The sequence below is a fragment of the Leifsonia sp. NPDC058248 genome, from assembly GCF_042881905.1.
Taxonomy (GTDB): Bacteria; Actinomycetota; Actinomycetes; order Actinomycetales; family Microbacteriaceae; genus Leifsonia.
The window spans coordinates 1-87647 of record NZ_JBHVXB010000013.1; the positions used below are offsets into that span (position 1 = coordinate 1).

General features: G+C 69.9%; 86 protein-coding genes. 51 read left to right on the forward strand and 35 right to left on the reverse strand.

Annotated features, from left to right (window positions below):
* Positions 1-920: 920 nt before the first annotated feature.
* Complete coding sequence (locus ACFVV5_RS17735) at positions 921-1739, reverse strand: DUF1206 domain-containing protein (RefSeq protein ID WP_387246731.1); 819 nt, start codon at positions 1737-1739, stop codon at positions 921-923.
* A 106-nt stretch (positions 1740-1845) separates the two neighbouring features.
* Between ACFVV5_RS17735 and nusA the strand changes: the two genes are divergently transcribed.
* From nusA to ACFVV5_RS17760, 5 genes are all read left to right on the forward strand, one after another.
* Positions 1846-2853, forward strand: a complete 1008-nt coding sequence (gene nusA / locus ACFVV5_RS17740) for a transcription termination factor NusA (RefSeq protein ID WP_387246733.1) — start codon at positions 1846-1848, stop codon at positions 2851-2853.
* A 32-nt stretch (positions 2854-2885) separates the two neighbouring features.
* Positions 2886-3164: a YlxR family protein gene (locus ACFVV5_RS17745; RefSeq protein WP_387246919.1), complete on the forward strand. Its 279-nt coding sequence runs from the start codon at positions 2886-2888 to the stop codon at positions 3162-3164.
* 83 nt (positions 3165-3247) lie between these two features.
* A complete protein-coding gene (gene infB / locus ACFVV5_RS17750; RefSeq protein WP_387246735.1) occupies positions 3248-6067 on the forward strand; it encodes a translation initiation factor IF-2 in 2820 nt (939 codons plus the stop codon).
* A gap of 70 nt (positions 6068-6137) precedes the next feature.
* Positions 6138-6578: a 30S ribosome-binding factor RbfA gene (gene rbfA, locus ACFVV5_RS17755; RefSeq protein WP_387246737.1), complete on the forward strand. Its 441-nt coding sequence runs from the start codon at positions 6138-6140 to the stop codon at positions 6576-6578.
* Between the two features lie 37 nt (positions 6579-6615).
* Positions 6616-6906 (forward strand): YciI family protein, encoded by a 291-nt coding sequence (locus ACFVV5_RS17760; protein WP_387246739.1) that lies wholly within the window; start codon positions 6616-6618, stop codon positions 6904-6906.
* 15 nt (positions 6907-6921) lie between these two features.
* Here the strand turns inward: ACFVV5_RS17760 and ACFVV5_RS17765 are convergent, their stop codons facing one another.
* Positions 6922-7785: an A/G-specific adenine glycosylase gene (locus ACFVV5_RS17765; RefSeq protein WP_387246741.1), complete on the reverse strand. Its 864-nt coding sequence runs from the start codon at positions 7783-7785 to the stop codon at positions 6922-6924.
* Between the two features lie 108 nt (positions 7786-7893).
* On the opposite strand from ACFVV5_RS17765, the gene ACFVV5_RS17770 reads away from it, so the two are divergent.
* Positions 7894-8481 carry a hypothetical protein gene (locus ACFVV5_RS17770; RefSeq protein ID WP_387246744.1) on the forward strand — a complete coding sequence of 196 codons (588 nt, stop codon included), beginning with the start codon at positions 7894-7896 and terminating at the stop codon, positions 8479-8481.
* Positions 8482-8967: 486 nt separating this feature from the next.
* On the opposite strand, the gene ACFVV5_RS17775 is transcribed toward ACFVV5_RS17770, so the two are convergent.
* Both ACFVV5_RS17775 and ACFVV5_RS17780 read right to left on the reverse strand, forming a co-directional pair.
* A complete protein-coding gene (locus ACFVV5_RS17775; protein WP_387246746.1) occupies positions 8968-9969 on the reverse strand; it encodes a ketopantoate reductase family protein in 1002 nt (333 codons plus the stop codon).
* 98 nt (positions 9970-10067) lie between these two features.
* On the reverse strand, positions 10068-11549 hold the full coding sequence (locus tag ACFVV5_RS17780) for an MFS transporter (RefSeq protein WP_387246748.1): 1482 nt from the start codon (positions 11547-11549) through the stop codon (positions 10068-10070).
* Between the two features lie 92 nt (positions 11550-11641).
* Here ACFVV5_RS17780 and ACFVV5_RS17785 point away from each other — a divergent pair, with 92 nt between their 5' ends.
* From ACFVV5_RS17785 to ACFVV5_RS17810, 6 genes are read left to right on the forward strand one after another with little or no spacing between them, the layout of a single operon-like run.
* Positions 11642-12256, forward strand: a complete 615-nt coding sequence (locus ACFVV5_RS17785; protein ID WP_387246751.1) for a TetR/AcrR family transcriptional regulator — start codon at positions 11642-11644, stop codon at positions 12254-12256.
* On the forward strand, positions 12253-13161 hold the full coding sequence (gene truB, locus ACFVV5_RS17790; protein ID WP_387246753.1) for a tRNA pseudouridine(55) synthase TruB: 909 nt from the start codon (positions 12253-12255) through the stop codon (positions 13159-13161). The genes ACFVV5_RS17785 and truB overlap by 4 nt, the downstream gene beginning before the upstream one ends.
* Complete coding sequence (locus tag ACFVV5_RS17795; RefSeq protein WP_387246755.1) at positions 13158-13526, forward strand: hypothetical protein; 369 nt, start codon at positions 13158-13160, stop codon at positions 13524-13526. Before truB ends, ACFVV5_RS17795 begins: the two co-directional genes overlap by 4 nt.
* A 44-nt stretch (positions 13527-13570) precedes the next feature.
* Positions 13571-14080 carry a hypothetical protein gene (locus ACFVV5_RS17800; protein ID WP_387246757.1) on the forward strand — a complete coding sequence of 170 codons (510 nt, stop codon included), beginning with the start codon at positions 13571-13573 and terminating at the stop codon, positions 14078-14080.
* Positions 14077-15018 carry a bifunctional riboflavin kinase/FAD synthetase gene (locus ACFVV5_RS17805; protein ID WP_387246758.1) on the forward strand — a complete coding sequence of 314 codons (942 nt, stop codon included), beginning with the start codon at positions 14077-14079 and terminating at the stop codon, positions 15016-15018. Before ACFVV5_RS17800 ends, ACFVV5_RS17805 begins: the two co-directional genes overlap by 4 nt.
* Positions 15018-16235, forward strand: coding sequence for a CynX/NimT family MFS transporter (locus ACFVV5_RS17810; protein WP_387246760.1), 1218 nt, complete (start codon positions 15018-15020; stop codon positions 16233-16235). The genes ACFVV5_RS17805 and ACFVV5_RS17810 overlap by 1 nt, the downstream gene beginning before the upstream one ends.
* 180 nt (positions 16236-16415) lie before the next feature.
* Here ACFVV5_RS17810 and ACFVV5_RS17815 read toward each other — a convergent pair whose 3' ends face one another.
* A complete protein-coding gene (locus ACFVV5_RS17815; protein WP_387246921.1) occupies positions 16416-17351 on the reverse strand; it encodes an ROK family protein in 936 nt (311 codons plus the stop codon).
* A 97-nt stretch (positions 17352-17448) separates the two neighbouring features.
* Between ACFVV5_RS17815 and ACFVV5_RS17820 the strand changes: the two genes are divergently transcribed.
* The 5 genes from ACFVV5_RS17820 to ACFVV5_RS17840 all read left to right on the forward strand — a co-directional run bounded on the left by ACFVV5_RS17820 (position 17449) and on the right by ACFVV5_RS17840 (position 22562).
* Positions 17449-18405, forward strand: a complete 957-nt coding sequence (locus ACFVV5_RS17820; RefSeq protein ID WP_387246763.1) for a sugar-binding transcriptional regulator — start codon at positions 17449-17451, stop codon at positions 18403-18405.
* 13 nt (positions 18406-18418) lie between these two features.
* Positions 18419-19441, forward strand: coding sequence for a deoxyribose-phosphate aldolase (gene deoC / locus ACFVV5_RS17825; RefSeq protein ID WP_387246765.1), 1023 nt, complete (start codon positions 18419-18421; stop codon positions 19439-19441).
* Positions 19442-19472: 31 nt separating this feature from the next.
* Positions 19473-20990 carry an aldehyde dehydrogenase family protein gene (locus ACFVV5_RS17830; RefSeq protein WP_387246768.1) on the forward strand — a complete coding sequence of 506 codons (1518 nt, stop codon included), beginning with the start codon at positions 19473-19475 and terminating at the stop codon, positions 20988-20990.
* Positions 20987-21847, forward strand: coding sequence for an aldehyde dehydrogenase family protein (locus ACFVV5_RS17835; protein ID WP_387246771.1), 861 nt, complete (start codon positions 20987-20989; stop codon positions 21845-21847). Before ACFVV5_RS17830 ends, ACFVV5_RS17835 begins: the two co-directional genes overlap by 4 nt.
* A 136-nt stretch (positions 21848-21983) precedes the next feature.
* Positions 21984-22562, forward strand: a complete 579-nt coding sequence (locus ACFVV5_RS17840) for a GDSL-type esterase/lipase family protein (protein WP_387246774.1) — start codon at positions 21984-21986, stop codon at positions 22560-22562.
* A gap of 397 nt (positions 22563-22959) precedes the next feature.
* Here ACFVV5_RS17840 and ACFVV5_RS17845 read toward each other — a convergent pair whose 3' ends face one another.
* The 3 genes from ACFVV5_RS17845 to ACFVV5_RS17855 all read right to left on the reverse strand — a co-directional run bounded on the left by ACFVV5_RS17845 (position 22960) and on the right by ACFVV5_RS17855 (position 25138).
* On the reverse strand, positions 22960-24126 hold the full coding sequence (locus tag ACFVV5_RS17845; RefSeq protein ID WP_387246776.1) for a M20/M25/M40 family metallo-hydrolase: 1167 nt from the start codon (positions 24124-24126) through the stop codon (positions 22960-22962).
* Between the two features lie 203 nt (positions 24127-24329).
* Positions 24330-24857, reverse strand: a complete 528-nt coding sequence (locus tag ACFVV5_RS17850; protein ID WP_387246779.1) for an O-acetyl-ADP-ribose deacetylase — start codon at positions 24855-24857, stop codon at positions 24330-24332.
* A 2-nt stretch (positions 24858-24859) separates the two neighbouring features.
* Positions 24860-25138 carry a metal-sensitive transcriptional regulator gene (locus ACFVV5_RS17855; RefSeq protein ID WP_387246781.1) on the reverse strand — a complete coding sequence of 93 codons (279 nt, stop codon included), beginning with the start codon at positions 25136-25138 and terminating at the stop codon, positions 24860-24862.
* Between the two features lie 61 nt (positions 25139-25199).
* Between ACFVV5_RS17855 and ACFVV5_RS17860 the strand changes: the two genes are divergently transcribed.
* The 5 genes from ACFVV5_RS17860 (at position 25200) to ACFVV5_RS17880 (ending at position 31158) form a co-directional block, all read left to right on the forward strand.
* Positions 25200-25424: a heavy-metal-associated domain-containing protein gene (locus ACFVV5_RS17860; RefSeq protein ID WP_387246784.1), complete on the forward strand. Its 225-nt coding sequence runs from the start codon at positions 25200-25202 to the stop codon at positions 25422-25424.
* Positions 25421-27715, forward strand: coding sequence for a heavy metal translocating P-type ATPase (locus ACFVV5_RS17865; protein WP_387246786.1), 2295 nt, complete (start codon positions 25421-25423; stop codon positions 27713-27715). Before ACFVV5_RS17860 ends, ACFVV5_RS17865 begins: the two co-directional genes overlap by 4 nt.
* Positions 27716-27922: 207 nt before the next feature.
* Complete coding sequence (locus ACFVV5_RS17870) at positions 27923-28348, forward strand: RbsD/FucU domain-containing protein (RefSeq protein ID WP_387246788.1); 426 nt, start codon at positions 27923-27925, stop codon at positions 28346-28348.
* Positions 28349-28464: 116 nt separating this feature from the next.
* The gene (locus ACFVV5_RS17875) at positions 28465-28806 is read left to right on the forward strand and encodes a DUF6804 family protein (RefSeq protein ID WP_387246790.1); all 342 of its coding nucleotides are present in this window, start codon (positions 28465-28467) and stop codon (positions 28804-28806) included.
* A 195-nt stretch (positions 28807-29001) separates the two neighbouring features.
* On the forward strand, positions 29002-31158 hold the full coding sequence (locus ACFVV5_RS17880) for a DEAD/DEAH box helicase (RefSeq protein ID WP_387246793.1): 2157 nt from the start codon (positions 29002-29004) through the stop codon (positions 31156-31158).
* Between the two features lie 18 nt (positions 31159-31176).
* Here ACFVV5_RS17880 and ACFVV5_RS17885 read toward each other — a convergent pair whose 3' ends face one another.
* Both ACFVV5_RS17885 and ACFVV5_RS17890 read right to left on the reverse strand, forming a co-directional pair.
* Complete coding sequence (locus ACFVV5_RS17885) at positions 31177-31377, reverse strand: hypothetical protein (RefSeq protein ID WP_387246795.1); 201 nt, start codon at positions 31375-31377, stop codon at positions 31177-31179.
* A gap of 54 nt (positions 31378-31431) precedes the next feature.
* Entirely contained in the window at positions 31432-31827 is a 396-nt protein-coding gene (locus ACFVV5_RS17890; RefSeq protein ID WP_387246797.1) for a DUF3224 domain-containing protein, read from the reverse strand.
* Between the two features lie 75 nt (positions 31828-31902).
* On the opposite strand from ACFVV5_RS17890, the gene ACFVV5_RS17895 reads away from it, so the two are divergent.
* From ACFVV5_RS17895 to ACFVV5_RS17915, 5 genes are all read left to right on the forward strand, one after another.
* Complete coding sequence (locus tag ACFVV5_RS17895) at positions 31903-32523, forward strand: CYTH domain-containing protein (protein ID WP_387246800.1); 621 nt, start codon at positions 31903-31905, stop codon at positions 32521-32523.
* 90 nt (positions 32524-32613) lie between these two features.
* Complete coding sequence (locus ACFVV5_RS17900; RefSeq protein WP_387246803.1) at positions 32614-33642, forward strand: 6-phosphofructokinase; 1029 nt, start codon at positions 32614-32616, stop codon at positions 33640-33642.
* A 43-nt stretch (positions 33643-33685) separates the two neighbouring features.
* The gene (locus ACFVV5_RS17905) at positions 33686-34612 is read left to right on the forward strand and encodes an NADP-dependent oxidoreductase (protein ID WP_387246805.1); all 927 of its coding nucleotides are present in this window, start codon (positions 33686-33688) and stop codon (positions 34610-34612) included.
* Positions 34613-34732: 120 nt separating this feature from the next.
* The gene (locus ACFVV5_RS17910) at positions 34733-35161 is read left to right on the forward strand and encodes a DUF1761 domain-containing protein (protein ID WP_387246807.1); all 429 of its coding nucleotides are present in this window, start codon (positions 34733-34735) and stop codon (positions 35159-35161) included.
* Positions 35158-35565: a hypothetical protein gene (locus ACFVV5_RS17915; RefSeq protein WP_387246923.1), complete on the forward strand. Its 408-nt coding sequence runs from the start codon at positions 35158-35160 to the stop codon at positions 35563-35565. The genes ACFVV5_RS17910 and ACFVV5_RS17915 overlap by 4 nt, the downstream gene beginning before the upstream one ends.
* On the opposite strand, the gene ACFVV5_RS17920 is transcribed toward ACFVV5_RS17915, so the two are convergent.
* Positions 35520-36875 (reverse strand): alpha-hydroxy-acid oxidizing protein, encoded by a 1356-nt coding sequence (locus tag ACFVV5_RS17920; protein WP_387246810.1) that lies wholly within the window; start codon positions 36873-36875, stop codon positions 35520-35522. The genes ACFVV5_RS17915 and ACFVV5_RS17920 overlap by 46 nt on opposite strands.
* Before the next feature lie 41 nt (positions 36876-36916).
* On the opposite strand from ACFVV5_RS17920, the gene ACFVV5_RS17925 reads away from it, so the two are divergent.
* Positions 36917-37342, forward strand: coding sequence for a DUF1622 domain-containing protein (locus ACFVV5_RS17925; RefSeq protein ID WP_387246813.1), 426 nt, complete (start codon positions 36917-36919; stop codon positions 37340-37342).
* Here the strand turns inward: ACFVV5_RS17925 and ACFVV5_RS17930 are convergent.
* On the reverse strand, positions 37339-37734 hold the full coding sequence (locus tag ACFVV5_RS17930; RefSeq protein WP_387246815.1) for a DUF5997 family protein: 396 nt from the start codon (positions 37732-37734) through the stop codon (positions 37339-37341). The genes ACFVV5_RS17925 and ACFVV5_RS17930 overlap by 4 nt on opposite strands.
* 43 nt (positions 37735-37777) lie before the next feature.
* Here ACFVV5_RS17930 and ACFVV5_RS17935 point away from each other — a divergent pair, with 43 nt between their 5' ends.
* On the forward strand, positions 37778-38530 hold the full coding sequence (locus ACFVV5_RS17935; RefSeq protein WP_387246817.1) for a LysR substrate-binding domain-containing protein: 753 nt from the start codon (positions 37778-37780) through the stop codon (positions 38528-38530).
* Here the strand turns inward: ACFVV5_RS17935 and ACFVV5_RS17940 are convergent.
* From ACFVV5_RS17940 to ACFVV5_RS17960, 5 genes are read right to left on the reverse strand one after another with little or no spacing between them, the layout of a single operon-like run.
* Positions 38499-40496, reverse strand: a complete 1998-nt coding sequence (locus ACFVV5_RS17940; protein WP_387246819.1) for an amino acid transporter — start codon at positions 40494-40496, stop codon at positions 38499-38501. The genes ACFVV5_RS17935 and ACFVV5_RS17940 overlap by 32 nt on opposite strands.
* 45 nt (positions 40497-40541) lie before the next feature.
* Entirely contained in the window at positions 40542-42071 is a 1530-nt protein-coding gene (locus ACFVV5_RS17945; RefSeq protein ID WP_387246821.1) for an SDR family NAD(P)-dependent oxidoreductase, read from the reverse strand.
* Between the two features lie 44 nt (positions 42072-42115).
* Complete coding sequence (locus ACFVV5_RS17950) at positions 42116-42385, reverse strand: DUF6510 family protein (RefSeq protein WP_387246823.1); 270 nt, start codon at positions 42383-42385, stop codon at positions 42116-42118.
* Positions 42382-43119: a ferredoxin reductase gene (locus tag ACFVV5_RS17955; RefSeq protein ID WP_387246825.1), complete on the reverse strand. Its 738-nt coding sequence runs from the start codon at positions 43117-43119 to the stop codon at positions 42382-42384. The genes ACFVV5_RS17950 and ACFVV5_RS17955 overlap by 4 nt, the downstream gene beginning before the upstream one ends.
* Positions 43116-43709, reverse strand: a complete 594-nt coding sequence (locus tag ACFVV5_RS17960) for a sulfite oxidase-like oxidoreductase (RefSeq protein ID WP_387246828.1) — start codon at positions 43707-43709, stop codon at positions 43116-43118. Before ACFVV5_RS17960 ends, ACFVV5_RS17955 begins: the two co-directional genes overlap by 4 nt.
* A gap of 45 nt (positions 43710-43754) precedes the next feature.
* Between ACFVV5_RS17960 and moaA the strand changes: the two genes are divergently transcribed.
* Together moaA and ACFVV5_RS17970 are read left to right on the forward strand one after the other, a co-directional pair.
* Entirely contained in the window at positions 43755-44849 is a 1095-nt protein-coding gene (gene moaA, locus ACFVV5_RS17965; RefSeq protein WP_387246830.1) for a GTP 3',8-cyclase MoaA, read from the forward strand.
* Complete coding sequence (locus tag ACFVV5_RS17970) at positions 44842-45090, forward strand: MoaD/ThiS family protein (RefSeq protein WP_387246832.1); 249 nt, start codon at positions 44842-44844, stop codon at positions 45088-45090. Before moaA ends, ACFVV5_RS17970 begins: the two co-directional genes overlap by 8 nt.
* Before the next feature lie 69 nt (positions 45091-45159).
* Here the strand turns inward: ACFVV5_RS17970 and ACFVV5_RS17975 are convergent, their stop codons facing one another.
* From ACFVV5_RS17975 to ACFVV5_RS18015, 9 genes are all read right to left on the reverse strand, one after another.
* A complete protein-coding gene (locus ACFVV5_RS17975; protein ID WP_387246834.1) occupies positions 45160-46209 on the reverse strand; it encodes a sulfate/molybdate ABC transporter ATP-binding protein in 1050 nt (349 codons plus the stop codon).
* A complete protein-coding gene (locus ACFVV5_RS17980) occupies positions 46206-47006 on the reverse strand; it encodes an ABC transporter permease (RefSeq protein WP_387246837.1) in 801 nt (266 codons plus the stop codon). Before ACFVV5_RS17980 ends, ACFVV5_RS17975 begins: the two co-directional genes overlap by 4 nt.
* A 2-nt stretch (positions 47007-47008) precedes the next feature.
* On the reverse strand, positions 47009-47815 hold the full coding sequence (gene modA, locus ACFVV5_RS17985; RefSeq protein ID WP_387246839.1) for a molybdate ABC transporter substrate-binding protein: 807 nt from the start codon (positions 47813-47815) through the stop codon (positions 47009-47011).
* Entirely contained in the window at positions 47812-48216 is a 405-nt protein-coding gene (locus tag ACFVV5_RS17990; RefSeq protein WP_387246842.1) for a molybdopterin-binding protein, read from the reverse strand. The genes modA and ACFVV5_RS17990 overlap by 4 nt, the downstream gene beginning before the upstream one ends.
* A 136-nt stretch (positions 48217-48352) precedes the next feature.
* Positions 48353-48766, reverse strand: coding sequence for a molybdenum cofactor biosynthesis protein MoaE (locus tag ACFVV5_RS17995; RefSeq protein WP_387246844.1), 414 nt, complete (start codon positions 48764-48766; stop codon positions 48353-48355).
* Positions 48763-49848, reverse strand: a complete 1086-nt coding sequence (moaCB, locus tag ACFVV5_RS18000; RefSeq protein ID WP_387246847.1) for a bifunctional molybdenum cofactor biosynthesis protein MoaC/MoaB — start codon at positions 49846-49848, stop codon at positions 48763-48765. The genes ACFVV5_RS17995 and moaCB overlap by 4 nt, the downstream gene beginning before the upstream one ends.
* Positions 49845-51062, reverse strand: coding sequence for a gephyrin-like molybdotransferase Glp (glp, locus tag ACFVV5_RS18005; RefSeq protein WP_387246850.1), 1218 nt, complete (start codon positions 51060-51062; stop codon positions 49845-49847). Before glp ends, moaCB begins: the two co-directional genes overlap by 4 nt.
* A gap of 4 nt (positions 51063-51066) precedes the next feature.
* Entirely contained in the window at positions 51067-52197 is a 1131-nt protein-coding gene (locus ACFVV5_RS18010) for a ThiF family adenylyltransferase (RefSeq protein WP_387246852.1), read from the reverse strand.
* Between the two features lie 16 nt (positions 52198-52213).
* Entirely contained in the window at positions 52214-53740 is a 1527-nt protein-coding gene (locus ACFVV5_RS18015; RefSeq protein WP_387246854.1) for a molybdopterin-dependent oxidoreductase, read from the reverse strand.
* A gap of 86 nt (positions 53741-53826) precedes the next feature.
* On the opposite strand from ACFVV5_RS18015, the gene ACFVV5_RS18020 reads away from it, so the two are divergent.
* The 3 genes from ACFVV5_RS18020 (at position 53827) to ACFVV5_RS18030 (ending at position 58090) form a co-directional block, all read left to right on the forward strand.
* The gene (locus ACFVV5_RS18020) at positions 53827-56409 is read left to right on the forward strand and encodes a DEAD/DEAH box helicase (RefSeq protein WP_387246857.1); all 2583 of its coding nucleotides are present in this window, start codon (positions 53827-53829) and stop codon (positions 56407-56409) included.
* Positions 56410-56543: 134 nt separating this feature from the next.
* Positions 56544-57761 (forward strand): anion permease, encoded by a 1218-nt coding sequence (locus tag ACFVV5_RS18025; RefSeq protein ID WP_387246859.1) that lies wholly within the window; start codon positions 56544-56546, stop codon positions 57759-57761.
* Positions 57758-58090, forward strand: a complete 333-nt coding sequence (locus tag ACFVV5_RS18030; RefSeq protein ID WP_387246861.1) for a peptidase — start codon at positions 57758-57760, stop codon at positions 58088-58090. Before ACFVV5_RS18025 ends, ACFVV5_RS18030 begins: the two co-directional genes overlap by 4 nt.
* An 86-nt stretch (positions 58091-58176) precedes the next feature.
* On the opposite strand, the gene ACFVV5_RS18035 is transcribed toward ACFVV5_RS18030, so the two are convergent.
* Complete coding sequence (locus tag ACFVV5_RS18035; protein WP_387246864.1) at positions 58177-59550, reverse strand: uracil-xanthine permease family protein; 1374 nt, start codon at positions 59548-59550, stop codon at positions 58177-58179.
* An 82-nt stretch (positions 59551-59632) separates the two neighbouring features.
* Here ACFVV5_RS18035 and ACFVV5_RS18040 point away from each other — a divergent pair, with 82 nt between their 5' ends.
* The 5 genes from ACFVV5_RS18040 (at position 59633) to ACFVV5_RS18060 (ending at position 65428) form a co-directional block, all read left to right on the forward strand.
* Positions 59633-61090, forward strand: coding sequence for an NCS2 family permease (locus ACFVV5_RS18040; protein ID WP_387246925.1), 1458 nt, complete (start codon positions 59633-59635; stop codon positions 61088-61090).
* A gap of 136 nt (positions 61091-61226) precedes the next feature.
* Positions 61227-61559: a DUF4190 domain-containing protein gene (locus ACFVV5_RS18045; RefSeq protein ID WP_387246866.1), complete on the forward strand. Its 333-nt coding sequence runs from the start codon at positions 61227-61229 to the stop codon at positions 61557-61559.
* Positions 61560-61680: 121 nt separating this feature from the next.
* Positions 61681-62376 carry a tRNA (guanosine(46)-N7)-methyltransferase TrmB gene (gene trmB, locus ACFVV5_RS18050; protein WP_387246869.1) on the forward strand — a complete coding sequence of 232 codons (696 nt, stop codon included), beginning with the start codon at positions 61681-61683 and terminating at the stop codon, positions 62374-62376.
* A 9-nt stretch (positions 62377-62385) separates the two neighbouring features.
* Positions 62386-63768 (forward strand): aldehyde dehydrogenase family protein, encoded by a 1383-nt coding sequence (locus ACFVV5_RS18055; protein ID WP_387246872.1) that lies wholly within the window; start codon positions 62386-62388, stop codon positions 63766-63768.
* 136 nt (positions 63769-63904) lie between these two features.
* Complete coding sequence (locus ACFVV5_RS18060; RefSeq protein ID WP_387246927.1) at positions 63905-65428, forward strand: aspartate ammonia-lyase; 1524 nt, start codon at positions 63905-63907, stop codon at positions 65426-65428.
* 143 nt (positions 65429-65571) lie between these two features.
* Here the strand turns inward: ACFVV5_RS18060 and ACFVV5_RS18065 are convergent, their stop codons facing one another.
* A complete protein-coding gene (locus tag ACFVV5_RS18065) occupies positions 65572-66486 on the reverse strand; it encodes an alpha/beta fold hydrolase (protein WP_387246929.1) in 915 nt (304 codons plus the stop codon).
* 81 nt (positions 66487-66567) lie between these two features.
* Here ACFVV5_RS18065 and ACFVV5_RS18070 point away from each other — a divergent pair, with 81 nt between their 5' ends.
* Positions 66568-67443 (forward strand): fumarylacetoacetate hydrolase family protein, encoded by an 876-nt coding sequence (locus ACFVV5_RS18070; RefSeq protein WP_387246874.1) that lies wholly within the window; start codon positions 66568-66570, stop codon positions 67441-67443.
* A 45-nt stretch (positions 67444-67488) separates the two neighbouring features.
* On the opposite strand, the gene ACFVV5_RS18075 is transcribed toward ACFVV5_RS18070, so the two are convergent.
* The gene (locus ACFVV5_RS18075) at positions 67489-68253 is read right to left on the reverse strand and encodes a glycosyltransferase family 2 protein (protein WP_387246876.1); all 765 of its coding nucleotides are present in this window, start codon (positions 68251-68253) and stop codon (positions 67489-67491) included.
* Positions 68254-68295: 42 nt separating this feature from the next.
* Complete coding sequence (locus tag ACFVV5_RS18080) at positions 68296-69843, reverse strand: AlkA N-terminal domain-containing protein (RefSeq protein WP_387246879.1); 1548 nt, start codon at positions 69841-69843, stop codon at positions 68296-68298.
* Positions 69844-69989: 146 nt separating this feature from the next.
* Here ACFVV5_RS18080 and ACFVV5_RS18085 point away from each other — a divergent pair, with 146 nt between their 5' ends.
* On the forward strand, positions 69990-71381 hold the full coding sequence (locus tag ACFVV5_RS18085) for an FAD-binding oxidoreductase (RefSeq protein ID WP_387246882.1): 1392 nt from the start codon (positions 69990-69992) through the stop codon (positions 71379-71381).
* A gap of 65 nt (positions 71382-71446) precedes the next feature.
* Here the strand turns inward: ACFVV5_RS18085 and ACFVV5_RS18090 are convergent, their stop codons facing one another.
* The 3 genes from ACFVV5_RS18090 to ACFVV5_RS18100 form a co-directional block, all read right to left on the reverse strand.
* Positions 71447-72949: a carboxylesterase/lipase family protein gene (locus tag ACFVV5_RS18090; protein ID WP_387246884.1), complete on the reverse strand. Its 1503-nt coding sequence runs from the start codon at positions 72947-72949 to the stop codon at positions 71447-71449.
* A gap of 12 nt (positions 72950-72961) precedes the next feature.
* Positions 72962-74281, reverse strand: coding sequence for an MFS transporter (locus ACFVV5_RS18095; protein ID WP_387246888.1), 1320 nt, complete (start codon positions 74279-74281; stop codon positions 72962-72964).
* A 155-nt stretch (positions 74282-74436) separates the two neighbouring features.
* Complete coding sequence (locus tag ACFVV5_RS18100; protein WP_387246891.1) at positions 74437-75654, reverse strand: ROK family protein; 1218 nt, start codon at positions 75652-75654, stop codon at positions 74437-74439.
* A gap of 285 nt (positions 75655-75939) precedes the next feature.
* Between ACFVV5_RS18100 and ACFVV5_RS18105 the strand changes: the two genes are divergently transcribed.
* The gene (locus tag ACFVV5_RS18105; RefSeq protein WP_387246893.1) at positions 75940-76314 is read left to right on the forward strand and encodes an FKBP-type peptidyl-prolyl cis-trans isomerase; all 375 of its coding nucleotides are present in this window, start codon (positions 75940-75942) and stop codon (positions 76312-76314) included.
* A 90-nt stretch (positions 76315-76404) separates the two neighbouring features.
* On the opposite strand, the gene ACFVV5_RS18110 is transcribed toward ACFVV5_RS18105, so the two are convergent.
* On the reverse strand, positions 76405-76842 hold the full coding sequence (locus tag ACFVV5_RS18110) for a carboxymuconolactone decarboxylase family protein (protein WP_387246895.1): 438 nt from the start codon (positions 76840-76842) through the stop codon (positions 76405-76407).
* Between the two features lie 81 nt (positions 76843-76923).
* Between ACFVV5_RS18110 and ACFVV5_RS18115 the strand changes: the two genes are divergently transcribed.
* From ACFVV5_RS18115 to ACFVV5_RS18130, 4 genes are all read left to right on the forward strand, one after another.
* On the forward strand, positions 76924-78375 hold the full coding sequence (locus tag ACFVV5_RS18115; protein WP_387246898.1) for a PLP-dependent aminotransferase family protein: 1452 nt from the start codon (positions 76924-76926) through the stop codon (positions 78373-78375).
* A gap of 115 nt (positions 78376-78490) precedes the next feature.
* Positions 78491-79264, forward strand: coding sequence for a VOC family protein (locus ACFVV5_RS18120; protein ID WP_387246901.1), 774 nt, complete (start codon positions 78491-78493; stop codon positions 79262-79264).
* A gap of 158 nt (positions 79265-79422) precedes the next feature.
* Positions 79423-79692 (forward strand): 30S ribosomal protein S15, encoded by a 270-nt coding sequence (rpsO, locus tag ACFVV5_RS18125; protein WP_387246903.1) that lies wholly within the window; start codon positions 79423-79425, stop codon positions 79690-79692.
* A 142-nt stretch (positions 79693-79834) separates the two neighbouring features.
* The gene (locus ACFVV5_RS18130) at positions 79835-80521 is read left to right on the forward strand and encodes a lysoplasmalogenase (protein ID WP_387246906.1); all 687 of its coding nucleotides are present in this window, start codon (positions 79835-79837) and stop codon (positions 80519-80521) included.
* On the opposite strand, the gene ACFVV5_RS18135 is transcribed toward ACFVV5_RS18130, so the two are convergent.
* On the reverse strand, positions 80475-81680 hold the full coding sequence (locus ACFVV5_RS18135; protein ID WP_387246908.1) for a low temperature requirement protein A: 1206 nt from the start codon (positions 81678-81680) through the stop codon (positions 80475-80477). The genes ACFVV5_RS18130 and ACFVV5_RS18135 overlap by 47 nt on opposite strands.
* Before the next feature lie 46 nt (positions 81681-81726).
* On the opposite strand from ACFVV5_RS18135, the gene ACFVV5_RS18140 reads away from it, so the two are divergent.
* The 5 genes from ACFVV5_RS18140 (at position 81727) to ACFVV5_RS18160 (ending at position 87463) form a co-directional block, all read left to right on the forward strand.
* A complete protein-coding gene (locus ACFVV5_RS18140; protein WP_387246910.1) occupies positions 81727-82149 on the forward strand; it encodes a VanZ family protein in 423 nt (140 codons plus the stop codon).
* Between the two features lie 62 nt (positions 82150-82211).
* On the forward strand, positions 82212-83363 hold the full coding sequence (locus tag ACFVV5_RS18145) for an LLM class flavin-dependent oxidoreductase (protein WP_387246912.1): 1152 nt from the start codon (positions 82212-82214) through the stop codon (positions 83361-83363).
* Complete coding sequence (locus tag ACFVV5_RS18150; protein ID WP_387246914.1) at positions 83363-83992, forward strand: FMN reductase; 630 nt, start codon at positions 83363-83365, stop codon at positions 83990-83992. The genes ACFVV5_RS18145 and ACFVV5_RS18150 overlap by 1 nt, the downstream gene beginning before the upstream one ends.
* A gap of 94 nt (positions 83993-84086) precedes the next feature.
* The gene (locus ACFVV5_RS18155) at positions 84087-84866 is read left to right on the forward strand and encodes a fructosamine kinase family protein (protein WP_387246915.1); all 780 of its coding nucleotides are present in this window, start codon (positions 84087-84089) and stop codon (positions 84864-84866) included.
* A gap of 305 nt (positions 84867-85171) precedes the next feature.
* Positions 85172-87463: a polyribonucleotide nucleotidyltransferase gene (locus ACFVV5_RS18160; protein WP_387246917.1), complete on the forward strand. Its 2292-nt coding sequence runs from the start codon at positions 85172-85174 to the stop codon at positions 87461-87463.
* Positions 87464-87647 lie beyond the last annotated feature (184 nt).

Sequence of the window (87647 nt, forward strand, 5' to 3'; positions counted from 1 at the left end):
CGCGGCCCCCCCCGCGCGGGCGCGCGGGGGCGCATCGGGGCGCCCGGGCGCCGTGCGCCTCATGCGGAAACAGCTTTCGGATCCTTCCCCTTAACCCCCGCCCTTGCCCCACGAATCCACAGCGGGAGGTCCGCAGGGGTTGTGCACACATCTGGGAATGGCGTCGGGAACCTGGGCGGCGCGTGCGCACAGTTGTGGATGCACAAAGCTCACCAACTGCCCTATCTCCTGCGTCGGCAGCCGTTCACGACAGACGTCGCCCTCCGAATGGACGTGAAGGGTCGGAGGCTGCGGGCGCTCGATCTCACGCATCCCTTCCACGGTGTACATACCACCGCATCTGTCGATGACCACCGCGCGCGATGCGTCGCGTATGCAACGCGGATGGGCGGGGGCGTGGCCTTCAGCCACTACACGGCCGCCCGCTTGTACGGATGTCCGCTCCCGTCGGTTTGTCCGACCGATGTCCTCGACGTGAGCGTCGAGTACCCACGAACGCCTCCTCGCGGACGCGGTGTTGCCGGTCACAGCCTGAAGGTCCTCGATCTCGCGAACTGCGATGGGCTCCGCGTCTGTACGCCCGCGCAGACCTGGTGCCAGTTGGGAGGCCTCATCCCGCGCGAGGACCTGGTGGCGGTCGGGGACTACCTCATCGGAGCTCGCAAGCGGCGGGTGCTCGCGAATCACGACGAACTCACGGCGGCAGCGATCGCACACGGAAGGACCCGCGGAGCCGCAGACCGCAGATGGGCGCTGGAACGCATCCGGTGGGGCACCGATTCGCGACCGGAATCCCTGTTGCGGCTGGCGATGGTCGACGCGGGCGGTCGCCGAACGATTCGTGTCAAAGGTGCGGTTCACCGGCGATTGAACCGCACTTTTGGCACGAATCGCGTGGGATCGGCACGCGGCGCCGGCGGTCAGAGGCGGATGGCGACGGCGCGGACGCACCAGAAGACGCCGTAGGCGATGAGGCCGAGGCCGATGGCCGCCAGGAGGACGACGCCGAACGGCAGCTGGGTGAGCGCCTTGAGGGCGCCGTCGAGACCGGATGCCTTGGCCGGGTCGTAGGTGATGGCTCCGGCCAGCACCAGGCCGCCCACGACCCCGAGGGCGATCCCCTTGGAGATGTAGCCGATGCGTCCGAGGGTCTTCGTCGCCGGGGCGAGCGCGTTCGGGGGCAGCCGGAGGCCGCGTTCGTAGGTGAGGCGGATCCCGCTGACGAGGAAGCCGATGCCGACGCCGATGATCACGAGCCCGATCGACGCGAGCACGAAGACGCCGCCGGGCTGGGCGAGGAGCGTAGAACTCGCCGACTTCTCCGACGAGGACGCGTTCGCGCGGTTCCCGGCGGCGATGCCGATCGCGAGCACGGCGAGCGCGAGGTAGGCGACGCCCTTCGAGGCCTCGATGAAGCGGCGGCCGGCGCCGTCCGCGACGACCGTCTGCAGGATCTGCCACAGCGCGAGCGCGATCAGGCCGACGACGACCGCCCAGAGGACGAACAGCCCGCCGGGCACCGCCACGAGGGCTTGCATCGCTCCGGACTGGTCGGCGTTGCCGCTGCCGCTGCCGCCGCCGCCACCGCTGCTGCTGCTGCCGCTGCCGATCGCGATGGCGATCGCGATGACGCCGATCAGGATGTGGATCAGACCGATCGCCGCATTTCCCACGCGGGCGAGCGAGCGCACGATCGGATTGCGTTCCGCTCGGCGGGCGAGGACCTCGGTATCGGGCATGGCGGTCACGGTACCCCCGTTCCAGGCCGCGTCAGGATCGGATATCGTAGGTAGCTGAGTCCGTCGCGCGGTTCGCGGCGGCAAGATCTGAATAGAGGAGGCCGGCATGGACATCGACCTCAGCGTCTTACGTCTCATGGAACGCGAGCGGGAGATCCCCTTCGACGAGCTGGTGGCGATCATCGAGCAGGCGATTCTGACCGCCTACCTGAAGCACACCAACCAGGCGGACCACCACCACGGTCACAGCGACCAGCCGCCGGCTGCACGTGTGCACCTCGACCGCAAGACCGGCCATGTCACGGTGTACGTCCCGGAGAAGGACGACGAAGGCAACATCATCGGCGAGGCCGAGGACAGCCCCAGCGATTTCGGTCGCATCGCTGCATTCGCGGCCAAGCAGGTCATCAATCAGCGGTTGCGCGACATCGCGGACGACGCGGTGCTCGGCGAGTTCCGCGGGCGCGAGGGCGACATCGTCGCCGGGGTCATCCAGCAGGGGCCGAACCCCCGGATGATCCACATCGACCTGGGCAGCGTCGAGGCGATCCTGCCTCCGGAGGAGCAGGTCCCCGGCGAGGAGTACACGCACGGGTCGCGCATCCGGGTGTACGTCACGAGCGTGTCGAAAGGCATGAAGGGGCCGTCGATCACCGTGTCACGAACCCACCCGGCCCTGGTGCGCAAGCTGTTCGCGCTCGAGGTCCCGGAGATCGCCAGCGGCGTCGTCGAGATCGTGTCGCTCGCCCGTGAGGCCGGCCACCGCACCAAGATCGCCGTTCGCGCGACCGAGCCCGGTGTGAACGCGAAGGGTGCGTGCATCGGCGAGCTCGGCCAGCGCGTGCGCGCGGTCACCGCAGAACTGAACAACGAGAAGATCGACATCGTCGACTACTCGCCCGACCTGGCCACGTTCGTCGCGAGCGCCCTCTCGCCGGCCAAGGTGACGAGCGCATTCGTGATCGACGAGTCGCTGAAGGCGGTGCGCGCGCTGGTGCCCGACTATCAGCTCTCGCTCGCGATCGGCAAGGAGGGTCAGAACGCCCGCCTCGCCGCGAAGCTGACGGGCGCGAAGATCGACATCCAGCCGGACTCCATTCTCGACAGGGAGTGACCGTTCGGCGGTCCCAGCTCAAGAGGGGTAAGATGGATGCTGTTAGAACGTGCGTCGGATGCCGTTCTCGCGCTCCCCGATCCTCACTTCTGAGGGTCGTTGCCCGAAACTCAGAGCTCGTGGCGGACTACTCCGCCACTCTGCCGGGGCGGGGCGCGTGGCTCCATCCGACTGGCGAGTGTCTCGAGAAAGCCCTGCAGAGGCGCGCCTTCGGGCGAGCACTGCGGGTCGACGGGATGCTCGGAACCCAGGCCATCCAGGACGCACTACGAGAGAACAGGCTGAACGGCACAGTGAACTCAAATGAGTGACAACTAATGAGCGGCTCGAAATGAGACCCGTCCGTTACTAACGGTCTGCCCTGCTAGGGGTAGGCCCCCTAGACAGGAGAATTGTGGCTGCAAAACCACGCGTACACGAGGTCGCAAGCGAACTCGGAGTCGACAGCAAGGTAGCCCTTGCAAAATTGAAAGAGATGGGCGAGTTCGTCAAGGGCCCGTCCTCCAGCATCGAGCCGCCGGTCGCGCGCAAGCTTCGCGCTGCCCTCGAGGCGGAAGGCTTCACGGCCGACAAGGCGGCGTCCGCCGCCACCGAGCACAAGGCGTCGGCCCCGGCGCCTGCTGCAGCCTCGCGCCCGTCTGCTCCGGCCCCCGCGCCGGCAGCGCCCGCGTCGAGCGGCCCCGTCCCCACGGCTCCGCTGTCGGTGGCCGAGCGCCAGGCTCTCGCCGAGCAGAAGGCGGCAGCCGAGCAGAAGGCGGCGGCCGAGAAGGCCGAAGCCGACAAGGCCGCGTCTGCGAAGACCGCAGAAGCAGCGCCCGCGAGCACTCCGCCCGCAGGTGACACCGCCGAGAAGGCAGCGCCCACCCGTCCGGCGAGCAGCAGCGGCATCCCGCGTCCCGGCGCGCCGCGTCCCGGCAACAACCCCTTCGCGTCCAACCAGGGCATGGGCCAGCGCCCGAGCAACCCGCGTCCGGGCAACAACCCGTTCGCGAGCTCGCAGGGCATGGGTCAGCGCCCGACGCCGGGCAATATCCCGCGCCCGACGCCTCCGCGTCCCGGTTCGCCGCGTCCCGGTGCCCCCGGAGCGGGCGGCAACCGTCCGGGTCAGCGTCCCGGCGGTGCCGGCGGCGGCAGCCGTCCCGGCTTCCAGCAGCGTCCCGGTAGCGGCGGCGGTGCAGGTGCGGGAGCAGGTGCCGGTGGTGGCTTCCAGCGTCCCGGTGGCGGCTTCGGCGGCCCCCGTCCCGCTGGTGGTGGCGGTCGTGGTCGTGGACCCGGCGGCGGCACCGCAGGTGCCTTCGGTCGCGGTGGCGGCAAGAGCAAGGCTCGCAAGTCGAAGCGCGCCAAGAGGCAGGAATTCGAGCTGAGGGAAGCTCCGTCGCTGGGCGGCGTGAGCGTACCCCGCGGTGACGGCAACACGATCGTCCGTCTGCGCCGCGGAGCCTCGATCTCCGACTTCGCCGACAAGATCGACGCCAGCCCCGGAAACCTGGTGACCGTGCTGTTCCACCTCGGTGAGATGGCGACGGCGACCGAGTCCCTCGACGAGGCGACCTTCGGCATCCTGGGCGACGAGCTCGGCTACAAGGTGCAGATCGTGTCCCCGGAGGACGAGGACAAGGAACTGCTCGAAGGCTTCGACATCGACCTGGAGCAGGAGCTCGAGGACGAGACCGACGAAGACCTCGAGATCCGCCCGCCGGTCGTCACGGTCATGGGTCACGTCGACCACGGTAAGACGCGCCTTCTCGACGCGATCCGCAACGCCAACGTCGTTGCGGGCGAAGCCGGCGGCATTACCCAGCACATCGGTGCCTACCAGGTGTGGACCGAGCACGAGAACATCGAGCGCGCCATCACCTTCATCGACACCCCGGGCCACGAGGCGTTCACCGCCATGCGTGCTCGTGGTGCGCAGGTCACCGACATCGCGATCCTCGTGGTCGCGGCCGACGACGGCATCATGCCGCAGACCATCGAGGCGCTGAACCACGCGCAGGCCGCCAACGTCCCGATCGTGGTCGCAGTGAACAAGATCGACAAGCCGGAGGCGAACCCCGCCAAGGTGCGTCAGCAGCTCACCGAGTTCGGCCTCGTGGCCGAAGAATACGGCGGCGATGTGATGTTCGTCGACGTGTCGGCGCGCAACGACATCGGCATCCAGGATCTTCTGGATGCGGTGCTGCTCACCGCCGACGCCGGTCTCGACCTGCGGTCCAACCCCAACAAGGACGCCCGCGGTATCGCGATCGAGGCCAAGCTCGACAAGGGACGCGGCGCCGTGGCGACCGTGCTCATCCAGTCGGGAACGCTCCGCGTCGGAGACCCGATCGTCGCCGGAACGGCTTACGGCCGCGTCCGTGCGATGGTCGACGAGAACGGCGACACCGTGCACGAGGCCTACCCCTCGCGTCCGGTGCAGGTGCAGGGTCTGTCGAGTGTTCCGCGAGCCGGCGACACCTTCCTCGTCACCGAAGAGGACCGCACGGCGCGTCAGATCGCTGAGAAGCGTGAAGCCGCTGAGCGCAACGCCATGCTGGCGAAGTCGCGCAAGCGTATCTCGCTCGAGGACTTCACCCGTGCTCTGGAAGAGGGCAAGGTCGAGGCGCTCAACCTCATCATCAAGGGAGACGTCTCCGGTGCCGTCGAGGCGCTGGAGGAGTCGCTCATGAAGATCGAGGTCGACGACTCGGTTCAGCTGCGCATCCTGCACCGTGGTGTCGGTGCGATCACCGAGTCGGACATCGACCTGGCGACCATCGACAACGCGATCGTGATCGGCTTCAACGTCCGCCCGGACGTCAAGGCCCGCGAGCGTGCCGCCCGCGAAGGTGTGGATGTCCGGTTCTACTCGGTCATCTACAACGCGATCGACGACATCGAGAACTCCCTCAAGGGCATGCTCAAGCCGGAGTTCGAGGAGATCCAGTCGGGTGTGGCCGAGATCCGCGAGGTGTTCCGTTCCTCCAAGTTCGGAAACATCGCCGGTGTCATCGTCCGCTCCGGCACGATCACACGCAACGCCAAGGCACGCGTCATCCGCGACGGCGTGGTGGTCGGGGACAACCTGGCCATCGAGTCGCTGCGCCGGTTCAAAGACGATGTCACCGAGGTGCGTACGGACTTCGAAGCCGGTATCGGCCTCGGCAAGTTCAACGACATTCAGATCGGCGACGAGATCGAGACGACCGAGATGCGGGAGAAGCCCCGCGTCTAGGCGTGAGAGGAGGTCCGGAGGGTTCGCCTTCCGGGCCTCCGCCCATCACGGCAGGTGAAGGAGAGACAAGATGGCTGATCCGGCACGCGCGAGAAAGCTCGCGGACAGAATCAAGGTGATCATCGCCAAGCGGCTGGAGCGCGGTCTGCGTGACCCCCGCCTCGGCTTCGTGACGATCACGGACGTTCAGGTGACGGGCGACCTGCAGCACGCCTCGGTCTTCTACACGGTGTACGGCACCGACGAGGAGCGCGCGGACACCGCGGCCGCTCTGAAGGCGGCCACCGGGATGCTGCGCAGCGAGGTCGGAAAGAACATCACCGCGCGGCTCACCCCGTCGCTCGAGTTCATCCTCGACGCGATCCCCGAGAACGCCGCCCACATCGAGGGGCTCCTCCGTGAAGCGCGCGAGCGCGACACCGAGGTGGCGGGCCTTGCATCGGGTGCGGCGTATGCCGGCGACGAGGACCCCTACGTCAAGCCTCGCGAATTCGAGGACGACGAAGACTGACCTTCCGGTCGCCCGGCGGGTGGTCCAGAATGAGCGCATGTACGCCGTCTCGTTCTACGACACCGACCCGGATGCCGGGCCCGAGCATTTCCAGAAGCTGATCGACACGTACCCACGACATCGCGCCTACCTGGACGAGTTCGCGGCCGCCGGCGAGGTCCTCATGATCGGTACGTTCGGGGACCCGGTCACGGAAGGCTCAATGGCGATCTTCCGCTCGCGCGAGGCCGCCGAACGGTTCCGCGAGAGCGACCCGTTCTGGACCGAGGGGCTGGTGCACCGCTCGCGCATCCTCGACTGGGATCCGCTGGTCTTCGCCGAGGCCTGAGCCGGGCGACCGGCGTCACGGCAAGGTGTAGCCGCCGGCGTCGGCGACGGCGAGCCCGTCGGCGAGCAGTCCGGCGAGAGCCCGTTCGCGCTGCGGAGCATCCGGCCACAGCCCTTCGATCTCGGCGTCGGTGACCGGAATGTGCGAGGCGCGCAGCTCCGCCAGGATCAGACCGCGGACCTGACGGTCGGACCCCTCGTACTTCTTCTGCACCGCCTTGCGCGGCCCGTCGTAGGCCGGGTAGCCCTCGAGCCGCCAGGCGCAGGCGTCTCTCAGCGGGCACTCCGCGCAGCGCGGCGTGCGTGCGACGCACACCAGGGCTCCGAGCTCCATCATGCCGGCGTTGAAGGCCGCTGCCGCTGCGCGCTCATGGGGGAGGAGGGCCTCCATCGCGGCGAGGTCCCGTGCGGCGTTCGGCGGTCCGGGCTCACCCTGCCCGTCGACGGCCCGGGCGATCACGCGCCGGATGTTCGTGTCGACCACCGGATGCCGGTCGCCGTAGGCGAACACCGCCACAGCGCGCGCGGTGTAGTCGCCGATCCCCGGGAGCGCGAGCAGCGCATCCACCTCGTCAGGCACGATGCCGTCGTGCTGCTCAGTGATCGCGACCGCGCAGGCGTGGAGCCAGAGGGCACGCCGAGGATAGCCGAGCGACTGCCACGCACGCACCGCCTCCCCGGACGGCACCGCTGCGAGAGCGGCCGGTGTCGGCCAGCGCGTCAGCCACTCCTCGAGGCGCGGGATCACCCGGCTCACCGGAGTCTGCTGCAGCATGAACTCGCTGACGAGGGTTCCCCAGGCGGTGAAGCCGTCCCGCCTCCACGGCAGGTCCCGCTTGTTCGCGTGGTACCAGTCGACGACGGTGCCGGCGAAGCTCATGCGCTTCCCGCCTTCGCGTGGCGCGAGTGCACCCGTTCGAGCTCCGGCATGACCTCCAGCGTACCGGTCGAGGGTGACGGCGGCCTCGCCCCGGCCTAGGCTCAGGACATGAGACTGCCACCGACGCCCCGGGTCGACTTCCTGCGCGAACTCGTGGGTGAGATCGCCCACAATTACGGTCACGGCCGCGCCACCGTGGCGGTCGACGGCACGACCGGCACGGCGGAGCTCGCCGACGACCTCGCCTCCGTGTTCCAGGATGCCGGCTACGACGCGTTCCGTGCCTCGATCGGCGACTTCCATCGGTCGCGCTCCGAGCGCACGCGCGCGGGAGCGGAGACTCCGCAGAGCTACTACGGCGACGCGTACGACTACCGCACGCTCCGCCGCGTGCTGATCGACCCGTTCAAGCTGGCGGGCAGCACGGGCTTCCAGACGGCGGCATTCGACGCGCGCCGGGACGTGCCGGTGGAGAGCCGGTGGGAGACGGCCCAGGCCGACGCGCTGCTGATCGTCGACGGCGAGTTCCTGCTGCGGCCGGACCTGCGCGGGATCTGGAACTACTCGATCGAGCTGGTGAACGCTGAGGAGAATCCGGTCTACGAAGCCGACGCCGGTCCGCGGCTGTGGGCGAACTCGCTCGTCGACCTCACCGACCCGGAACTGCCGCGTCGGGTGTTCGCCGACAGCTGCTAGGCGGCGGGTGCTGCGCGGCGGCTGCCAGGCGCTAGCCGATGGGTGCCGGCGGGGGAAGGCTTCCGAACCGAGCCGGCGTGTTCGCTGTGCCGATCGGGACCTCGCCTCGTTATCCACAGGCCCGGGAAGTCCGGCCGCGCTGAGTTGCTCCAAAGTGTCGTTATCGAGGTCGTTTCGGGCGTCATAACGACAATATGGGGCAACTCAGCGGTGGTGCGGCGGGGGAGGAAGCTCCCGAACGGCCCTGGCGTGTTCGCCGTGCCCGGCGGGACCTCGCCTCGTTATCCACAGGCCCGGGAGGTCCGGCCGCGCTGAGTTGCCCCAAAGTGTCGTTATCGGGGTCGTTTCGGGCGTCATAACGACAATATGGGGCAACTCAGCGGCTGGCGCGTGGGTTGTGCTGGGGTGGGCTGGCGGGTGGGTGGTGCTGGGGTGGGCTGGCGCGTGGGGGTGGGGGTGGTGCGGGGTGCGGGGCTGGGGCGAGGCTCAGGCGAGGCCGCGCAGCCGGTCGACCACCGAATCCGGGGTCAGGAAGCTGCGGGTGCGCTCGACCTCGTGCACGAGGTCGACGAGGGCGGCGTTGACGGGCGCCTCCCGCCCCAGCTCGTGGGCCTCCCCGACGACGGCGCCGTTGAGGTAGTCGATCTCGGTGACCTGACCGCGCCGGATGCTCTGCAGCGTCGATCCCGGGTTCGGAGTCGTTCCCATCCGGCGACGCATCAGGAGGGGCACGAGCTGACCGGCCCAGAGCGGGGAGTACCCGACGAAGCGGAGGATGCCGTTGCTCAGGCCCTGGATGCTGCCGTAGTGCACGCCGGCGTCGAAGCCCACGCGGACGGCCTCGCGCATGCTCGCGGTGATGATGCGTCGCAGCCGGCGGTCGCCGAGCGTGTCCTGGGCGCTCAGGCCGGTGATGGCCGGCATCGCGTTGATCTGGTTGACGATGAGCTTCGTCCACTGGGAGCCGCTGAAGTTCTCGATGGCGAAGGCGGGCATCGCGGCGTCGAGGACGTCCGTGGCGAAGACGGCGGCGACGGGCGGCGCTCCTTCCCCCGCTCCGAGGTAGGTGTTGGACGGCGTGGTGACCGTGACCGTGCCGGGGGAGAGGAAGCTCGACGCGTAGAGGGCGAGGGCGCCGACGCAGTCCGAGTCGGGCAGGAGCGTGGCGGCCTGGCGCAGGCCGGTGAGCCCGTTCTGGACGATGACGACGGGGAGGCCGCCCAGCAGGTGCTGGTTCTCGCGGATGGCGGCGGCCGCATCCTGGGCCTTGGTGCAGACGAAGACGAGTTCGGGAACGGTCTGCAGGGTCTCGGCCGCCCCGACGCGGGCCACGTGATCGCCCCACGCTCCGCTGAGCCTCAGACCGTCGCGGCGGATGGCGTCGAGGTGCTCGCCCCGCGCGGTGACTTCGACGAGGTGGCCGACGCGGTCGAGGAGTGCTGCGATCGTGCCGCCGATGGCTCCCGCCCCGATCACCCCGATACGCATGATGACAAGCGTACGGGGTGTTTCGGGGCGGCAAGCTGCGACGGGCGGTGCCGGCGGGCCGACGGTGTCAGCGGGCCGACGGCGTCAGCCGGCCGACATCAGCGGGCCGGGGATGCCCCGTCGACGAGGGCGGCGGCTTCCGCCGATCCTTCGGCGGCGCCGGCGGACTCGAGCTCCTCGACGGCGTCGGCCGTGCCGCGCAGACGGCGGATGCCGGACGGCAGCGCCAGCGAGATCACGGCGGCGAGCGCAAGAGCCCCGGCGCCGACCCACACGGCCGGGATGGCGGCGTCCACGTAGCCGGTGGGGGTGAGCGTTCCGCCCGCTCCCGTGAAGACGGCGGTGAGGACCGCGATGCCGAGGGCGACCCCGATCTCCCGCAGGGTCGAGTTGGTTCCGGATGCCTTCGCGTGATCCTCCGGCTTCATGTTCACGAGCACGGCGGTCGAGCTGGGCGCGAAGACCAGGCCCATGCCGATGCCGGCGAGGAGGAACGGGGGCCACATCGCGGAGTAGGCGAGCGTCGCCGACAGGGTCAGCGCGATCCAGCTCATCGCGACGGCGAGGAATGTGAGCCCGACCACGATGGGCAGGCGGGTTCCGGTGCGCGGCGAGACGAGGCCGGTGAGCGGCGCGATCACCATCGGCGCCAGCGTCCACGGCATGGTCATCACGCCCGCTTCGAGCGGGGTGTGGCCCTGGACCACCTGGAGGAACTGGATGAGGATGAAGATCGCGCCGAAGATTCCGAAGCTGAAGGTCACGCCGACGAGGTTGGCGACCGTGAAGCTGCGGTCGCGGAACAGCCGAAGCGGCAGGAGGGGAGCCGGGGTCCGCTGCTCCCAGACGACGAAGGCGACCAGCAGCACGGCCCCGGCGATGAGCGATCCCATCACCTCGAAGCTGTCCCAGCCCGCCGGGTTGCCGCGCACGATCCCGAAGACGACACCGAGCACTCCGAGTCCGACGAGCAGCAGGCCGACGACGTCCGCGCGCACCCGCTTGCCGAAGCTGTTCGGGAGAGCGGCGAGCACGAGGGGGACCGCGATGACGCCGAGCGGGACGTTGAGCCAGAAGATGGCCTGCCAGTTCCAGCCTTGGACGACCGCGCCACCGATCAGCGGGCCGGTGGCGACGCCGAGACCGGCGACGCCTCCCCAGATGCCGATGGCCGCCGGGCGGAGCCGCTCGCTGACGCTTCCGGCGAGGAGGGTGAGCGAGAGGGGCATCAGCGCGGCGGCGCCGACGCCCTGCACGGCACGGGCCAGGATGAGCATCCACGGCTCGGTCGCGAGGGCGCTCGCCGCGGAGGCGAGCGTGAAGATGACGATGCCGGCGAGGAAGACGGTGCGCCGGCCGAAGCGGTCGCCGAGGGCGACGGCCATCAGCATGAAGGTGGCGAAGCTGAGCGTGTAGGCGTTGACGACCCACTGCAGTTCTTCGATGGAGGCGCCGAGGTCCCGGGAGATCACGGGGAGGGCGCTGGTGACGACGAGGTTGTCGAGTGTCGCCATGAACATCGGGAGCGATGCGGCGACGATTGCGAGCCAGATGGGCACGCGCCGGGTGCTGGAGGACATGGAGAGCCGTTCTGTCGTGGTTTCGAGCTGTCTTGTAATCGAATGATTACCTACAGACGCGACATTAGTAATCAACTGATAACCTGTCAAGTGTGAGCGACAAGATAAGCGACCGCATCCCCTCGGGGGAGCGTCGCGAACAGATCCTGGCCGCCGCGAGCCTGGTGTTCGGGGAACGCGGCTACTTCGGGGCGACCACCGACCAGATCGCGAAGGCGGCCGGCATCAGCCAGCCGTACGTGGTCCGGATGTTCGGCAGCAAGGAGAACCTGTTCGTCGAAGTCCTCGCCCGCGCCCTCGGCAAGCTGCTGGTCACCTTCGAGGAGACGATCGAGCGGTGGAAGGCCGACGGCGCCCCCGAGGACCAGATCACCCGGCTGCTCGGCACCGCCTACGTGAACCTCATCGAAGACCGCGGCATCCTGCTCTCACTCATGCAGGCCTTCAGCATGGGCCACGACCCGGTGATCGGGGAGAAGGCCCGCGACGGCTTCATCACCATCTACCGGGTCCTGCGCGACGAGGCCGGTTTCGAGCCGGAGCAGGTGCGCAGCTTCCTGGCCGAAGGGATGCTGCTCAACACGCTTCTCGGCCTCCGGCTGCCCGAGAAGTACGGCCTCGACGAGGCCGCCACGGAACTCCTCGAGTGCTCGTTCCAGACCAAGCTGCAGATGGTGCTCGACCTCGTCGGCGAGAAGAGCGCATGACGGCCAGCGGCATCCTGCTCGTCGACAAGCCGGGCGGCTGGACGAGCCACGACATCGTCGCGCGCACGAGACGGCTCGCCGGCACCCGCAAGGTGGGGCACGCCGGAACGCTCGATCCGATGGCGACCGGGCTGCTCATCCTGGGCCTCAACTCCTCGACCCGGCTGCTGACCTACATCGTCGGCACCGAGAAGGAGTACCTGGCGACCATTCGGCTCGGAGCCTCGACCACGACCGATGACGCTGAAGGGGACATCGTCGACCGCGCGCCCGACGCAGCGATCGCGGCGATCGCCGACGACGCCATCGCCGAGGGGATCGAATCGCTGACGGGCGAGATCGAGCAGATCCCGAGCGCGGTGAGCGCCATCAAGGTCGACGGCAAGCGGGCGTACGCGCGCGTGCGGGCCGGCGAGGAGGTCGTGCTCGACGCCCGGTCGGTGACCATCTCCGAGTTCGAACTGCTCGGAACGACCCGAGCGGAAGGCGCGGTCGATCTCGACGTTCGCGTCGTGTGCTCGTCGGGGACGTACATCCGGTCGCTCGCGCGCGACCTGGGCGCAGGCCTCGGAGTCGGCGGACACCTGACGGCGCTGCGGCGCACCCGCGTCGGACCGTTCTCGGTTCAGGATGCCCGGCCGATCGAAGGCCTCGACGTGGCCGGCCGGCTCGTCCCGGCGGCCGACGCGGCGAGCATCCTGTTCGAGCGCTTCGAGCTGAGCGAGCAGCAGGCCATCGATCTGACGCATGGGAAGCGCATCCACGTGCCCGACCGGGAGGATGGGAGCGGCGTGCCCGTCGCGGCCATCGCACCGACCGGCCACCTCGTCGGCCTCATCGAATTCCGGGGAAAAGAAGCCAGGAGCCTGGTGAACTTCCCGGCCGACGAGATCGCCGACGCATGATCGAGTGGTTCACGACGGTCCAGGTGATCGTCGCCGCGCTGGCAGGCGTGCTGTGCATCGTGCTCGGGCTGGCGGGTCGGGTGCCCGGCGACGTCAGCATGGGTGCGGTCGCGCTGGTCGAACTGCTGCTGGTGGGGCAGCTGGTCGTGGCGATCGTGGCGCCGCTGGCCGGCAACGAGCCCTCCGGCAGCCTCGCCGAGTTCTACATCTATCTGATGTCGGCGCTCATCCTGCCGCTCGCCGGGGCGTTCTGGGCGCTGATCGAACGCAACCGGTGGAGCACGGTGATCCTGGGCGGCGTCTGCCTGGCGATCGCGGTGATGGTCTACCGGATGGGCCAGATCTGGTTCGTGCAGGGCAGCTGAGCTCTGGCATCCGGCGGCGCCGCACGCGAATAGAATCGAAGGCGATGTCACACCACACCATGTCCGCGCGGGAGCACGGCGCCACGCACGACGGTCGGAGGCGCATCACCGGGATCGGCCGTCTCCTCGTCTTCGTCTACGGCGTGCTCGCCCTGGCGGCGACCGGGCGCAGCGTGTTCCAGATCATCGACCGCTTCGACGAGGCGCCGGTGGCGTTCTCCCTCTCGGCACTCGCGGCGGTGGTCTACATCGTGGCGACGATCGCCCTCATCGCCCCCGGCCGCACGTGGTACCGGGTGGCATGGATCACCATCAGCTTCGAGCTCGTCGGGGTGCTGGTCATCGGCTCACTGAGCCTGTTCGCCCCCGCCGCGCTCGGTCTGCACGACATCGACCCGTTCGGCCGCGACGCGACGGTGTGGTCGGTCTACGGAATGGGTTATCTGTTCATCCCGCTCGCCCTGCCGATCCTCGGCCTCATCTGGCTGCGCACCCACCGTCCGCTGCCGGCAGCACCCGCATCGGCGGAATCCGGCGAGGGGGCGGAATCGTGAAGGTCTTCCGGGAGCTCACGGAGGTGCCGGACGGATTCGGCCCGAGCGCCGTCACGATCGGAAAGTTCGACGGCGTGCACTCCGGCCATCGCGCGGTGATCCGACGCCTGCGCGAGGTGGCCGCCGAGAAGGGGCTCACCTCGACGGTGATCACGTTCGACCGCAACCCGCTCGAGGTCCTCGCACCCGAGAAGTGCCCTCCGTCGCTCGTGAGCATCGAGCAGAAGCTCGACCTGCTGGCCGGGACCGGGGTGGATGCGACCCTCATGATCGCGTTCGACCGCGCGCTCGCCGACCTCAGCCCCGTCGACTTCGTGCGCCGCATCCTGGTCGACAGCCTGCACGCGGCGGCGGTGCTCGTCGGCAGCGACTTCCGCTTCGGCGCGCGCGGCGCCGGTGACGTGGCGATGCTGCGCGAGCTGGGAGCGACCTACGGCTTCGTCGTGCACCTCATCGACGACGTGCGGCCCGAAGCCGGGCGACGGGTGTCGTCGACCTGGATCCGCGAGCTCCTCGCCGAGGGCGACGTGGCGCACGCGGCCTCGCTGCTCGGCCACATCCCGGCCCTTCGCGGCGTCGTGGTGCACGGCGCCAAGCGCGGCCGCGAGCTCGGCTTCCCGACGGCGAACCTCTCGCCCGACTCGGAAGGGCTCATCCCCGCCGACGGCGTCTACGCGGGCTGGCTCACCGACAAGGGAGAGCGGTATCCGGCCGCGATCTCGGTCGGCAACAATCCGACGTTCGAGGGCGTGCCGCAGAAGCAGGTGGAGGCCTACGTCCTCGACCGCGAGCTCGACCTCTACGGCCACCACGTGGAGATCTCGTTCGTCGAGCGCATCCGCGGCATGGTGGCCTACTCCGGCATCGACCCGCTCATCGCGCAGATCGCCGACGATGTGACCCGGGCCCGACGCATCCTCGCCGTCGAGCCCGCCTGATGACGCAGCCGACTCCGCGACCGCTCTGGCACGGTCGCACGATCGCTCTGCTCGGAATCCTGCTCGTCGCAGCCAACCTGCGCACCGCCGTCGCGGCCCTGTCGCCGATCTTCGCCGAGATCCGCCTCGAGTTCGACGTGTCCAGCCTGGGGGTCGGACTGCTCGGGATGCTCCCGCCGGTCTGCTTCGCCGTCTTCGGCATCCTCGCGCCGCTCTTCACGCGCAGGGCCAGCCTCGAGACCGTCATGGTGATCTCCCTGACCGTGATGCTCGCCGGACACCTGGTGCGGGCGACGGCCGGATCGTTCGCCGTGCTCGCGATCGGCTCGGCGATCACGTTCGCGGGGATGGGGGTCGGCAACGTGCTGCTCCCCCCGCTGGTCAAGCGGTACTTCCCCGACCGGATCGGGCTCGTCACCTCGCTGTACGCGACGATCATGTCGATCAGCACACTGCTGCCGCCGCTGATCGCGGTCCCGGTGGCCGACGCGACGAGCTGGCATGTGTCGGTCGGGCTGTGGGGGGCGGTGAGCCTGCTGGCGATCCTGCCCTGGCTGCGCATCCTGATCTCGCACAAGCCGGCGCATCCGGCCCACGACGTCGAGGTGGAGGGAGCGCCGAAATCACTCGGCCGGATCTGGCACGCGTCGCTGGCCTGGGCGATGGCGATCGTGTTCGCTGCCTCGTCGCTGAACGCGTATGCGATGTTCGCCTGGCTGCCCGAGATCCTGCACGACACCGCCGGGTCGTCGCCTGCCGAGGCGGGGGCGCTGCTGTCGCTGTACGCGGCCATGGGCATCCCGGCGGCCCTTCTGGTGCCGATGCTGGCGTCGCGGATGAAGAATGTGGCGCTGCTGATCTACGCCGGGGTGGCGAGCTTCGTGATCGGCTACCTGGGCCTGATCTTCGTCCCGGGGACCGCGACCTGGGTGTGGGTGGTGTTCGCAGGGCTTGGGCCGCTCCTGTTCCCCCTGAGCCTGCTGCTCATCAACATGCGGACGCGCACCCACGCGGGCGCAGTGGCGCTCAGCGGGTTCACGCAGGGTGTCGGCTACACGCTCGGGGCGCTCGGCCCGCTCGTCGTCGGGGTGCTGCATCAGGTGACCGGTCAGTGGACGCTCGCGCTCGTCGTGCTTACCGCGACGGCCCTTGCGGCGGCCGGCGCGGGCGCGGTCGTCGCGCGCCCGCACTACCTCGAGGACTCACCGCGCCGCTGAGCGCCCCGTCCCGTCCCGTCCCGTCCCGTCCCGGACGTCGAGTCCGGAGTTGTTGGGTTGAAATCGCGGATTTCGACCCAACAACTCCGGACTCGATTGCGGAGCGGACTGCGCGGAGCGGACTGCGCGGGGGAGCGGACTGCGGGGAGCGGACGCTGCGGAGCAGACTCCGTGGAGCGGCTAGGGCAGGAGATTCGCGCGGTGGATCAGCGCCGCGGCGCCGATCAGGGGGCCCTCGGAGGAGAGGGCGCTGGGCACGATGCGCACCTTGCGCACGTACGGGAAGTAGTGGTCGGCGATGACCTTGCGCATGTGGTCGAACAGGTCGGGGGTCGCGTGCGAGAACCCGCCGCCGATGGCGACCAGCTCGAGGTCGAGCAGGGCCGTGGCGGAGGCGATGGCGCGTCCGACGGCCTCACCAGTGCGCGCGATGGCGGCGCGTGCCACCTCGTCGCCCGCAGCGTACGCGGCGGCGAGCTCTTCGCCGGTGGTGCCGGTGAATCCCTGGCGCCGAGCCCAGGCGACCGTGTGCGGTCCGGAGGCGATGGCCTCGAGGGCGCTCGGGTTGCCGAACGTGTCGTCGCCGATGAGGTCCCCCACCTCGACGTGGCCGATGTGGCCTGCATTCCCGGTGGGGCCGGTGATCACCCGGCCGCCGACGATGAGCCCGCCTCCGATGCCGGTGGAGACGACCATCCCCATCACGTTGTCGACGCCTTGCGCCGCGCCGACCCAGTGCTCGGCCATCGTGATCGCGACGCCGTCCATCTCCAGCGTGACCGGGATGTCGAGGCCGGCGTCTTCGACGACGCTCGCGATGAAGTCGCGCAGCGGGTAGTCGCGCCAGTGCGGCACGTTGAGGGGGGAGACGAGGCCCCGGATGCGGTCGATCGGTCCCGCGCATCCGATGCCGACGCCGACGAGCGCGGCCCCCTCGGGAAGGGCGTCGATGGCGGCGCGCACCACCCCGCCGACCGAGGTCTCGAGGTCGGCGACCGTCGCGGTGCGACCGGTGGGCATACGGTGGCGCGAGCCTTCGATGAGCCGGCCGTCGGTGTCGACGAGCGCGGCTTCGACCTTGGTTCCGCCGAAGTCGACGGCGAGCGCGAGGGGAATGAGCACGACCCCAACCCTAAACGAAAGGCGGCTTGCTCATATGAGCAACATCTGCGCAGACGTTGCTCAGTCGCGCGGGCCTTCCTATGCTGGACGAGTGGCCCTGAACGACACCGATGAGATCCTCGCCGTCAAAGCCGCGGAACTCTACTACGAGGCCGGCAAGACACAAGACGAGATCGGTCTCGCCCTCAGTGTGAGCAGATGGAAGGTCGGACGGTTGCTGGTCGCGGCACGTGAGCACGGTTTCGTGCGCATCGAGATCGTGCACCCGAGCGCCCGCCGGTTCTCGCTCGAACGCGAGCTCTGCGGCTTCTACGACCTGGCGGACGCCGTCGTCGTCCCCGCACTCGACTCCGAGTCGGATCTGCAGGCGCGCGTCGCGCAGGCGGCAGCCGACTACCTCACCACGCTCCGCCCGGTTCCCCGCACGCTCGGCGTGAGCTGGGGCCGCACCCTGCACGCCGTCGCCGCCCGCCTGCGCCCCGGCTGGGCCGTCGGCGTCAACCCGGTTCAGATCAACGGCAGCGTCTCCAGCACCCGTCAGGCCACCGCGGCCGCCGACACCGCCGTGGTGATCGCGCGCAAGGCAGCCGGCACGGCGACGCTGCTCCCCAGCCCGGCCATCTTCGAGCAGGCCGCCACCCGGCGCGCCATCGAGGCCGACCGCTCGGTGCAGAGCGTGCTCGAGCTGGCCCGCAACGCCTCGGCCTACCTGTTCAGCGCCGGCGTGGTCGACACCAGCTCGGTGCACGTCGACAGCGGCTACCTGACCCCGGATGACGTGCTCTCGCTCGCGGCGAAGGGCGCGGTCGGCGACGTGGTCGGCCGTTTCATCACCGAGACCGGCCAGGTGGCCGACGAAGAGCTCAACAACCGGACGCTCGGCATCTCGCTCGACGAGCTCCGTGCCGCGCGCACGAGCATCGCCGTGATCGCCGGAGAGACCAAACACCGGATCGCCCACGCTGTGGTGTCGAGTGGGCTGTGCACCACTCTCATCACCGATGAGGCGACCGCGAACCACCTGCTCGGCCGCACAGAGCCGAGTTGACAGAAGGAGTGACGTGACCATCGAAACGACGCCGCCCGTGCGAACCCTCGCACCTGCGGCCCGGGCAGTGGATGTGCTGGGCGGCGACCTCACGGAAGCCAGCCTGCGCCGTTACCTGAACGGCATCCCCGGGGTCGACGCCGTCGGCCTGGAGCAGCGCGCAGCCGGACTCGGGACGCGCTCGATCAAGACCACCAGCAAGGCCTGGGCCCTCGACACGATCATCAGCCTGATCGACCTCACCACCCTCGAAGGCGCCGACACGCCCGGCAAGGTGCGCTCGCTCGTCGCCAAGGCGCTCACCCCCGACCCCGGCGACCTGACCACCCCGCGGCCCGCCGCGGTCTGCGTGTACGGCGACATGGTCCCGTACGCCGTCGAGGCACTGGGCAGCGCGCACGCGGGCACGACGCCTGGCGGTGTGAACGTCGCCGCCGTCGCCACCGCGTTCCCCAGCGGGCGGGCATCCCTCGCCGTCAAGCTGGCCGACACGGCCGACGCCGTCGCCGCGGGCGCGGACGAGATCGACATGGTCATCGACCGTGGCGCCTTCCTCTCCGGCCGCTACGGCCTCGTCTTCGACGAGATCGTCGCCGTCAAGGAGGCCTGCCGCCGGCCCGACGGGAGCTACGCCCACCTCAAGGTGATCCTGGAGACCGGCGAGCTCAACACCTACGACAACGTCCGCCGGGCATCCTGGCTCGCGATCCTCGCCGGAGGCGACTTCATCAAGACCTCCACCGGCAAGGTGTCGCCCGCCGCGACACTCCCCGTCACGCTGTCGATGCTCGAGGTCGTGCGCGACTGGCACCGGCTGACCGGCGAGAAGATCGGAGTGAAGCCCGCCGGCGGCATCCGGTCGTCCAAAGACGCGATCAAATACCTGGTCGCCGTCGCCGAGACCGCGGGCGAGGAGTGGCTCCAGCCGCACCTGTTCCGGTTCGGCGCCTCCAGCCTGCTCAACGACGTGCTGCTGCAGCGCCAGAAGCTGAGCACCGGACACTACTCCGGCGCCGACTACGTCACGATCGACTAAGCGCTCACCCCAGATTGGCGAAGACAGAACAATGAGTTTCCTCGAATACGCACCGGCCCCCGAGTCGCGCTCGATCCTGAACCTGCGCGACCAGTACGGCCTGTTCATCGACGGCGAGTTCGTCGAGGGCAACGGCACCCCCTTCCAGACCATCTCCCCGGCGAGCGAAGAGCGCATCGCGACCATCTCGACGGCCAACGCCGCCGACATCGACACCGCCGTGGCCGCGGCGCGCCGCGCCTACGAGCGCGTCTGGTCCCGGATGAGCGGCAGCGACCGCGGCAAGTACCTGTTCCGCATCGCGCGCCTCGTCCAGGAGCGTGCGCGCGAGCTGGCGGTGGCGGAGAGCCTCGACAACGGAAAGCCGATCAAGGAGAGCCGCGACGTCGACGTCCCCCTGGTCGCCGCCTGGTTCTTCTACTACGCCGGATGGGCCGACAAGCTCGACCACGCCGGTCTCGGCCCCGCGCCGCGCGCGCTCGGTGTCGCAGCGCAGGTCATCCCGTGGAACTTCCCGCTGCTCATGCTCGCGTGGAAGATCGCGCCTGCCCTCGCCGCCGGCAACACCGTCGTGCTGAAGCCGGCCGAGACCACGCCGCTGACCGCGCTCCTGTTCGCGGAGATCGTGCAGCAGGCCGGCCTGCCCGCCGGCGTCGTCAACATCGTCACCGGCGCCGGCGAGACCGGCCGCGACCTGGTCAACCACCCCGACGTGAACAAGGTGGCCTTCACCGGCTCGACCGCTGTCGGCCGCGAGATCGCACGCTCGGTCGCGGGCACCGACAAGAAGCTGACGCTCGAACTCGGCGGCAAGGCCGCGAACATCGTCTTCGACGACGCGCCGATCGACCAGGCGATCGAGGGAATCGTCAACGGCATCTTCTTCAACCAGGGCCACGTCTGCTGCGCCGGAAGCCGCCTGCTGGTGCAGGAGAGCATCCACGAGGAGGTCGTCGACCGTCTCAAGACACGCCTGTCGACCCTGCGCCTCGGCGACCCGCTCGACAAGAACACCGACATCGGCGCGATCAACAGCGCTGAGCAGCTGCAGCGCATCCGCGAGCTGTCCGATATCGGGGAGGCCGAAGGCGCCGACCGCTGGAGCCTCGCTTGCGAGATCCCGGAGCGCGGCTTCTGGTTCGCGCCGACGATCTTCGACAACGTGTCCACCAGCCACCGGATCGCCCGCGAGGAGATCTTCGGCCCGGTGCTGTCGATCCTCACCTTCCGCACGCCCGCCGAGGCCATCGCGAAGGCGAACAACACGCCGTACGGCCTCTCCGCCGGCATCTGGTCCGACAAGGGCAGCCGCATCCTCGCCGTCGCCGACCAGCTGCGCGCCGGTGTGATCTGGGCCAACACCTTCAACCGCTTCGACCCGGCCAGCCCGTTCGGCGGCTACAAGGAGTCCGGCTTCGGCCGTGAGGGCGGGCGGCACGGTCTCGGGGCGTACCTCGCGCCGAGCCGCGCGCTGCCGGCAGGCCGCGTCGTCCCGGCGGTGCCGGCCACCGCATCCACCACCACGACCCGCAAGGGAGCCAAGAAATGAGCCGCCTGACCGTGCCGAAGACGTACAAGCTCTACATCGGCGGCAAGTTCCCCCGCAGTGAGTCCGGGCGCACGTACGAGGTGGTGTCGGCCAAGGGCGCGTTCCTGGCGAACGCCGCCAAGGGGTCGCGCAAGGATGCCCGCGATGCGGTCGTCGCCGCGCGTTCGGCCCTCGCGGGCTGGTCCGGGGCGACCGCCTACAACCGCGGCCAGGTGCTGTATCGCATCGCCGAGCTGCTCGAGGGCCGTCGTGCCCAGTTCGTCGACGAGATCGTGCAGGCCGAGGGCGTCTCCGCCGCGGTGGCCGGCTCCCAGGTCGACGAGGCGATCGACCGCTGGGTCTGGTACGCCGGCTGGGCCGACAAGTTCGCCCAGGTGGCGGGCAACGCCAACCCGGTCGCCGGGCCGTACTTCAACATCTCGGTACCGGAGCCGACCGGCGTGGTCGCGATCGTCGCCCCGCAGGACACGAGCCTGCTGGGCTTCGTCAGCGCGGTCGCGCCGGCCCTCGTGACGGGCAACACCGTCGTGGTCGTCGCGAGCGAGCGGTTCCCGCTGTCGGCGATCAGCCTGAGCGAGGTGCTCGCGACGAGCGACGTCCCGGGCGGGGTCGTGAATATCCTCACCGGCTCGCCTGCCGAGATCGCGCCGTGGCTCGCCTCGCACGCCGACGTCAACGCGCTCGACCTCGTGGGCGCGGGCGACCTCGAGTGGGTCGACCTGCAGATCGCCGCCGCCGACACGCTCAAGCGCGTGCTGCAGCCGGAGAACGGCCCGGATGCGGCGGCCCCCTCGGTCGACCGCATCGCGTTCTTCACCGAGACGAAGACGGTCTGGCACACCAAGTCGCTGATCTGAGTCGCGACCACCGTCGAAGGGTGGCCAACGCATCCGGAACCACCGGTTTTCGATGCGTCGGCCACCCTTCGACGTTCGGCGGAGTGGCGCTTGCGACGATCCCGAGAGAGGATGGTGAGACGGAAGAGGAGGTGCGATGTCGGATCAGGGACCGACGGCCCTCGTCGGGGACAGTCTCATCCAAGGAGGAGACTGGCAGGCATGGCTACCAGGCGAGCAGATCTACAACTTCGGCGTGGGGGGCGACACGACCGATGATGTGATCGCCCGACTGTGGGACGTGATCAACTCACGGCCGACTCTCATCGCGCTCCTCATCGGCACCAACGACCTCGCCTGGCGGCGGTCGGTCGAGCATGTCGTGCGCAACGTCGAGACCATTCTGGTGACCTTGCGCAGGGAGCTGCCCGAGGCGCACATCCTGGTGCAGTCGGTGCTGCCGCGCGGGCACGAGTTCGCCGATCAGATCCGCGACATCAACCGGCACCTGTGGCAGTTCGCGCCGACCGTCCACGCGCAGTGGCTCGACCTGTGGCCGGCCCTCGCGCTGGAGGACGGCGAACTGAACCCGCGGTACAGCGACGACCGCCTGCACCTCAATCAGGACGGCTACACCGCCTGGGTGAACGAGCTGATCCCGGCCCTCGAGCGCACGCGGCAGCTGCCGCCGAGCAGCCGGGCGATCCAGCTTCCCGACCTCGGCGGAACCTACTAGAGCGCTTGGCTCGTCGTCGGTTGTGTCGGTAAATCGTGCAGGGTTGATCGGTGCTGCGGTTTCGTGGCAATAGGGTTGTTGGGTGGGCGCTGGATCGTGGGTCGTCGACCCGGTGACGCAAAAGGAGTTGTGGGTTCCCGCCTGGTCGACGCCTGAGCGGGCGTTCCAGCAGGCGGCGCTCGCGCGGGCCGGCGGCCTGCGTTCGATCCGATTCTTAGGGAGGAGTCGGTCGACCCTTTCACTGGCTGGCGGTCCGATGCCGACCGCACTGCCTGGGAAACGGACGGCGAGGCACTCCTGGAGCAGCTCGTGCGAGAGGTCTGGGACATCGCGCAGTCGACCCGGCCCGCCGGCTCTGGCATTCCTCGGTCCTGCAACAGAACCTGGCGCCCGGCCGTCAGCGGCGGCGGAGCAGGGCGGCGTAGAAGCCGATTCCGCGCAGCCACGTCTTCACGTGGATCCGCTCGTTGCGGGCATGCAGCGTGCCGCGCTCGTCCGCGCTCATCTCGAACGGGGTGAACCGGTAGACGGCGTCGCTGATCGCTGTGAAGTGCCGGGCGTCGCTGGCGCCGAGCATCACGTAGGGCGTGACCACGGCATCCGGATGCGCGGAGCGGACACTCCCGCTCACCGCCTCCCACTCCGCCCCGGTCGTCGGGGACACGGGGGACGGCTCGCTGGCGTCGACCGCCTCGATGCGCACCAGCGGGTCGCGGACGGCCCGGCGGAGATGGGCGAGGGTCTCGGCGACGCTCGATCCGACAGCGATGCGCACGTTGACTATCGCGTGGGCCGTCTCGGGCAGCGCGTTCGCCGCGAGGCTGCCGCTCAGCTGCGTGACGGCCGTGGTCGTGCGCACGATCGCACGGGTCTCGTCGCTCACCCGGCCGAGCACGGCGACGAGTGCGGGCTTGAAGCGGCGGGCCCGCGTGAACACGGCGCGCAGCGGGCCCGTGGTGTGGGCGCCGAGGGTCTCGACCATCTGCAGGTTGGTCTCGGTGAGCCGGGCGGGGAACGGTCTGGCGTTGAGGCGGGTGATCGCGCGGGCGAGCCGCACCGTCGCCGTGAGCCTGGGCGGCGTCGACGCATGACCGCCGTTCTGCTCGACGGTGAGGCGCACGCTGGTGATGCCCTTCTCGCTGACCCCGATGACCGCGATCGGCTTGACCACCCCCGGGAAGATCCCTTCGACCACTGCTCCGCCCTCGTCGACGACGAGGGCCGGCCGTACCCCGCGGTTGCGAAGAGCGGCGACGATCGCCTGAGCGCCGGAGCCGACGGTCTCCTCGTCGTGCCCGAAGCTCAGGTACACGTCGTTCGCCGGAACGAACCCGTCGAGCACGAGGGCTTCGACGGCTTCGAGGATCGCGGCGAGCGCGCCCTTGTCGTCGAGCGTTCCACGGCTCCAGAGCACCCGCCGGTCGTCGTCGGCCGTCGCCGATCCGGTGAGCTCGGCGCCGAACGGCGGATGCTCCCAGCCGTCGTCGGTGGCTGGGACCACGTCGTAGTGCGCCATCAGCACCGTCGGGGCGCCATGGCCGGAGCCGGCCCAGCGGTAGAGCATCGAATGCCCGTGGAGCTCGCGCTCGAGGGTGGTGTGCAGTGCGGGGGTAGAGCTCGGGCAGCAGTTCGACGAAACGGTCGAACGCCGTCCAGTCGGTCTCGGTCACGTCGTTGCGCGACATGGTGGGCACCCGGAGGAGGGCGCGGAAACGCTCGAGCGCCGCGTCCTCGTCGATGGCGGTGTTCGCAGGTGTCGGCACAGGCCTATTCTCCGGCAGCCGCGCGGAAGGCCGCGAACGCGTCGTCGGAGTACAGCACGAAGCGCACCTTCTCGACCGGTCCGAAGGAGGCCGCCAGCACCGCTCGCACGGTGCTGACCGCGATGCGGGCGGCGTCGTCCATCGGCCAGCCGTACACGCCGGCCGAGATCGCGGGGAAGGCGACAGTGGCCGCGCCGAGCTCGCGCGCGACGCGCAGCGAGGAACGGTAGGCGTTCTGGAGAAGCTCGGTGCGGTCTTCGGTCGCCGACCAGACGGGCCCGACCGCGTGGATGACCCATTTCGCGTCCAGGTCGCCCGCGACGGTGGCCACGGCCTGCCCGGTGGGGAGACCGCCGGGGAGGGTGGTCGCGCGCAGTTCGCGGGTCGCCTCCAGGATCGCGGGGCCGCCGCGACGGTGGATCGCGCCGTCGACTCCGCCGCCCCCGAGGAGCGAGCTGTTCGCGGCGTTCACGATGGCGTCGACGCGTTCGTCGGTGATGTCTCCCGTGACGATCTCGATCAGGTCGTCCACGCTCAGCCCCGGTTGTTCGAGAGCTCGTAGACCTTGAGCAGCTCGACGATCGCGTCGTCGCGCTGGCTCCCGCCTTCTTCGAACATCTCGGAGACGTGGGTCTTGAGGTGGTTCTCGACGAGGAGCTTGTTGAGGGAGCCCAGCGATTTCTGGATGGCGAGGGACTGCGTAATGATGTCGACGCAGTAGTCCTCGTTCTCGATCATCTTCTCGAGGCCCCTCAGCTGGCCTTCGAGGATGCGCGTGCGGTGCATGGCGCGTTTCTTGATGTCTGCGATCACCGTTCCAGGATACCCGTTCGATCCCGCATACCCCTATGGGGTACGTGATACGGTTGACGACATGGAAACCCGCTACGACATCCAGGGCATGACCTGCGCGCACTGCGCCCGATCGGTGAGCGACGAGCTCAGCGGCCTCGAGGGTGTGACGTCCGTGACGGTCGACCTGGCAGCGGGCACCGCCACGGTGAGCAGCACGGCCGCTCTTGCGGAGGACGACGTGCGCGCCGCCGTCGACGAGGCCGGCTACGTGCTCGCCCGTCCGGGCCTGCTGCCCCTGCTGTGAGCCTCCCCGGAACGAGCGACGCAGCGACCACCGCAGCGGCGACCACCGCAGCAGCGACCACCGCCGAGCTCGACCTCGCGATCGAGGGAATGACCTGCGCCAGCTGCGTGGCCCGCGTCGAGAAGCGGCTGGGCCGCCTCGACGGCGTCTCCGCCAGCGTCAACCTCGCGACCGAGAGAGCCCGCGTGACCTACCCGGCCGGCCTCGATCCCGCGGAGCTGGTGGCCGCCGTTCAGAAGGCCGGGTACGGCGCCCAGGTGATCGAGGCGGCGGCGCCGGGAGCGGGGGAGCCCAGAGCGGAGGCGGCGCGATCGCGCGGGTTGCGCATCCGGTTGCTGATCAGTGCCGCATTGACCGTCCCGGTCGTGCTGCTGGCGATGGTGCCGGCCTGGCAGTTCTGGGGCTGGCAGTGGGTCTCGCTCGTGCTGGCCACGCCCGTCGTGCTCTGGGGCGGCTGGCCGTTCCACCGTTCCACCTTCGTCAACCTCCGGCACGGGGCGGCGACGATGGACACCCTCGTGACCCTCGGCACCGCGGCGGCCTACCTCTGGTCGTTCTGGGCGCTCGTCTTCGGCACCGCAGGAGAGCTCGGGATGCGTCACGCGTTCACGTTCGTCGCCGAGCCGGGCGGGGCATCCGGTGCCGTCTACTTCGAGGTCGCCGCCGGGGTGACCACCTTCCTGCTGCTCGGGTGCTTCATCGAGGAGCATTCGAAACGGCGGGCCGGCGCTGCCCTTCGCGACCTGCTCGAAGCCGGCGCCAAGGACGTCGCGCGACTCGACGCCGATGGCCGTGAACGACGTGTGCCGATCGCGCAACTGGCCGTGGGCGACCTGTTCGTCGTGCGTCCCGGAGAGACGGTCGCCACCGACGGCACGGTGACCGAGGGCGCCGCAGCGATCGACGCGAGCGCGATGAGCGGCGAGTCCGTGCCCGTGGAGGTCGCGCCGGGAGACGACGTGACCGGAGGGACGATCGCGCACGGCGGCTCCGTCGTGGTGCGCGCCACGCGCGTCGGCCGCGACACCCGGCTGGCACGCATGGCCGGGCTCGTCGAGGAGGCGCAGCTCGGCAAGGCGAGCATCCAGCGGCTGGCCGACCGCATCTCCGGGGTGTTCGTCCCCGTCGTCATCGTGCTGGCCGTGCTCACGTTCGTGGTCTGGCTGCTCGTCGCGCGAGACGCATCCACGGCGTTCACGGCCTCGGTCGCGGTGCTCATCGTGGCCTGCCCGTGCGCGCTCGGCCTCGCGACGCCCACAGCGCTGCTGGTGGGGACGGGCCGCGCATCGCAGCTCGGCATCCTCATCACCGGGCCCGAAGTGCTCGAGCGCACGGGGACGATCGACACGATCGTGTTCGACAAGACAGGCACGCTCACGACCGGCCGGATGACGCTGTCGGGCACGACCGCCGTGACGGGTTCCGACGCCGGGGAGGTCGTGCGACTGGCCGCGGCGCTGGAACGCGGCTCCGAGCATCCGATCGGAGTGGCCGTCGCCGAGGCGGGCTCCGGCGCCGACGCGGGCGTCCCCGGGAGCGTGAAGGGATTCCGGTCGATCGCCGGGTTCGGTGTGACCGGCGAGGTCGACGGCCGCGACGTCGTGGTCGGCCGGCCCGACGACGTGCTCCGGATGCTCGGCGGAGCGCTCGACCCCGCCCTCGCCTCCGCCGTGGCCGAGGCCCGCAGCGCAGGGGCCACCGCCGTCCTGGTGGCCGTGGACGGTCGAATCGTGGCCGCCCTGAGCGTCTCCGACCCTCTCCGCCCCGACGCGGCTGAGGCGGTCGCGCGCGTGCGGGCACTCGGGCTCGAACCGGTGGTGCTGAGCGGTGACCACGAGGCCACCGTGCGTGCCGTGGTGGCACCCCTGGCGATCCGGGAGGTCATCGGCGGGGTGACGCCCGCCGGCAAGGCTGCGACGGTCGCAGAGCTCCAGAGGGCCGGACGCCGCGTGGCGATGGTGGGCGACGGCGTGAACGACGCGGCGGCCCTCGCCCAGTCGGATCTGGGGATCGCGATGGGGTCGGGCTCCGATGTCGCGATCGAGGCGGGCGATCTCACGCTGCTGCGTTCGGACCCGGTGCTCGTCGCCGACGCGATCAGGCTCTCACGCGCGACCGTGCGGATCATCCGGGGCAACCTGTTCTGGGCGTTCGCGTACAACGTGGCCGCGCTTCCGGTGGCTGCCCTCGGTCTGCTCAACCCGATGATCGCCGGGGCGGCGATGGCGTTCTCCAGCGTGTTCGTGGTGCTGAACAGCCTGCGGCTCAGGCGTTTCGCGCGCATCTCGTAGCCGGCCGGGAGCGGGGCCGCCGGTCACACGGCGTCATATGCCGGTGCGGGGATGTGTCCCTTTATCAGTACCGGATGCCCGGATCGGCGCGGTTCTACGGCGCGTCGCGACGACTACCCCACAACGGGGGGTGGGGGAGGACATACCGGGGGGTCTATCCTCCACCTAGGGGTTGAGAAATATTCGTTTTACAGGAAAGGCCCGACTTTGCTGAAGAACCTCAACCCGCTGCTGTCCGGTGCGCTCTTGAGTGTGCTCGATTCCATGCACGATGGCGACATGCTCACGCTTGTCGGCAGCGGGTATCCAGAAAAAGAAATAGTTTCACCCGTCATACATCTCGGAGAGGTGACCACGGAGGCCGCGGCGGACGCGATCCTCAGTGTGCTGCCGCTCGACAACGAGAATCCGGCTCCGATCGTGTTCCTCGATTGCACCGGCGTTCTCAACGATGTACCAGACGTGGCGTTCGCGGTGAACGGCATCGCTTCCGATGCCGAACTTCGCCGAGTCGCGATGACACGTCTCGAACTCGACGACTTCGTCGTGCTCGCCCGCCAGTCCGTGGTGACCGTACGTGTGGGGTCGGACGCCCCGCCGTGCGCGTTCCTCCTGCGGAAAGGCTTCTGCTGAAGACTCCGTGACGTCGTTCTGCCCGAAGCGGTCTCGTTCGGGCGGAGCGGCGCACGCTTCCGTGCTGACGCAGACCCGCATCGCCGCAGACCCGCGCTGACGTAGACTCTGGAACCGTGTCACGTCCTGCAGCCCAACCGGCCTTCAACCGCACTGCGCTCGCTCCGGGGCTCCTCGGCGCGATCGTCCTGATCGCCGGTGTCGCTCTGGTCGGCAGCGACTGGTACCTCTACGTGCGCTACGCGGTCTGCATCCTCGCGCTCATCCTGTGCGTGTTCGCCGGGCAGGCCAAGCAGTGGTGGTGGTTCGCCGGGCTCATCCCGATCGCCGTCGTGTGGAACCCGGTGTGGCCCCTCACCATCGACGACCTGGTGCTCCGGGGGCTCCACATCGCCGGCGCCGTGGTCTTCGTGGCGGTGGCCGTGACGGTCAAGGTCCCGACCGACCAGCGCCGCTAGCCGATTCCCGGCACGTCACGCCCGCAATCGTGGCCGTCGGCCGCGTTCTCGCGTAAACTGGGAGATGCGCCGCGCGAGCCGTGGCGCACACGTCGGCGTTCAGCATCCGGATTCTGTGTCCGGCCGCCGCGTTCGACTTCTCACGCCACACGGCGTCCCGCCCGTCGAGGCGCGCGACGCATCCACTGGAGGACCATGTCTCGTTCCGGTCAGCGCACCGCCTCGTCGCGCCCACAGCAGCGACGTTCCCGGCACGCGAACAACGATGGGCTCATTCCCGTCCTCGCGCGCAAGGTGCGCGAGGTCGAAGCCAAGGCCGTCGACGGCAAGAAGCTGGGCCCGACGAACCGCACGAAGTTCCAGGTCATCGCCTTCCTGATGCGCGAGGAGCGCGCGCGGGCCAAAGCCGACACCGAGCTGAGCGACGCGGCGCGTGCCGAGCAGCTGAAGCGGCTCGACGGCATCGCGACGATCCTCGCCAAGACGGCCGCCCGCGACACGTCGCTGATCGCACTGCTGGAGAGCGAGGCGCCTCCGACCGCGACCGCTCAGAAGCTGCGCCGCGACTGGCTGCTGGAGTCCGGCACCGAGCTGAGCCCGGACGACCTCATCATCACGACCGAGCGCATCGTGCCCAAGCAGGACAGCGTGCTCACCCCGGAGCTCGCCGAGAAGCAGGTCATCCCGCAGTCGGTGCGCGCCCGTCAGCTGTCCAACCCGTTCCTCGCCCCGGACTTCTCGCGGGCGGCCGCTGCCGCACCCGCCCCTCGCCGCCGGCTGGACTCGTGGGAGCTGCTCGGCCCGTTGTTCAAGTCGTTCGAATACGGATCGGGCGGCCAGGCGGCCAGCATGGACCTCCCGCCCGCGCCCCCGATCGACCGCTACTCGCCTCCCGGCCTCGAGCTCATGCACCACCAGGCGCGGTTCGTCGAGAGCGTGCGCCAGGGCCACCGCTCCTTCCTCCTCGCCGACGAGCCCGGACTCGGCAAGACCGCCCAGTCCCTGCTCGCGGCATCCGTGTCCAACGCATACCCCCTGCTGGCCGTCGTGCCGAACGTCGTCAAGATGAACTGGGCCCGTGAGGTCGAGCGCTGGACGCCGCACCGCCGCGCCACGGTCATCCACGGCGACGGCGAAGGGCTCGACGCCTTCGCCGACGTGGTCATCGTCAACTACGAGGTGCTCGACCGCCACCTCGCCTGGCTGAGCACGCTCGGCTTCAAGGGCATGGTGGTCGACGAAGCGCACTTCATCAAGAACCTGCACTCGCAGCGCTCCAAATACGTGCTCGGGCTGGCGGAGGCCATCCGCAACGCCGGCGATCCGCTGATGCTCGCGCTGACGGGAACGCCGCTGATCAACGACATCGACGACTTCAAGGCGATCTGGCAGTACCTCGGCTGGATCGACGGGAACAAGCCGGCCCCGCAGCTGATGGAGAAGCTCGAGGAGACCGAGCTGACCCCCGCCGACTTCGGCTTCTACGTCGCCGCCCGCGAAGCCGTGATCGACATGGGCATCGTCCGCCGCCGCAAGATCGACGTCGCGGCCGACCTGCCGAGCCGTCGCGTGGTCGACCTCCCTGTCGAGCTCGACGACGACCTCGGCCGTTCCATCCGCCAGGCCGAGAAGGAGCTCGCCGCCCGGCTGGTGGCCAAGTTCCAGCGGGCATCCGCCGCCGGACGCCCCGACTCGTTCGACGGCGACGACGAGGCCCACCGCAAGCACCTCATCCGTCTGGTCGCCCAGTCGGAGCTGGAGGAGGCGAAGTCCTCCAAGTCGGGCGACAACGTCTTCACCATGGTGCGCAAGATCGGCCAGGCCAAGGCCGGCCTCGCCTCCGACTACGCCGCCCAGCTGGCGCGCTCGGTCGGCAAGGTGGTGTTCTTCGCCAAGCACATCGACGTGATGGACGCGGCGGAGGAGGCCTTCGCCGCGCGCGACCTGCGGACCGTGTCGATCCGCGGCGACCAGACCGCGATCCAGCGCCAGAAAGAGATCGACGCGTTCAACAACGACCCCGACGTGTCGGTCGCGGTGGCGTCGCTCACAGCGGCCGGGGTCGGCCTCAACCTGCAGGCCGCCTCGAACGTCGTGCTGGCGGAGCTGTCCTGGACGGCCGCCGAGCAGACGCAGGCGATCGACCGCGTGCACCGCATCGGCCAGGAGGAGCCGGTCACGGCCTGGCGCATCATCGCGGCGCAGACCATCGACGCCAAGATCGCGGAACTGATCGACGCCAAGCAGGGTCTCGCGGCCCGGGCGCTCGACGGCTCGGACGTGGAGCCCGGCTCGACGGACTCGGTGCAGCTGGATGCACTCATCAACCTGCTCGAGGAGGCGCTGAGCTAGTCCGCGCCCCGGCGCGGGTCAGGCGATGCCGGCGTCGTACGGGTCGAGCGGCACGCGGCGATCGTCGTCGGGGACGACCTCGTCTTCGGCGTCTTCGTCCTCGTCCACCGGGAGGTCGTCCTCGTCGTAGACGCGCGGCGCCGGCTCGTAGTCGCTGTCTTGTGCCTCGATGAAATCGCCGGGCTCGTCGCTGTCGCGACGGATGTCGCTCTCGCTCATGCTGGCAAGGGTACGCCTGCCCGGCCGTGCGGTCGAGAGCAGAAGAGGCTCTTGCTACTCTCCGATGCTGAAGACGAAATACGCGCCCCGGTCGTCGTGCACGATGCGCGCGGAGCCGGCGAATGCGGCGAAGTCGTCCGTTCCGGTGCCGGGCACGATGTAGCCGAACGCCGAGTCGTCGTCCGGGTGCTGCAGAGCGCCGTGGTGCACCGTGAACGATCCGCTGCGGCCGTCGTCCAGGGTGCCGGTGATGCGCTCGGCCGCCAGATAGCCGCGGCTCTCCTCAGTGCCGGACGAGAGGAAATGCGCGACGGATCCTCCGAGGAGTCCGGCGGTGTACTCCTTGCGCATCGTGACGGCGCCCACCCAGTCGCCGTCGATGCCGGTCAGCTCCGCCGGATCCCAGCCGGTCACGTCGAATCGGGCGGTGATGGTCTCGATCGCGGTCATGGTCACACGATACGGGGCGGGCATCCGGTGGTCTTGTAATTTCGCGACAGCGGCGATCTGGACTAGACAAGGGGGATGCCGTACCACTCCCAGATCGAGATCGAACGCAAGTACGACGTCGACGAGTCGGCCGAACCGCCCCGTCTGGTCGGCGCCGGGGCCGTCGCCATCGAGAGCGAACCGGCCACCGCCGAGCTGGTGGCGATCTACATCGACACCGACGACCTCACCCTCGCGCGCCAACGTGTCGCCGTTCGCGTCCGCCGCGGTGGCGCCGACGCAGGCTGGCATGTCAAACTCCCCGGCGACGAGGGCCGCACCGAGCTGCACTGGCCGATCGGCGACGGTGAACCCGACGAGCCGCCCGCCGAGTTGCTCGCCATGCTCCGCGAGCGGGTGGGGGATGCTGAGCTGCGGCCGATCGCACGCGTCACCAACAACCGCACCACGGTCATCCTGCAGGACGCCGCCGGCTTCGCGGTGGCCGAGCTCTGCGACGATCATGTGTCGAGCGAGAACCTCCACGCGGGCGGCACCCGCAGCTGGCGTGAGTGGGAGGTGGAGCTGCTGGGCGGCGCACCCGACACCCGCGAAGCCCGCGCGGCGCTGCTCGACGAGATCGAGGAGCGGATCCTCGGCGCCGGCGCGGTGGTGTCGGCGAGCTCCTCCAAGCTGGCCCACGCGCTCGGGCTCTGACGCCCGCACGGGGACGCGTTCCGCGCTTTTGTGCTGGAGGCAGCGCGTCAGGCATGATTCACCAATAGGAAAACCACCCCAGGGAGCAGCATGAAGATCGGCATCCTCACCAGCGGAGGCGATTGCCCCGGACTGAACGCGGTCATCCGCGGAGCGGTCCTCAAAGGCGACCGCGTGTTCCACTCGGAGTTCGCCGGCTTCCGTTACGGCTGGCGCGGTGTGGTCGACGGCGACATCATGCCGCTCGACCGCCACAGCGTGCGCGGTCTCTCCCGGCAGGGCGGCACGATCCTCGGGTCGAGCCGGACCAACCCGTTCGAAGGCGAGAACGGCGGCCCCGAGAACATCCAGCGCCGGATGGACGAGCACGGCATCGACGCCATCATCGCCATCGGCGGAGAGGGCACGCTCACCGCGGCCCGCCGCCTCACCGACGCCGGCCTCAAGATCGTCGGCGTGCCGAAGACGATCGACAACGACCTCGCCGCGACCGACTACTCGTTCGGCTTCGACACGGCCGTCGAGATCGCGACCGAGGCGATCGACCGTCTGCGCACCACGGCGGAATCGCACCAGCGGTGCATGGTGGTCGAGGTCATGGGCCGTCACGTGGGCTGGATCGCCCTGCACTCGGGCATGGCGGGCGGCGCCCACGCCATCCTCATCCCGGAGCAGCCGCAGTCCATCGAGCAGATCGTCGAATGGGTCGAGTCGGTGCGCGATCGCGGCCGGGCGCCGGTCATCGTCGTCTCCGAGGGCTTCCACCTCGACACCATGGAGGAGGCCCACTCCCACAAGGGCCTCGACGCCTTCAACCGTCCGCGGCTCGGCGGAATCGGCGAGATGCTCGCCCCGATGATCGAGGAGCGGACCGGGATCGAGTCGCGCGCCACGGTCCTCGGCCACATGCAGCGCGGCGGGGTTCCGAGCGCCTACGACCGCGTGCTCGCCACCCGCCTCGGGATGGCCGCGATCGACGCGGTCTACGAGGGACGCTGGGGCTCGATGGTCTCGTTGCGCGGCACGGATGTGGTCAACGTCTCGATCGCCGACGCCACCGGCGGCCTCAAGACGGTTCCGCAGGCGCGGTACGACGAGGCGGCTCTGCTGTTCGGCTGAGCCCAGAGGACTAAGCTCGCCGTCACAGGAGGAAGGAGCTCACGTGCCCAGAGTCGTCCAATTCGACGAGTTCGGTTCCCGCGACTACCTCACGGTGGTCGAGAGGCCACGCCCCTGGCCGGGCCCCGGTCAGATCTCGGTGCGGGTGATGGGGGCGGGGCTCAACCTCGTGGACATCAAGGCGTACCAGGACGAGCGGGCGGCAGCCCGCATGGGCGTCACGCTTCCCAGCGGCGTCGGCCAGGACTTCTCCGGGTTCGTCGAGGACATCGGCGAGGGTGTCACCGCCTTCACGGTCGGACAGGCCGTCTTCGGCAGCGCGCCTTTCGCCTCCATCGCCGACTTCACCGTGGTGCAGGAGGACGGGCAGGTCGTGGCGAAGCCGGACCCGCTCACCTTCGAGGTGGCCGGCTCGCTGGGCGTGGTGGGTCGCACGGCGATGGCGAGCGCCGCTTCCCTCGTCCTCGGCGAGCACGACACGGTGCTGGTGAGTGCGGCGGCCGGCGGCGTGGGCATCCTGGCCGCTCAGCTCGCCATCCGGGCCGGTGCGACCGTGATCGGGACCGCGAGCGTGGAGAACCACGAGTTCCTCGAGACGCTGGGCATCATCCCGGTCGCCTACGGCGAGGGTCTCGTCGAGCGCGTCCTCGAGGTGCTGGACGACGGGGACCGCGTCACGGCGGTGCTCGACAACCACGGCACCCCCACGATCGACGCCGCCATCGAGCTGGGGGTGCCCGTGGACCGCATCAACACGATCGCCGCCTTCGGGCCGGGCGCACGGGGCGCGCAGACGGTCGGGGGGCGGGGCGCGACGAACGCCGACCTGATCGAGATCGCCGAGCTGCTCGCCGAGAACGAGCTGGTGCTGCCCATCGACTCGATCTTCCCGATCGAGCGCACGGCCGAGGCCTACGCGCGACTCGAGACGCGCCACGTGCGCGGCAAGATCGTCATCGTGACCGAGTAACCATCGAGTCCGGACTTGCTGGGTCGAAATGCTCCGCTTCGACCCAGCAGGTCAGGACTCGATGGCGAATCCCGGCGCGGGGCGCAATAGACTCCGAATCACCTCGAGTTGGGAGACAGCATGGTTCCTGCCATCAATTACTGGGCGGTCCTGATCGCCACCGCCTCCAGCATGGCGGTCGGTGCGATCTGGTACGCACGCGGGGTGTTCGGCACCTACTGGATGAAGCTGGTCGGGCACGACGAGGAGTCGATGCGGAAGGGCGCGGCCTTTCCGCTGATCATCACGTTCGTCGTCAGCTTCATCACGGCCTGGGTGCTGGCGGGCGCGACCGACATCGCCTTCCACTTCTACAACGGCACCTTTTTCTGGAACGCCGTGCTCACCGGAGTCGTGCTCTGGGCCGGGTTCACGGCGGCCCGCATGATCACGCACGACGCGTTCGACCGGCGCCCGAGCAGCCTCACCGTCCTCAACCTGGCCCACGAGCTGGTGACCATCGTCGTCATGGCGATCATCATCGGTGTGTGGCCGCCCGCCGGCGCATGATCGGCGACACGCTCGCACGTGAGCTGCGCACCGCCGGTCTCCTCTGGCGTCCGGTCTCCGGAGACACGTTCGCGATCGATCGGGCCGAACTGACCGGCGAGCGCTTCACGGTGAGCGACATGACCATCGAGCCCCACGAGTTCGACACCGGCACCATCCTCGGCTTCAACGGGACCACCGAGTGGGCGCTCGACTCTCTCGCGCTGGAGGACGCCCTCTGGATTCCGCGCGAGGACCAGCTGCGCGAGCTGCTCGGCGGCGCGTTCCGGCATCTCGCGCGCACGGTCGACGGCTATCGCGTGACCGTCGTGCTGTCGGGCGAGGAGCACTTCTTCGACGACGAAGACGCCGCGACCGCCTACGGCCGTGCCTTGCTCTCGCTGATCGGGGCCTCCGTCTCCTGACGCTCCGCGAGGCCTCCGGCTGACGGCCCGGTCGGCGACAGGATGCCCGGCGACAGCTCGGCGACACTGCGCACGCCGGCGAGCCCCAGCGTGATGTCGAGTTCGGCGATCGTGTTGCGCAGCAGTTCGCGCACCCCGCTCTCGCCGGCGACGGCCAGTGCGTAGACGTAGGGACGGCCGATCGCCACCGCAGTGGCTCCGAGCGCGAGGGCGATCACCGCATCGGCGCCGCCACGCACGCCGCTGTCGAACAGCACCGGGAGCCGGCCCGCCACTCGTGCGACCACGCCCGGGAGGGCATCCAGGCTGGCCACCTCGCCGTCGATCTGGCGCCCTCCGTGGTTGGAGACCTGCACGGCGTCGACACCGGCGTCGACGGCCCGCTCGGCGTCATCGGGGTGCAGGATGCCCTTCAGCACGATCGGCAGCGTGGTGCGCTCGCGCAGGAATGCCAGATCGTCCCAGGTGAGCGCCGGGTCGGCGAAGACGTCGAGGAAGGTCTCCACCGCCGCGAGCGGCTCGGGGGAGCGCAGGTTCTGCCGCAGGCTCCCCGGATGACGGCGCAGGATGCTCGCGAACGAGGCGACCGTCGCCGGGGTGATCGCCGTGCGGGGGCGAGGCCGGCCGGCCGCGACCCTCTCGCGCACCAACCGCTGGAAGACAGGGTCGCTGGTGTACTGCGCGATGCCCCGCCCGCGGCTGAACGGGAGGTAGCCGAGGTCGAGGTCGCGGGGACGCCAGCCGAGCACGTGGGTGTCGAGCGTCACCACGATCGCCTCGCATCCGGAGCGTTCGGCCCGCTCCACCAGGCTGGCGACCAGGTCGTCCGACGAGCTCCAGTAGAGCTGGAACCAGCGGCTCGCTCCTGGTGCGACATCGTCCATCGCCGCCGCCACCTCCTCCATCGGCGTGGAGGCCTGGTTGGAGAGCACGGCGGGGATGCCGTGGGCCGCCGCCGCCCTGGCCGCTGCGGCATCCGACCCCGGATGCGCCAGATCGAGCACGCCGATCGGCGCGAGCAGCAGGGGAGTGGGCCGGCGCCGACCGAACAGCTCGATGCTCAGATCGCGCCCGGCGACGTCGCGGAGCACGCGGGGCACGATGCGGTGCCGCGCGAAGGCGGCGGTGTTGGCGGCGTCGGTGCGTTCGAGCCCGGCCGAGCCGGCCACGTACGCGAACGCGGCCCGCGACATCCGGCGTTGTGCGAGTCGCTCGAGGGCGGCGAAACCGGTGGGGATGCGCGGCGTGCGACCCGCCACGCCGGCTCGGTAGATCTCAGACTGAGCGTCACGTCCGGCACTGGAGGTCATGGCACCATTGTGCACCGCCCGGCATGTGGGACCATGAGCACATGGTGGCTCATTCGTTCTTCACCACGATCGCCGTCGGCTTCGAGGTGGTCGGGGTCAGCGTGATGGCGATCGGCTTCGTGGTCGCGCTCGCGATCGCACTCCGGACGTGGGTGCGGACGAAGAGCGGGGTAACGGCGTTCCGCACGTTGCGGGAGGCGTTCGGCGGGGTGATCCTCCTCGGACTGGAGGTGCTGGTCGCCGCCGATCTGGTGCGCACCGTGACGTCGACTCCGTCGCTCAACGACGCGATCGTGCTCGCACTGATCGTGCTGATCCGGACCGTGCTCAGCTTCTCGCTGCAGATCGAGATCGAGGGCGTGGCGCCCTGGCGGCGCGCCCTGGTCACCGGCCCACAGGTGCTCGGGAAAGCGGTGAGGCGCGCGGGCGACGCGACGGGTGAGACGACCGGCGGCGCAGCCGGTTAGCGGTTGCCGCGGGCCGCTCGCTCGGCGTTGCGGGCCTTGACGCGGGCGTTCTCGGCGTGCACGGCGGCCTGGGTGGCGCGCTCCTCGACGAGCCAGGCCGGCGGAGCGGCGAGGAGGGCTTTGATCTGCTCCGAGGTGAGCACTTCGTCGACTCCGGCGCGGGCGAGGCCGCTGATCGAGATTCCGAGCTTGTGCGCCACCACGTCGCGCGGGTGCGGTCCGTCGGCGCGCAGGGTCGTCAGCCACTCCGGCGGGTCGGCGGTGAGCTCGGCGAGCTCCGTGCGGCTCACGTCACCGTCGCGGAACTCCTCCGGGGCCGCCGGGAGGTAGATCCCGAGCTTCTTGGCCGCCGTGGCCGCTTTCATCGTCTGGGACTTCTTCTCCGCGCTCATGACTCCAAGGGTATCGTCCGGGCGAGCCGGTACCCTTACGTGCATGGCGTCCTCCACCTTCACGATCGCATTTCCGCTCGGCGTGACGGTCGGCAAATGGACGCGGGTGTTCGAGCAGCGCTTCCCCGAGGTCGAGCTCAGCGTGGTGCGCATGGAGCTCGACGACCAGCACCGGATGCTCGAGAGCGGTGAAGCCGACATGGCGTTCGTGCGCGAACCGCTCGACACCGACGGCCTGCACGTCATCCCGCTCTACGCGGAGGACATCGTCGTCGTGATGAACCACGAGCACCTCCTCACGCTCGAGAAGAAGCTCCACCGCGCGGAGCTCGACGGCGAGACCGTGCTGACCGGCGATGCGTCCGAAGGGCTGTTCCGCAGTGTGGCGGGGGGCGCGGGTGTCGCTGTGCTGCCGCAGTCCGTCGCCAAAGTGTTCCGGCGCAAAGACGTGGTCGCGATGAAGCTGGAGGACGCCGAGCCGAGTCAGGTCGGGCTCGCCTGGCCGCGCGACGGCCAGCATCCGCTCGTCGACGAGTTCATCGGGATCGTCCGCGGCCGCACGGCGCACAGCTCGCGCAACCCGGAGGTCGCCGCCACCGAGGCCGCACAGGGCAAGAAGGCCGCGCGGAAGGCGCCCCGGCAGCCGACGTCCGACGGCGCGAAAGGGGCGAAGGGCGCGAAGAGCGCCGGCAAGAAGACCGCCGGCAAGAACACCGCCGGCAAGAAGACCGCCGGCACGAAGGGCGGATCGGCCCGCGGTCAGGTCACGAGACGTGCACGGCGGGGCGGCGCTTGACGTCCTTCTCCGCCTCGCGCAGCACCTCACGGGTGACCGGCGCCACCTCGCCGACGCCGGTGATGAGGAACCGGAACATGTTCGAGATCGGATTCCCCTCGGTCCACTCGAAGTAGATCGTCGGCACCACTCCCGAGATGTCGCGGGCCTCGAGCAGCACCGCTGCGATCGTGTTCGGCACGTTGCCGCTCTTGACCTGCAGGACCCGGTAGCCGTGCTTCACCACTCCGTGCACCATCAGGTCCTCCTCGAAGTCGGAGGAGTCGGAGGGGAGGACCTCGAGGAAGATCGTGCGGGAGCGCTGCGGGATGTGGCTGAACTTGCGCTCGTCCTTGGCCTTCTGGATGTACTCCTTGTCGGTGTCGACGTCGGGCTCGTGCGAGATGATGCGGATCTCGCCCTCCTCGGCGTCCTCGAGGATGAAGTCGAGGGCGGTGACGTCGAAGTTCACGCTGGTGGCGCGCAACTGGAAGGAGCGTCCGATGCGGGACACGAGCGAGATCACCAGGATGCCGATGATGAACAGCGTCGCGATGCGCAGGCCGTCCGGGCGCTCGAAGATGTTGACGATCGTCGTGTAGACGAAGATCGCCGTGATGATCGCGTAGACCACCGTGCGTTTGGGCTGGTGCTTGCGGTAGGCGGAGAGGGTGACCGCGAGGGAGGCCGACGTGATCAGGACCAGGACGCCTGTGGCGTAGGCGCCGCCCTGAGCATCCACGCTGGCCTGGAAGACCAGGGTGATCACGAAGGCGATGGCCGTGAACACCAGCACGAGCGGTCGCACCGCCCTTGCCCACTGCGGGGCCATGCCGTAGCGCGGGAGGTAGCGCGGCACCAGGTTGAGCAGGCCGGCCATCGCCGAGGCTCCGGCGAACCACAGGATGAGGATGGTGCTGAGGTCGTAGACCGAGCCGAAGATGTTGCCGAGGTATTCGTGCGCCAGGTAGGCGAGCGCGCGGCCGTTCGCCGGACCGCCCGCCTGGAAGTCCTTCTGCGGGATGAGCAGCGTGGTCACGAAGCTGGAGGTGATGAGGAAGATGCTCATGATGATCGCCGCAGTGGTGAGCAGCTTGTGGGCGCCCTGGATGCGGCCCTTCGGGTTCTCGGGGTCGTCGTCGGGCTTGCCCTTGATCTGCGGCATGACGGCGACGCCGGTCTCGAAGCCGGAGAGGCCCAGAGCGAGCTTGGGGAAGACGAGCAGGGCGATGCCGACGATCATGATCGGGTCGCCGTGCTGGATGAAGAGCGCGGTCCACCAGGCGTCGATCGTAGCGGGGTGCTGGAAGACCTCGGCGATCGCTGTGGCGACGACGATCACGTTCAGCGCGAGGTAGACCGCCACCAGGATGACGGCGATGCCGATGGCCTCGCGGAAGCCCTTGAGGAACACCGCGGCGAGCAGCGCGAGCAGCACCAGCGTGATGCCGACCTGGTTGCCGTGGAACCAGGTGGGCGTGTACGGGTTCTCGATCGCGTGCGCCGAGGCGTCGGCCGCCGAGAGGGTGATCGTGATCATGAAGTCGGTGGCCGCGAATCCGAGCAGCACCAGCACGAAGAGCTTGCCCGCCCACCACGGCAGCAGTCGCTCCAGCATCGCGATCGAGCCGGAGCCCTTGAAGCTCTCCCGGGCGACCCGGCGGTACACCGGCAGCGCGCCGAGGAGGGTCAGCGCCACCAGCACCAGCGTCGCGAACGGCGAGACGAGACCGGCTGCGAGCGCCGCGATGGCGGGCTGGTAGCCGAGTGTCGAGAAGTAGTCCACACCGGTGAGGCACATGACCTGCCACCAACTGTGGGTGCGCTCGGGCCGGCGGGCGTGCGGACCCTGGTGCGTCCCGCGCTCGTCGATGAGGCCCGAGAGCAGCCAGTGCCGGAACGCCCCGCCCTTCGGGGGCTTCGCGACCTCGTGTGCCTGGCCGGGTACGGGCAGCTCAGGTGCCTGCTCCGCAGAAGTGCTCGCCATGGGATCCTTCGTCTACGGCCTACAACTGAAGTTCAGCGTACCCGCTCACCAGGCCGAGACGCGGTAGTCCTTCAGGAAGACTCCGTAGAGGTCGTCGCCGGCCTCGCCCCGCACGATCGGGTCGTAGACGCGCGCGGCCCCGTCGACCAGGTCGAGCGGCGCGTGAAAGCCCTCCTCGGCCAGGCGGACCTTCGTGTAGTGCGGCCTCTCGTCGGTGATCCATCCCGTGTCGACCGCGGTCATCAGGATGCCGTCGGTCTCGAACATCTCGCCGGCGCTGGTGCGCGTGAGCATGTTGAGGGCCGCTTTCGCCATGTTGGTGTGCGGATGCCCGGGGCCCTTGTAGCGACGTCCGAAGACGCCCTCCATCGCCGACACATTGACCACGTACGCGCGTCCGGACTCGGTGGAGGACATCGAGGCACGCAGGCGGCTGATCAGGAGGAACGGGGCCGTGGTGTTGCAGAGCTGCACCTCGAGCATCTCCAGCGGGTCCACATCCTGAACCGCCTGGGTCCAGCTGTTGACCCGGTTGACGTCGGGGACGAGGCCGCCGGCGTCGATCGCGCTGCCGTCGGCGTGACGCGCCAGTGAGGACGAGCCGGGCGCCATCGCGAGCGCGGCGAGGTCGTCGGCGGTGAGAGCGGCCGGTGCGGCCTGCTCGGCGACGGTGCCGGCGAGACCGGCGACCGAGAGCAGTGGATGCGCGGCGACACTCGCCTCCAGGGCTTCCGGGTGCGGGTCGTTGGTGTGCCCGAAGGTCTCCATCTCGGGCAGCGGGCCGTCGGGGAGCGGCTGGGACTCGGCCTCGGCGAGCAGCGAGTATGCACCGGGGGAGCGGCGCACGGTCTGAGCGGCGTTGTTGATCAGGATGTCGAGGGGGCCCTGGGCCGCCACGGAGTCGGCCAGCGCGATCACCTGGGCGGGGTCGCGCAGGTCGATCCCGACGACCCAGAGGCGGTGCAGCCACTCGCCCGAGTCGGGCAGCGACGAGAAACGGCGAACGGCGTCGCGCGGGAACCGGGTGGTGATGGTGAGGTGGGCGCCGTCGCGCAGCAGACGGAGCGCGATGTGCATCCCGATCTTGGCGCGGCCTCCGGTGAGCAGGGCGCGCTTGCCGGCGAGGTCGGTGCGAGCGGTGCGCTTGGCGTGGCTGAGCGCCGCGCACTCGGGGCAGAGCTGGTGGTAGAACGCGTCGACGAGCGTGTAATGCTGCTTGCAGATGTAGCAGGCACGTGACTTGAGCAGCGTTCCGGCGCTCGTGCCGGTGGTGCTGGTGGACAGGTCGACACCGCGGGTCTCGTCGTCGATGCGGTCGGGGGCGCCGGTGGCGGTCGCGGCCACGACGGCCCTGTCGTTCTCGGCGACGGACGCCCGGAGCTGGCGGCGCCGCTCCTGCTTGACCGACTTGAACATGCGGGCGGTCGCGTGCCGCACGCTCACGAAGTCGGGGTGCTCCTCGTCGAGCAGGTGCAGTTCGGCGAGCACGCGGAGGGTCGTCGCCAGGTCGTCGGGGTCGATGTTCGCGGTCGGGCCGAGCGCGGCGGCGTCGAAGGAGGAGGAGTCGGGGAGCACCGGAGAATTCTAGGCGATCACAGGTGGGAACGCTCCGTGAGCCCCTACTCCTCGATCGCGAACTCGAGCCACGCCATGCCCCGGAGATCGAGGCACAGGCGGCCGGGCGTCTCCACGACCTTCGCGAGGACGTCCTCGCAGGACGAGCAGCGCAGCACCATTCCGTGGTCGTTCGGGTACATGCGGGCCCGTGCGACGACGGCGATGTCGCCGCAGTGGGCGCAGCGGCCGCGGGCGGTTGTGACGTCGACCGCGAACAGCTCCGACAGCATTCCCGCGGCGGCGTTGCCGTCCAGGTAGTTCAGGTCCGTCACGGGGCGCCTCCGATTCCGCCGTAGCGTTCGGTCTTGATGCGGGCGGCGTCGTGTCCGGCCGCGACGAGCCAGTCGGAGACCGACTCGACAAAGGCGGTGGCGCCGCAGATGTAGAAGAGCGACATCTGCGCGGCGGGGAGGGCGCTCATGCCGAGGGTGTCCGCGGTGAGGCGTCCGGCCGGGACGGACGAGCCCGCCGGCGCCTCGCGCGTGTAGACGTAGTCGACGGACAAGGGGGCGGCGTCCTGCGCGAGCATCCGGAGCTCGTCCTTGTAGTAGACCGAGGCGGGGGTCCGCACCGAGTAGAGCAGCCGGAACGGTGCCCGGCTCCCTGCCATCGCGTGCGCTCGCACCATGGACATCAGGGGCGCGACCCCCGATCCGCCGGCGATGAGCTGAACGGGGCTGTCGTCGCCCGGGCGCCAGACGAACCAGCCGCCCACCGGTCCGCGCACCTCGAGCTGGTCGCCGACGGCGGCGCCGCGCACCAGATAGGGCGAGACCTCGCCGTCCGCGAGCTCTTCGACGGTGATCTCCAGTTCGTCGCCGGGAAGGGCCGAGGCGATGGAGTAGGAGCGGACGGCCTGGTAGCCGTCCGGTGCGGTGAGGCGCACATCCACGTGCTGGCCGGCCAGATGGCCGTGCAGGCCCGGGATGCGCAGCCGGAGCGTGCGCGCCGTCGGCGTCTCGAAGTGCTCACCCACCACATCGGCCACATGCCAGACCGTGCTCACCAGTAGCGCTCTTCGCGCCAGGGGTCTCCGTACATGTGGTAGCCGTTGCTCTCCCAGAAGCCGGGCTCGTCCTGGGGCAGCATCTCGATGCCGTTGACCCATTTGGCGCTCTTCCAGAAGTAGAGATGCGGCACGAGGAGGCGCGCGGGGCCGCCGTGCTCGGCAGCCAGGTCGGCGCCGTCGAAGCTGTGCGCGACCCAGGCCTTGCCGTCGAGCAGGTCGGCCAGGGGCACATTGGTGGTGTAGCCGCCGTAGGAGTGGGCCATCGTGAACTGATAGTCGGTGTCCACGCCGGCGAAGAGGGTGTCGAGCGTGACACCACGCCACGAGGTGCCGAGTTTCGACCAGCTGGTGACGCAGTGGATGTCGGTGCTCACGTCGTCTTGGGGGAGGGCGAGGAACTCGTCCCAGCTCCAGCGGTGCACCTGCCCCTTCTCGGTCGTGATAGTGAACGCCCACTCGTCTTTCGAGATGCGCGGCGTCGGGCCCGCGGAGAGCACGGGGAAGCCGTCGGTCTCGTACTGACCCGGAGGAAGTCGCGGGTCATCGGTGCGTCTGCGGCCGGAGAAGCCGGAAGAGATGATTCCCATGCGCGCAGCTTATTCCTACCGCTCGCGCCGGTCTATGGTGAACAGATGACCGCTGTGAACCTGGGACTGCCTCTGCGGGCGCGGATGGCAGGCGCGCCGCTGCCGGGTGCGCCCGAGCGGGGTGCGCCGAGTCTGAGCGGGCGACCGGATGTCCCGGGGCTGGTCGACCGCTTCGGCCGGGTCGCCCGCGACCTGCGGGTGTCGGTCACCGAGAAGTGCTCGCTGCGCTGCACGTACTGCATGCCGGCGGAGGGTCTCCCGAGCATCCCGCGCGAGAACCTGCTCAGCGCGGCGGAGATCGCCCGGCTCGTCGGCATCGGTGTGCGCGACCTCGGCGTGCGCGAGGTGCGGTTCACCGGCGGAGAGCCGCTGATGCGCGCGGACCTCGCCGAGATCGTCGGCCGGTCGGCCGCGGCCGCCCCCGGCATCGACCTCTCGATCACGACCAACGGCATCGGACTCGACCACCGCATCCGCGACCTGGTGCACGCCGGGCTCACCCGGGTGAACGTGTCGCTCGACACGATCGACCGCGAGCACTTCGCCGCGCTGACCAGACGCGACCGGCTCCCGGCTGTGCTGGCGGGCATCCGGGCGGCCCACGATGCCGGGATGAGCCCTCTGAAGCTCAACGCCGTGCTCATGCGCGACACGCTCGCCGGTGCGCCAGCGCTGCTGGCCTGGGCTGTCGAGAACGACTGCCGGCTGCGGTTCATCGAGCAGATGCCTCTCGACGCCGACCACACCTGGGCCCGCGACAACATGGTGCCGGCCGCCGAACTGCTCGACGTGCTCGGCACGCGCTTCACGCTCACCGAGGCCGGGCGCGACGACCCGTCGGCTCCGGCAGAGGAGTGGCTGGTGGATGGCGGCCCCGCGACCGTCGGCATCATCGCCTCGGTCACGCGCAGCTTCTGCTCCGCCTGCGACCGCACCAGGATCACCGCGGAGGGGACGGTGCGTTCGTGCCTCTTCGGCGACGACGAAACCGATCTACGGGGCCTGCTGCGCGGGGGAGCGGACGACGCCGAGATCGCCCGCTGGTGGCGCGGCGCGATGTGGGGCAAGCAGGCCGGGCACGGGATCGACAGCGCGAGCTTCACCCCGCCGGTTCGCAGCATGGGGGCGATCGGTGGCTGAGACCGTGCTGGTGCGCTACTTCGCCGCCGCCGAGGAGGCGGCGGGCCGCGCGGAGGAGCGGATCGAGTTGCCCGAGGCGACCCTCGGCGCGCTGCGGGCGGAACTGCTCGAACGGTACGGCGCGGAGATGGAGCGGGTGCTGCGCTCGGGCTCGTTCCTGGTCGACTCCGTCGTGTCGCGGGACCCCGAGCGCCGGATCGGCTCCACGGTCGACGTGCTGCCGCCGTTCGCCGGCGGCTGAGCGGTCGCGCTGCCGGTTCGCCGGGGCGGCCGGCGATCCGGCCGGGCTGTCGGGCCGGCAGCCGTGCCGTCAGGCCCGGTAGAGGGTGACGGACGAGGCAGGGAAGGCGAGCGTGACCGCTACGCCCGGCCCGAGGGACAGCTCCGCGACCACGCCCGGCGGGACGAGCGCCGGCAGCGAGTCCGTGCGCACGCGCACGAGGTCGCCGCGCGGCTCCAGGTCGCGCACGATGGCGCGCAGGCGATTGTCTCCCGTCGCAGACGGCTCGCGGGTGTGGATGCTCTCCACGCGCACCTCGGCGGGCCCCACGATCGCCGCGACCCGCTCATCCGGCGCCACCGGCTCGACCGCGGACGCCGCGATCGGCGTTCCCTCGTCGGTCAGCAGTCCGGAGGCGGTGCGCCGCCCGGTCAGCAGGGTCACTCCCGTCAGCTCGGCGGTGAACGGGTGCCGCGGACGCTCGAGCACGCTGCGGGTCGGCCCCTGCTCGGCGATGCGGCCGTCGTGCAGCACGATCACGCTGTCGGCGAGCAGATAGGCGTCGAGGGCGTCGTGGCTGACCACGACGGCGGTGCGGTCGGCGAGCACCCGCGCGAGCATCTGGCGCACGGACGAGGTGACGGAGACATCCAAGGCGGAGAGCGGCTCGTCGAGCAGCAGAAGCCGGGGCTCGGCGGCGAGGGCACGGGCGATCGCGACGCGTTGCGCCTGGCCTCCCGAGAGCTCGGAGGGGCGGCGGTCGGCGAACTCGGCGGCGTCGGCCTCCTCCAGCCAGCGTTCGGCTGCGGCGCGGGCGTCGGCCCGGGATGCCCGGCCGGTGCGAGGCCCGAACTCGACGTTGTGGCGCACGGACAGATGCGGGAACAGCAGCGGCTCCTGGGCGAGGAGGGCGATGCCGCGCCGGTGCGGAGGCGTCCACACCCAGGGGAGGTCGAACAGCGTGTCCTGGCCGAGCGTGGCGTGGCCGGTGTCCGGGCGGACGAGGCCGGCGAGCATCCCGAGCACGGTGGACTTGCCGGCGCCGTTCGGCCCGAGCACGGCGACCGTCTGGCCGTCGGCCAGGTCGAGCGCGACGTCGACACCGCGCTCGGTCACGGTCGCTTCGAGGTGCAGGCTCACAGGGTCGCCCTCCGGCGTCGGCGGGACGGCTCGCCGGCGCCGTGCGCGACGGCGACGACCATCACGGCGACCGCGATCAGCACCAGCGAGAGGGCGACCGCGGCATCGGGATCGGTCTCCCGCTGCAGGTAGATCTCGAGCGGGAGGGTGCGGGTGACCCCCTGCAGGCTGCCGGCGAAGGTGAGGGTCGCACCGAACTCGCCGAGCGCGCGCGCGAACGACAGGATCGCGCCCGAGACGAGTGCCGGAAGCACCAGCGGCAGGGTCACGCGGAACAGCACGGTGCTCGGGCGGGCACCGAGGGTCGCGGCCACGGCTTCGTAGCGGGTGCCGGCCGACCGCAGCGCCCCCTCCAGGCTCAGGACGAGGAACGGGAGTGCGACGAAGGTCTGGGCGAGCACGACGGCAGGAGTGGAGAAGGCGACGTCGAACGTTCCGCCGAGCATCCCGCGCCGCCCGAACAGGTAGAGGAGTGCAAGGCCGCCGACGACCGGGGGCAGCACGAGCGGCAGCAGCACCAGGGCGCGCACGATCCGCTGGCCGGGGAACGGCACCCGGGCGAGCACGGTCGCCATCGGCACCCCGAGCAGGATGCACAGCAGGGTGGCCGCCACCGAGGTCCGGAGGCTCAGCAGCAGGGCATCGACGGACGAGGGCGAGGTGACCAGCGAAAAGAAGTCCGCCCAGTCGACGCGCGCGATGAGCGCGACCAGCGGCAGCGCGACGAACAGTCCGCCGACGATCGCGACGGCGATGACCCAGCGGGGGACGCCGAGCCGGCCGGGGGAGCGTTCCACGCCTACGGCGCCCCGAAGCCCGCGGACGTCAGGACCTTCTGCCCGCCGGGGCCGGTCACGTAGTCGACGAACGCGGAGGCCAGCGCCGCATCCTTCGCATCCTTCAGGGCGACGATCGGGTAGGTGTTGACGGCCGACGAGGCCTCCGGGAAGGGCACGGAGTCGACACTGCTGCCGGCGCCCTTCACATCGGTGACGTAGACGATTCCCGCGTCGGCCTCGCCCGAGCTGACCTTGCCGAGCACGTCGGTCACCGCGGACTCCTCGCTCACCGGCGTGAGGGTGACGCCCGTGGACGCCTCGACTTTCGCGGTCGCCGCGCCGCACGGCACCTGAGGGGCGCAGATCACCGTCTTCACGCCCGGCTTCGCGAGGTCGGCGAACGCGGTGATGTGTGCCGGGTTGCCGGGCGGCACCGCGATGGCGAGCACGTTCGTGGCGAAGTCGACGGGGGTTCCGGCGGCGAGCATGCCGTCGGTCACCTTGGTCATGTTCTTCTCGTCCGCGGAGGCGAAGACGTCGGCCGGTGCGCCCTCGGTGATCTGCGACACGAGATCGGAGGAGCCGGCGAAGCTGAAGGAGACGGTGGTTCCCGGATGCGCGGCCTCGAACTTCTTTCCGAGCTCCGTGAACGTCGAGGTGAGGGAGGCGGCCGCGAAGACAGTGGCGGTGCCGTGCAGCGACGGGGTGCTGGTGGACGGGGTGGAGGACCCGGCGCCGGACGAGGCTGCGCCCGCCGAGCATCCGGTGACCGTGAGGGCGAGGGTGGCAGTGAGGGCGACCGCGGTGAGGATTCGGCGCATGGTCATTCCTTCTCGCTGGGGGTCTCGACGATCACGGTGGTGGCTTTGACGATCGCGATGGCCACCGACCCCAGCTCGAGTCCGAGCTCGCGGACGGCCTCGCTGCTCATCAGGGAGACCACCCGGTGCGGACCGCACTGCAGCTCGACCTGGGCCATCACACGGTCGGAGACGATGTCGGTCACGATGCCGACGAACCGGTTGCGGGCCGAACGGCCGACGTCGGACGGGTCCGCCGGCAGCACGGCGTTCTGCTTGGCGAGCTGGGCCAGCTCGAACCCGTCGACGACGGTGCGCCCGGCGTCGTCCTTGTAGCTCTCGATCACGCCGGAGTCGATCCAGCGGCGCACGGTGTCGTCGCTCACGCCCAGGTAGAGCGCGGCCTGCTTGATCCGAATCTGCGGCATGAATGCCATGCTAGATCCGAATCTGCGGTTGCGCGCCCGATTTCCGTGCCCGTAACTCCGGAGAATCCGGTCCCGAACGCCCCGATTGTCCCGAAGGACCTGCGTTCGACCGGCGTGTCGGCCGAATCCTCCGGAGTTACAGACCGACCCACTCGGAGACGCCGTCGTCGAAGTGCTGGCGCTTCCAGATCGGCACCCGCGACTTGATCAGCTCGACCAGCTCGGCGCACGCCGCGAACGCCTCGGCCCGATGGGGTGCGGCGACGGCCGCGATCAGCGCCAGATCGCCGATGGTCAGCGAGCCGACCCGGTGCTCTGCGGCGACTCTGAGGCCGGTGCGTGCAGCGACCTCGTCGCAGCACTCCCGCAGGAACCGATCGGCCTCCGGATGCGCGCGATAGTCGAGCGAGACGACGCCGCGCCCGTCGTCGTGGTTGCGCACGATGCCCTGGAACGCCACCACCGCGCCCGACTCCGAACTCCAGACGAACTCGTCGACGGTCGAGGAGTCGAGTGGGTCGACGCTGATGCGGGAGAACACGTCGGTCATGCGCTGGGCCCCGAAACGTTGTGCCTGACGGCGTCATGGTCGGCACGGCCGCGCACCTGTTCGACGAGGTGCGGCAGCAGGGCGTCGAGGACCTCCAGGCCGTCCGCCACGCCACCGCGCGAGCCGGGCAGATTCACCACGAGCGTCCCGCCGGCGACTCCCGCGAGCCCACGGCTGAGGGCGGCGAGCGGGGTGCTCACGAGTCCGCGTGCACGCAATGCCTCTGCGACCCCGGGCAACTCGCGGTCGAGCACGGCAGCGGTGGCCTCCGGGGTGCGGTCGGACGGCGAGACCCCGGTGCCTCCCGTGGTCAGCACGACCACAGGATGCCCGGCGACCGCCGCACGCAGCGCGGGAGCGATCCCGGCGTCGGCGACCACGCGCACGACGGCGCCCGGATAGCCGTGCTCCGCCAGCCAGCCGGCGATGACCGGCCCCGTCGTGTCCTCCCGCTCGCCGGTCGCGGCGCGGGTCGAGGACACGAGCACGACGGCGGCGGGAGCAGCAGATGCGGGAGCAGCAGATGCGGGAGCAGCAGATGCGGGAGCGGCAGGCAGCGGGGCATCCGGAAGCGGCCGGCGAGCATCTGGACCCGCGACGACCTCGCCCTCACGCCGCCACTCGCCGCGCTTGCCGCCGCTCTTGAACACGAGCCGCACCTCGGTGAGCATCGCCGCCGGATCGACCGCCTTGATCATGTCGTGCAGCGTCAGGCCGGCGACCGCGACGGCGGTCAGCGCCTCCATCTCGACGCCCGTCCGGCCGGTCGTCTTCGCCGTCGCCTCGATGCCGATCGTTCCGGAGTCGGCGTCGAGGTCGAAGTCGACGTTCACCGAGGTGAGAGGCAGCGGGTGGCAGAGGGGGATGAGCTCCGAAGTGCGCTTGGCGCCGCCGATGCCGGCGATCCGCGCCGTCGCGAGCACATCGGCTTTCGGCAGGTCGTCCGCGCTCACCAGCCGCACGACCTCGGACGTCGTCACCAGCCGACCCCGCGCGACCGCTGTGCGGGCCGTCTCGGATTTGTCGCCGACGTCGACCATCCGGGCGCGTCCGTCGCTGTCGAGGTGGCTCAATCCGCTCATAGGGTCCACACTGTCACGTCGGCGCCCGCCGGGAGGTCGACTGCGTCGGCGGGCAGGTCGATGAGCACGTCGGAGCGCGCCATCCCCGCCACCAGGTGCGAGCCGGCACCGGACGCCTGCTCGACGCGGCCGTCGGAAAGCCGGCGGCCCCGGAGGAACTGACGCTTGCCCGGCACGGAACGCACCGGCGCCGCCAGGACGGCCGGCTCGGTCGGGATCTGCGGCAGGCCGGCGGCGTCGCGCAGCAGCGCCCGGAGGAACACCGTGAACGACACCTGTGTGCTCACCGGGTTGCCGGGGAAGCTCAGGACGGGGACGCCGTCGACGATCGCCGTCGCCTGCGGCCCACCCGGCTGCATCGCGACCGACCCGACCTCCGCTCCGCGCGGCTGCAGAACCTCACGGACCACTTCGTAAGCGCCCTTCGAGATGCCCCCGGAGGTGACGATCACGTCGCTGACCGCGATCGCCTCGGCCAGCACGCGCTCGAAGGAGTCGAGCTCGTCGTTGCTCGACCCGCGATAGCTGACGGTCGCTCCGGCCTCCTCGACGAGGGCGGCGAGCGCGATCCCGTTGGCGTCGAACACCTGCCCGAACTCGGCCGGGCGCCCCTCCTGCACCAGCTCGGCGCCGGTCGTGATGACACCGACGCGCAGCCGGGCCAGGACCTTCACGAACACGACGCCTGCCGCGGCGAGGGCCGCCAGGTGGCGCGGTGCGAGTCGCGTCCCCTCCGGAACGATGACCTCGCCCCGGCGCAGGTCGCTGCCGCGCTCGCGCACGAAGGCGCCGGACTCCGGCGCACGCCGGATCTCGACGACCGCACCCGACAGATCGTCGTCGCGGCCGAGCACGACCTCGGTGTCCTCGGCAGGGACGATCGCGTCCGCGCCGCTGGGCACCGGCGCGCCGGTCATGATCCGGATGGCCGTCCCCGGCGTCAGCACCACGGGAACCGCATGCCCCGCGGGCACGTCGCCGCTCACCTCGAGCGCGATCGGGACCGAGACGACGTCGGCCGCACGCACTGCGAACCCGTCCATCTGGGAGTTGCGGAACAACGGCAGGTCGACGGCAGAACGGATGTCTTCGGCGGTCGTGCGCCCGAGCGACTGCTCGAGCGGGAGCTCCTCGGTCATGCGCGTCAGGAGCAGAGGGGCGAGCATCCGGGCGATTCGCGCCGCGTGCTCATCGACCGAAACGGAGGAGGCCATGCCCTCAGTATCGCGCCAGGGACCCGTCGATGTCTCGCGCCCAGGCGTCTATTCCGCCCGCGAGCACCACACCGTGCACTCCCGCTGCGCTGAGCGCCTCGAGCGCGACCTCCGCCCGTGGTCCGTGATGACAGACGATCACCAGGGGGTCGTCGCCGAGTCGTTCGGCCACGCCGGCCGGGTCGCGCTGCACGACGGCGAGCGGCACCAGCAGCGAGCCGGGGATCTCGCTCAGGTCCGCCTCCCACGGTTCGCGCACATCCACGATCGTGAACGACTCTCCGGCCCGCAGGCGTGCGTGGAGCTCGGTGGGGGAGATCGTCGCCGCGATGCCGCAGAAGGCGTCGTAGTCGATGAGCCCGGTGATGGCCTCGGCGAGCGGGTCACGCTCGTACCCGACCTCGCGGAAGGTGCCGCGGAGCGAGTCGTGGACGATCACGCGGCCGAGGAGCGGATCGCCGGTGCCGGTCACCAGCTTGGTCGCCTCGCCGACCATGAGCGCGCCGATGACCGCGCACACCGACGGCAGGGCGCCCGCCTCCGCACAGCTCAGCACACTGCCCGGTGCGGGCGGCTCCGGGAACAGGTCGCGGTACTGCGGGCCCCGGGCCGCCCAGCTGAGCCCGACCTGGCCGCCGAACTGGTGCACGGCGCCCCAGACCACCGGGATACCCGCCAGCGTCGCAGCATCGTTCACCAGGTAGCGCGTCGGAAAGTTGTCGCTCCCGTCGAGGACCAGGTCGAATCCGTCGAGGACGGCCGCCGCGTTCTGCGACGTGAGCATCGCGGCGAACGTGCGCACCTCGGTCTCGGGATCGAGCGCGGCAACGGCCGCCGCCGCCGACTCGACCTTGGCTCGCCCGACATCGCCGGGGCCGTGCACGGTCTGCCGGGGCAGGTTGCTCCACTCGACGCGGTCGCCGTCCACGATGCCGATCGTGCCGAACCCGGCCGCCGCCAGTCCAGGAAGAACGGCGCTCCCGAGACCCCCGGCCCCGACCACGAGCACACGGGCGTTCCGGATGCGGCGCTGGGCAGGCATCCCGAACCCCGGGAGCTGCGTGGTGCGGGCGTACCGCGCAGCGCGCTCGGGGGAGAGCTCGGGACCGAGGCTGACGAGAGGCGGAAGGGCCATGCGACCAGGCTAACGACTACGCGACCGTCACGCTGATCCGGTGCAGCCCGGTTGCGCCGTCCGGAACGACGTCGGCCACTTCGGAGGTCTGGACCGAGCCGCGGGCATCCGTCGCGCGCACCCGGATGCTGTGGCTGCCCTTCTCCGCCTGCCAGGCGAACTTCCACTGCCGCCAGGTGTCGATGGAGATGGCGTCGGCGAGGTCGGCCTGCTGCCAGGGGCCGTCGTCGATCTGCACGTGCACGGCGCTCACGCCGACGTGCTGCGACCAGGCGACGCCGGCGACCGCCACGGTCCCGGCCTTCACCTGGACGTTGCTCGCCGGCACGTCGATCCGGGACTCGAGCTTGACCGGGCCGCGCTGCGACCAGCCGCGGTCGGTCCAGTACGAGGTCGCCAGATCGAACCGGGTGACGTTCAGGTCGACCACCCACTTGGTGGCCGAGACGTAGCCGTAGAGACCGGGGACGACCATCCGCACCGGGTAGCCGTGCTCCAGCGGCAGAGGCTGGCCGTTCATCCCGACCGCCAGGATCGCGTTGCGCTCGTCGGTGAGCGCCTCGATCGGCGTGCCCGCCGTCCAGCCGTCCTGGCTCTTCGAGAGCACCATGTCGGCGTCGGCCTTCGGCTTCGCACGTGCCAGGAGGTGCCGGATAGGGTACCCGAGCCACGTGGCGTTGCTGATCAGGTTGCCGCCCACCTCGTTCGAGACGCACGTGAGTGTGGTGGAGCTCTCCTCGAGCGGGAGCTTCAGCAGTTCGGCGAAAGACAGCTCGAACTCGTTCTCGACCATGCCGTGGATGCGCAGCCGCCACGTCGACGGATCGATGCCGGGGATCTGCAACGCGGTGTCGATGCGGTAGAAGTCGGCGTTGGGGGTGACGATCGGCGAGAGGCCGGGGATGTCGAACGAGGCGCCGGGCGGGATCGGGGGTGCGGCGACGGCGGGCGTCGGCAGGTGGAACGCGGCCCGGGCGGCAGCGGCGGCACGGTAGCCGGAGGAGACGACCTGGCCGACGACGACGGCGATCGCACCACCGGCGGCCGCGGCTCCGGTGTTGACGAGGAACCGGCGGCGGGTGACCGAGCCGTTGGGCGCGACGCGCGTGGGTGTCGTGCCGCGGAGCATCCGGGACAGCCTGCCGAGCACCAGGATCGCGACCACGGCGGTGACGACGGACGGAGCCGCGTCCTCGATGCCCGCCCCCGAGCGGGTGAGCGCTGCAAGGACACCGAACGCGCCGCCTAGGGCGATGAGGATACGGCCGGCCGGCGGCCAGCGGCTCTCCAGCCAGCCGGCCAGGGCGCCCGCGACGAGGAGCACGACCGCCAGGCTCACGACGAGCACAGCCTTGTCCCCGGTGCCGAACACCGCGATCACGGCGTTCTTCAGCCACGCCGGCACCAGATCGATCACCAGCGCGCCGACCACGAGAACCGGACTGCCGTTCTGCACGAAGAACGCGCTGATCAGCTCACCCGCCCCGACACCCGCGAGGATGCTCGCGACGCCGGTCGCAGCCGGCCGCCAGAACGACACCATGACGTGAGGCTATGACCGAAAGCTGTGACCTTGACGTGTGCCGCCCGCGTGCCCCGTGTGCTCCGCCGTGGGAGGCTTGAGGGACCATGCCAGCAACCGAGCAGTCCGCGCCCGCCCGCCAGCTCCGCGTCGAGGGGATCCCCGGCTACGACGGGCCGGCGACGCTCGACGAAGACGCCCTCTACGAGACGTTCGTCGCGTGGGTCGAGGCCGGAGGCATCAGCCTGTACCCGGCGCAGGACGAGTCCGTCATCGAGATCGTCGCGGGCGCCAACCTCATCCTGAGCACACCCACAGGAACGGGAAAATCGCTCGTCGCCGTCGGCGCGCACTTCACGGCGCTGGCGCGCGGCGAACGCTCCTTCTACACCGCGCCGATCAAAGCGCTCGTCTCGGAGAAGTTCTTCTCGCTGGTCGAGATCTTCGGCGCCGAGAACGTCGGGATGATGACAGGGGACTCGGCCGTCAACGCCGACGCCCCCATCATCTGCTGCACCGCGGAGATCCTCGCCAACCTCGCGCTGCGCCACGGGAAGGACACCCCGGTCGGCCAGGTGGTGATGGACGAATTCCACTTCTACTCCGACCCGGATCGCGGATGGGCGTGGCAGGTGCCGCTGCTGACCCTGACGCGGGCGCAGTTCATCCTGATGTCGGCGACGCTCGGCGACATGACGGCGCTCGCCGCCGACCTCACCCGCCGCACCGATCGCGAGACCGCTGTCGTGACCGGCGTCGAGCGCCCGGTGCCGCTGCACTACTACTACGAGGTCACGCCGGCGCACGAGACCGTCGAAGACCTCCTCGGCACCGGCCAGGCGCCGATCTACATCGTGCACTTCTCGCAGCTCGCGGCCCTCGAGCGCGCACAGGCGCTGTCGAGCGCGCGCATCGCCAGCCGCGAGCAGCGGGATGCGATCGCCGAGCTCATCGCCGGCTTCCGGTTCACCACATCGTTCGGCAAGACGCTGTCCCGGCTGCTGCGGCAGGGGATCGGCGTGCACCACGCGGGGATGCTGCCGAAGTACCGCCGGCTCGTCGAGCAGCTCGCCCAGCGCGGGATGCTGCGGGTGATCTGCGGCACCGACACGCTCGGCGTCGGCATCAACGTCCCGATCCGCACCGTGCTGCTCACGGCGCTCACCAAATTCGACGGCACCCGGATGCGGCAGCTCAACGCCCGCGAGTTCCACCAGATCGCCGGTCGCGCGGGGCGGGCCGGCTACGACACCGCCGGCACCGTGGTCGCGCAGGCGCCGGAGCACGAGAGCGAGAACATCAAGGCGATCGAGAAAGCCGGTGACGACCCGAAGAAGCGGCGCAAGATCGTGCGCAAGAAGGCCCCGGACGGGTTCGTGTCGTGGGGGGAGCCGTCGTTCCGCAAGCTGATCGAAGCCGAGCCCGAGACCCTGACCTCCTCGATGCAGATCACCAGCGCGATGCTGATCAACGTGGTGGCACGCGGGGGAGACGTGTACGAGCACGTGCGGTCCCTGGTATTCGACAACCACGAGCCGTGGAAACGGCAGCTGGCGCTCGCCCGTCGCGCCCTCGGGCTGTACCGGACCCTCCTCACGGCCGGGGTGATCGAGAACGTGGAGGGCAGCATCCGGCTCACCGTCGACCTGCAGCCGAACTTCGCCCTCAACCAGCCGCTGTCGCCGTTCGCGCTCGCCGCGTTCGAGCTGTTCGACCCGGAGTCGCCCGAATACGCGCTCGACATCGTCTCGGTGGTCGAAGCGACGCTCGATGACCCCCGGCCGGTGCTCTCCGCCCAGCAGTTCCAGGCGCGCGGCGAGGCGGTCGCCGCCATGAAGGCCGACGGCGTGGAATACGACGAGCGGATGGAAGCGCTCGAGTCGGTGACGCATCCGAAACCCCACGGCGAACTGCTCGAGCAGGCGTTCGTCACGTATGCGGCCGGCCAGCCCTGGGTGACCGACTTCGAGCTGAGCCCCAAGTCGGTCGTGCGCGACCTGTACGAGCGGGCGATGACGTTCGGGGAGTTCATCGCGTTCTACAAGCTCGCCCGGTCGGAGGGCGTGGTGCTGCGCTACCTGTCCGACGCCTACCGGGCCCTCGGACAGACGGTTCCGGCCGACCTGCGCACGGATGAACTCCGCGACCTCGTCGAATGGCTGGGAGAGCTGGTGCGCCAGGTCGACTCGAGCCTCCTCGACGAATGGGAGGAGCTCATCCACCCCGACGCCGCCCGCCATGCGGTGGAGACGGGCGAGATCGCACCGCCGGCGCCGCGCAACGTCACCACCAACCGCCGCGCGTTCTTCGTGCTGGTGCGCAACGAGCTGTTCCGGCGGGTGCAGCTGGCGGCGCTCGACCAGGTCGAGCAGCTCGGCGCGCTCGAGAACGAGGCGGCGGCGCTCGCCGGAGAGGCGACGCCGTCGTTCACCGCACTCGAGTGGGACGGCGCGCTCGAGCTCTACTACGAGGAGCACGACGCGATCGGCACGGATGCGGCGGCCCGGTCGGCCGCGATGATCGTCGTCGACGAGACGCCGGCGGCGACAGAGGGCGTGTGGCGCGTCCGTCAGATCCTCGCGGACCCGGCCGGCGACCACGACTGGGGGATCAGCGCAGAGATCCTGCTCGCCGCATCCGCCGAAGCAGGCGTCGCGGTGGTGCGCGTGACGGCCGTCGATCGCCTCTGACCGGCCCGAGTTGACCTGCAACCGAGGGCATGTGATCATCGTCGTGGTTGCGAAACAGCGCCAGGTCACTTGCATGACATTCCGATGAATTCTTGGTTCGGGATGAACTGTGTCCCGACACTAGAAAGTCACCGGTGGATCTCACCCTCATCGTCGTACTGGTCATCGCGCTGGCGCTGTTCTTCGATTTCACGAACGGATTCCACGACACCGCGAACGCGATGGCGACCCCAATCGCGACCGGTGCGATGCGCCCGAAGGTGGCCGTCGCACTGGCTGCCGTGCTCAACCTCGTCGGCGCCTTCCTCTCCACCGAGGTCGCCAAGACCATCTCGGGCGGCATCATCAAGGAGGGCAATGGCGGCGTGCTGATCACGCCGGAGCTCATCTTCGCCGGGCTGGTCGGCGCGGTCATTTGGAACATGGTCACCTGGCTCTTCGGCCTGCCCTCCAGTTCGAGCCATGCGCTCTTCGGCGGCCTGATCGGCGCTGCGATCGTGGGGGTCGGCCTCGGGTCCGTCGACTTCGTCGTGCTGCTCGACAAGGTCGTGCTGCCCGCCGTCATCGCGCCGGTCACGGCTGGAGTGGTGGCCTACTCGGCCACGAAGCTCGCCTACTGGATCACCCGGCGCTTCGACGGTCGACCGGATGGCCGCGGCGGATTCCGTTACGGCCAGATCTTCTCCTCCTCCCTCGTGGCGCTCGCCCACGGCACCAACGACGCCCAGAAGACGATGGGCATCATCACACTCACCCTGATCGCCGCAGGCCTGCAACCCGCCGGGACCGGTCCGGAGACGTGGGTCGTCGTCGCCTGCGCGCTCGCGATCGCGATCGGCACCTACTCGGGCGGCTGGCGCATCATCCGCACCCTCGGCCGCGGTCTGACCGAGATCAAGCCCGCGCAGGGCTTCGCCGCGGAGACCGCCACCGCGGCGACGATCCTCGCGTCCAGCCATCTCGGCTTCGCCCTGTCGACCACTCAGGTGGCCTCCGGCTCCGTCATCGGCTCCGGCCTCGGACGCCGCGGCTCCTCGGTGCGCTGGGGGACGGCCGGGCGGATCGCGCTCGGCTGGCTGCTCACGCTCCCGTCCGCGGGGATCGTGGGCGGCGTCTCCGCCTGGCTCGTCGACCTCGGCCCGATCGGCGTGGCGATCGACGCGCTGGCGGCCCTCAGCGTGATCGTGCTCATCTTCCGCCTCTCCAGCCGGAACAAGGTCGACAGCGAGAACGCCGTCGCGCCCGCACCGGTGCAGGGTGCGAGCGAGGTCGCGGCCTCCGGACGCGCTGTCAAGATCAAGAAGGTCAAGCCCCTGAAGAAGCCGCGCGGCAAAGAGAAGGAGTCCGCATGATCGACTGGGGCGCCTTCCTCGTGGTCTTCGCCGCCTCCCTCATCGGAGCCTGCGTCGTCGTCGGGCTCTACGCCCTCGGCACGCGACTGCTCGCGGTCTCCGGCCGCGCACTGTTCGTGGAGCCGGTGGAGTTCACGGACGCGATCACGGTCATCTCCCCGGAGGAGGCGTCGCGCGCCCTCAAGAAGGCCGACAAGGCGCGCAGGAAGAATCCGCTGACGCGCGCCCAGAAGCGGGTCGCCGTCGCCGGCGCCTACGCCTGCTTCGTGCTGTGCGGTGCCGCGGTGCTCTACGGGCTGTACCTGATCATCCCGTTCTTCCACCAGTAGCCGCGCCGCGCGCGTCCGCCCTCCTGCGCATCCGCCCTCCTGCGCGTCCGCCCTCACGCGCATCCGCCCCGCAATCGAGTCCTGACCTAATGGGTCGAATCGACCGGATTCGACCCATCACGTCCGGACTCGATTGCGTCGGCGGTCGCGGGCGGGGTCGCGGGCGGGGTCGCGCGCGGGGGTCCGTTCGTACCGCGGAGCGTCGCGATCGAGTTCATCACGTGGTAGACGACGATCGCCGCGATGGCGCCGAGCGCGATGCCGTTGAACGTGAGCTGCCCGACGTTGAGCGTGAAGTCGCCGATTCCGATGATGAGCGCCGTCGCCGCCGTGAACTGGTTGACCGGATTCGTGAAGTCGACCTTGTTATCGAGCCAGATCTTCACGCCGATGACGCCGATGAGTCCGTAGAGCGCCGTCGTCACGCCGCCGAGCACGCCGGCCGGGATCGTGTTGATCACCGCGCCGACCTTGGGCGAGAGGCCGAGCAGCACCGCGAAGGTGCCTGCCACCCAGTACGCCGCCGTGGAGTACACCCGCGTCGCCGCCATCACGCCGATGTTCTCGCCGTAGGTCGTCGTCCCCGAGCCGCCGAAGAAGCCGGCGATCGTCGTCGCCACACCGTCGGCGAAGAGCGCCCGGCCGGTGAGCCTGTTCACCGACGGATCGGTCAGCTGTGCGACGCCGCGGATGTGCCCGACGTTCTCGGCGATCAGCACGAGCACCACCGGGATGAACGCCGGGAGCACACCCCAGGTCGCGCCCGGGTCCGTCAGCGGATTCGCCGGGAAGGTGAACTGGGGAAAGCCCAGCCAGGCCGCCTTCGCGACCGCGTCGAAGTTGACCTGGCCCACGATCACGGCGAACACGTAGCCGACCGCGACGCCGAGGAAGATCGAGAGCCGCCCCAGCAGACCCTTGAACAGCACCGTGCACAGGATGACCGCGGCGAGCGTCACGAGGGCGGTGACCGGCGCCTGCATGAAGTTGTTCTTGGCGGCAGGCGCCAGGTTGAACCCGATGAGGGCGACGATCGCTCCGGCGACGATCGGGGGCATGAGCCGGTCGATCCATCCGGTGCCCGTACCCACCACGATCAGCCCGACGACGGCGAGCAGGATGCCCGTCGAGACGATACCGAACAGGGCGCTCGGCATCCCGTCGGCCTTGGTGGCGGCGACGATCGGCACGATGAACGCGAACGACGAGCCCAGGTAGCTGGGCAGCCGGTTGCCGGTGATCAGCAGGAACAGGATCGTCCCGATACCGGAGAACAGCAGCGTCGTGCTCGGCGGGAACCCGGTGAGCAACGGCACGAGGAAGGTCGCGCCGAACATGGCGACCACGTGCTGGAGGCCGAGGCCGATCGTCCGCGGCCAGGTGAGACGCTCGCCGGGGAGCACGATCTCGGCCGCCCCCACGTCTTTTCCGTCACCGTGCAGTTTCCAGGGCAGTGCCATAGACATCCTCCGCGTCGCATTGGGCTTTAGGCTTGTCCGGGCGCGATCGCGCCACGAGCCTGACGAGATCATACGGGAGAGCATCATTTCCGCACCGACCAAATCAACGTCGCCGTCGCCCACCTTCCGAGGACCCCTCGACCGGTTCTTCGAGATCACGGCGCGCGGCACCACCTGGGGCACGGAGGTGCGGGGCGGCGTCCTGACCTTCGTCACGATGGCCTACATCGTCATCCTGAACCCGCTCATCCTCGGCGGCACGAAGGATGTGGTCGGGAACTCGCTGCAGGTCTCGCAGGTGGCTGCGGTCACCGCGTTGAGCGCCGGATTCATGACGGTGCTCTTCGGGCTGGTGGCGCGGCTTCCGTTCGCGTTCGCCGCCGGGCTCGGCATCAACTCGTTCCTCGCGGTGAGCGTGGTGAAGGTGCTCACCTGGCCGGAGGCCATGGGCCTGGTGGTGATCAACGGCCTGATCATCGTGCTGCTCGCCGCCACCGGTCTGCGCCGTCTCATCTTCAACGCCGTCCCGGCCCAGCTCAAGACGGCCATCACGGTCGGCATCGGCCTCTTCATCGCGTTCATCGGGTTCGTGGACAGCGGTTTCGTGCGCACCACGAACCAGGCGTCGCCGCCCGTGCAGCTCGGCGACGCCGGGTCGATCGCGACGGTGCCGACGCTGATCTTCCTGCTCGCACTGGTGATCATGGGCGTGCTGATGGCGCGCAAGGTCAAGGGGGCGCTGCTGATCGGGATCGTGGCGGCGACCATCGTGGCGATCATCGCGGAGGCGTTCCTCCACCTCGGCCCCTCGCTCGGCAAGAACCCCGCCGGCTGGAACCTGACCGTCCCCGGGCTGCCGACCTCGCTCGTCGAACTGCCCGACCTCAGTCTCGTCGGCCAGTTCGACCTCGTCGGCTCCTTCGGCCGCATCGGCGCTCTCGCGGCCGTCATGCTCATCTTCACGCTGGTCTTCACGAACTTCTTCGACGCGATGGGTTCGATGACCGGCCTGTCCCGCAGCGCCGGCCTCTCGAAAGAAGACGGCACCTTCCCCCGCCTGCAGTCGGCGCTGATCGTCGAGGGCGTCGGCGCGGTGGTCGGCGGCGGGACATCGGCGTCGTCGAACACCGTCTTCGTCGAGTCCGCCTCCGGCATAGGCGAAGGGGCCAAGACGGGGTTCGCGAGCGTCATCACCGGTGTGCTGTTCCTCCTCGCCATGTTCTTCACCCCGCTCACCCGGGTGGTACCGCTCGAGGTCGCCGCTGCCGCGCTCGTCGTGGTCGGCGCGCTGATGGTCTCCCAGATCCGTTACATCGACTTCGATGACTTCTCGAGCACGCTGCCGGTGTTCCTGACGATCATCGTGATGCCGCTGACCTACTCGATCGCCAACGGCATCGGCGTCGGCTTCATCAGCTGGGTGCTCATCCGCTCGCTGTCCGGCAAGGCGCGGGAGATCAGCCCGCTGCTGTGGATCGTGGCCGCCGGCTTCCTGGTCTACTTCGCGCGCGGACCCATCGAGGCGATCCTGCCCCACTGACCGGCGGCAAGACGGCGGGGGTCGGCGGCGAGACGGTCGGGGGATCCCCTGACCGCGAATCGGGGGATAACCGCATGGTGAGGATGCGCGGCGTTCGGTTGACTGGATTCACCACCAACCGAAGGGGATCCACATCATGACCGACGCCGCAGGCCACCAGGCACCGCAGGCCGCACCGTACCCGCATGCGTACGGATCGGCTCCCACCGCCGAGCCGAGTAAGGCGCTCAGCATCACGAGCCTCGTGCTCGGGTTCGCATCCATCGTGTTCAGCTGGACGTTCTTCGCCCCGATCGCCGGCCTCGTCGTCGGCATCCTGGCCCTCCGCAGCGAGCCGGCGAGCCGCACGATGGCGATCTGGGGCATCGTCCTGAACGCCGTGATGCTCGCGGGCGCCGTCATCGTCGCCCTGATCGCCGTGATCGGTGCGGGCATCGGCTTCGCCTTCCTGCCCTTCGCCGTCCAGTAGGGCGGAAAAGGGTCCCGAATCACCGTCTCCGCACACCCGAGACGGTCGTTCGGGACCCTTTTCTCGTGCGTGCGGAGAGCGAGTGGCGGCCGGGCCCGCCGGGACCTGGGAAAATGGTCGAGTGGAAGACCCGACGACCCCCATTGCACGCCAGCGCAGTTTCGTGACCCGCGGACGCAGGACAGAAGCCCAGAATCGCGCGATCGACGAACTGTGGCCGGCCTACGGGGTCGACTTCGCGGGCGAGCGCCTCGACCTCGACGCCGCTTTCGGGCGCTCGGCCCCGCGCGTCGTCGAGATCGGCTTCGGCAACGGGGAGAACCTGCTCACCCTGGCGGAGCGCCACCCCGACCGCGACTTCCTCGGCATCGAAGTGCACGGCGCCGGCATCGGCCGCGTGCTGGGCGAGACCCGGATGCGCGGGCTCGGCAACATCCGGATCATCCGCCATGACGCCGTCGAGATCTTCGAGCACGGGCTCGCCCCCGCGAGCATCGACGAGATCATGATCTACTTCCCCGACCCCTGGCCGAAGGCCCGTCATCACCGGCGGCGCCTCGTGCAGCCCGACGTCGCCGAGATCCTCGCCCGCACCCTCGCCCCCGAGGGCGTCCTGCGCCTGGCGACCGACTGGGAGCCGTACGCCAAGCACATGATCGACGTGCTCGACGCCTCGCCCTCCCTCGTGAACGCCGCAGGCGGCGCCCGCTTCGTGCGGCGTCCCGACGATCGCCCGGTCACCAAGTTCGAACAGCGCGGCGAACGGCTCGGACATTCGATCTTCGACCTGGAGTATCGCCCGGCCTCGCATCCGTAGGATGGTCGCATGAACCCGGCCCAGACCGTCGAAGCTCTCCGCCACTCCTACGATTCGGGCATCACCAAGCCCCTGGCCTGGCGCGTCTCGCAGCTGAGAGCGCTGCGCCGGATGCTCACCGAACGCTCCGCCGAGTTCGAAGACGCCCTGCTGGCCGATCTGGCCAAGAACCCCACTGAGTCGCAGGCCGCAGAGATCGGGTTCGTGGTGGGCGAGATCGATCACATGCTCAAGCATCTGCGCCGCTGGCTGCGGCCCCGCCGGGTGGCCGTTCCCGGGGCTCTCGTGCCCGCACGGGCATCCGTCGTCCGTGAGCCGCTGGGCGTCGTGCTCGTCATCGCGCCCTGGAACTATCCCGTGCAACTGCTGCTCGCCCCCGTGGTGGGCGCTCTGGCGGCCGGCAACGCCGTCGTGCTGAAGCCGAGCGAGCTGGCCCCGGCGACGTCGGCGGCGATGGCGCGTCTGGTGCCGGACTACCTCGACCCGCGCGCCGTCGCGGTGATCGAGGGCGGCGTCGAGGAGACGACCGAACTGCTCGAGCAGCGCTGGGATCACATCTTCTACACCGGCAACGGCCGGGTCGGGCGCATCGTCGCCGCGGCCGCCGTCGAGCACCTCACCCCGGTCACCCTCGAGCTCGGCGGCAAGTCGCCGGTGTACGTCGACGACTCCGTCGACGTGAGGGCCGCCGCACTGCGCATCGCCTGGGGCAAGTTCATGAACGCGGGCCAGACGTGCGTCGCCCCCGACTACCTGCTGGCCACGCCCGCTGTGGCCAGGCGGCTGGCGGAGGCGTTCCCGGCGGCCGTGCGGGAGCTCTACGGAGACGACCCGGCCACGAGCCCCGACTACGGGCGCATCATCGACCAGCGGCACTTCGAGCGCCTCTCCGGGCTGCTGGATGCGGGCACGATGGTCGTGGGCGGCGCGGCCGACCCGTCGTCCCGGTACCTGGCGCCGACCGTCCTGACGGACGTCCCCCGCGACGCGGCCGTGATGGGCGAGGAGATCTTCGGGCCGATCCTGCCCATCGTCACGGTGAGCGGGCTCGACGAGGCTATCCGGATCATCAACGAGGGTGACAAGCCGCTGGCCCTCTACGTGTTCAGCGAGAGCCCCCGGGTCCGCAGGCGCTTCCTCACCGACACCAGCTCGGGAGCGATCGGTTTCGGGGTGCCCGCCGTGCACCTCGCGGTCGGCGGCCTGCCGTTCGGCGGGGTCGGCGACAGCGGCACGGGCGCGTACCACGGGGAGCATTCGCTCCGCACGTTCAGCCACGAGAAGGCGGTGCTCTCCAAGCCCCTCAAACCGGAGACGATGAAGCTCATCTACCCGCCGTACACCGAGGCGAAAGACCGGTTCATCCGCACCCTGCTCCGCAAGCTCGGCTGACCCGCGATCGTCCAGCACACGCCCGGGGGAGAGCGGTAGGCTCGATGTGTCGGCGGCCACGAACGGCCGACACCTTCACCGCCAACGCACAACGAGAGGCAACGGAGCCACCGTGAACACCGCAAGCACAGCAACCATGGACGAATCCTTGACGAGTCCCCATCCGGTCGTGGACGCCAGCCAGAACGTCTCCGACGTACCCACGCCGACCGCCACGGGCGGCCCGGTCAGGACTGAGAGCGACTCGCTCGGAACCCGAGACATCCCCGCCGACGCCTATTGGGGCGTTCACACCTCGCGGGCGCTGGAGAACTTCCAGATCGCCAAGCGACCGATCTCCGTCTATCCCGATCTGGTGGTCGCGCTCGCCAGCGTGAAGCAGGCCGCCGCGCGCGCCAACCTCGAGATCGGGGTGCTGGATGCCCACAAAGCCGCACTCATCGACCGGGCCTGCCAGCTGATCATCGACGGCCGCTACCACGACCAGTTCGTGGTCGGCGTGATGCAGGGCGGCGCCGGCACCTCGACGAACATGAACGCCAACGAGGTCATCGCGAACATCGCGCTCGAGCTCGACGGCCACGCCAAGGGCGAATACCAGATCATCAGCCCGATCGATGACGTCAACCGCAGCCAGAGCACGAACGACACCTACCCGACGGCCATCAAGATCGCCCTCACCTTCGCGCTCAGCCACCTCCTCGACCAGCTCGGCCTCCTGCGCGACTCCTTCGCCCGCAAGGGGGAGGACTTCCGTCACGTGTTGAAGGTCGGCCGCACTCAGCTGCAGGATGCCGTCCCGATGACTCTCGGCCAGGAGTTCCACGGTTTCGCCACCACCCTCACCGAAGACCACGCGCGTCTCACCGAGACCAAGTGGCTGCTCGCCGAGATCAACCTCGGCGCCACGGCGATCGGCACCGGCATCACGGCCGACCCCGGCTACGCGGCCGCGGCCGTCCGACACCTGAACGAGATCACCGGCCTCAACCTCGAGACCGCGCCCGACCTCATCGAGTCGACCAGCGACGCCGGCGCGTTCATGTCGTTCTCCGGCTCGCTGAAGCGCAGCGCCATCAAGCTCTCCAAGATCTGCAACGACCTCCGCCTCCTCTCGAGCGGTCCGCAGGCCGGCTTCGGCGAGATCAACCTGCCGCCGCGTCAGGCGGGCTCGAGCATCATGCCGGGCAAGGTCAACCCGGTCATCCCGGAGGTCGTCAACCAGGTCGCCTTCTCGGTGGCCGGCGCGGATGTCACGGTCACGATGGCGGCCGAGGGCGGCCAGCTGCAGCTCAACGCGTTCGAGCCGGTGATCGCCCACTCGCTGCTGCAGAGCGTCACCTGGATGACGCAGGCCTTCCACACGCTGCGCGTCAACTGCGTCGACGGCATCACCGCCAACGAGGAGCGTCTCGGCGCCATGGTGGGCTCGTCGGTCGGCGTGATCACGGCCTTGATGCCGCACATCGGTTACGCGGCGGCCGCGGCGCTCGCCAAGACGGCCCTCCTCACGGGCGGGAACGTCGCCGACCTCGTCGTCGAGGCCGAGCTGATGAGTCGCGAAGACGTCACCAAGCTGCTCTCGCCGGCACGCCTGAGCGGCCTCGAGACGATCACCTCGGCCATTCCGATCGTCGACGTGAACGACGTCACCGCCTGAGCGCATCGCCGCCTGAGCGCATCGCCGCCTGAGCGCGCCCCCCGCCGCCAGCCGCCATAATCGAGTCCGGAGTTCCTGGGTCGAATCTCGCGATTTCGGCCCAGCAACTCTGGACTCGCTGGCGGGTTCGGTCGGTGTGCGCGCTAGTCGACGCGCTCGGCGCGGCGGAACAGCGCGATCATGTCGCGCCCGAGCTGGTGCGGCGCCGTCTCGCAGGGACTGTGGCCGGTCGTGTACACCGCGAGCGTCGCCCCGAGGACCTGCGCGTTCGCGGCGTGCAGGTGCGTCGGCCAGAGGTCGTGGTTGCCGGTGGCCACGAGGACGGGGATTCTGCTGTGGGCGACGCGCTCCCGCACATCCGGAACCCGCTTCATCAGCCCGACGATGTCGTCGACACTGGAACGCCGGGTGAGGGAGAACCGCGACCGCACGAACGCCAGCCGGCTCGACGGCACCTTGTTCTTGTTCGTGACGATGCCCCAGATCATGAGTCCGGCACCCTGTCGCCCGCCCAGGAACCAGCTCAGCCAGCCGATCACCCGCACGCCGCGGAACGCCTGCCCGGGCTCCGGCGGGGTCGTGAGCAGCGTGAGACTGCGGAACAGATCCGGATGCTCGACCAGCGCCAGCTGCGCCAGGATGCCCGCGAACGAGTAGCCGAGGACGTGGGCCGGATCTCCGGCGCGCAGGAACGCCACGACATCGCCGACCAGCAGCTCGTATGTGTAGCGACCGCCGGGCACCGGGCCGGCCTCCGCGGACTCGTACTGGCCGGCCAGGTCGAAGCTCTGCACGAAGTAGCCGCCGGCTGCGAGGATCGGCGCGAGCAGATAGAAGTCTTCTTTCGAGCCGGTCACTCCCGGGATGAGCACCACGCGCGGGTCGGACGGGTCGCCGAGCGACACCACGGCCAGCTCGCCGCTCGGAGCCTGGAACCTCGAGAACACGGCGCCGAGGGGCGCGATCGACCAGTCGACGTCGGGCAGCCCGGCGTCGAGTCGTGCAGCTTCGTCGTCGCCTCCGGCGACTCCCGGCCGCCTCTCACCGATGGACACGATCCAACGCTAGCCGACGCGGGCGACGTTCTGCGGCAGCTCGGCGTTTTCCGGCGGGGTGAGCGCGGACGATAGCCTTGACCGGTGAGATTCTCGCACCTCAGCTCCACCTCAGACCCACAGCCGCGACTGGCCGCCGTCATCGGAGACGGCGCACTCTTCCTCGACGAGGTGATGGACCCGGCGCCGCGCGACCTCCAAGACCTCATCGAGCAGGGCGACGATTCGCTCCGCCATGTCCGGGCCGTCGTCGACAACGCGGTGGCGCAGCACACCTCGCTGACCCCGGTGCGCGAGCTGCGGCACGCCTCCGCCGTCCTCCGGCCCCCGCACGTCATCGCGATCGGCGCCAACTACTCCGCGCACGCGTCGGAGCTGAAGCTGCGCACCGAGAAGGCGGCGACCGTGTTCTCGCTCTGGCCCAACTCGCTCGCCGGTCACGAGGGCACGACGAGCTGGCCGGAGGATCTCACCTCGCAGGTCGACTACGAGGCCGAGCTCGGCGTCATCATCGGCAAGCCGGCGCGCAACGTCTCGGTGCGGGATGCTCTCGACTACGTCTGGGGCTACACGGTCGTCAATGACATCACCGCCCGTGACCTGCAGTTCTCCGAAGCGCAGTGGTCGCGGTGCAAGTCGTTCGACGGCTTCACGCCCAACGGTCCGGTCGTGGTCACGGCCGACGAGATCAGCGACCCGCAGGACCTGTGGCTGACCACGAACGTCGACGGCACCATCCTGCAAGACTCCTCGACCGCCGACATGGTGCGCTCCGTGGCGGAGATCATCTCGTTCCTGTCCACGTCGGCCACAGTGCCCCCGGGCACGCTCATCTCGACGGGCAGCCCGGGAGGCGCGGGCTATTCGCGCACGCCCCCGGTGTTCCTGCGCGACCACTCGACCGTGACGGTCTCGATCGGCGGCATCGGGTACCTCACCACGTACTGCCGCGTCACCTGACGCGACCCTGCGGGCCCGGGCCGGCAGGCGGCCCGGCAGGCGGCCTCAGGCCACGGCGCCCGGCAGCTCGCCGGCGTGCTCCTCGTCCCAGCGGCGGCGAGCGGCGCGGCGGCGCCAGGGGGACTCCTCCGGCAGGTGCATCCGGAGCGTCGTGTACGCCCAGCCGAGACGACGCCCGAAGCCGCGCCAGGTCGAGAACGGCCGGGCGGAGATGCCGACGGTGAGCCGCTCGTCATAGCGCACGAGCTGGTCGGGGTCGAGGTGGATCGCGAGGTCGAGGTCGTCGTGGATCGCGCGCATCGTGCGGTGCACCTTCACCCGCACGCGCTGCCACACCTCACGCCGCATGGCGAAGTTGGAGCCGAAGACCGGCGGATGCCCGAGCCAGATCTCCATCGACCAGAAATAGCCGCTGACGTAGAGGGTCTGGCCGAGGCCGGCGACGATGGTGTTTCCGTCGTAGAAGATCCCGGGACCGGTGAGCACGCCGATCTCGGGGGAGTCGACGAACTCCGCCTCGATGTGCAGCAGCCAGTCGACGGGCGGTCGGGAGTCGGCGTCGAGCCGGGCGATGATCTCACCGGTGGCGGCGTCGTAGCCCGCGGAGGCCGCCGGCCAGATTCCGCGGGTCGGCTCGTCGATGACGCGGGCGCCTGCCGCGCGCGCGACGGCGGCGGTCTCATCGGTGCTTCCATTGTCGACGACCACGATCTCGTCGGCCGGGCGCAGCTGAGCGGCGAGGTCGCTGAGGCAGCGCGCCAGCATCTCGGCATCGTCGAGGGCGGGGATCACCACGGTGATCGAGGGCACGTCGGGCTCCTCCTCACCGTGTTCGCGCTGTCGTCTCGAATCCTACGCCGAAGCCGCCCGCCAGAGGTGCATTCCGGCGTAGCTGCGCCACGGCGCCCAGCGCGCTCCGTAGGCCGCCAGTGCGCGCGCCTCGGCCGGGAGGCCGAGTCGTGCTGCGCCCTGGCGGATGACGAGGTCGCTGGTGAGCAGGATGTCCGGGCTCCCGAGCACACGCATCGCGACATACCCGGCGGTCCACGGGCCGATCCCCGGGAGCGCCACCAGTCGGGCCTCCAGCTCTTCGCGCGACTCGCCGACGTCGATCACCAGTTCGCCGGATGCCAGCGCCTCCGCCGTGCGCACGATGGCCTCGATTCGCTTGACCGGCCCGCGCAGCACCTCGTGGCCGTGCTGCGCGATCGTCTCCGCAGTGGGGAAGAGCCGGGTGAAGCCGCCGAGGTCGATCGGCTCACCCAGCGCGGCGGTCAGGCGGGCGAGGGCGGTGCGGGCTCCGGCCACCGACACCTGCTGGCCGATCAGGGCCCGGAACAGGATCTCCTCGGCGTCGACGGCCCCGGGGACCCGCCGCCCGGGCGCGGCGGCCACGCTCGCCGCGAGCGCGGGATCGTCGGACAGTGCCTCGTCGATCGCCTGCGCGTCGGCGTCGAGATCGAGGAGCCGTCGCACCCGGGCGACCAGCGGTGCGAGGTCGGCGACGTCGGAGAGAGTCGCGTCGCAGAGCACGTGCGGCGCCGCCTCCGTGCCGCCCAGGGTCAGTCGCACGGTGGCCGCGCCGTGCGGCAGGGCGATCGCGCGGGCGTACGTGCCGTCTCCGCCGGTCTCGACGCCCGCGATCGATCGTGCCGTGAGGAACGAGAACAGGGCCGCTCCATCGAACGGCGCGCGTGCGGGAAGTCGAAGCGACAGGGAGGCGTCGGCGGGCTCGCCCGCCTGACGCCGCATGACCGGGCGGCCTGTGGCGGCAGCGCGGATGTCACCGGGAGTGGTGCGGTAGATGTCGGCCATCGTCTCGTTGAACTGTCGCACGCTGGTGAACCCGGCTGCGAACGCGACATCGGTGATCGGGAGGTCGGTGCCCGCCAGCAGCAGCCGTGCCGTCTGAGCACGGTGAGCCCTGGCGAGGGCGAGGGGACCGGCACCCAACTCGGCTACGAGCACCCGCCCGAGGTGCCGCGGGGTGTAGCCGAGACGATGCGCGAGGCCGGGAACCCCTTCGCGCTCGACGGTGCCGTCGGCGATGAGCCGCATGGCCCGCGCGGCGAGGTCGTCGCGCATGTTCCATTCGGGGGAGCCGGGCACGGCATCCGGGAGGCAGCGCTTGCAGGCGCGCAGGCCGGCCTCATGGGCGGCGGCGGCGGTGAGGTAGAACGTGACGTTCGATGGCTTGGGCGCGACCGCCGGGCAGCTCGGCCGGCAGTAGATGCCGGTGGAGTGCACGCCGGTGATGAACTGACCGTCGAACCGGGCATCCCGTGCGCTCATCGCGCGATAGCGCTCGGCGAACACCGGGTCGTCGAGCTTGTCGGGCTTGTCGGGCGTGCCAGGCGTGCCGGGCGCGCTGCGTTCCGTGGTGCCTCGAGCGGTCGTCATCCACCCAGCCTGACATCCTCCGCCGACATTCGGTAGCGGAATTCGGACATGACCCGTGTCGACCGCGATCGAGTCCGATCGGCTCCGGCCGACTCCGATCGACGCCGATTGGGCCGGAGGCACCTGGCGTCCCTAAGGTGATTCGCATGGATGTTCTCGACTGGCTCACAGCGGCGCTCGGCGAAGAGGCGATCTCCGCGGGGGTGCTCAGCACCGACGAGGCGGACCTCCAGGCGGCGCGCACGGACAAGTCCGGGTGGGTCGCGGAGGGGAGCCCGCTCGCGGTCGTCAAAGCGACCCGGGTCGAGCATGTGCAGGCGACGCTGCGCGCGGCGAGCGAGTTCCGCGTCCCGGTGGTGCCGCGCGGCGCCGGCACGGGACTCGCCGGCGGAGCGAATGGCACCGACGGCGCCATCGTCCTCAGCGTCGCCGGCATGGACCGCATCCTCGAGATCTCCGCTGAAGACGAGCTCGCGGTCGTCGAGCCCGGCGTCATCAACGCCGACCTCAACACGGCGCTCGAACCGTTCGGCCTCTGGTTCGCCCCCGACCCGGCGAGCAAAGCCATCTCGACGGTCGGCGGGAACATCGCGACCAACGCCGGCGGGCTGCTCTGCGCCAAATACGGCGTGACGCGCGAGGCCGTGCTCGCGCTCGACGTCGTGCTGGCCGACGGCCGTCTGATCCGCACGGGCCATCGCACCGTGAAGGGCGTCACCGGGTTCGACCTGACCGCTCTCTTCGTGGGCTCCGAGGGAACCCTCGGCGTGATCGTGGGCGCGACGGTCCGCGTGCTGCCGGTTCCCCCGGGCACGCCGTCGACCATCGGCGCTCTGTTCCCGGATGTCCGGAGCGCGGCCGCCGCGGCCGCCCGGGTCACCGCCTCCCGCCTCCGCCCCGCCGTGATGGAGCTGCTCGACGGCCCGTCGCTGGAGCGGATCTCGGCCTACCTCGGCGAGGACACCATCGCCGACGCGTTCGGCGCCACCGCCGGAGGAAGCTACCTTCTCACGCAGTTCGACGGCCTGAGCGCTGCGGCGGACGCGGCAGTCGCCGCAGAACTCATCCTCGACGCCGGCGGGAGCGTGCGGGTCTCGGCCGACGCCGAGCAGGGGGAGCGACTGCTCGCGATCCGGCGTGCCTTCCACCCGGCACTCGAGGCGACAGGCGAGGTGCTGATCGAGGACGTCTCGGTCCCGCGCTCCCGCATGCCCGAGATGTTCGCGGCCATCGAGCGGATCTCGGAGCGCTACGGCATCCCGATCCCGACCGTCGCCCACGCCGGCGACGGCAACCTGCACCCGAACTTCGTGTACTCGGGCACGGAGGTCCCCGCCGTCGTCTGGGACGCGGCGAACGACCTGTTCCGCACCGCGATCGAGCTCGGCGGCACGCTCACCGGGGAACACGGGGTCGGCGTTCTCAAGCGGCGCTGGCTGGCCGACGAACTGGGCCCGGACTCCTACGACCTGCAGGTGAAGCTGAAGTCGGTGTTCGATCCGCTGGGAATCCTCAACCCGGGCAAGGTGTTCGGCTGACGCACGTAACCCCGCGCGACCGCTGATGACGCAGTCGCGCGGGGAATCGGTGACCGGATGCCCGGCTAAGCGGCCGCACCCGCGGGCAGCAGCACTTCGACGTCGGCGTAGCCGTGCTCCTCCGTTCGCGACGGCACGTCGAAGACGCGCGCCGACTGCGCGGCCTCGTCGAACGGCGTCCAGCCCGGGTCGCCCGTCGTGATGAACGCCACAGCGGCGCCGTGCACCTCGTCCGCGAGCGACTGCGGCGGGTTCGGGCCCGCGATGTTCCCGACCCGCTCGCTGCCGAGGCAGTCGAACAGGAACGGCATGTCGAGGCAGTGGCAGGCGCCGCCGATGGTCGGCGACGGCCAGGCGAACCGGTAGAGCCACGTGGGTGCGGCGTTGCGCGCTCGCTCGGTGGCGATCGTGAGCGCGGTGACCCGGAACATCCGGTCGGTCACATACTGGCCGAGGACGTCGGCGGTGGTGCGTCCCGGGTGGGCGTCGGCGTAGGCGGTCGCCGTCTCGTCCGGCAGCCCGAATCGTGTCAGGATGCCCGCGGCCGGCACGGCCGCGAGCGCCTCCTCCTGGGCCGCGATCACCATGTTGAACTCATTGTCGGTGGCCCCGAGAACCAGTTGCTTGCCGGAGCCGACACCGCGCGCGAAGGCGTCCGCGACCGGTTCCGGGAGCAATTCGCCGTCGACGACCGGCCCCCACGTGAGGCCGCCCGACGCGAGGGCGACGAGCGGTGCCAGCGGGTCGGCGTCGCCGCCGGGCTCGGGCAGCGGCGAGGCGACCGCGGCCTGCAGTCCGAGGATGGTGCTCTCGTCGAGCGGGCTGAGCCCCGCTCGCGTCGGCTCGACCCCGCCGAGGGCCGCCAGCCGCCGGCCGAACTCCTCCGCCTGGTCGAGGGGGAGGTCGCTGGTCGCGCCGGAGATGCAGAGCACCTGGTGGAACAGGTGCGCTGCCGCCGGCACGGCGAGCAGGGTCAGCACTGCTCCGCCGCCGGCGGACTGGCCTGCGATCGTCACGCGACCCGGATCGCCGCCGAAACGACCGATGTTGTCCTGCACCCAGGTGAGCGCGAGCATCCAGTCGAGGATGGCGCGATTGTTCGGGGCGTCCTCGACCCAGCCGAACCCGTCGAAACCGAGGCGGTACGAGACGGAGACCGTCACGACGCCGTCGCGGTTGAACGCGGCGCCGTCGTACCAGGGGCTGGCGGGGGAGCCGGCGACGAATCCGCCGCCGTGGATGTAGACGAGAACGGGAAGCCGGGCGTCCTCGTCGCCGGGCGCGGGAGTGAAGACGTTGACGTTCAGCGTCGACTCACCGGCGATTGACGGCTCGGGGATGAGCGTGACCTCCGCGAGGGCGGCCCGCTGCGGCGTCGCCCCGTACTCGACGGCGTCGCGCACGCCGCTCCACGCACGGTGCGGCACCGGCGCCGCGAAGCGCAGGTCGCCGACGGGCGGTTCGGCGAACGGGATGCCGAGGAAGGCGGCCGATCCGACCCGCTGGAGGCCGCGCACGCGACCCGCGGTGGTGCCGACTTCGGGCGCCGTTTCGTTTTCAATGCTCATGCTGTCGTTCTCCTAACGCACGCTCTTGATGGGGATGAGGACGAGGGCCGCGAGCGCCACGGCGATCATTCCGAAGATGAAGAGGGCCTGGTAGCCGCCGAGCACGCCGATCAAGACGGCCGCGATCGACGGGCTCAGGGCCTGCGGGATGTTCGTGGCGACGTTCAGGATGCCGAGGTCTTTGGCGGCTGCCGTGCCGCCGCCGGGGAGCACCTCGGTCATCAGGGCGGTGTCGCAGGCCATGTAGAGGCCGAAGCCGAAGCCGTTGACGGCGCTCATTACGAGCATCCCGGTCAGCGTGGGCATTGCCAGCGGGACCGCGAGACCGATGACCATGAGCACGCTGGCGACGTAGATGAAGACCTTGCGGCGACCGAGCTTGTCGCTCAGCCAGCCGGCCAGGGACACGGACACGAGCGTCGTGACCAGCGATGCGAGGCTGAGCAGCGCGATCGCGCTCGTGGCCGCCGGGATGCTCAGCTTGATGTAGTCGGTGAGGATGAACAGCTGGTATCCGAAGGTGACGAAGTAGCCGAGGATGAACAGGAACCGGGCCGCGAACGCCCAGGCGAAGTCGGGATTGGTGCGCGGACTGATCCAGAAGCCGGCGAAGAACTGCTTCCAGCTGAACGGCGGGTGCACGGCGTCTTTGCTGGAGTAGTCGCGGTTCAGCAGCACGAAGGCCAGGGTGAAGACGAGGACGGCCACGCCGAAGACCGTGTAGCCGATGCCGATGTTCGCGGCGAACTGCCCCGCCACGATCACACCGATCGTTCCGCCGGCCATCGTGCCGATGCCGATCATGGCGGAGGCGATCCCTCGCCGGCTGCGCGGGAACCGGTCCGGCGTGATCGCGGAGAGCGGCCCCTGCAGGGCGTTGAGGGAGACCTGGATCACGACCCAGAAGATGGTGATCCACAGGATCGAGGTCAGGCTTCCGAGGCCGGCGAGGAAGATCGCCCCGACCGCGGCGCCGATGATCATCCACGGGGCCCGCCTGCCCATGCGGCTGCGGGTGCGATCGCTGAACGCGCCGACGATCGGCTGCGCGAACAGAGTGAAGACGAAGGATGTGGTGGTCACGATCGCCAGGTTGGCCACCTTCTGCGCCGGGTCGATGGCGGTGACCTGCAGCGGCAGGAGGACCGCGATGAGTCCGGCGTAGGTGGCGAACAGCACGAGCGAGGTGACGCCGAGGGAGGGGAGCAGCCGGCGGGTGGCGACGGGGGAGCTGACGGTGGTGTCGACGGGGGAGTCGACCGGGGTGGATGCTGCTGCGGCCGTGGCCGGGAGAGGTTCGACGGCGTCGAACTCGGGTGAATGCGTAGACACAACACTCCTCTTCATTGAGTTGGTTGCGGCCCTTTCGGGAGCCGGGCGGCGAAAACCGTGCACCGCTAGGTATTGAGTATGCGGTCTCGCCTTCAATAATTCAACCCCCGAATAAATTAGCGAGGCTCAGCGATCTCGGCACGCGCGCCGGCAGGCTACGCGCGCGGCGCGACGAGAGCCAGCGGGTCGGCCAGCAGCTCGTCGCGCAGCTGCCAGAGCGCGCCCAGCAAGGCAGCGTCGGCGCCGAGGGTGCCGGCCACCACCGGGGGAGCGGAGACCGCACTGCCCGGTTCCGCGAGCCGCATCCGCACGGCAGCCGGCGCGCCGATGAGGTCGCTGAGCTCGGCCCAGTACCCGCCGAGCACGACGATCTGCGGGTCGAGCGTCATGCGGAGGATCGCGATCGCCCGCGCCACCCAGTCCGCGGCGACGGTGAACGCCTCGGTCGCCTCCGGATCGCCCGAATGCACGCGATCGACGAGCAGCTCCAGCGCGTGAGTGAGGCCGTCGCGCTCGAGGACGGCGGCGAGCCCGGCTCGCGCGAGCACTGCATCCGGGCCCGCCACCGTGACGAGGCACCCTCGCTGGCCGCAGTCGCACTGCGCCCCGTCGTAGTCGACCGCGAGATGTCCGAGGGCGGCGCCGAGCGAATGACTGCCTTGCAACAGTGCGCCGCCGGTGATGATCGCGCCGCCGATGCCGCTGTTGCTCTTGAGGTAGAGCATGTCGGTGACGCCGGGGAGCAGGCTCGCCTCGGCGAGGGCCGCGAGCCCGTCGTCGGTGAGCGTGGTGTTCCGGGGCAGGCGCGGCTCGCGTCGCCGCAGGCCGGCGAGCACGTCGACGGGCCCCCAGCCGAGGTCGGTGTCGGCGAGGACGATCCGCGGATCGCCGCCGACCGGGGCGAGCATCACGACGGTGATGCCCGCCACGTCCCGGCCGTCGGCGTCGAGTCTCGTGAGCGCGTCGCCCAGCACGCGGGCGGCGACGTCGAGCACCGCCTCGGGATCGCCCATCGGACGCCCGTGGTGGGCGGAGACACGGAGGAGTTCGGCGCCGGACAGATCGTGTGCGAGACAGGTCGCCTGGTCGGCGTCGAGCTGCATCGCGAGCAGGGCGACGGTGTCCGCCGCGATGGTGAGCAGGGTCTTGGGCCGGCCGGCGCCTTCTCCGGGCACCACATCGGTCTCGCGCACCAGGCCGGAGTCCGCGAGGGCGCTCACGAGGGCCGTCACCGATCCACGGGCCAGCCCGGTGGCCGCCGCCAGTTCGCTGCGCGCGCTCGGGCCGGCCTCCACGAGCCGCCGCATCAGCAGCGACAGGTTGTGGGTGCGCACGTCTCCGCTCACGAGGCTGGTGGAGGCGAAACTGCTCATGACCACAGGATGTCACAGGCGAGCGGATGCCCGGCGGGACGATGCAGGCGGCGGGCGAGGACTCGGCGCGCACCGCCCCCGGACAGACTCATCGCCCGGTGGTGCGGCGATGCCTGCGACTCTCCCGGGCGACGAGTTGATCTTCTGAAAGATGATCTACGTCCAGAGTGCCCCGCATCCCGGAGGAGCGCAAGAGCGGATTTCGGACATGATCGGCCGGATGACGCGTCACGCGGTCAGCGAACGCCTTTGACGCGGACGCACGGAACCGAGTTGGATGGACGCATGGCAGAAAACACCAACCAGAAGCCCGAAGTCGACGCGCCTGAGGGTCCGGCCCCCGAGACGCTCGAGATCGTCGACATCGTCGAGGGCACCGGAGCCGAGGCCACGCCCGGGTCCAAGGTCGACGTGCACTACCTCGGCGTCGAGTACGAGACGGGCGAGGAGTTCGACTCCTCGTGGAGCCGCGGGCAGTCCATCAACTTCCCGCTGAACAACCTCATCAAGGGCTGGCAGGACGGCATCCCCGGCATGAAGGTCGGCGGCCGTCGCAAGCTCACCGTTCCGCCGGTGCTCGCGTACGGTCCGGCCGGTGGCGGGCACCCGCTCTCCGGCAAGACCCTGATCTTCGTGATCGACCTGCTCGGCGTCAGCTGACCCGTGTTCATCGCCTCGCGAGAGGTGCGACAGGCCCCCATCCCTCGGAATGGGGGCCTTTTCGCACCTCTCATAGTGTCGGTCGGGCGGTCAGAGCGCGGGGGGCGCCATCAGGGTCGGGATCGCGATCCGGTTCCAGATGTTGATCGCGCCGATCGCCAGGATCAGGTTCGAGAGCCCCTCGTCGCCGAACTCCGCACGGGCGCGGGCGAACAGCTCGTCCGAGACGCCGCCCTGGATGAGCGTGATCTCCTCGGTGAGCTCGAGGGCCACCCGCTCCCGTTCGGTGAACCATTCCGACTCCCGCCACGTTGTGACGGAGAAGATCTTGCGCACGGGGACGCCGGCCGTCTGCAGGTCGACCGAGTGCATGTCGACGCAGAAGGTGCATCCGTTGAGCTGGGAAGCGCGCAGGCGCACGATGTCGCCGAGCGGCTGCTCGAGGTGCTGACCGACGTAGCCGTCGAGGTTGACGACCTTGCGGTAGCCCTCGGGTACCAGAGAAGAGATGTCGATTCGTTCTGTCATATCCCCGACCCTAGAAGCGTCATTGGTCTGGCATAAGATCCAATACACGAGACGCTGATCAGACCAATCGGGAGGCGGTGCATGGACGTCCACGTGCGCATCGAGGGGCGCGGCGACCGCGCCGACCGCATCTACCGCCAGTTGCGCGACGCCATCCGCGACGGCCGACTGCGGCGCGGCGAACGGCTTCCCGCCACACGCGACCTGGCTGCCCAGCTCGCCGTCTCCCGCACGACGGTGACCGTGGCCTACGAGCGTCTGACCGCCGAAGGGTACCTCGCGGCGCGGGTCGGCGCGGGCACCTACGTCGCGGCGTCGCCCGCAGGACCCCGCCGTTCAGAGGCTCGGGATGCTCGGACCGCGGCGCGCCCTGCGGCGGTGTGGCGGAGCATCCGGGACCCCCTCTGGACCGAGCCGCGCCCGATCGCCTATGACTTCAGCGTGGGCATGCCCGATCCCGCCCTGTTTCCGATCGAGCAGTGGCGGCGGCTCGTCGCGGGGGAGCTGCGTGGTGGCATCCTGCGTTCGGCGCACTACGCCGACCCGTCCGGGCTGAAACGATTGCGTGAGGCGCTCGCCCGGCACCTCGGGGTGGCGCGCTCGGTGGATGCGACGGCCGACGACATCCTCATCGCGAGCGGCGCGCAACAGGCGTTCGACCTCGTCGGCCGGGTGCTCATCGAACCGGGGGACGTGGTGGCGGTCGAAGACCCCGGCTACCCGCCGGTGCGACAGCTGTTCGAGACACTGGGAGCGAGGGTGGTGCCGGTGCCGGTGGACGAGCAGGGCATCCGGGTGGACCTGCTTCCGCGGGACGCGCGTCTGGTCTACGTGACGCCGTCCCACCAGTTCCCGACCGGGGCCGTGCTCTCGCTGGATCGCCGCACCGCACTGCTGGCCTGGGCCTCCGCCAATGACGCGGTGATCCTCGAAGACGACTACGACAGCGAATACCGGTTCGCCGATCGCCCGCTCGACCCTCTGCAGAGCCTCGATCGCGAGGGCCGCGTCGTCTACGTCGGCACCTTCTCGAAGACGATGCTGCCCGCGCTGCGACTCGGCTTCCTGGTCGCACCGCCCTCGCTGATGCCGGCCCTTCGCAGCGCCAAGCGGCTCACCGACTGGCACAACGACTACCTGACGCAGGCGGCGATGGCGCGGTTCGTCGACAGCGGCGGCTTCGCGCGCCACGTACGGCAGGCCACCAAGGCGTACGGCGCGCGGCAACGACGGATCGTGGAGCAGGTCGGCGCACTGCTCGGCGACCGGATGCACGTGGTGCCGTCGGTGGCCGGCCTGCACGTCTGCGTCGTGCCGGTCGAGGGGAGCGGGGCCTTCGACGCCGACCGCGTCGTCGACGATGCAGCCGCTTCGGGGGTCGCTGTCCAGTCCCTTGGGCTGTTCACCGTCGCGCGGCCGGCCGCGGAGGGCCTCCTGCTCGGCTTCGGGTCGATCGCGCCCGACGACGTGCCCGACGGCCTGCGGTTGCTGGCGCGCGCGATCGCACGGTCCGCGCATGCGCAGCCCGGCTGACGCGGCCCGACTGCCGCGTCCCGACTGACGCAGCCCGACTGCCGCGTCGGCCGGCGGCGAAGCGACCCGGCTGCACTCTCGCGGCGCGCGCGACCCCAGGCGTATCGTGTGGGCCATGCCGATCATCCACTCTTTCCCGCAGGGCACTCCGATCTGGGTCGATCTGCAGAGCAGCGACCAACCGGGTGCCGCCGCCTTCTATCGCCGGCTCTTCGACTGGGATGTGCCTCCCGCCACCGCCGAGACCGGCGGCTACTCGGTCGCCACCTTGCGCGGGGTGCCGGTGACCGCCATCGGGCCGTTGCCCGCGTCCTTCCCTGAGGGCAGCCGCTCGGTGTGGACCACGTACTTCACCGTCGACGACGTCTCGAAGGCCGCCGCCGCCGCCACGGCAGCGGGCGGCTCGGTGCTCCTGCCGCCGGGTGAGCTCGCCCCCGGGGTGCAGCTCTCGATCGTGGCCGACCCCGCCGGCGCCGTCCTCGGTCTCTGGCAGAAGGAGAAGGACTCGCCCTGGCTGCGTGAGGAGCCCGGCGCCGTCGACTGGCTCGAGCTCGTCGAGGCCGGCTGCGAGGCGTCGTTCGACTTCTACGAGAACGTGCTCGGCGTCGGCACCAGCCAGATGGAGATGGGCGACGGGGTGTACTCACTGTTCGATGTGGGGGAGACCAGCGTGGCCGGCGCGTTCGAGCCGGCGACCGCGACCCAGCCGCACTGGCTCGTGTACTTCAATGTCGCCGACCTCGACGCCGCGGTCGTGCGGCTCACGGAGCTCGGCGGAATCCTGATCGGCGAGCGCGGCTCGGCGCCCGGCGTCGGCAGGTGGGTCAGTGTGGCCGACCCGTTCGGCGGCGGGTTCGCCCTGCTGGAGCCGGAGCCGGAAGAGGCGTGAGGGCGACCGGAGCGCCGGCGGAGCACCGCCGGCGCACGGCGGAGTGCTGAGCATCCCTCTGGTAGACTGTGGAGGTTGCCGTCTGACGGCCGCGGATAAAGAGAGCCCAGGCATTCGGCCCCGGGCACCGCGCAACGAAGAGAGAGGGGATCCCCTGTATGGCACTTGAAGCAGATGTCAAGAAGGCGATCATCGAAGAGTACGCGACCCACCCCGGTGACACCGGATCCCCCGAGGTTCAGGTCGCAATCCTGACCAAGCGGATCAAGGACCTCACCGAGCACCTCAAGGAGCACAAGCACGACCACCACTCGCGTCGTGGCCTGCTCCTCCTGGTCGGTCAGCGCCGCCGCCTGCTCGGCTACCTGTCGGACATCGACATCAACCGTTACCGCTCGCTCATCGAGCGTCTCGGCCTGCGCCGCTAAGGCGCTGTCGAACCTTCGGGAGCCACAGCGGCAGCTCTTCGCTGCCAACGCTAGCTTCTTGCGACGGGCCGTCACCTCCGGGTGGCGGCCCGTTCGTCATGTCCGGCGGCCGGCCCGGCGGCCGGCCCGCTACGCTCGACCCGTGGCACTCCCGTTCCTGCCGTACATCGTCGTCGGCGTCATCCATCTCCTCTCGCAGCTGCTCGGCATCCCCGGCCTGACCTCGCTCACCAAGCCGCTGCTCATGCCGGCCCTGCTGCTCGCCCTGCTCTGGGCCCTCCCGCGGCGCCGCGGCGAGGTGGCGGTGCTCGGCTCGCTCGGCATCCTGTTCGGCTGGCTGGGCGACCTCGCGCTCATGGACTCCGGCCCCGGCTTCCTGATCGGTCTCGGGTTCTTCCTCCTCGGACACGTCGCCTATCTGACGCTCTTCGCGCGCCGGATGCGCGTGCGCAACCGGCCGCGCTGGTGGTCGGCCGTCTACGTGGTGTGGTGGGTGGCGCTGCTCGGCGTCCTCGCCCCGCACGCGGGCGCCCTCGTGCTGCCGCTCGCCCTCTATGGGCTGGTGCTCGGCGCCCTCGCCGTCACCGGGTCGGCCTGCAACCGCTGGATCGCCATCGGCTCCGCCAGCTTCCTGATCTCCGACTCGGTGCTCGGTCTCGATCGGTTCCTGCCGGGCTTCGCGCTCTGGCAGGTCGACTTCGTCATCATGCTCACCTACTTGGCCGGCCAGGGGCTGATCTGCTGGGGGATCGTGCGCCAGGCGCGAGCATCCGGAGCCCGCCTCACGGTGCCGGCGTCTGCCGGCGCACCGCGGAGTCGACGAGCGTGATCGCGACGAGCAGACCCGCGACCACCGCGATGCCGACCACCACACCGGCAACGCCGATCACGGGAGAGGCGAGCGGCAGCAGCAGGACCAGCGCGATGGTGAGCAGGGTCTTCAGCGGCCGGATCACCACTTCGGGCACGAGCGGCGCGTGGAGCACCCACAGCATGAACAGAAACACCGCCACCGGGATCGCAATCGCATATTCGGCCGCGGTGTCCGACATCTCGGTGTGGCCGGCGCCGTGCTGCACCGCCACCTCCAGTCCGGCGCCGAGCGCCGCCAGCGAGGCGAACACGAAGTAGTGCCCGTAGCCCCAGTAGAAGGAGCGGCCGCGCCGGCTGGTCAGTCCTTCCGCGGCGGGTTCGAGGAAGTACAGCCACCAGAGCGCGAACAGCAGCGCGAGCCCGGCGGCTGCGATCGTGACGAGCGAGGCCGAGACGCCCCCGGCCGCGAGGCTGCGTTGAACACCGATCGCCGACGCGGAGACCGACTCGCCCAGCACGATGATCGTGAACAGCCCGTAGCGTTCGGCGATGTGGTGCGGGTGCCAGGAGGTCTTCCCGGTGCGTTCGGCCCACAGCGGCACCGAGAGGTCGAGCGCTGCGAGGATGAGGAAGGTCCACCAGCCCCACTCGGCCGGGAGCGCCAGGCGCGACACCCAGCCGAGCTGCACCACCGAGATCCCGATGGCGTAGCGCAGGTCGGTGACACGGCCTTCCGGATGCTCGACAGCGGCACGCACCCACTGGCTCACCAGGCCGACGCGCATGATCAGGTAGCCGATGGTGATCGCAGTGAAGTCGCCGCCCTCGAACGCGCTGGGCACGCCGGCGGCGAGGACGAGCACGCCCGCCATCTGGATCAGGGTGGTCAGCCGGTACAGCACGTCGTCGGTGTCGTAGGCGGAGGCGAACCAGGTGAAGTTCATCCACGCCCACCAGATCGCGAAGAACACCATGAGGTACGGACCGAGCACCTGCAGCTCGTGTCCGTGCTCGGCGGCAGTGGCCAGCTGCGACGCGACCTGGGCGATGGCGACGACGAACGTGAGGTCGAACAGCAGTTCCAGCGGGCTCGAGACGCGGTGCGCCTCGTCCGTGGCGCGCCCGTTCATCCGGATGCGGAAGACCGGGGGCCGGGTCGGCGTTTCGTTGGTCATAACTCATTCTGGCGGCCTGTCGGCTGCGGTACGCCACGATAGGAGGATGATTCGACGTCATCCGTGGCTGAGCGCCCTCACCGCGCTCTACCTCGTCGCGGTCGCGTGGATCACCCTCGTGCCGACGCAGGCCGGCACGGGCGGAGTGATCCAGGATGTGCTCGACCTGCTCGCGCGCACCCCGCTCGCCGCCGGCCTGAGCCGCACCGACGTCGAGTTCGCCGCGAATGTGCTGCTGTTCGTGCCGATGGGCCTGCTGTTCACACTGCTGCTCGGCGTGCGGCGGTGGTGGGCCGCGCTCGTGATCGGAGTCGGGGCGACCTGCTTCATCGAGGTCGCTCAGCTGTTCATCCCGAGCCGGGTCAGCGACGTGCGCGACCTGGTGGCGAACACGGTCGGGACGCTGATCGGGATCGCACTGACCGTCGCTGCTGCGGCCCTCCTGAGGGTGCGAACGGTTCGGGAATAGCCGGGCGGCCTCAGCCGTTGAGGGGGATATCAATGCAAACGCATGGAAATGGAGCAGTCAGAATGCAGTTCGGTATCTTCAGCGTCGGTGACATCACGACCGACCCCACCACCGGTCAGACCCCGACCGACGCCACACGGTTGCAGGACGTCCTGACCATCGCCCAGCATGCGGAAGAGGTCGGACTGGACGTGTTCGCAATGGGCGAGCATCACAACCCTCCCTTCTTCCCCTCGAGCCCCGTCGCGATCAACAGCTACCTCGCCGCCAAGACGAAGCGCATCATCCTGTCGACCGCCACCACGCTCATCACGACCAACGACCCCGTGCGCATCGCCGAGGAGTACTCGATGCTGCAGCACCTCTCCGGTGGCCGCATGGACCTCACCCTCGGCCGCGGCAACACGGGCCCGGTCTACCCGTGGTTCGGCGAGGACATCCGCCAGGGCATCCCGCTGGCGATCGAGAAGTACGCGCTGCTGCACCAGCTGTGGCGTGAGGACTTCGTCGACTGGGAGGGCAAGTTCCGCACTCCGCTGCAAGGATTCCAGTCCACGCCGCGCCCGCTCGACGACGTGCCCCCGTTCGTCTGGCACGGCAGCATCCGCAGCCCCGAGATCGCGGAGCAGGCGGCCTACTACGGCGACGGCTTCTTCGCGAACCACATCTTCTGGCCCGCGTCGCACACCCAGCAGATGATCGCGCTCTACCGGCAGCGGTTCGAGCACTACGGTCACGGCACTGCCGATCAGGCGATCGTCGGGCTCGGCGGCCAGGTGTTCATGCGTAAGAACTCGCAGGACGCCGTCAGCGAGTTCCGGCCGTACTTCGACAACGCCCCGGTGTACGGTCACGGTCCGTCGCTCGAGGAGTTCACTTCGCAGACCCCGCTGACCGTCGGCAGCCCGCAGGAGGTCATCGACCGCACGCTCGGCTTCCGCGACTACGTCGGCGACTACCAGCGTCAGCTCTGGCTCCTGGACCACGCCGGTCTTCCGCTGAAGACGGTGCTCGAGCAGCTCGACATCCTCGGCGAGGAGGTCGTGCCCGTGCTCCGCAAGGAGTTCGACGCGCTGCGCCCCGCCCACGTGCCGGACGGTCCCACGCACGCGGCCATGGTCGCCGAGCGCGACGCGGCGGAGCTGGACGAGGCCGCCGAGGCCGTAGTCGAGTCCACTGCAGACGCCGTCGCCGTCAGCTCGGAGGTGAAGTGATGACCACCCGGAGGATCGCCGTCGTCTCGGCCGGCCTCAGCCAGCCGTCGTCGACGCGCCTGCTCGCCGACCGCCTGACGGAGGCCACGGTGCGCCGGCTCCACGAGCAGGGCTTCGAGACCGAGGTCGACGTAGTGGAGCTGCGTGACATCGCGCACGACGTCACGAACAACCTCCTCGCCGGCTTTCCCAGCCCGACCCTCGCCGACGCCATCGGGAAGGTCAGCGGAGCGGACGGCCTGATCGCCGTCACCCCGGTCTTCACCACGAGCTACAGCGGATTGTTCAAGTCGTTCTTCGATGTGCTCGACCCCACCGCGCTCGAGGGGATGCCCGTGCTGATCGGTGCGACCGGCGGCACCGAGCGTCACTCGCTGGCCCTCGAGTACGCGATGCGCCCGATGTTCACCTACCTGCACGGCGTCGTCGTGCCGACCTCGGTGTACGCGGCGTCCGCCGACTGGGGGAGCGGTGCCGACACGGTGAAGGCCCTTCCCGACCGCATCGAGCGCGCCGCGGGCGAGTTCGCGGCCCTGGTCTCCGCCTCCGACCGCAGCTCGATGGTCACCGACCCGTTCGCCCTGGAGGGCAACTTCGGTTCGATGATCGGCGGCTTCCAGTCCGAGTAGGACCTCAGCGAGGGGTGTCGAACGCAGTCACCGGGTCCAGGTCCGGCTGCGTGAGACACCCCTCGCTGCGTCTGCGCGCGGGTACTGTCGGGGGATGCACGCGCGCACGATCGTGAAGCAGCGCCCGGATGCTCCGCCGCGGTTCTTCGAGGCAGAGGCGGCAGGCCTGCGCTGGCTGGCCGAGCCCGAGACCGCAGGCGGCGCCCGGGTCGTCGAGACGATCGACACCGGCCCCGGCTTCATCGAGCTGGAGCGCATCGACGAGACCCGCGCGACCCCGGATGCGGCCCGCGCGTTCGGCGCCGCCCTCGCGGTCACGCACACGGCCGGCGCGGACGCGTTCGGTGCACCGCCGCACGGCTGGGAGGGTCCGCTGTTCATCGGCAGGCGTCCGCTCCCGGTCGCCCACGAGTCCAGCTGGGGCCGCTTCTATGCCCGGGATCGCATCCTGCCGTACCTCGGCATCGCGGTCGAGGCCGGGGGTGTGACGTCGACGCAGCTGCCGGTCATCCGGGAGGCGGTCGATCGCATCGCGTCCGGCGAACTGGACGACGGCGAGAGCCCGTCGCGCCTCCACGGCGACCTCTGGAACGGCAACCTCCTCTGGGATGCCCGCGGCGGCATCCTGATCGACCCGGCCGCTCACGGCGGCCACCGGGAGACCGACCTCGCGATGCTCGCACTCTTCGGCTGCCCGTACCTCGACGAGCTCACCGCCGCCTACGACGCGAAGGCGCCCCTGCGCGCGGGCTGGCAGGCGCGCATCCCGCTGCACCAGCTGCATCCGCTCGTCGTGCACGCCGCCTCCTACGGCCCGTCATACGGAGTCGCGCTCGCCGACGCGGCGCGCGCGACGCTCGCTCTGCCGGATTGACAGGCTGACCTGCTAGGATTCCTGCGGTTGGCTGAAAGCCGACCCAATTGAATACCGAAGCAACAAACGGAGCAGGCTGGCAGGAGCTGGTCCTCGGTGGTGGTATCCGGATGCGCATCCGACGAACAGCGCAACCGTGTATTTCTACTGATGGCCAGACGGGCACCAAGCCTCGGCGCAGACAGATGCGCCGGGCATGCCGCACGTACACGCCGACACGCGTGTCGATCTGCCTGTTCCCCTGCTCCGATGTACGAGTCGCCGCCCAAACGGGGTGACGACGTAAAACAAAGGAGAAAGACCTCTTGGAAGGTCCCGAAATCAAATTCGCCGAAGCCGTTCTCGACAACGGACGCTTCGGCACCCGCACGGTCCGGTTCGAAGCCGGCCGCCTCGCACAGCAGGCACAGGGCGCAGTCGCCGCCTACCTCGACGAGGAGACCATGCTGCTGAGCGCCACCAGCGCCAGCAAGCACCCGAAAGACAACTTCGACTTCTTCCCCCTCACGGTGGACGTCGAGGAGCGGGCGTACGCCGCCGGCAAGATCCCCGGCTCGTTCTTCCGTCGTGAAGGTCGCCCCTCCACCGAGGCGATCCTCGTCTGCCGCCTGATCGACCGGCCCCTGCGCCCGTCGTTCGTCGACGGCCTCCGCAACGAGGTCCAGATCGTCATCACCGTCCTGAGCATCGCTCCGGACGAGTTCTACGACGCTCTCGCGATCAACGCGGCCTCGATGTCGACCCAGATCTCCGGCCTGCCGTTCAGCGGCCCGATCGGTGCGGTGCGCCTCGCGCTCATCCCCGGCAACGGTGCTGCCGAAGACCAGTGGATCGCGTTCCCGAAGGCTTCGCAGCTCGAGGAGGCCGTCTTCGACATCGTCGTCGCCGGTCGTGTGATCACCGACGCGCAGGGCAACGAAGACGTCGCGATCATGATGGTCGAGGCGGAGGCCACGGAAGGCAGCTGGAACCTCATCAAGGCCGGCGCCACGAAGCCCGACGAGGCGGTCGTGGCCCAGGGCCTCGAAGCGGCCAAGCCGTACCTCAAGCAGCTGGTCGCGGCACAGAACGTGCTCGCTCAGCAGGCCGCGAAGGACATCGCCGAGTACCCGGTCTTCCTGCCGTACGCGCAGGAGACCTACGACAACGTCGCCGGCCTCGCCTACGACGAGCTCGTGAACGTCTACCAGATCGCCGACAAGATCGAGCGCCAGAACGCCGACGACGCCCTCAAGGAGCGCGTCAAGGTCGCCCTCACCGAAAAGGTGGAGGCGGGAGTGCTCGAGCCCGAGGTGCTGACGCAGTTCTCTGCGGCGTACAAGTCCGTCTCCAAGGTGGTCATGCGCGGCCGTGTGCTGCGCGAGGGCATCCGCATCGACGGTCGTGGCCTCACCGACATCCGCCCGCTCGACGCCGAGGTGCAGGTCATCCCGCGCGTGCACGGTTCGGCGATCTTCCAGCGCGGCGAGACCCAGATCCTGGGTGTCACCACGCTGAACATGCTCAAGATGGAGCAGCAGATCGACTCGCTGTCGCCGGTCACGAAGAAGCGCTACCTGCACCACTACAACTTCCCGCCGTACTCGACCGGTGAGACCGGCCGCGTCGGCTCGCCGAAGCGTCGCGAGATCGGGCACGGCTTCCTCGCCGAGCGCGCCCTCGTCCCGGTTCTGCCGAGCCGCGAGGAGTTCCCGTACGCGATCCGTCAGGTGTCCGAGGCTCTCGGCTCCAACGGCTCGACGTCGATGGGCTCCGTGTGCGCCTCGACCCTGTCGCTGCTCAATGCCGGTGTGCCGCTGCGCGCCCCGGTCGCCGGCATCGCCATGGGCCTCATCTCCGACACCGTCGACGGTGAGACCCGTTACGCGGCCCTCACCGACATCCTCGGTGCGGAGGACGCGCTCGGCGACATGGACTTCAAGGTCGCGGGCACCAGCGAGTTCGTCACGGCCATCCAGCTCGACACGAAGCTCGACGGCATCCCCTCGTCGGTCCTCGCCGGCGCGCTGAAGCAGGCGAAGGATGCTCGTACGACCATCCTGAGCGTGCTGAACGCCGCCATCGACCAGCCCGACGAGATGGCCCCGACCGCACCCCGCGTGATCTCGGTCCAGATCCCCGTCGACAAGATCGGTGAGCTGATCGGCCCGAAGGGCAAGACGATCAACGCGATCCAGGACGAGACCGGCGCCGACATCTCCATCGAGGAGGACGGCACCGTCTACATCGGCGCCGTCGACGGTCCGTCGGCCGAGGCCGCTCGTGCCCAGGTCAACGCGATCGCGAACCCGACCAACCCGGAGGTCGGCGAGCAGTTCCTCGGAACCGTCGTCAAGATCGCCGCGTTCGGCGCGTTCATCTCGCTGCTCCCCGGCAAGGACGGCCTGCTGCACATCTCCGAGGTGCGCAAGCTCGCCGGTGGCAAGCGCGTCGAGAACGTCGAAGACGTGCTCAACGTGGGCCAGAAGATCCTCGTCGAGATCACGAAGATCGACGACCGTGGCAAGCTGTCGCTCGCGCCGGTGCTCGCCGACGAGGCGGACACCCAGGGCCGCGACGCCGCCAGCGAGGGCCCGGAGGCTCCCGCCGAAGGCTAGTCGCTCACAGTACGACCGGATGCCCGCGCAGCTTCGTCTGCGCGGGCATCCGTCGTCTGCGCCCACCCGCGCGCCCGTCCCGCGCTCGCCCGCCCGCCTGCCCCGCAATCGAGTCCGGACTTGCTGGGGGGGCAACCGCTTTTTGGGCCCCGCAAGGCCGGCCTCGGAAGCGGGGGCCCGCAGG

What these genes read in the sequence shown, in the direction of transcription:
- ACFVV5_RS17840 (WP_387246774.1), top strand. Translation starts at nt 21,984, where the DNA reads ATGTCGGATCAGGGACCGACGGCCCTCGTCGGGGACAGTCTCATCCAA.
- ACFVV5_RS18055 (WP_387246872.1), top strand. Translation starts at nt 62,386, where the DNA reads ATGAACCCGGCCCAGACCGTCGAAGCTCTCCGCCACTCCTACGATTCG.
- ACFVV5_RS18115 (WP_387246898.1), top strand. Translation starts at nt 76,924, where the DNA reads ATGGACGTCCACGTGCGCATCGAGGGGCGCGGCGACCGCGCCGACCGC.
- ACFVV5_RS17900 (WP_387246803.1), top strand. Translation starts at nt 32,614, where the DNA reads ATGAAGATCGGCATCCTCACCAGCGGAGGCGATTGCCCCGGACTGAAC.
- ACFVV5_RS18020 (WP_387246857.1), top strand. Translation starts at nt 53,827, where the DNA reads ATGCCAGCAACCGAGCAGTCCGCGCCCGCCCGCCAGCTCCGCGTCGAG.
- ACFVV5_RS17995 (WP_387246844.1), bottom strand. Translation starts at nt 48,766, where the DNA reads ATGACCGACGTGTTCTCCCGCATCAGCGTCGACCCACTCGACTCCTCG.
- ACFVV5_RS17780 (WP_387246748.1), bottom strand. Translation starts at nt 11,549, where the DNA reads ATGTCCTCCAGCACCCGGCGCGTGCCCATCTGGCTCGCAATCGTCGCC.
- ACFVV5_RS18110 (WP_387246895.1), bottom strand. Translation starts at nt 76,842, where the DNA reads ATGACAGAACGAATCGACATCTCTTCTCTGGTACCCGAGGGCTACCGC.
- ACFVV5_RS18085 (WP_387246882.1), top strand. Translation starts at nt 69,990, where the DNA reads ATGGATGTTCTCGACTGGCTCACAGCGGCGCTCGGCGAAGAGGCGATC.
- ACFVV5_RS17845 (WP_387246776.1), bottom strand. Translation starts at nt 24,126, where the DNA reads ATGCTCTACCGCTGGGCCGGCTCCGGCCATGGCGCCCCGACGGTGCTG.
- ACFVV5_RS18140 (WP_387246910.1), top strand. Translation starts at nt 81,727, where the DNA reads ATGATTCGACGTCATCCGTGGCTGAGCGCCCTCACCGCGCTCTACCTC.
- ACFVV5_RS17745 (WP_387246919.1), top strand. Translation starts at nt 2,886, where the DNA reads ATGGATGCTGTTAGAACGTGCGTCGGATGCCGTTCTCGCGCTCCCCGA.
- nusA (WP_387246733.1), top strand. Translation starts at nt 1,846, where the DNA reads ATGGACATCGACCTCAGCGTCTTACGTCTCATGGAACGCGAGCGGGAG.
- ACFVV5_RS17990 (WP_387246842.1), bottom strand. Translation starts at nt 48,216, where the DNA reads ATGCCGCAGATTCGGATCAAGCAGGCCGCGCTCTACCTGGGCGTGAGC.
- ACFVV5_RS18150 (WP_387246914.1), top strand. Translation starts at nt 83,363, where the DNA reads ATGACCACCCGGAGGATCGCCGTCGTCTCGGCCGGCCTCAGCCAGCCG.
- ACFVV5_RS17915 (WP_387246923.1), top strand. Translation starts at nt 35,158, where the DNA reads ATGATCGGCGACACGCTCGCACGTGAGCTGCGCACCGCCGGTCTCCTC.
- ACFVV5_RS17775 (WP_387246746.1), bottom strand. Translation starts at nt 9,969, where the DNA reads ATGCGTATCGGGGTGATCGGGGCGGGAGCCATCGGCGGCACGATCGCA.
- ACFVV5_RS18105 (WP_387246893.1), top strand. Translation starts at nt 75,940, where the DNA reads ATGGCAGAAAACACCAACCAGAAGCCCGAAGTCGACGCGCCTGAGGGT.
- modA (WP_387246839.1), bottom strand. Translation starts at nt 47,815, where the DNA reads ATGACCATGCGCCGAATCCTCACCGCGGTCGCCCTCACTGCCACCCTC.
- rbfA (WP_387246737.1), top strand. Translation starts at nt 6,138, where the DNA reads ATGGCTGATCCGGCACGCGCGAGAAAGCTCGCGGACAGAATCAAGGTG.
- ACFVV5_RS18145 (WP_387246912.1), top strand. Translation starts at nt 82,212, where the DNA reads ATGCAGTTCGGTATCTTCAGCGTCGGTGACATCACGACCGACCCCACC.
- ACFVV5_RS18100 (WP_387246891.1), bottom strand. Translation starts at nt 75,654, where the DNA reads ATGAGCAGTTTCGCCTCCACCAGCCTCGTGAGCGGAGACGTGCGCACC.
- ACFVV5_RS17800 (WP_387246757.1), top strand. Translation starts at nt 13,571, where the DNA reads ATGTCACACCACACCATGTCCGCGCGGGAGCACGGCGCCACGCACGAC.
- ACFVV5_RS18135 (WP_387246908.1), bottom strand. Translation starts at nt 81,680, where the DNA reads ATGACCAACGAAACGCCGACCCGGCCCCCGGTCTTCCGCATCCGGATG.
- ACFVV5_RS17835 (WP_387246771.1), top strand. Translation starts at nt 20,987, where the DNA reads ATGAGCCGCCTGACCGTGCCGAAGACGTACAAGCTCTACATCGGCGGC.
- ACFVV5_RS17760 (WP_387246739.1), top strand. Translation starts at nt 6,616, where the DNA reads ATGTACGCCGTCTCGTTCTACGACACCGACCCGGATGCCGGGCCCGAG.
- ACFVV5_RS18080 (WP_387246879.1), bottom strand. Translation starts at nt 69,843, where the DNA reads ATGACGACCGCTCGAGGCACCACGGAACGCAGCGCGCCCGGCACGCCT.
- ACFVV5_RS17880 (WP_387246793.1), top strand. Translation starts at nt 29,002, where the DNA reads ATGTCTCGTTCCGGTCAGCGCACCGCCTCGTCGCGCCCACAGCAGCGA.
- rpsO (WP_387246903.1), top strand. Translation starts at nt 79,423, where the DNA reads ATGGCACTTGAAGCAGATGTCAAGAAGGCGATCATCGAAGAGTACGCG.
- ACFVV5_RS17925 (WP_387246813.1), top strand. Translation starts at nt 36,917, where the DNA reads ATGGTGGCTCATTCGTTCTTCACCACGATCGCCGTCGGCTTCGAGGTG.
- ACFVV5_RS18090 (WP_387246884.1), bottom strand. Translation starts at nt 72,949, where the DNA reads ATGAGCATTGAAAACGAAACGGCGCCCGAAGTCGGCACCACCGCGGGT.
- ACFVV5_RS17940 (WP_387246819.1), bottom strand. Translation starts at nt 40,496, where the DNA reads ATGGCGAGCACTTCTGCGGAGCAGGCACCTGAGCTGCCCGTACCCGGC.
- moaA (WP_387246830.1), top strand. Translation starts at nt 43,755, where the DNA reads ATGACCGCTGTGAACCTGGGACTGCCTCTGCGGGCGCGGATGGCAGGC.
- ACFVV5_RS17860 (WP_387246784.1), top strand. Translation starts at nt 25,200, where the DNA reads ATGGAAACCCGCTACGACATCCAGGGCATGACCTGCGCGCACTGCGCC.
- ACFVV5_RS18030 (WP_387246861.1), top strand. Translation starts at nt 57,758, where the DNA reads ATGATCGACTGGGGCGCCTTCCTCGTGGTCTTCGCCGCCTCCCTCATC.
- ACFVV5_RS18060 (WP_387246927.1), top strand. Translation starts at nt 63,905, where the DNA reads ATGGACGAATCCTTGACGAGTCCCCATCCGGTCGTGGACGCCAGCCAG.
- moaCB (WP_387246847.1), bottom strand. Translation starts at nt 49,848, where the DNA reads ATGAGCGGATTGAGCCACCTCGACAGCGACGGACGCGCCCGGATGGTC.
- ACFVV5_RS18035 (WP_387246864.1), bottom strand. Translation starts at nt 59,550, where the DNA reads ATGGCACTGCCCTGGAAACTGCACGGTGACGGAAAAGACGTGGGGGCG.
- ACFVV5_RS17795 (WP_387246755.1), top strand. Translation starts at nt 13,158, where the DNA reads ATGATCGAGTGGTTCACGACGGTCCAGGTGATCGTCGCCGCGCTGGCA.
- ACFVV5_RS17830 (WP_387246768.1), top strand. Translation starts at nt 19,473, where the DNA reads ATGAGTTTCCTCGAATACGCACCGGCCCCCGAGTCGCGCTCGATCCTG.
- ACFVV5_RS17930 (WP_387246815.1), bottom strand. Translation starts at nt 37,734, where the DNA reads ATGAGCGCGGAGAAGAAGTCCCAGACGATGAAAGCGGCCACGGCGGCC.
- ACFVV5_RS17885 (WP_387246795.1), bottom strand. Translation starts at nt 31,377, where the DNA reads ATGAGCGAGAGCGACATCCGTCGCGACAGCGACGAGCCCGGCGATTTC.
- ACFVV5_RS17770 (WP_387246744.1), top strand. Translation starts at nt 7,894, where the DNA reads ATGAGACTGCCACCGACGCCCCGGGTCGACTTCCTGCGCGAACTCGTG.
- ACFVV5_RS17890 (WP_387246797.1), bottom strand. Translation starts at nt 31,827, where the DNA reads ATGACCGCGATCGAGACCATCACCGCCCGATTCGACGTGACCGGCTGG.
- ACFVV5_RS18120 (WP_387246901.1), top strand. Translation starts at nt 78,491, where the DNA reads ATGCCGATCATCCACTCTTTCCCGCAGGGCACTCCGATCTGGGTCGAT.
- ACFVV5_RS17765 (WP_387246741.1), bottom strand. Translation starts at nt 7,785, where the DNA reads ATGAGCTTCGCCGGCACCGTCGTCGACTGGTACCACGCGAACAAGCGG.
- truB (WP_387246753.1), top strand. Translation starts at nt 12,253, where the DNA reads ATGACGGCCAGCGGCATCCTGCTCGTCGACAAGCCGGGCGGCTGGACG.
- glp (WP_387246850.1), bottom strand. Translation starts at nt 51,062, where the DNA reads ATGGCCTCCTCCGTTTCGGTCGATGAGCACGCGGCGCGAATCGCCCGG.
- ACFVV5_RS17810 (WP_387246760.1), top strand. Translation starts at nt 15,018, where the DNA reads ATGACGCAGCCGACTCCGCGACCGCTCTGGCACGGTCGCACGATCGCT.
- ACFVV5_RS17960 (WP_387246828.1), bottom strand. Translation starts at nt 43,709, where the DNA reads ATGGGAATCATCTCTTCCGGCTTCTCCGGCCGCAGACGCACCGATGAC.
- ACFVV5_RS17935 (WP_387246817.1), top strand. Translation starts at nt 37,778, where the DNA reads ATGGCGTCCTCCACCTTCACGATCGCATTTCCGCTCGGCGTGACGGTC.
- ACFVV5_RS17910 (WP_387246807.1), top strand. Translation starts at nt 34,733, where the DNA reads ATGGTTCCTGCCATCAATTACTGGGCGGTCCTGATCGCCACCGCCTCC.
- ACFVV5_RS18010 (WP_387246852.1), bottom strand. Translation starts at nt 52,197, where the DNA reads ATGGCCCTTCCGCCTCTCGTCAGCCTCGGTCCCGAGCTCTCCCCCGAG.
- ACFVV5_RS18015 (WP_387246854.1), bottom strand. Translation starts at nt 53,740, where the DNA reads ATGGTGTCGTTCTGGCGGCCGGCTGCGACCGGCGTCGCGAGCATCCTC.
- ACFVV5_RS17735 (WP_387246731.1), bottom strand. Translation starts at nt 1,739, where the DNA reads ATGCCCGATACCGAGGTCCTCGCCCGCCGAGCGGAACGCAATCCGATC.
- ACFVV5_RS18155 (WP_387246915.1), top strand. Translation starts at nt 84,087, where the DNA reads ATGCACGCGCGCACGATCGTGAAGCAGCGCCCGGATGCTCCGCCGCGG.
- ACFVV5_RS17895 (WP_387246800.1), top strand. Translation starts at nt 31,903, where the DNA reads ATGCCGTACCACTCCCAGATCGAGATCGAACGCAAGTACGACGTCGAC.
- ACFVV5_RS18045 (WP_387246866.1), top strand. Translation starts at nt 61,227, where the DNA reads ATGACCGACGCCGCAGGCCACCAGGCACCGCAGGCCGCACCGTACCCG.
- ACFVV5_RS17920 (WP_387246810.1), bottom strand. Translation starts at nt 36,875, where the DNA reads ATGACCTCCAGTGCCGGACGTGACGCTCAGTCTGAGATCTACCGAGCC.